The organism is Streptomyces sp. NPDC015346, assembly GCF_043078785.1.
Taxonomy (GTDB): domain Bacteria; phylum Actinomycetota; class Actinomycetes; order Streptomycetales; family Streptomycetaceae; genus Streptomyces.
In genome coordinates this window covers 57,672-173,014 of the sequence record NZ_JBIBTW010000006.1, presented here as the reverse complement: position 1 = coordinate 173,014, position 115,343 = coordinate 57,672, and the positions used below count along the sequence as shown (strand labels likewise).

Annotated in this window: 82 protein-coding genes, 2 tRNA genes and 1 riboswitch (2 of these 85 cut by a window edge); of the genes, 48 read left to right on the top strand and 36 right to left on the bottom strand. The window is 70.8% G+C overall.

Going from position 1 to position 115,343, the window contains the following annotated elements; genetic code table 11:
- The 3 genes from ACF06X_RS23065 to ACF06X_RS23055 form a co-directional block, all read right to left on the bottom strand.
- Positions 1-447: the beginning of an FG-GAP-like repeat-containing protein gene (locus tag ACF06X_RS23065; RefSeq protein ID WP_392289417.1), read on the bottom strand. Its footprint begins 1,275 nt before the window's first position; 447 of the gene's 1,722 nt are visible here — the first part of the coding sequence; the start codon lies at positions 445-447; its stop codon lies beyond the left edge, outside the window.
- Positions 448-675: 228 nt separating this feature from the next.
- Positions 676-1,353: a TetR/AcrR family transcriptional regulator gene (locus tag ACF06X_RS23060; protein WP_392289164.1), complete on the bottom strand. Its 678-nt coding sequence runs from the start codon at positions 1,351-1,353 to the stop codon at positions 676-678.
- Positions 1,350-2,336: an acyl-CoA desaturase gene (locus ACF06X_RS23055; RefSeq protein WP_392289163.1), complete on the bottom strand. Its 987-nt coding sequence runs from the start codon at positions 2,334-2,336 to the stop codon at positions 1,350-1,352. Before ACF06X_RS23055 ends, ACF06X_RS23060 begins: the two co-directional genes overlap by 4 nt.
- Positions 2,337-2,617: 281 nt before the next feature.
- Here ACF06X_RS23055 and ppc point away from each other — a divergent pair, with 281 nt between their 5' ends.
- Positions 2,618-5,347 carry a phosphoenolpyruvate carboxylase gene (gene ppc / locus ACF06X_RS23050; RefSeq protein WP_392289162.1) on the top strand — a complete coding sequence of 910 codons (2,730 nt, stop codon included), beginning with the start codon at positions 2,618-2,620 and terminating at the stop codon, positions 5,345-5,347.
- A gap of 80 nt (positions 5,348-5,427) precedes the next feature.
- Here ppc and ACF06X_RS23045 read toward each other — a convergent pair whose 3' ends face one another.
- The 9 genes from ACF06X_RS23045 to ACF06X_RS23005 form a co-directional block, all read right to left on the bottom strand.
- Positions 5,428-8,760, bottom strand: coding sequence for a S8 family serine peptidase (locus tag ACF06X_RS23045; RefSeq protein ID WP_392289161.1), 3,333 nt, complete (start codon positions 8,758-8,760; stop codon positions 5,428-5,430).
- Between the two features lie 269 nt (positions 8,761-9,029).
- Positions 9,030-9,794, bottom strand: coding sequence for an LPXTG cell wall anchor domain-containing protein (locus ACF06X_RS23040; protein WP_392289160.1), 765 nt, complete (start codon positions 9,792-9,794; stop codon positions 9,030-9,032).
- A 98-nt stretch (positions 9,795-9,892) separates the two neighbouring features.
- Positions 9,893-10,336: a hypothetical protein gene (locus ACF06X_RS23035; protein ID WP_392289159.1), complete on the bottom strand. Its 444-nt coding sequence runs from the start codon at positions 10,334-10,336 to the stop codon at positions 9,893-9,895.
- 51 nt (positions 10,337-10,387) lie between these two features.
- Positions 10,388-10,984 carry an aminoacyl-tRNA hydrolase gene (gene pth, locus ACF06X_RS23030; protein WP_392289158.1) on the bottom strand — a complete coding sequence of 199 codons (597 nt, stop codon included), beginning with the start codon at positions 10,982-10,984 and terminating at the stop codon, positions 10,388-10,390.
- Positions 10,985-11,077: 93 nt separating this feature from the next.
- Entirely contained in the window at positions 11,078-11,665 is a 588-nt protein-coding gene (locus ACF06X_RS23025; protein WP_392289157.1) for a 50S ribosomal protein L25/general stress protein Ctc, read from the bottom strand.
- Between the two features lie 243 nt (positions 11,666-11,908).
- A complete protein-coding gene (locus ACF06X_RS23020; protein WP_392289156.1) occupies positions 11,909-12,883 on the bottom strand; it encodes a ribose-phosphate diphosphokinase in 975 nt (324 codons plus the stop codon).
- 121 nt (positions 12,884-13,004) lie between these two features.
- Positions 13,005-14,453 carry a bifunctional UDP-N-acetylglucosamine diphosphorylase/glucosamine-1-phosphate N-acetyltransferase GlmU gene (gene glmU / locus ACF06X_RS23015; RefSeq protein ID WP_392289155.1) on the bottom strand — a complete coding sequence of 483 codons (1,449 nt, stop codon included), beginning with the start codon at positions 14,451-14,453 and terminating at the stop codon, positions 13,005-13,007.
- A 114-nt stretch (positions 14,454-14,567) separates the two neighbouring features.
- Positions 14,568-14,638: transfer RNA gene (locus ACF06X_RS23010), tRNA-Gln, on the bottom strand.
- A 6-nt stretch (positions 14,639-14,644) separates the two neighbouring features.
- Positions 14,645-15,517, bottom strand: a complete 873-nt coding sequence (locus ACF06X_RS23005; protein WP_392289154.1) for a hypothetical protein — start codon at positions 15,515-15,517, stop codon at positions 14,645-14,647.
- A gap of 154 nt (positions 15,518-15,671) precedes the next feature.
- Here ACF06X_RS23005 and ACF06X_RS23000 point away from each other — a divergent pair, with 154 nt between their 5' ends.
- Positions 15,672-16,994: a sensor histidine kinase gene (locus ACF06X_RS23000; RefSeq protein WP_392289153.1), complete on the top strand. Its 1,323-nt coding sequence runs from the start codon at positions 15,672-15,674 to the stop codon at positions 16,992-16,994.
- 34 nt (positions 16,995-17,028) lie between these two features.
- Here the strand turns inward: ACF06X_RS23000 and ACF06X_RS22995 are convergent, their stop codons facing one another.
- Together ACF06X_RS22995 and ACF06X_RS22990 are read right to left on the bottom strand one after the other, a co-directional pair.
- Complete coding sequence (locus ACF06X_RS22995; RefSeq protein ID WP_392289152.1) at positions 17,029-17,520, bottom strand: SUKH-3 domain-containing protein; 492 nt, start codon at positions 17,518-17,520, stop codon at positions 17,029-17,031.
- Positions 17,521-17,530: 10 nt separating this feature from the next.
- Positions 17,531-18,040 (bottom strand): YwqJ-related putative deaminase, encoded by a 510-nt coding sequence (locus tag ACF06X_RS22990; protein ID WP_158987998.1) that lies wholly within the window; start codon positions 18,038-18,040, stop codon positions 17,531-17,533.
- Positions 18,041-18,297: 257 nt separating this feature from the next.
- Here ACF06X_RS22990 and ACF06X_RS22985 point away from each other — a divergent pair, with 257 nt between their 5' ends.
- The 4 genes from ACF06X_RS22985 to ACF06X_RS22970 all read left to right on the top strand — a co-directional run bounded on the left by ACF06X_RS22985 (position 18,298) and on the right by ACF06X_RS22970 (position 25,217).
- Positions 18,298-19,284, top strand: a complete 987-nt coding sequence (locus tag ACF06X_RS22985; RefSeq protein WP_392289151.1) for an SMI1/KNR4 family protein — start codon at positions 18,298-18,300, stop codon at positions 19,282-19,284.
- 7 nt (positions 19,285-19,291) lie between these two features.
- On the top strand, positions 19,292-21,832 hold the full coding sequence (locus ACF06X_RS22980) for an SUKH-4 family immunity protein (RefSeq protein WP_392289150.1): 2,541 nt from the start codon (positions 19,292-19,294) through the stop codon (positions 21,830-21,832).
- A 115-nt stretch (positions 21,833-21,947) separates the two neighbouring features.
- Positions 21,948-22,931 (top strand): cellulose-binding protein, encoded by a 984-nt coding sequence (locus ACF06X_RS22975; protein WP_392289149.1) that lies wholly within the window; start codon positions 21,948-21,950, stop codon positions 22,929-22,931.
- Positions 22,932-22,979: 48 nt separating this feature from the next.
- Positions 22,980-25,217 (top strand): FG-GAP-like repeat-containing protein, encoded by a 2,238-nt coding sequence (locus tag ACF06X_RS22970; RefSeq protein ID WP_392289148.1) that lies wholly within the window; start codon positions 22,980-22,982, stop codon positions 25,215-25,217.
- A 31-nt stretch (positions 25,218-25,248) separates the two neighbouring features.
- Here the strand turns inward: ACF06X_RS22970 and ACF06X_RS22965 are convergent, their stop codons facing one another.
- Positions 25,249-26,793 carry an MFS transporter gene (locus ACF06X_RS22965; RefSeq protein WP_392289147.1) on the bottom strand — a complete coding sequence of 515 codons (1,545 nt, stop codon included), beginning with the start codon at positions 26,791-26,793 and terminating at the stop codon, positions 25,249-25,251.
- Between the two features lie 291 nt (positions 26,794-27,084).
- Between ACF06X_RS22965 and ACF06X_RS22960 the strand changes: the two genes are divergently transcribed.
- The 3 genes from ACF06X_RS22960 (at position 27,085) to mfd (ending at position 34,315) form a co-directional block, all read left to right on the top strand.
- Complete coding sequence (locus ACF06X_RS22960; protein WP_392289146.1) at positions 27,085-27,873, top strand: ABC transporter ATP-binding protein; 789 nt, start codon at positions 27,085-27,087, stop codon at positions 27,871-27,873.
- Positions 27,870-30,443 (top strand): ABC transporter permease, encoded by a 2,574-nt coding sequence (locus tag ACF06X_RS22955; protein ID WP_392289145.1) that lies wholly within the window; start codon positions 27,870-27,872, stop codon positions 30,441-30,443. The genes ACF06X_RS22960 and ACF06X_RS22955 overlap by 4 nt, the downstream gene beginning before the upstream one ends.
- 341 nt (positions 30,444-30,784) lie before the next feature.
- Positions 30,785-34,315, top strand: coding sequence for a transcription-repair coupling factor (mfd, locus tag ACF06X_RS22950; RefSeq protein ID WP_392289144.1), 3,531 nt, complete (start codon positions 30,785-30,787; stop codon positions 34,313-34,315).
- Between the two features lie 57 nt (positions 34,316-34,372).
- On the opposite strand, the gene ACF06X_RS22945 is transcribed toward mfd, so the two are convergent.
- Both ACF06X_RS22945 and ACF06X_RS22940 read right to left on the bottom strand, forming a co-directional pair.
- Positions 34,373-35,713, bottom strand: coding sequence for an SGNH/GDSL hydrolase family protein (locus tag ACF06X_RS22945; protein ID WP_392289143.1), 1,341 nt, complete (start codon positions 35,711-35,713; stop codon positions 34,373-34,375).
- A gap of 29 nt (positions 35,714-35,742) precedes the next feature.
- On the bottom strand, positions 35,743-36,333 hold the full coding sequence (locus ACF06X_RS22940; protein ID WP_392289142.1) for a TetR/AcrR family transcriptional regulator: 591 nt from the start codon (positions 36,331-36,333) through the stop codon (positions 35,743-35,745).
- Positions 36,334-36,430: 97 nt separating this feature from the next.
- Here ACF06X_RS22940 and ACF06X_RS22935 point away from each other — a divergent pair, with 97 nt between their 5' ends.
- Positions 36,431-37,381 (top strand): hypothetical protein, encoded by a 951-nt coding sequence (locus tag ACF06X_RS22935; protein WP_392289141.1) that lies wholly within the window; start codon positions 36,431-36,433, stop codon positions 37,379-37,381.
- 89 nt (positions 37,382-37,470) lie between these two features.
- On the opposite strand, the gene ACF06X_RS22930 is transcribed toward ACF06X_RS22935, so the two are convergent.
- Positions 37,471-37,680, bottom strand: coding sequence for an antitoxin (locus tag ACF06X_RS22930; RefSeq protein WP_392289140.1), 210 nt, complete (start codon positions 37,678-37,680; stop codon positions 37,471-37,473).
- A 133-nt stretch (positions 37,681-37,813) separates the two neighbouring features.
- On the opposite strand from ACF06X_RS22930, the gene ACF06X_RS22925 reads away from it, so the two are divergent.
- The 11 genes from ACF06X_RS22925 (at position 37,814) to ACF06X_RS22875 (ending at position 64,422) form a co-directional block, all read left to right on the top strand.
- The gene (locus ACF06X_RS22925) at positions 37,814-38,509 is read left to right on the top strand and encodes an HNH endonuclease family protein (protein ID WP_392289139.1); all 696 of its coding nucleotides are present in this window, start codon (positions 37,814-37,816) and stop codon (positions 38,507-38,509) included.
- Between the two features lie 58 nt (positions 38,510-38,567).
- Complete coding sequence (locus ACF06X_RS22920) at positions 38,568-39,314, top strand: N-acetyltransferase (protein WP_392289138.1); 747 nt, start codon at positions 38,568-38,570, stop codon at positions 39,312-39,314.
- A gap of 129 nt (positions 39,315-39,443) precedes the next feature.
- Positions 39,444-40,016, top strand: a complete 573-nt coding sequence (locus ACF06X_RS22915; protein WP_392289137.1) for a hypothetical protein — start codon at positions 39,444-39,446, stop codon at positions 40,014-40,016.
- Between the two features lie 47 nt (positions 40,017-40,063).
- Positions 40,064-40,618, top strand: a complete 555-nt coding sequence (locus ACF06X_RS22910; RefSeq protein WP_392289136.1) for a BMP family ABC transporter substrate-binding protein — start codon at positions 40,064-40,066, stop codon at positions 40,616-40,618.
- A 232-nt stretch (positions 40,619-40,850) separates the two neighbouring features.
- A complete protein-coding gene (locus tag ACF06X_RS22905) occupies positions 40,851-51,542 on the top strand; it encodes a LamG-like jellyroll fold domain-containing protein (RefSeq protein WP_392289135.1) in 10,692 nt (3,563 codons plus the stop codon).
- The gene (locus tag ACF06X_RS22900) at positions 51,539-52,216 is read left to right on the top strand and encodes a hypothetical protein (protein ID WP_392289134.1); all 678 of its coding nucleotides are present in this window, start codon (positions 51,539-51,541) and stop codon (positions 52,214-52,216) included. The genes ACF06X_RS22905 and ACF06X_RS22900 overlap by 4 nt, the downstream gene beginning before the upstream one ends.
- 310 nt (positions 52,217-52,526) lie before the next feature.
- Positions 52,527-52,799: a CopG family transcriptional regulator gene (locus ACF06X_RS22895; protein WP_392289133.1), complete on the top strand. Its 273-nt coding sequence runs from the start codon at positions 52,527-52,529 to the stop codon at positions 52,797-52,799.
- Entirely contained in the window at positions 52,796-53,212 is a 417-nt protein-coding gene (locus ACF06X_RS22890; RefSeq protein ID WP_392289132.1) for a type II toxin-antitoxin system VapC family toxin, read from the top strand. The genes ACF06X_RS22895 and ACF06X_RS22890 overlap by 4 nt, the downstream gene beginning before the upstream one ends.
- 17 nt (positions 53,213-53,229) lie before the next feature.
- Positions 53,230-53,691 carry a hypothetical protein gene (locus tag ACF06X_RS22885; protein WP_392289131.1) on the top strand — a complete coding sequence of 154 codons (462 nt, stop codon included), beginning with the start codon at positions 53,230-53,232 and terminating at the stop codon, positions 53,689-53,691.
- A 31-nt stretch (positions 53,692-53,722) separates the two neighbouring features.
- The gene (locus tag ACF06X_RS22880; protein ID WP_392289130.1) at positions 53,723-54,241 is read left to right on the top strand and encodes an SMI1/KNR4 family protein; all 519 of its coding nucleotides are present in this window, start codon (positions 53,723-53,725) and stop codon (positions 54,239-54,241) included.
- Positions 54,242-54,516: 275 nt separating this feature from the next.
- On the top strand, positions 54,517-64,422 hold the full coding sequence (locus ACF06X_RS22875; protein ID WP_392289129.1) for a LamG-like jellyroll fold domain-containing protein: 9,906 nt from the start codon (positions 54,517-54,519) through the stop codon (positions 64,420-64,422).
- 91 nt (positions 64,423-64,513) lie between these two features.
- Here the strand turns inward: ACF06X_RS22875 and ACF06X_RS22870 are convergent, their stop codons facing one another.
- A complete protein-coding gene (locus ACF06X_RS22870; protein WP_392289128.1) occupies positions 64,514-65,212 on the bottom strand; it encodes a hypothetical protein in 699 nt (232 codons plus the stop codon).
- Positions 65,213-65,342: 130 nt separating this feature from the next.
- On the opposite strand from ACF06X_RS22870, the gene ACF06X_RS22865 reads away from it, so the two are divergent.
- The 4 genes from ACF06X_RS22865 (at position 65,343) to ACF06X_RS22850 (ending at position 70,296) form a co-directional block, all read left to right on the top strand.
- Positions 65,343-67,466 (top strand): N-6 DNA methylase, encoded by a 2,124-nt coding sequence (locus ACF06X_RS22865; protein ID WP_392289127.1) that lies wholly within the window; start codon positions 65,343-65,345, stop codon positions 67,464-67,466.
- 153 nt (positions 67,467-67,619) lie between these two features.
- On the top strand, positions 67,620-68,186 hold the full coding sequence (locus ACF06X_RS22860; RefSeq protein WP_392289126.1) for a hypothetical protein: 567 nt from the start codon (positions 67,620-67,622) through the stop codon (positions 68,184-68,186).
- A complete protein-coding gene (locus ACF06X_RS22855) occupies positions 68,183-69,754 on the top strand; it encodes a protein kinase (protein WP_392289125.1) in 1,572 nt (523 codons plus the stop codon). The genes ACF06X_RS22860 and ACF06X_RS22855 overlap by 4 nt, the downstream gene beginning before the upstream one ends.
- 128 nt (positions 69,755-69,882) lie before the next feature.
- Complete coding sequence (locus tag ACF06X_RS22850) at positions 69,883-70,296, top strand: hypothetical protein (RefSeq protein WP_392289124.1); 414 nt, start codon at positions 69,883-69,885, stop codon at positions 70,294-70,296.
- A gap of 64 nt (positions 70,297-70,360) precedes the next feature.
- On the opposite strand, the gene ACF06X_RS22845 is transcribed toward ACF06X_RS22850, so the two are convergent.
- A complete protein-coding gene (locus tag ACF06X_RS22845; protein WP_392289123.1) occupies positions 70,361-71,638 on the bottom strand; it encodes a phosphatidylserine/phosphatidylglycerophosphate/cardiolipin synthase family protein in 1,278 nt (425 codons plus the stop codon).
- A gap of 195 nt (positions 71,639-71,833) precedes the next feature.
- Positions 71,834-74,200 (bottom strand): YfhO family protein, encoded by a 2,367-nt coding sequence (locus ACF06X_RS22840; protein WP_392289122.1) that lies wholly within the window; start codon positions 74,198-74,200, stop codon positions 71,834-71,836.
- 125 nt (positions 74,201-74,325) lie between these two features.
- Here ACF06X_RS22840 and ACF06X_RS22835 point away from each other — a divergent pair, with 125 nt between their 5' ends.
- From ACF06X_RS22835 to ACF06X_RS22825, 3 genes are all read left to right on the top strand, one after another.
- Positions 74,326-75,321, top strand: coding sequence for a glycosyltransferase family 2 protein (locus ACF06X_RS22835; protein ID WP_392289121.1), 996 nt, complete (start codon positions 74,326-74,328; stop codon positions 75,319-75,321).
- Between the two features lie 121 nt (positions 75,322-75,442).
- Positions 75,443-76,087, top strand: coding sequence for a SurA N-terminal domain-containing protein (locus ACF06X_RS22830; RefSeq protein WP_392289120.1), 645 nt, complete (start codon positions 75,443-75,445; stop codon positions 76,085-76,087).
- A 69-nt stretch (positions 76,088-76,156) separates the two neighbouring features.
- Positions 76,157-77,149, top strand: a complete 993-nt coding sequence (locus tag ACF06X_RS22825; RefSeq protein ID WP_392289119.1) for a nucleoside triphosphate pyrophosphohydrolase — start codon at positions 76,157-76,159, stop codon at positions 77,147-77,149.
- Positions 77,150-77,340: 191 nt separating this feature from the next.
- Here the strand turns inward: ACF06X_RS22825 and ACF06X_RS22820 are convergent, their stop codons facing one another.
- Positions 77,341-78,540, bottom strand: a complete 1,200-nt coding sequence (locus ACF06X_RS22820; protein WP_392289118.1) for a globin domain-containing protein — start codon at positions 78,538-78,540, stop codon at positions 77,341-77,343.
- Between the two features lie 110 nt (positions 78,541-78,650).
- On the opposite strand from ACF06X_RS22820, the gene ACF06X_RS22815 reads away from it, so the two are divergent.
- The 10 genes from ACF06X_RS22815 (at position 78,651) to ACF06X_RS22770 (ending at position 90,589) form a co-directional block, all read left to right on the top strand.
- Entirely contained in the window at positions 78,651-79,892 is a 1,242-nt protein-coding gene (locus ACF06X_RS22815; protein ID WP_392289117.1) for a cytochrome P450, read from the top strand.
- Between the two features lie 123 nt (positions 79,893-80,015).
- A complete protein-coding gene (locus tag ACF06X_RS22810) occupies positions 80,016-81,038 on the top strand; it encodes a transglycosylase family protein (protein WP_392289116.1) in 1,023 nt (340 codons plus the stop codon).
- Between the two features lie 258 nt (positions 81,039-81,296).
- Positions 81,297-81,467: riboswitch (cyclic di-AMP (ydaO/yuaA leader) on the top strand.
- 3 nt (positions 81,468-81,470) lie between these two features.
- Positions 81,471-82,178 carry a transglycosylase family protein gene (locus ACF06X_RS22805; RefSeq protein WP_392289115.1) on the top strand — a complete coding sequence of 236 codons (708 nt, stop codon included), beginning with the start codon at positions 81,471-81,473 and terminating at the stop codon, positions 82,176-82,178.
- A 318-nt stretch (positions 82,179-82,496) separates the two neighbouring features.
- Positions 82,497-83,777, top strand: a complete 1,281-nt coding sequence (gene eno / locus ACF06X_RS22800; protein WP_392289114.1) for a phosphopyruvate hydratase — start codon at positions 82,497-82,499, stop codon at positions 83,775-83,777.
- Between the two features lie 97 nt (positions 83,778-83,874).
- Positions 83,875-84,348: a septum formation initiator family protein gene (locus ACF06X_RS22795; protein ID WP_392289113.1), complete on the top strand. Its 474-nt coding sequence runs from the start codon at positions 83,875-83,877 to the stop codon at positions 84,346-84,348.
- A gap of 170 nt (positions 84,349-84,518) precedes the next feature.
- Positions 84,519-85,064 carry a DUF501 domain-containing protein gene (locus tag ACF06X_RS22790; protein WP_392289112.1) on the top strand — a complete coding sequence of 182 codons (546 nt, stop codon included), beginning with the start codon at positions 84,519-84,521 and terminating at the stop codon, positions 85,062-85,064.
- Positions 85,061-85,975 carry an exopolyphosphatase gene (locus tag ACF06X_RS22785; protein ID WP_392289111.1) on the top strand — a complete coding sequence of 305 codons (915 nt, stop codon included), beginning with the start codon at positions 85,061-85,063 and terminating at the stop codon, positions 85,973-85,975. Before ACF06X_RS22790 ends, ACF06X_RS22785 begins: the two co-directional genes overlap by 4 nt.
- Positions 85,976-86,343: 368 nt before the next feature.
- Entirely contained in the window at positions 86,344-87,726 is a 1,383-nt protein-coding gene (locus ACF06X_RS22780; protein ID WP_392289110.1) for an NAD(P)/FAD-dependent oxidoreductase, read from the top strand.
- A gap of 218 nt (positions 87,727-87,944) precedes the next feature.
- On the top strand, positions 87,945-89,249 hold the full coding sequence (locus ACF06X_RS22775; protein WP_392289109.1) for a class I SAM-dependent methyltransferase: 1,305 nt from the start codon (positions 87,945-87,947) through the stop codon (positions 89,247-89,249).
- A 113-nt stretch (positions 89,250-89,362) separates the two neighbouring features.
- Positions 89,363-90,589 carry a phosphatidylserine/phosphatidylglycerophosphate/cardiolipin synthase family protein gene (locus ACF06X_RS22770; RefSeq protein WP_392289108.1) on the top strand — a complete coding sequence of 409 codons (1,227 nt, stop codon included), beginning with the start codon at positions 89,363-89,365 and terminating at the stop codon, positions 90,587-90,589.
- A 93-nt stretch (positions 90,590-90,682) separates the two neighbouring features.
- On the opposite strand, the gene ACF06X_RS22765 is transcribed toward ACF06X_RS22770, so the two are convergent.
- Positions 90,683-93,214: an ABC transporter permease gene (locus tag ACF06X_RS22765; RefSeq protein ID WP_392289107.1), complete on the bottom strand. Its 2,532-nt coding sequence runs from the start codon at positions 93,212-93,214 to the stop codon at positions 90,683-90,685.
- Positions 93,215-93,294: 80 nt separating this feature from the next.
- Complete coding sequence (locus ACF06X_RS22760; protein ID WP_392289106.1) at positions 93,295-94,065, bottom strand: ABC transporter ATP-binding protein; 771 nt, start codon at positions 94,063-94,065, stop codon at positions 93,295-93,297.
- Between the two features lie 421 nt (positions 94,066-94,486).
- Between ACF06X_RS22760 and ACF06X_RS22755 the strand changes: the two genes are divergently transcribed.
- Positions 94,487-94,568: transfer RNA gene (locus ACF06X_RS22755), tRNA-Leu, on the top strand.
- Between the two features lie 132 nt (positions 94,569-94,700).
- Entirely contained in the window at positions 94,701-95,585 is an 885-nt protein-coding gene (locus tag ACF06X_RS22750) for a Bax inhibitor-1/YccA family protein (RefSeq protein ID WP_392289105.1), read from the top strand.
- Positions 95,586-95,700: 115 nt separating this feature from the next.
- On the opposite strand, the gene ACF06X_RS22745 is transcribed toward ACF06X_RS22750, so the two are convergent.
- Entirely contained in the window at positions 95,701-96,264 is a 564-nt protein-coding gene (locus ACF06X_RS22745) for a TetR/AcrR family transcriptional regulator (protein ID WP_392289104.1), read from the bottom strand.
- A 141-nt stretch (positions 96,265-96,405) separates the two neighbouring features.
- Here ACF06X_RS22745 and ACF06X_RS22740 point away from each other — a divergent pair, with 141 nt between their 5' ends.
- The gene (locus ACF06X_RS22740; RefSeq protein WP_392289103.1) at positions 96,406-97,299 is read left to right on the top strand and encodes an alpha/beta fold hydrolase; all 894 of its coding nucleotides are present in this window, start codon (positions 96,406-96,408) and stop codon (positions 97,297-97,299) included.
- A 36-nt stretch (positions 97,300-97,335) separates the two neighbouring features.
- Here the strand turns inward: ACF06X_RS22740 and ACF06X_RS22735 are convergent, their stop codons facing one another.
- A complete protein-coding gene (locus tag ACF06X_RS22735; RefSeq protein ID WP_215064852.1) occupies positions 97,336-97,566 on the bottom strand; it encodes a DUF4287 domain-containing protein in 231 nt (76 codons plus the stop codon).
- A 101-nt stretch (positions 97,567-97,667) separates the two neighbouring features.
- On the opposite strand from ACF06X_RS22735, the gene ACF06X_RS22730 reads away from it, so the two are divergent.
- Positions 97,668-97,997 (top strand): hypothetical protein, encoded by a 330-nt coding sequence (locus ACF06X_RS22730; RefSeq protein ID WP_392289102.1) that lies wholly within the window; start codon positions 97,668-97,670, stop codon positions 97,995-97,997.
- A 51-nt stretch (positions 97,998-98,048) separates the two neighbouring features.
- Here ACF06X_RS22730 and ACF06X_RS22725 read toward each other — a convergent pair whose 3' ends face one another.
- The 3 genes from ACF06X_RS22725 to ACF06X_RS22715 all read right to left on the bottom strand — a co-directional run bounded on the left by ACF06X_RS22725 (position 98,049) and on the right by ACF06X_RS22715 (position 101,603).
- The gene (locus ACF06X_RS22725) at positions 98,049-98,891 is read right to left on the bottom strand and encodes a hypothetical protein (protein WP_392289416.1); all 843 of its coding nucleotides are present in this window, start codon (positions 98,889-98,891) and stop codon (positions 98,049-98,051) included.
- A gap of 285 nt (positions 98,892-99,176) precedes the next feature.
- Complete coding sequence (locus tag ACF06X_RS22720; protein ID WP_392289101.1) at positions 99,177-100,397, bottom strand: acetyl-CoA C-acetyltransferase; 1,221 nt, start codon at positions 100,395-100,397, stop codon at positions 99,177-99,179.
- A 165-nt stretch (positions 100,398-100,562) separates the two neighbouring features.
- Positions 100,563-101,603, bottom strand: a complete 1,041-nt coding sequence (locus ACF06X_RS22715) for an SGNH/GDSL hydrolase family protein (RefSeq protein ID WP_392289415.1) — start codon at positions 101,601-101,603, stop codon at positions 100,563-100,565.
- A 119-nt stretch (positions 101,604-101,722) separates the two neighbouring features.
- On the opposite strand from ACF06X_RS22715, the gene ACF06X_RS22710 reads away from it, so the two are divergent.
- The gene (locus tag ACF06X_RS22710) at positions 101,723-103,117 is read left to right on the top strand and encodes a cystathionine beta-synthase (RefSeq protein ID WP_392289100.1); all 1,395 of its coding nucleotides are present in this window, start codon (positions 101,723-101,725) and stop codon (positions 103,115-103,117) included.
- 337 nt (positions 103,118-103,454) lie between these two features.
- Positions 103,455-104,300 (top strand): MurR/RpiR family transcriptional regulator, encoded by an 846-nt coding sequence (locus ACF06X_RS22705; RefSeq protein WP_392289099.1) that lies wholly within the window; start codon positions 103,455-103,457, stop codon positions 104,298-104,300.
- A gap of 27 nt (positions 104,301-104,327) precedes the next feature.
- Here the strand turns inward: ACF06X_RS22705 and ACF06X_RS22700 are convergent, their stop codons facing one another.
- The 7 genes from ACF06X_RS22700 to ACF06X_RS22670 all read right to left on the bottom strand — a co-directional run bounded on the left by ACF06X_RS22700 (position 104,328) and on the right by ACF06X_RS22670 (position 109,884).
- A complete protein-coding gene (locus ACF06X_RS22700; protein WP_392289098.1) occupies positions 104,328-104,699 on the bottom strand; it encodes a hypothetical protein in 372 nt (123 codons plus the stop codon).
- A gap of 58 nt (positions 104,700-104,757) precedes the next feature.
- Positions 104,758-105,150, bottom strand: coding sequence for a roadblock/LC7 domain-containing protein (locus ACF06X_RS22695; protein ID WP_392289097.1), 393 nt, complete (start codon positions 105,148-105,150; stop codon positions 104,758-104,760).
- 41 nt (positions 105,151-105,191) lie between these two features.
- On the bottom strand, positions 105,192-105,950 hold the full coding sequence (locus ACF06X_RS22690; protein ID WP_392289096.1) for a transcriptional regulator: 759 nt from the start codon (positions 105,948-105,950) through the stop codon (positions 105,192-105,194).
- Positions 105,947-106,402 (bottom strand): hypothetical protein, encoded by a 456-nt coding sequence (locus tag ACF06X_RS22685; protein ID WP_392289095.1) that lies wholly within the window; start codon positions 106,400-106,402, stop codon positions 105,947-105,949. The genes ACF06X_RS22690 and ACF06X_RS22685 overlap by 4 nt, the downstream gene beginning before the upstream one ends.
- 113 nt (positions 106,403-106,515) lie before the next feature.
- On the bottom strand, positions 106,516-107,880 hold the full coding sequence (locus ACF06X_RS22680) for an APC family permease (RefSeq protein ID WP_392289094.1): 1,365 nt from the start codon (positions 107,878-107,880) through the stop codon (positions 106,516-106,518).
- A gap of 129 nt (positions 107,881-108,009) precedes the next feature.
- Complete coding sequence (locus ACF06X_RS22675; RefSeq protein WP_392289093.1) at positions 108,010-108,477, bottom strand: SRPBCC family protein; 468 nt, start codon at positions 108,475-108,477, stop codon at positions 108,010-108,012.
- A 69-nt stretch (positions 108,478-108,546) separates the two neighbouring features.
- Positions 108,547-109,884, bottom strand: coding sequence for a diaminopimelate decarboxylase (locus tag ACF06X_RS22670; protein WP_392289092.1), 1,338 nt, complete (start codon positions 109,882-109,884; stop codon positions 108,547-108,549).
- A 114-nt stretch (positions 109,885-109,998) separates the two neighbouring features.
- Here ACF06X_RS22670 and hutU point away from each other — a divergent pair, with 114 nt between their 5' ends.
- The 4 genes in view from hutU to hutI are tightly spaced (at most 17 nt apart) and all read left to right on the top strand, a layout consistent with a single transcriptional unit that may run on beyond the window.
- Positions 109,999-111,663: a urocanate hydratase gene (gene hutU / locus ACF06X_RS22665; RefSeq protein WP_392289091.1), complete on the top strand. Its 1,665-nt coding sequence runs from the start codon at positions 109,999-110,001 to the stop codon at positions 111,661-111,663.
- Between the two features lie 17 nt (positions 111,664-111,680).
- On the top strand, positions 111,681-112,886 hold the full coding sequence (locus tag ACF06X_RS22660; protein WP_392289414.1) for an allantoate amidohydrolase: 1,206 nt from the start codon (positions 111,681-111,683) through the stop codon (positions 112,884-112,886).
- A complete protein-coding gene (locus ACF06X_RS22655; RefSeq protein ID WP_392289090.1) occupies positions 112,877-114,217 on the top strand; it encodes a formimidoylglutamate deiminase in 1,341 nt (446 codons plus the stop codon). The genes ACF06X_RS22660 and ACF06X_RS22655 overlap by 10 nt, the downstream gene beginning before the upstream one ends.
- A gap of 17 nt (positions 114,218-114,234) precedes the next feature.
- A protein-coding gene (gene hutI, locus ACF06X_RS22650; protein WP_392289089.1) for an imidazolonepropionase crosses the window boundary here: on the top strand, positions 114,235-115,343 show its 5' portion. Its footprint extends 139 nt past the window's final position; 1,109 of the gene's 1,248 nt are visible here — the first part of the coding sequence; its start codon is at positions 114,235-114,237; its stop codon lies beyond the right edge, outside the window.

The following is a 115,343-nucleotide window of genomic DNA, read 5'->3' as shown; positions in this document are numbered from 1 at the left end:
CGCGTACAGCCGCAGCGTGCCGTGCGGGGAGAGGGTCAGGACCTCCGGCTGGCCGTTGCCGTCCTGGTCGCCGATCGGGACGATGTCCAGCGCGAGGTCCGTGTTGCCGTCGCTGCCGAGGAACTCGCCGCCCTCGCCGGAGGACGGCGTGGTGTAGGTCAGGCCGTCCCAGGCCCGGTAGATCAGGTCGCCCGCGCCGTCGCCGTCCACGTCGAAACGGACCGGCGAGGTGGCGTCGGCAGCGGCGCCGCGCGCGGCGCCGGACGTGCCGGACCTCAGCTCCGACAGGTCGGGCGCGGCCGGCGGGGTGAACGGGCGGTCGGACTGCTTCATGGGCGGCCGCGGAGCCGGCTCGTCGGCCGACGCCGGAGTCGCCGCCAGCAGCATGCCGGCGGAGAGTACGAGAGCGGTGCAGGCCGCGATGCGGCGCGCGCGCTTGGAGTGCACAGAGCGCAAGAGATCCCCCCCTGGGGAACGTGATGTCACGGGACCGGTCGGAGGATGCCCGCGCTCGCTCCGTACGGCGTCACGCGGGCATACGGGCCCGCGGACAGCGTCGTACAGAGGTCGAACAAACGACCGGATGTTGAGCGGAGTGTATCCCTCCGTGGAGGTGATCGACCAGGATTTTGATCGCAGCTCTAGAGACGCTCCGCCCGCCCCGCCCCCGCGACGTCAGCTCTTGCGGTGCCCGATCAGGCGCGGCTTCTGTTCCAGGCCGTCCAGGCCGTGCCACGCCAGGTTCACGAGATGCGCCGCGACCTCCGCCTTCTTCGGCTTGCGGACGTCCAGCCACCACTGGCCCGTCAGCGCCACGCTGCCCACCAGCGCCTGCGCGTACAGCGGCGCCAGCTTCGGGTCGAAGCCGCGGGCCTTGAACTCCAGGCCCAGGATGTCCTCCACCTGCGTGGCGATGTCGCTGATCAACGACGCGAACGTGCCCGTCGACTGCGCCACCGGCGAGTCGCGGACCAGGATCCGGAAACCGTCCGTGTACCGCTCGATGTAGTCGAGGAGCGCGAAGGCGGCCTGCTCCAGGAGCTCACGCGGATGACCCGCCGTCAGCGCCCCCGTCACCATGTCGAGCAGCTGGCGCATCTCCCGGTCGACCACGACCGCGTACAGCCCCTCCTTGCCGCCGAAGTGCTCGTACACCACCGGCTTGGAGACCCCGGCCTTCGCCGCGATCTCCTCCACCGACGTGCCCTCGAAGCCCTTCGCGGCGAAGAGGGTCCGGCCGATGTCCAGCAGCTGCTCCCGGCGCTCCGCGCCCGTCATCCGCACCCGGCGGCCACGCCGGGGCTTGGTCTCGCTGCCGCTGGTACCGCCGTCGATCGCCACGTCATCCATCATGCCGCGTTCGCGGCTTTGTCCTGGCGGCGGGCTTCGATCCGCGACTCGTTCGGCCAGCGCACGTCGTAGGCCCAGCCGAGCCGCTCGAACCAGCGGATCAGGCGCGCGCTGGAGTCGACCTGGCCGCGCAGCACCCCGTGCCGCGCCGACGTCGGGTCGGCATGGTGCAGGTTGTGCCAGGACTCGCCGCAGGACAGCACGGCCAGCCACCACACGTTGCCCGAGCGGTCCCGGGACTTGAAGGGGCGCTTGCCCACCGCGTGGCAGATCGAGTTGATCGACCACGTCACGTGGTGCAGCAGCGCGACCCGTACCAGCGAACCCCAGAAGAACGCCGTGAACGCGCCCCACCAGGACATCGTCACCAGACCGCCGACCAGCGGCGGGATCGCCAGGGAGAGCATCGTCCAGAAGATGAACTGACGCGAGATCGCGCGGATCGCCGGGTCCTTGATCAGGTCCGGCGCGTACTTCGCCTGCGGCGTCCGCTCCTCGTCGAACATCCAGCCGATGTGCGCCCACCACAGGCCCTTCATCAGCGCCGGCACCGTCTCACCGAAGCGCCACGGCGAGTGCGGGTCGCCCTCCGCGTCGGAGAACTTGTGGTGCTTGCGGTGGTCCGCCACCCAGCGCACCAGCGGGCCCTCCACCGCGAGCGACCCCATGATCGCCAGCGCGATCCGCAGCGGCCGCTTCGCCTTGAAGGAGCCGTGGGTGAAGTAGCGGTGGAAGCCGATCGTGATGCCGTGACAGCCGATGTAGTACATCGCCACCAGCAGGCCCAGATCGAGCCAGGACACGCCGCCCCAGCTGAAGGCCAGCGGCACGGCCGCGAGCAGGGCGGCGAAGGGCACCGTGATGAACAGCAGCAGCGTGATCTGCTCGATCGAACGCTTGTGGTCCCCGCCGAGCGTGGCGAGGGGCAGATCCGGTGCGCCGTCGCGCACCTCGGAGTCCGTGGTCGGCTCGGTCCTTGTGGTCATGGATGTCCCCTGGGGATGAAGGGATGGAGGGATGAAACGAACGAAGAGGAGTAGAAAGGGAGAGAAAAGAGAGGGAAACGGGCTGAAAGGGACGCGTGGCTACGGTTCCGTAACCTACGGCGACGTAAGTATGGCAGCGCGGTGGCGCGCGGCAAGAGCACGCGAGAGGGGTGCCCGGCTGTCCACCAGGCGGACACATATCCTGTGTGCGTCGGACAGCGCGGTCCGCACGCGTCCAGTACCCCTCCAGACGTGCTCAAACACTGCAAGGAGCCGCACCTGTGAGCAGTGCCGACCAGACCCCCACAGCCAGCGCCGAGCTGCGTTCCGACATCCGCCGACTGGGCGATCTGCTGGGCGAGACCCTCGTCCGCCAGGAAGGCCACGAGCTCCTCGACCTCGTCGAGAAGGTCCGCAGACTCACCCGCGAGGACGGCGAGGCCGCCGCCGAGCTGCTCGGCGAGACCGACCTGGAGACCGCGGCCAAGCTGGTCCGCGCCTTCTCCACGTACTTCCACCTGGCGAACGTCACCGAGCAGGTGCACCGCGGCCGCGAGATGCGCGAGAAGCGCGCCGCCGAGGGCGGCCTGCTCGCCCGCACCGCCGACATGCTCAAGGACGGCGACCCCGAGCACGTCCGGGCCACCGTGAAGAACCTGAACGTACGGCCCGTCTTCACCGCCCACCCCACCGAGGCCGCCCGCCGCTCCGTCCTCAACAAGCTGCGCCGCATCGCCGCGCTCCTGGAGACCCCGGTCATCGAGGCCGACCGGCGCCGCCACGACCTGCGGCTCGCCGAGAACATCGACCTCATCTGGCAGACCGACGAGCTCCGGGTCGTCCGCCCCGAGCCCGCCGACGAGGCCCGCAACGCCATCTACTACCTCGACGAGCTGCACGCCGGCGCCGTCGGCGACGTCCTGGAGGACCTCGCCGCCGAACTGGAGCGCGTCGGCGTCGAACTCCCCGCGGGCACCCGGCCGCTCACCTTCGGCACCTGGATCGGCGGCGACCGCGACGGCAACCCCAACGTCACCCCCAAGGTGACCTGGGACGTGCTGATCCTCCAGCACGAGCACGGCATCAACGACGCCCTCGACCTCATCGACGAGCTGCGCGGCTTCCTCTCCAACTCCATCCGCTACGCCGGCGCCACCGAGGAGCTCCTCACCTCCCTCCAGGCCGACCTGGAGCGCCTGCCGGAGATCAGCCCCCGCTACAAGCGCCTCAACGCGGAGGAGCCGTACCGGCTCAAGGCCACCTGCATCCGCCAGAAGCTCGTCAACACCCGCGAGCGTCTCGCCAAGGGCACCCCGCACCAGGAAGGCCGCGACTACCTCGGCACCACCGAGCTGGTCCAGGACCTCGCCCTGATCCAGACCTCGCTGCGCGAGCACCGCGGCGGCCTCTTCGCCGACGGCCGGATGGACCGCACCATCCGCACCCTCTCCGCCTTCGGCCTCCAGCTCGCCACCATGGACGTCCGCGAACACGCCGACGCCCACCACCACGCGCTGGGCCAGCTCTTCGACCGGCTCGGCGAGGAGTCCTGGCGGTACGCCGACATGCCGCGCGACTACCGGCAGAAGCTGCTCGCCAAGGAGCTCCGCTCCCGCCGCCCGCTCGCCCCCACCCCCGCCCCGCTCGACGCGGCCGGCCAGAAGACGCTCGGCGTCTTCCACACCATCAAGGAAGCCTTCGAGCGCTTCGGCCCCGAGGTCATCGAGTCGTACATCATTTCGATGTGCCAGGGCGCCGACGACGTCTTCGCCGCCACCGTCCTCGCCCGCGAGGCCGGCCTCCTCGACCTCCACGGCGGCTGGGCCAAGATCGGCATCGTGCCGCTCCTGGAGACCACCGACGAGCTCAAGGCCGCCGACGTCATCCTCAACGACATGCTGGCCGACCCCTCCTACCGCCGCCTCGTCTCGCTCCGCGGCGACGTCCAGGAGGTCATGCTCGGCTACTCCGACTCCTCCAAGTTCGGCGGCATCACCACCTCGCAGTGGGAGATCCACCGCGCCCAGCGCAGGCTCCGCGACGTCGCCCACCGCTACGGCGTACGCCTCCGGCTCTTCCACGGCCGCGGCGGCACCGTCGGCCGCGGCGGCGGCCCGTCGCACGACGCGATCCTCGCCCAGCCCTGGGGAACCCTCGAGGGCGAGATCAAGGTGACCGAGCAGGGCGAGGTCATCTCCGACAAGTACCTCATCCCGTCCCTGGCCCGGGAGAACCTCGAACTGACCGTGGCGGCCACCCTCCAGGCCTCCGCCCTGCACACCTCGCCCCGCCAGTCCGACGAGGCCCTCGCCCGCTGGGACGCGGCCATGGACACCGTCTCCGACGCCGCCCACACCGCGTACCGGCGCCTGGTCGAGGACCCGGACCTGCCGACGTACTTCCTGGCCTCCACACCCGTCGACCAGCTCGCCGACCTGCACCTGGGCTCGCGGCCCTCCCGCCGCCCCGGCTCGGGCGTCTCGCTCGACGGACTGCGCGCCATCCCGTGGGTGTTCGGCTGGACCCAGTCCCGCCAGATCGTCCCCGGCTGGTTCGGCGTCGGCTCCGGCCTCAAGGCGCTGCGCGAGGCCGGTCTCGACGCGGTCCTCGGCGAGATGTACGAACAGTGGCACTTCTTCCGCAACTTCCTCTCCAACGTCGAGATGACGCTGGCCAAGACCGACCTGCGGATCGCCCGCCACTACGTCGACACCCTGGTGCCCGACGAGCTGAAGCACGTCTTCGCCACCATCGAGGAGGAGCACGCGCTGACGGTGGCCGAGGTCCTGAAGGTGACGGGCGGCGAGCGGCTGCTCGACTCCAACCCGGTGCTCCAGCAGACCTTCGCCATCCGTGACGCCTACCTGGACCCGATCTCCTACCTCCAGGTCGCCCTCCTCGCCCGCCAGCGCCGGGCGGCCGAGCAGGGCGAGGAGCCCGACCCGCTGCTCGCCCGGGCCCTGCTCCTCACGGTGAACGGCGTCGCGGCGGGCCTCCGCAACACCGGCTGACGCCTGCGCTCACACGACGATGCCCCCGCCGGAATCCACGGATTCCGACGGGGGCCTCTTCATGTGGGCCGGACCAAGGATCAGGAGGGGTGGGGGCCGGTCACCTTGGCGCAGGACGGGTCGAGCCGCAGGGTGGCGAGGTCGCGGCCGACCAGGCCGTAGGCCTGCCAGGTGCCCGGGATGAAGGCGAGCTGGGGGTTGGTGTACCAGTCGTCGTCGAGGGCGGTGGCGAGGTGCTTGGCCTGGGTGAGGCCGGGGCCGATCTGGTAGACGTCGCCGTTGAAGAAGGTGGAGGCGAAGACCTTGTCGTTGTGCACCTGGACCTCACCGTAGCCCGGCAGGGAGCCCTCGGCGATGATCGGGCGGGTGCTGGTGGACAGGTCCATGGCGAACCAGCGCGGCGGGTCCGGCACGGCGGTGGTGGCGGCGGGAATCCGCTTGTAGACGCCGTACAGGACGTTGTCGTGGATCGTGATGTCCTGAAGGGTGTCGTAGGCGTCATCCGTGTAGGGATCCTTCGCCCAGAGGAGCTTGCCCTTCTTGCCGGTCGTCGGGTCGACGTGGTCGGCGTCGAAGGCGGCGACGCTCGCCGCCGTGTTCCACGAGGTCGACGGAGCGCCGCCACCGCCGCGCACGTCGGTGCCCACGTAGACGATGCCGTCCGGGCCCACGGTGAGGCTCATCAGGCTCTCGTTGGTGACGACGGGGAACGAGTCGGGGCCGGCCGTCGGCTTCGTCGCGGTCGGGCCGGAGAACCTGAAGACGTTCAGCGCGCCCTGCAGGCCCGTGCCGAGCGGTGCCGTCGCCACGAGAATCCGGTCGCGGGCGGCGTCGTACTCCATGTCCCACGGCCGCTGCTGACCGCTGGGCAGCTGCCCGACGACACTGACGGAATAGGCCTTCGTCGCCGGGTCGATCGTCGCCGGATCGATCATGATGACGCGGCCGCTGGGGTACAGCGCCGAGTAGATCTTGCCGTTGCGCTCCACGAGCGTCTTGGCTTCACCGGGGATCTCGATGGACTGCCTGCCGCCACCGGGCGTGTGGACGTTCATGATGAAGTGGCCGCCGACCCACACCTTGCCGTCGGAGGCGCGCAGCATGGACTGGGGCTTCTCCGCGCCCTCGCTGAACCCGGCGTCCTTCAGCTTGACGGACGACGACTGGCCGGTGCCGGTGTCCATCTGCCAGACCTTGCCGAAGCCGGCGAACCCGGTGAGCGTGGTGCCGTTCAGGAAGAGGCCGCGGGTCTCGTCCTGGGGCACGGGGGTGCCCAGGTACTTCGGAGCCGTGTAGCCCGTCTTGTACTCGTAGATGTTGCCGTCGGGGCGGGTCGACAGGTAGACGGTGTAGTCGGGGGCGAGGCCCATCATGTCGCCGGTCTCGGTACCCAGCGGAACCGTCTTCAGGTCGGTGCCGTCGGTCTTCACGTCGTACAGCGTGCTGCCGCTGGTACCGCGGACGCGGGTGCGGCCGACGGAGACCGTGGTGAAGCCCGTGCCGCCCTGGGCCAGCGTGCGGACCGCGCCGGTGGAGCGGTTGATGGCGACCATCTTGGCGGTGTCGAGCAGGCCGGCGTAGACGTTGGTGTCGTCGACGGCCAGGGACCGGACGTAGCGCTCGCCCGTGGCGAGGACCCCGAAGTCACGGACGGCGCCGGTCGAGGGCTTGTACTCGTACACCTTGCCGTCGTTGTAGGTGCCCGCGTAGAGCGTCCCGTCCGAGGCGGCGGCGAGGCTCCAGATGAAGTCGCCCTTGCTGCCGAAGGTCTTCAGGTGCTTCACCTGGCGGGTGGCCAGGTCGTAGCTGTAGAGGGCGGCCTCGACGTACGTGCCGATGTAGAGCTTGCCGTTGTGCGCCGCGAGGCCGTAGGCGCCCTCGGGCACGCCGTCGCCCGGGCCGTCCGGGATCTTGACCTCGCTTCCGGGTACGACGCTCTTCGTCGCGAGGTCGTACTCGGCGATGACCACGGGTAGGCGGCCGCGGCTCGTGACGAAGGCGCGGCCGTCGTGCACGAGGGAACCGCTGATCGCCCAGGTCGACGACGCGATGCCGTGGGTCTGGATGCCGGGGACGGTGCAGTCCGACATCACCGCCAGGTCGAGCTGGATGCGCGGAGTGGTGGCACCCGTGTAGCTGATGGGCTTCCCGGTGCTCTCCAGGGCCGTTTCCAGCTGGGTGACGCTCGCCTGCGGGTGCGCCTGCTTGAGCGCCGCGAAGGCGCCCGCGACGTGGGGGGCGGCCATGGAGGTGCCGTTGTAGGAGGCGTAGGTGTTGCCGGAGACCGAGGAGACGACGCTGCTGCCGGGGGCGAAGACGTCGAGCAGCGGGCCCCGGTTGGTGAAGGAGGACAGCTGGTCGTCGTCGGTGGTGCTGCCCACGGTGATGGCCGACGAGATGCAGCCGGGCGCTCCGACCGCGTTGCTGTACGCGTTGTTCCCGGCGGAGATCACCGTGGCGACACCGGCGGCGCGCAGGTTGTCGATGGCCGCCTTGCGGACGTCCGTGTCACAGGCCGCCGTGTACTGGCCGCCGCCCAGGCTCATGTTGGCCGAGACGACCGGCGTCCCGGACTGCCGCAGCTGCAGGACCTTCTCCAGGCCCGCGAGCTGATCGCTGCTGTAGCTGCGCACGCACGGCGCCTGGCCGATTCCGCAGGACGTCTCGGAGCTGAACTTGCTGAACACCTGGATGGCGACGATGCCGGCGCCGGGCGCGACACCGGTCTTGGGGGCTCCGGTCAGGCCCTGCCCGTGGCCGGCGGCGATGCCGGCGACATGGGTGCCGTGATCGCACAGCCGGGTCCCCGCGCAGGGGCCGGTCTCCACGTCGGCCGAGCCCGGTCCCTCCTGCTGGTCGGTGCCGTCGGGGCACAGGCTGGTGACGCCGGCGGCGGAGTCGGTGGACGAGAAGCACGCCTCGGCGATCACTCGGTCACCGAGGAAGGGGTGCTTGACGGCGACGCCGGTGTCCAGGACGGCCACCGCCGTGCCGGCGCCGGTGTTGCCGGCGGCGGCGGTCTTGTCGGCGCCGATCAGAGGAACGGTCGAATCCAGGGTCGGGGGGACCGCCACGTCCTCGGTGACGCTGACGACGCCCGGCTGGCCGGCGAGCTTGTCCAGACCGGCCTTGTCCACGCGCAGGGTGGTAACGGGCAGCGTGGAAAGGGTCTGCAGCGCCTTGCCCCCCTTTCCGGCACGGGCGGCGGCGGGCAGGTCCGCGCGGCTCCGGGTGACGACGTTGACTCTGACCGTGCCACCGCCGGAGACCTGGTCCTCAAGTGCCGGGTCGATGGGGTCGGCTGCCGCCGGGGGCGCCTTCTCGGGGCTCACCGCAGCGGCGTGGGTCGGTGTCACGCCGAGAGTCACGGCTATCAGCGCCGTGACGACCGTGGACCATAGAGGTCTTTTCATGTCGCTCCATCGTGAAGCGGACAGTGGGGGATGCCCGCGTGATCATGCGTTGAGAAGGCGACACGATATCGAACGGCCAATCGAAGGCCGGTGGTACCCCCTTGGGCGGTTCGGGTCCGCCCGGAGCCGAACCCCCGCTTCAAGAGCAGTAGTTGATCAATGAGCAGCGTAGAAAAGAAAAGTCCGGGGAACGGTCACCGTGACCGTTCCCCGAACTCTCAAGCCGTTTTCACCTTCCGGCCATGCGGCGCATTCTGCGAATCAGGGATTCAGCCCTGAGAAGCAGACTGCTGCTGGGTCTTGCGGCGGCGCATCACCAGGAACGCGCCGGCACCCGCGAGGGCGACGGCGACGGCGGCCATGGCCCCGACAGGAGCGCTGGAGCCGGTCTCGGCGAGGTTGCCCTCGGAGTCACCCTTGGCATCGTCGCCACCCGAACCGCCCTGCTCGCCGGGCGCGTTGGGGGCGGGCGACTCGGACGCGCCCGGGGTCTCACCCGGGGTGGTGGGGGTGCCGGTACCCGGAGTCTCGGTACCAGGCGTCTCCGTACCGGGAGTCTCCGTGCCGGGAGTTCCGGTGTCGGGGGTCTCACCGGGCTTGGGGGGGTCGTTCTTGCCGGGCTCGCAGTCGACCCAGAAGACCTTCTTCTTCGGGTCGCCCTTCTTGCCCTCGAAGTCCCAGAACAGCTTGTACTGCCCGTCGGGCAGGGTCATGTCCTCGGTACGGACATGACCGTCCTCGTCGAGCGTGATGGCGCCCGAGTTGACCTCGGTGCCCTTCGGCTTGTCGTTGTTCGACCAGGCCTGGATCTGCCAGACGACCTTCTGGCCGGCGTCGAACTTGAACGCGTCGAGGTAGAAGCTGCAGACCTTGGGCTCGTTCTTACGGAGCTCCTCGCCCGTCTTCGAGTCGTGGATCTTCACCGTGCCGTTGTCGCCCTTGGGGTTGCCCGAGGCCGAGGCGGTGGGAGCCAGCAGCAGAGAGGTCGCCATGGCAGCGACGAGCGTGCCGGCGGAAATGAGGGATCGTCGCATGTGCAGTCGTCCATCTGAGAGATGAGGGATGCCGTGGGGGATGGCTGGGGCAGCCTATCCGTAGCTTTAAGCCACGCTTAACCCAAGGGCGATAACAATCAGAGCGCGAAGAACGCCCCCAGGAGCAGCGCCCCGCCGGCCCCCGCCAGCGACCACGCCGTCCGCGTCATCCGCAGCCCGCCGCCCACCACCGGCGCCGCCAGCAACAGCGCACCGCCCAGCGGCAGCCAGGCGTGCAGACCGCCGCCCCAACCCGTCCGCACCGCCTCGCTCGTGCCCGGCTTCACCACCACCGGAAGCCGCTGGCCCTTGGCCGCCGCGACCGAGTGCTCGATGGTCAGCGTGGTGTGCGGCGAAGGCGGCCCGTCCGGGACATAACGGCCGCTGCACGTCTCCTCATCGCAGCCGGTCACCGTCAACGTGCCGTGCTCACGACCCTTCGAAAGCAGGACGTGCTGCGCCGAACCCCAGGACGACCAGACGCCCGCGACGACGAGCAGCAGGGCGACCAGGGCCATGGCGGCGTTACGGGCGTGGTTCATGACCCGCGATCGTACAGTCGTACGGACGAAGGGACGCACCGCGCCCGCGCATCAGGAGTTGTACGCCGACTGCGCGCGCTCCAGACCCTCCGTCACCAGGCACTCGACGGAGTCCGCCGCCCGGTCCACGAAGTAGTCGAGCTCCTTGCGCTCGGTCGAGGAGAAGTCCTTCAGGACGAAGTCGGCCACCTGCATCCGGCCCGGCGGACGACCGATCCCGAACCGCACCCGGTGGTACTCCGCACCCATCGCCTTGGTCATCGACTTCAGACCGTTGTGGCCGTTGTCGCCGCCACCGATCTTCAGCCGCAGCACGCCGTAGTCGATGTCCAGCTCGTCGTGGATCGCCACCACGTGCGCCGTCGGCACCTTGTAGAAGTCGCGCAGCGCCGTCACCGGACCGCCCGAGAGGTTCATGTACGACATCGGCTTCGCGAGGATCACCCGGCGGCTCGCCGGCCCCGGCGGCCCGAGGCGCCCCTCGACGACCTGCGCCTGCGCCTTCTGCGCCCGCTTGAACTTCCCGCCGATACGGTCGGCGAGCAGGTCCACGACCATGAAACCCACGTTGTGGCGGTTGGCGGCGTACTCGGGACCGGGGTTGCCGAGACCGACGATCAGCCAGGGGGCGTTCGCGTCGTCCGTCATGTGCGTCACGTCTCCTCGTGTGCGTACAGAGAAACGGGGTGGCGGGCCGCCGTCGCGGCCCGTCACCCCGTCACGTCAGGCAGAGCCTACGGCTCAGGCCTCGGCGCCCTCGGTCTCACCCTCGGCGGCCGGCTCCTCGGCCTGGGCGGCCAGGATCTGGATGACGACGGCCTCGGGGTCCGTCACCAGGGTGGTGCCGTTCGGCAGCGCGATGTCCTTGGCGTGGATCGAGTCACCGGCCTCCAGGCCCGCGATCGAGACCGTGACGGACTCGGGGATGTGGGTGGCCTCGGCCTCGACGGAGAGCGTGTTCAGCACGTTCTCGACCAGGAAGCTGCCCGGGGCCAGCTCACCCTCGGTCTCGACGACGATCTCGACGGTGACCTTCTCGCCACGGCGGACGAGAAGCAGGTCGACGTGCTCCAGGAAGCCCTTCAGCGGGTCGCGCTGCACGGCCTTCGGGATGGCGAGCTCGGTCTTGCCCTCGATGTCCAGGGACAGCAGGACGTTCGGGGTACGCAGGGCGAGCAGCAGCTCGTGGCCCGGCAGGGTGACGTGGACCGGCTCGGCACCGTGGCCGTAGACGACGCCGGGAACCTTGTTGGCGCGACGGATACGGCGGGCAGCGCCCTTGCCGAACTCGGTGCGGGTCTCGGTCGCGAGCTTGACCTCGGACGACATATGCACTCCTCGTAAGCAGAAAACGGACAGTGTCGGCTACCCGGCCACGACTGGCCTGCTACGAAGAGCGCGTCGATAACGGACCGCCGCACCTCACCGGTACGGCCTCCCTCGCCGAGCAACTTCGGCAGTCTACCCGCCGCCCCTCGACCGGCCCAATCGATCACCCGGGGCGGGCGCCGTACGAGCGGAGGGCCGCCTCCCCGCTGGGGAAACGGCCCTCCACTCGTACCAGCTGTCTGCTTACTGCTCCTCGAAGAGGCTCGTCACCGAACCGTCCTCGAACACCTCGCGCACCGCGCGGGCGATCGTCGGCGCGATCGACAGCACCGTGATCTTGTCCAGCTCCAGCGAGCTCGGCACCGGCAGCGTGTCCGTGAACACGAACTCGCTCACCTTCGAGTTCTTCAGACGGTCCGCGGCCGGCCCCGACAGGATGCCGTGCGTCGCCGTCACGATCACGTCCTCCGCACCGTGCGCGAAGAGCGCGTCGGCCGCGGCGCAGATCGTGCCACCCGTGTCCACCATGTCGTCGACCAGGACACAGACCCGGCCCTTCACGTCACCGACGACCTCGTGAACGGTCACCTGGTTCGCGACGTCCTTGTCGCGCCGCTTGTGCACGATCGCCAGCGGCGCGTCCAGACGGTCGCACCACCGGTCCGCCACCCGCACACGACCCGCGTCCGGGGAGACGATCGTCAGCTTGTTCCGGTCGACCTTCGCACCCACGTAGTCCGCCAGCACCGGCAGCGCCGACAGATGATCCACCGGACCGTCGAAGAAGCCCTGGATCTGGTCCGTGTGCAGATCGACCGTGAGGATCCGGTCGGCACCCGCGCACTTCAGCATGTCGGCGACGAGACGGGCCGAGATCGGCTCCCGGCCGCGGTGCTTCTTGTCCTGACGGGCATACCCGTACGACGGAATGATCACGGTGATGCTCCGAGCGGAAGCCCGCTTCAGAGCATCGATCATGATCAACTGCTCCATGATCCACTTATTGATCGGAGCCGTGTGGCTCTGGATCAGGAAGCAGTCCGCGCCCCGCGCCGACTCCTGGAAACGGACGTAGATCTCACCGTTCGCGAAGTCGAAAGCCTTGGTCGGCACGAGGCCGACACCCAGCTGGTGCGCGACCTCCTCGGCCAGCTCGGGGTGGGCGCGGCCGGAGAAGAGCATCAGCTTCTTCTCGCCGGTCGTCTTGATCCCGGTCACAGCACTGTCTCCTCAGACGTGTTCTCTGGCCGCGATCAACGAGCTTTCGTGCGCGCGTGCGAGCCAGCCGAATTTGTGTGCACGTATCACGGTACGCCGAGTTCGACGTACCCGTTTCCGGTCAGCTTTCGCCGGCGGACCCCTCCGCGGCCACCTGAGCGGCCTGCGCGGCGGCGCTCCCAGGCCGCTTCCGGGCCACCCAACCCTCGATATTCCGCTGCTGGCCCCGGGCGACGGCGAGCGAACCGGCCGGGACGTCCTTGGTGATGACCGACCCCGCGGCGGTGTACGCACCGTCCCCGATCGTGATGGGTGCCACAAACATGTTGTCCGACCCGGTCCGGCAGTGGGACCCGATCGTCGTGTGGTGCTTCGCCTCACCGTCGTAGTTCACGAAGACGCTCGCCGCGCCGATGTTCGTGTACTCGCCGATGGTGGCATCGCCCACGTAGGAGAGGTGCGGGACCTTCGTGCCCTCGCCGATCGTCGCGTTCTTCATCTCCACGTACGTGCCCGCCTTGGCCTTCAGCCCGAGCGTCGTGCCCGGACGGAGGTAGGCGTACGGGCCCACGGACGCGCTCTCGCCGATCACGGCCGAGTCCGCGACGGTGTTGTCCACCCGGGCACCCCTGCCGACCGTCGTGTCCTTCAGGCGTGTGTTCGGACCGACCTCGGCGTCCTCGCCGATGTGGGTGGACCCGAGCAGCTGCGTACCCGGGTGGATCACGGCGTCAGGCTCGAACGTCACCGTCACGTCGACCAGGACGGAGGACGGGTCGACGACCGTGACACCGGCCGTCATCGCCCGCTCCAGCAGGCGCTGGTTCAGCAGGGCGCGGGCCTCGGCGAGCTGCACCCGGTTGTTGATGCCGAGGATCTCGCGGTGGTCACCGGCGACCGAGGCGCCGACCCGGTGGCCGGCCTCGCGGAGGATCGACAGCACGTCGGTGAGGTACTCCTCGCCCTGGCTGTTGTCCGTCCGCACCTTGCCGAGCGCGTCGGCGAGCAGCCGCCCGTCGAAGGCGAACACCCCGGAGTTGATCTCCCGGATCGCGCGCTGCTCGTCGGAGGCGTCCTTGTGCTCCACGATCGCGGTGACGGCGCCGGTGGCGGCGTCCCGCACGATCCGGCCGTAGCCGGTCGAGTCCGGCACCTCGGCGGTCAGCACGGTGACGGCGTTGCCGTCGGCCGCGTGGGTGGCGGCGAGGGAGCGCAGCGTCTCGCCGGAGAGCAGCGGAGTGTCGCCGCAGACCACGACCACGGTGCCGTCGGGGGCCTGACCGAGCTCCTCGAGGCCCATGCGGACGGCGTGCCCGGTGCCGTTCTGCTCGGCCTGGACGGCGGTGCGGGTGCCGGCGTAGTGGGTGTCGAGATGGGCGGTGACCTGCTCGCGGGCGTGCCCGACGACCACGACGAGGTGCTCGGGCTCCAGCTCGCGCGCGGCGGACACGACGTGTCCGACGAGCGAGCGCCCGGCGATTTCGTGCAGGACCTTGGGGGTCTTCGACTTCATGCGGGTGCCCTCACCCGCTGCGAGGACGACGACGGCTGCCGGGCGGTTGGCGCTCACGGGAATGCCCTTCGGCTTCGGGTGGTGGACACCCGCAGGATACCGGGGGGTTTCGGAGCGGAAACGAGTGCGGGTCCTGACCAGGTAGGTCAGGACCCGAACCGAGCATGGCTGCTCCCGGGGGAGGACTCGAACCCCCATGATCAGAACCAAAATCTGACGTCTTGCCCTTAGACGACCCGGGATTACCGCTATGTCCGATTTCGCAGGACGGTCGCGGATGCAGCCCCTACTATGCCGCACCACGCACCCTCGATGCGACGGTAGAGATCAGCGCTTTTGCGAATGTGGATCACGAGGCATCCGTGGTACCCGTCACCCACGTTCTTGCGGATGGTCTTGGGGTTGTGGCGCTTGAGCGTCGTCTTGCCGAAGCTCTTGATGTCGGCGCCGATGAGATCGCACCAGTACTTCTCCGCCGACGCGACGTCGGCGCTCTCGTGGATCATGAGGTGGTACGTGTGCCGCGCCCGGTCGATGCCGAGGAGGTCGAGCCAGGCAATGAACAGCATGACCATGTCCGGGTCGCTGTTGACGAACGCCACCCGCTCACGGCGGGCGTGAGGTTTGTCCTTGGTTCCTTCGGACCAGTACAGGGCCACACCCAGCAGGAACAATTCACGCTCTGACAGATCACCGACCGAGCGTGCCGCCGCCTGTTTGACTCGACGGCGCTCCTCCTCGCGGCGCTGGAGCGTGATCGCCCACCCCTTGCGGGCGATCGCCGACGCCTCCTCGCGGGTGCGCGTCCGCTCCGGCTTCGGGAGGTCTCGTACCCACAGCGAGATCGAGCTCTTGGAGCAGCCCAGCTCGACCTGGATCTGGTCGTAGGTCATGCCCTGGAGGCGCAGCTCGCGGGCTCGGTCCCGGAGGTCGTCCTTGGCGCGAGGGCGCTTCGTCCAGTCCGGTGGGGGTTCTCCCTTCACCAGGCGGTTGAGGAGGTCGTTGTTGTAGATCTGCAGGCGGTCGCGGATCTGGCGGAGGCTGAGGCCCTCGCGGCGTAAGGCGATGGCCTGGTCGCGGAGGGTCTCGAAGTCGGCGTATCGACTTGTTTCGGGTGTCATGGGAACACCGCCGTCCGGAATGCGGACGTCCGGGTCGAAAGCGTGGGCGATTCAGTAGTTCGAGGGACGGGTGTACGCATGAGGTTGACGCGCCTCGTGCGGAGCTCGGGCGGTCGACGGAAAAGGGCTGGCGGGCGACCGTAGGCTGGGAGGCATGACCACAACGGGGGCACATCAGGACGCGGCGGGCATGGGTGCCCGGGGATGGTGGTGGTGGGGGAGACGGCGCAGTGCCGTGCTCGATGTCGGGCTCGGCGTGGTGTCCGCGCTCGAGTGCGGGATCGAGGGGGCCGGGTTCGCCGAGAAGGCGTCGTTGCCCGTGCCCGTAGGGGTGCTGTTCGGGCTGGTCGTCGGGGCCGTGCTGGTCGTGCGGCGGCGGTGGCCGATCACCGTCGTTCTCGTCTCGATCGCCGTCACGCCCGCCGAGATGGGCTTCCTGATGGGGATCGTCGGGCTCTACACGCTCGCCGCCTCCGAGGTGCCCCGGCGGTTCACCGCCGCCCTGGCCGGGATGTCGACGGTCGCCGTGTTCATCGTGACCGTGGTGCGGCTGCGCCAGGACGTCGCGCAGGCCGACGTCGACCAGCGCGACTTCGATCCCAGTGGCTGGTACGTGCCCGTCGTCTCGCTCTTCATGACGCTCGGGCTCAACGCGCCTCCCCTCCTCTTCGGCCTCTACATAGGGGCTCGGCGCCGGCTCATGGAGAGTCTGCGCGAGCGCGCCGACAGTCTGGAGCAGGAGCTGAGTCTGCTCGCGGACCGGGCCGAGCAGCGGGCGCAGTGGGCGCGGCAGGAGGAGCGGACCCGGATCGCGCGGGAGATGCATGACGTGGTCGCGCACCGGGTGTCGTTGATGGTGGTGCACGCGGCGGCGTTGCAGGCGGTGGCGTTGAAGGATCCGCAGAAGGCCGTGAAGAACGCCGCACTGGTGGGTGACATGGGGCGGCAGGCGCTGACCGAGTTGCGGCAGATGCTGGGGGTGCTGCGGGAGGAGGTCGCTCCGGAGCCGGCGGAGGTGCCGTTGGCGGCGGTCGGTCTCGCGGCCGCCGCGGCGGCGGAGGCGGCCTCCGGGGACGGGCCGTGTCTGGGCGCTCTGGAGGAGTTGGTCGAGCAGTCCCGGCAGGCGGGGACGGTCGTGGAGCTGGTCGTCGTCGGCGAGGCACGGGGCTATGCGGCGGAGGTCGAGCAGACCGCGTACCGGGTGGTGCAGGAGGCGCTGACGAACGTGCACAAGCACGCGGCCGGCGCCAAGGTGGTCGTCCGCCTCGCCCATCGGGAGGCGGAGGTCGCCATGCAGGTGGAGAACGGTCCGTCGGACGCGGCGGCGACCGACGCCCATCTGCCGAGTGGCGGGAACGGTCTGGTGGGCATGCGGGAGCGGGTGACCCGTCTCGGTGGTGTGTTCGTGTCCGGGCCGACGGACGCCGGTGGGTTCCGGGTGTCGGCCGTGCTGCCGGTGGGCGAGCGGGACGTGTGATCAGCCGGTGATGAGGCCGGCGCCCAGCCGGCGCTCAGCCGGTGATCAGGCGGGTCGGCTGGGTGCCGGTGATCAGGGTCGAGAGCGCCGCGTCGATGTCGTGGCCGAGGAACCAGTCGCCCGTGTGGTCGAGGCTGTAGATCCGGCCCTCCATGTCGATCGCGAGGACCGCGCTGTGTTCGCCCTCCTCGCCGAGCGGGGCGATCTCGGTGTCGAGCGCGCGTCCGAGGTCCGCGAGGGTGCGGGCGAGGTGCAGGCCGGCCAGCGGGTCGAAGCGTACGGTCGCGGGCGCGATGTGCCGGCCCGCGCCGGGCGCCGTGACGCGCAGGCCGCCGAACTCGGCCCAGGCCTCGACGGCGGCCGGGAAGACGCTGTGCCGGTGGCCGCCGGGGGAGACGTGGGCGCGGAGTGCGTCGGCCCACTGTTCGGCGAGTTTGATGTCCCAGCGGCCCGGCTGCCATCCCGCCTCGCGGAGGGAGGCGTCGATGTTGACCGGGAAGCGGGTGGTGCTCAGGTGGTCGGGCATGAAGGTGCGGTCAGCCGTTCTCGACAGTCGAGGTGGGGTCGACGGTGCGGACACCGAAGTGGGCGAGCATCGCCGTACAGGAGCGGCAGGGTGCCGCGTAGCTGCCGTGCAGGGGGTCGCCGTCCTCGCGGATGCGGCGCGCGGTGAGCTTGGAGTGCTTGAGCGAGCGGCGCGCCTCGCCGTGGGTGAGTGGTTTGCGCTGGGCGCGCTTGGAGCGTCCGGCGTCGGTGGCGGTCAGGTGGCGGGAGAGCAGGATCGCCTCGGGGCAGCGGCCGGTGAAGCGTTCGCGCTGGCCGCTGGTGAGGGTGTCCAGGAAGTCCTGGACGAGGGGGTGCAGTGCCGGAGGCTGGTCGCCGCGGCCCGCGGTGCAGGTGAGGGTTTCGCCGCGTACGGAGAGCGCGGCGCCGACGGTGGGCAGGATCCCGTCGCGGCGGAAGCGCAGTAACGGGGCGCGGCTGGGCTCGGTGCTGCTCCAGTTGAGGCGTGGGTCACCCTGCGTGGGCGTCGGTGCTGCGTACATGGTGCGTGTCTTCCCCTCCTGCAATCCCCCGAGTTGCGGGAACAGACTGCCAAATGGGACGCCTCATGTGGAAGCGGGGTACCTGAAACGGGCGGTCGGTGTGTCGTAACTATCGCCGGTGTGTCATCCGCTCGTGACAGTTGGTCACAGTGAGTGGTGGTAGAGGCGTCGGTGGCGGTATCGGGCCGGGTGGCGGGCTTGTGGCAGCGCATAGGCTGTGCGGAATCAGCCAGCAGCCAGCGCAGGGGGCAACCGCCATGACGACAGGTCGGCTCGGGCAGCACGCCGCGCCACCGAACGCGGCTTACGCCGGGCAGGTCGTGCACTTCCCGGACCCGGTCCGGGCCTCCCGGCATCCCAGAGGGGTGCGGGTGGACGAGCAGGGCTACCCGGACTTCTCACCGTACGCGCGGGCGGCGGCGGAGATCGCGGATCCGCCCGAGGGGTTCGGTGTGGACGAGCTGCGGCTGACGGACTACGTCTCGGCGAACGCGGCCCTCGCGGCGACGGGTCATGAGCTGTGGGACACGATCCCGGCGGTGGCCACTCCGCACGGCTGGACGTGGCACCACGTGGTGGGCGGCCGTCGGATGGAGCTCGTTCCGGTCGAGGTGAAGGCGTTGCTGCGGCACCACGGTGGGGTCGCGACCGCCGCCGTCGACCAGTCGAAGCGGGGCACGCGGCCGCTGCAGGAGACGCGGCCGGCGCACTTCGGGTTGCCGAAGGGCCGGATGTCGGTGAGTGAGCAGCAGCTGCTCGGCGTGGAGGAGGATCTCGGTTACCGCCTCCCGGGTGCGTACCGCTCCTTCCTGAAGGCGGCGGGCGGGTGTGCGCCGGTGGGCGCCGCGCTCGACGCGGAGCTGGGCCTTCTGGTGGACCAGCCGTTCTTCACGGTGCGCGAGGAGGCGGGGGTCAACGACCTCGTCTACGTCAACAAGTGCCTGCGCGACCATCTGACGAAGGACTACCTGGGCGTCGCGTTCGTGCAGGGCGGGATCCTCGCGGTGAAGGTGAAGGGCGAGGGCATCGGTTCGGTGTGGTTCTGCGCGTACGACGACGCGCGGGATCAGGACGGGTGGAGTGTGAACGAGCGCGTGGACCGGCTGCTGCTTCCGTGCGGTGAGGACTTCGACGCGTTCCTGCAGCGGCTCGCCGGCAATCCGCCGGAGCTGGAGACGGTGGCGAACCTGATGGTGGACGGCGGCTTCGCGCGCGCTGTGCCCGTGGTCCCGGTGGGGGAGTGAACTGGCTGTGGTGACGTTCGCGCAGGCGCAGGAGCGCGCCGAGGAGTGGATCAACGGTGACGTGCCCGCGTACCACCACCGCGAGGTGCGGGTACGGGAGTTCGAGCTGGGCTTCGTCGTGTGGGCGGAGGACCGCGAGGAGGGCCCGAGGTCGGACGGCGGCCGCCAGCGGCTGGTCATCGCCCGGGACAGCGGCGAGGCGACGCTGTGGCCGGGGCTGCCGGTGGGTGAGGTGATCCGGCGGTACGAGGAGGAGTACGGGGTCTCGGACGAGGCGCCGGGGGCGGGGGCGTCGACGCCTCCGCAGCGGGTCGATCTGAACGCGACGTCGTTCCTGTTGAGTCCGCCGGAGTGGTTGCAGGACGCGGCGGACAAGTTGGGTCTGCCGCCCAAGGGGCCGAACGCCTCGCAGGCGGGCGGGAGTTCGTCGACGCCGGAGGTGGCGGCCGATTACGAGCCGACGGCGTCGGACGGTGTGCCGGCGAGGAGTCCCCAGGCCCCGGAGAGTCCGGGGAGTCCGCAGAGCCCGAGTCCTTCGAGCAGCCCGTGGGCGGACGCGAACGCGAGCTCGGGCGGTGCGGAGGGGTCCGTACCGCTGCCGGCGACGGTCTTCGCGCCGCCGCTGTCGGGCGCGGACGACGAGGACACTCCGCTCCCGGTGGTGGGTGCGGACGCGCCGACGGCGCTGATGTCGGGTGGCAGCGCGCTGCCGCCGACGGCGGTGGCCCCGAGGCTCGACCCGAACGCGCCGCCGCCGGGTGGGGCTGGCTCGGCTCCGGGCGGTACGGGGGGTATGGGCGGTACGGGCGGCGGTTCCGGTCCGGCGTCCCTGGGTGGGGCGGGGGCGCCGTCGGCACCGGGCGTTCCGTCGGCTCCCGGTGTTCCCGGCGCCCCTTCGGCTCCCGGCGTTCCCGGCGTTCCTTCGGCTCCTGGCGTTCCTTCGGCACCGGGTGCCCCCTCGGCGCCCGGTGGGGGTGCGACTCCGCCGCCCGCGCCGGGTGGGTCCCGGGCCGGGGACATCGCGGACGCCGCCACGAGCAAGGCCGTACTGCCGCCGCGGGGCGCGCGGGGTGCCGGGGCCAATCCGCCCCCGCCGCCGCAGGCGCCCGGTGCTCCCGGGACGCCCGCGGGAGGTTACGTACGGACCCAGCTGGTGGCGCAGCTCGGCCCCGATGGCCCTCAGCCGGCCGGTGCGCCGAATCCGCCCGGTCCGCCCGGTCCGCCCGGGCCTCCGCAGCCCGTGCACCAGGCCGCGACCATGCTCGCGCACCCGAGCCAGGGTGGCCCCGGTGCGCCTCCGCCGCCGCCCGCGCCGCCGGGTATGCCCGGTGCGCCCGGGACGCCGCCCCGTGGGGTCGAGCATGCCGCGACGATGCTGGCCCACCCGGGTCCGGGTGGGCCGCCGGCGCCGCCCGGTCCGCCGGGTGCGCCCGGGACGCCGCCCGGTGGGGTGCACCACGCGGCGACGATGCTGGCGCACCCCGGTCCTGGTGGTCCTCCGGGACCGCCGGTGCCGCCGCCGTCCGTGCCGGGCACTCCGCCGCCGGCGTACGGGTACCCGCAGCAGCCGGCCGGGCAGCCGACGGTCGGTCCCGGCTACCAGGCCGTCCTGCGCTACCGCGCGCCCGACGGTTCCGAGGCCCAGATCATCCGGCGCTCCGCTCCCGGTACTCCGCACCCGGAGTGGCAGATCCTGCACGAGCTGCGCGCCATGAACGTGCCGCCGCAGCAGGTGCTCGAACTGCATACGGAGTTGGAGTCCTGTGAGCTGCCCGGCGGTTACTGCGCGCGGATGATCCGGGAGACCTGGCCGCAGGCGCGGATCACCAACATCGCGCCGTACGGCAAGGATCACGCGGGCCGTCAGCAGGGTATGCGGCAACTGCTCACCCACCAGGGCGAGTTGCATCAGGTCGCGGACGGCCCGGCGCGTCCCGCGCCGGTGCGGGCGCCGCTGCCGCAGGTGCAGCCGGCGCCGCCGATTCCCCCGGAGGGGATCGCGCAGGAGCTGGCCGGTGCGTTCGGTCCGGGGATCTGCCGGTTCGACCAGCGGGCCGTGTCCCGGCAGGGCGTGCCGGAGCTGGTCGCGCTGACGCTCGTGTGGGCGGGTCTGCCGGCCGACTTCGGGCCGTTCTTCTGGGCGCAGCCGGCTCAGCCGGTCGTTCCGACGCTGGCCGAGCTGGCGGCGCAGCGGCAGGTCCAGCCGGCCTCGGACGCGGGGTCGTACCTGGTGATCGGCTCGGACTTCGGGCGGGCGATCTGCGTCCAGTACGGGACCGCGCACATCGTGGCCGTACCGGTCGAGGCCGGTCCGGGCGGGCAGCCGGTGCCGCCGCAGTTCGTGAACAGCGGGCTGCCGGAGTTCACGCGTTCGATGGCGCTGCTGGGGCGGATGTGGCGGCTGCGGTTCGGGCTCAACCCGGAGCAGGCGGGCCGCTGGACGGTCGACTTCCAGGCGCAGCTCGCGATGCTGGACCCGGCGGCGCTCGCGTCGCCGGAGAACTGGTGGTCGGTGCTGCTGGAGCAGATGTGGGACGGCCTGCTCTGACCGATTCTGTTCCTCTGTGACAAAAGGCGTCTGACGTGTCGTACACATCAGACGCCTTTTGTCCGGTCTGATGCCGCATCCTTGATGTTCGAGGCATGACGGAAGGGGCGTCAGGATGAGTTTCGCTGTCGGACGGGCCCGCGGGTACCGACCGGAACAGGTCGACCGCTACCTCGCCGCGCTCTCCGAGGAGCGGGACGCGGCCTGGGAGCGGGCCGCGCGGCTGACCGTCCTGGCCAAGGAGATGGAGGCGGAGGCCGTCCGGCTGCGGGAGGTCGTCGCCGCGCTCGCCCCGCAGCGGTACGAGTCGCTGGGCGAGCGGGCGCAGAAGATCCTGGAACTCGCCGAGGCGGAGGACGAGTCCCTCGTACGGGCCGCCGAGGCACGGGCGCATGACCTCGCGCAGGCGGCGCAGCGCGCGGGAGCGGAGGCCGCGAAGGCGGCGCGGGCGTACGCCGAACGGCTCCGGGCGGAGGCGGAGGCAGCGGCCCGTAAGACCCTGGAGGCGGCCGAGGCCGAGGCCGCGTCGGTCCGGGGGGCGGCCCGCAGGGAGACGAAGGAGCAGCTGGCCGGGGCGCGGGAGGACTTCGAGGAGACGGCCCGCAGGGCGGCCGCGCTCCTGCGGGCCCAGCGCGAGGAGCAAGCGGCCCTGCGGGAGGAGGCCGAACGGGCGACGGTGGCCCGGATGGCGGAGCAGGAGGAGCTGTACGAGAAGCTGTACGCCCGTGCCCAGTCCGGCCTCGCGGAGTCCCGCCGCGCCCTCGCCGAGACGGAGGAGCAGGCCCGCCACGCCCAGGAGGACGCCGAGGCCCGGGCCGCGGAGCTGCTGGCGGAGGCACGGATGCACGAGGAGCGGACGGAGCGTGCGACGCAGCGCGTCCTGCGGGAGCACGAGGAGGCCCGCGAGGCGATCCACGCCCACATGACCCACATCCGCGCGGGCCTCGCCTCCCTGACGGGCCGTACGACGGCTACGGAGCCGGACACGGACCGGAAACGGGCCACGGACCGGGCCACGGACCAGGCCAGGGACCGGGCTGCGGACCGGGCCGGGGACGCGGAGCCGGAGGGCCCGGGAGCGGAGGACCCCGCCGACTGACGGCGGATGCCCGGCGGTAGTCTCCTCGCCTCAAGGGGAGGGAAGATCATGAAGCATGTGCGTGTACCCGGCCGCCGTCTGACGGCCGTGGCGGTCGCGGCCGTTCTCGCCGCGACGGGGGGCGTCCTGGCCGTGCCGGCAGCCGCCGCGCCCGTGGGAGCGTTCGCGGCGGACGAGCAGCAGACCGCCGTGACGTTTCCGCTGAGTTCCGCGCTGGTCAGTGCGGGTGAGAGCGGATTTCTGACACGGAAGTACGGGGAGTACTCCCGGACGTGGTGGACCCCTTACGCCGGAGCGTCGTCGACCTCGCTGCCGGTGGGCGCGGAGGCGGTGCGCGGAGGCGGTTCCGACGTCGTGGTGACGGGTGATCAGGCCACGAACCCGACGCAGTGGCGGGTCGTCAAGGTGCACGACATGGCCACCGGCGCGGCACCGGTCGAGATCGATCTGAACCAGCTGGGGGCGAACTACACCTACCGGGGGAACGTGGGCGCCGTCCTCGTGGTGGCCGTCAAGAAGACCGACGGGACGCTGGAGGCCCACCTCGTCAGCAGGACCGGCGAGGGGGTGAGCGACCGGGTGGTGACCGGTCTGCCCGAGGGGATGGTGGGCTTCTCCATGACGGCCGGCTCGTCCGGCACCGCCGCCCTGACCGCTTTCTCCGGCACCACGGAAGCCCGCGTGATCCACCGTGTGGCCGTGGACGTCACGGCCGGCGCGGTCACGGACACGTACCCCACCACGGGCCGGCAGCTCGTGTCGGGCGCCGTGTCGGCCACCCACCTGGCGTGGCCGGAGGAGAGCCCGCTCGGGATCGTCGTCGCGAAGCGGGGATCCACCGAGACCCAGCGGTTCCCGCTGCGCAGCACCGGCTACAACGAGCGCTTCGGCCTGGTCGGCGACTGGCTGGTGTCCGGGCTAGCGACCTCGCCGGGGAGCGTCGACCCGCTGGACGGGTCGCTCGTCGCCCGCTCCCTCACCGACTCCGGGGCGTCGGTGCGGCTCATGGACCGGGTGTCGTCGCTCGTGCCGGGGCCGAACGGCACGCTGCTGGTACGCGGCGGCACGGCGGACCGGGGCGAGGGCCTGTACCGGATCGCGCCCGGCGCGGACGGCCGGCCCACCGCCGAGCTCGTCAGCGCCCCGGGTGATCCGATCACCGCCGTGCTCGGCTCGGAGGTCCCGCAGGTCGTCGACTTCGACCGCAGCAGCGGCGTGGACCTGAAGTGGCGGCTCTCGCACGGCAACGCGAAGGTCTCGCTCACGCTGACGCACAAGCTGACGGGCGAGTCGGTCTACCACTCCTGGACACCGGCAGGCGCTGTCGCCGAGTCGGGGGCCGCCACGGTCGGCTGGACCTGGCGCGGCGAGTTCCAGGGGCTCTCGACGTCCGTCGCGCCCAACGGCGAGTACACCTGGCAGCTGGAGGTCTTCCCGACCGACACCTCCGCCCGCCGGGTCCGGGAGACCGGCACGCTCACCGTCGTCCGCAAGCCGGCGTCGCACGACTACAGCGACAACGGCACTCCGGACATCTTCGCGCGGGACAAGGAGGGTCGCCTGTGGAAGGCCGACACCTCCGACGGTACGGGCGGAGGCATCTACGGTGAGGCCCGCGAGGTCGACAGCGGTTGGGGGATCTACGACCGGATCGAGTCGGTCGGTGACGTGTCGGGCTCGACCGCGCCCGACACGATCGCCCGGGACCTCAACGGGGGCCTGTGGCTCTTCAGGGGTACCGGCCTCGGCCGGACGCCCCTCGAAAGCCGGACGCCGCTCGGCGGGGGCTGGAACACCTACGACCAGCTCGCCGGCGGCAGTGACCTGACCGGCGAGGGCCGGGCGGACCTGGTCGCCTTCGACAAGGCGGGCGACCTGTGGCTGTACAAGGGCGTCGGCTCGGACACGTCCCTCTACGAGCCGCGCAAGAAGATCGGCTGGGGCTGGGGTATCTACAACCAGATCACCGCCGTCGGCAACGTGGGCGGCGCTCCTGCGGGCGACCTCCTCGCCCGCGACAAGGACGGCGTGCTGTGGCTGTACCCGGGCAAGGGCGACGGCACGTTCGCGAGCCGCGTGCGTCTCGGCGGCGGCTGGAACGCGTACACGCGCCTCGTCGGCATCGGCGACGCGAACAAGGACGGAAAGCCCGACCTGTACGCGTACGGCCCCGACGGCTCCACGTACCTCTACCGGGGTACGGGTGACGCGAGCGCCCCCTTCGCGCCGCGCGTCTGGGCGCAGGTCTACAGCTACGTGGGCGACCGCTACGACGAGGTCTTCTGAGCCCCGGTGTTCTGAGCCGGGTTCTGAACCGTCACTCCCCGCCGCGCCGCTCCCCCTCCTCCTCGAGGACGGGGAAGCGGCGCGGCGCCACGATGAGCAGCACCAGCAGGGCCAGGGCCGCCGCGCCCGCCGCGCCGAGGAAGATGTGGTCGACGGCCGCGTCGACCGCTCGGCGCAGACCGTCGTCGGCGTGGTCCAGGGCGTACGCCAGGGAGTCCAGGTGGGTGCCGCCGCCGAGGTGGGCGGCGAGGACGCCGTTGGCGACGGCACCGAAGAGGGCCGCGCCGACGCTCTGGCCGACCTGGCGGCAGAAGAGGACGGACGCGGTCGTGGTGCCGCGTTCCTCGTACGGGACGGTCGACTGGACCCCGACGATGAGCGGGAGCTGGAAGAAGCCGAGCGCGCCGCCGAGCAGCAGCATGAGGAGCGCCGGCTGCCAGGGCTCGCCGGGGAAGGGGAGCAGGGGGAAGGCGAGCAGGACCAGCAGCGCGAGGGTGATGCCGACGACGGCGGTGAGGCGGAAGCCGATGCGGGTGTAGACCCGGTTGGAGAAGGCCGCCGTCACCGGCCAGCTCAGGGTCATCGCGGAGAGGACGAAGCCTGCGGCTATCGGGCCGAGTCCGAGGACGGCCTGGGCGTAGGTGGGCAGGAAGACCGTGGGAGCCACCATCAGCAGGCCGAGCGCGCCGAGGGCCAGGTTGACCGCGGCGATCGTGCGGCGGCGCCAGATCCAGCCGGGGATGATCGGTTCGGCCGCACGGCGCTCGACGAGGACGGTCACGCCGGCGAGCGCGAACGCGGTGCCGAACAGGCCCAGGGAGGGCGCGGACAGCCAGGGCCAGGCGACCCCGCCCTGGACGAGCGCGGTGAGGAGCAGGGCGCCGGTCGCGAAGATGGTCACCGCGCCGGCCCAGTCGACCGCGGGCCTGCCCGTCTCCGCCGCCCCACCCGGCCGGGAGTTCTTCGGCGCCGGGCGCCCGCGGGGTTCCACCAGGAACCGGCCGACCAGCCACAGGGCCACCAGGCCCACCGGCAGGTTGATCAGAAAGATCCAGCGCCAGTCGGCGTACCCCGCGAGGAGGCCGCCCGCCGCCGGGCCCGCGACCGAGGCCGTGGCCCAGACGGAGGAGAGCTTCGCCTGGATCTTGGGGCGTTCCCGCAGCGGGTACAGGTCCGCCGCGATCGTCTGGATCGTGCCCTGGAGCGCGCCGCCGCCCAGCCCCTGGACGATCCGGAAGGCGATGAGCGAGGCCATGTTCCAGGCCGCCGCGCACAGCAGGGAGCCGATGAGGAAGAGGACGGTCCCGGCGATCAGGACCGGCTTGCGGCCGAAGGTGTCGCACAGCTTGCCGTACACCGGCAGTGTCACGGTCACGGCGAGCAGATAGCCGGAGAACAGCCAGGAGAACACGGTGAGTCCGCCGAGGTCTCCCACGATCTGCGGGACGGCGGTCGACACGACCGTGCCGTCCAGCGCGGTCAGACCCATCACGAGCATCAGCCCGGCGACGACCGGGCCGCGCCCGCGCGGAGTGGTGGCCGCCGCCGCGGCCTGCTGCGTCGTCGTCTCGGACACCCCGTCGTCCCTCTCCCCGGCCGATGCGCCGTACACGTAATTCGTCGGCACAGCCTCTCACTCGACCCGCAGGACGAGAACCCCTAAGGGGTCCTCCCCCATAGAGGGCAGGGGCCGTTCGTCCCGGCGGAGGAGGAGAAGGACCGCCCGCCGTCCTTAACTTGGGCTTACGGATAACCCCCGGGCGAAGAGGGGGAAGCGCACCAGTGCCTCCCGCCCCCGCCTCCCCAAGACTCAAGGCTTGAACCGCGCCCCTGCGTGTACACACAACACCCACATAGGAGACATACCGTGACTTCGGCTGTGACCATCCCCGCGCACGGGGACACTGGAGGGAGTACGGCTGTCGCCGCGCGGGCGCGGCAGGTCGTCAAGGCGTACGGTGCCGGGGAGACCCGGGTCGTCGCGCTCGACCACGTCGACGTGGACATCGACCGGGGGCGGTTCAGCGCGATCATGGGCCCCTCGGGGTCCGGCAAGTCGACCCTGATGCACTGCCTCGCCGGTCTCGACACCGTCACCAGCGGCCAGATCTTCCTCGACGAGACCGAGATCACCGGCCTCAAGGACAAGAAGCTCACCCAACTGCGCCGGGACCGCATCGGCTTCATCTTCCAGGCGTTCAACCTGCTGCCGACCCTGAACGCGCTCGAGAACATCACGCTCCCGATGGACATAGCGGGCCGCAAGCCCGACGCCGCCTGGCTCGACCGGGTCGTGTCGACCGTCGGCCTCGCCGACCGGCTGAGACACCGCCCCACCCAGCTCTCCGGCGGCCAGCAGCAGCGCGTCGCCGTGGCCCGCGCCCTCGCCGCCCGCCCCGAGATCATCTTCGGCGACGAGCCGACCGGCAACCTCGACTCCCGTGCCGGAGCCGAGGTGTTGGGCTTCCTGCGGCAGTCCGTGGACGAGCTCGGCCAGACCATCGTGATGGTCACCCACGACCCCGTCGCCGCCAGCCACGCCGACCGCGTCCTCTACCTCGCGGACGGCCGGATCGTCGACGAGATGTTCCGGCCCACCGCCGACGCCGTCCTCGACCGGATGAAGGACTTCGACGGCCGCGGGCGGACGTCATGACCGTGCTCAAGACCTCGCTGCGCAACTTCTTCGCGCACAAGGGCCGCATGGCGCTCTCCGCCGTCGCCGTCCTGCTCTCCGTGGCGTTCGTCAGCGGCACCCTGGTGTTCACGGACACCATGAACACCACCTTCGACAAGCTCTTCGCCTCCACCGCCTCCGACGTCACCCTCAGCCCCAAGGACGCGGCGGTCGACGACGAGACGCCGCAGACCGGCCGGCCCGAGACGCTGCCCGCCTCCCTCGTGGAGCGGGTCCGCGCCGCCGAGGGCGTCGAGGCCGCCCAGGGCTCGGTCATCTCCCTGAGCGTGACCGTGGTCGACGCCCGGAACAAGAACGTCGGCCCCACCAGCGGCGCCCCGACCATCGCCGTCAACTGGTCCGCCAACGAGCTGCGTTCGGTCGACCTGGCCTCCGGCCACGAGCCGCGCGGACCCACCGAGGTGATGGTCGACGGCGACACCGCCGAGAAGCACGGCCTGAAGATAGGCGACGAGCTGCGCACCATCGCCGTCACCGGCGACTTCAAGGCCCGGATCTCCGGCATCGTCGACTTCAAGGTCACCAACCCCGGCGCCACCGTCGTCTACTTCGACACCGCCACCGCCCAGCGCGAACTGCTCGGCAGGGAAGGCCTCTTCACCCAGATCACGGCCGACGCCGCCCCCGGAGTCAGCGACGAGACCCTGAAGGCGAACATCGTCGCCGCGGTCGGTGGCGGGTACACCCTCCAGACCGCCGCCGAGGTCGCGGACGCGGGCCGTGAGGACGTCGCGGGCTTCCTCGACGTCATGAAGTACGCGATGCTCGGCTTCGCCGGGATCGCCTTCCTCGTCGGCATCTTCCTCATCGTCAACACGTTCTCCATGCTGGTCGCCCAGCGCACCCGCGAGATCGGCCTCATGCGGGCCATCGGATCCAGCCGTAAGCAGGTCAACCGCTCCGTGCTCGTCGAGGCGCTGTTCCTCGGCGTCGTCGGTTCGATCGCCGGCGTGGCGGCGGGCGTCGGACTCGCGATCGGTCTGATGGAGCTCATGAGCTCCATGGGCATGGAACTGTCCACCGACGACCTGACCGTCCGCTGGACGACGCCCACCGTCGGCCTCCTGCTCGGCGTGATCGTCACCGTCCTCGCCGCGTACATCCCGGCCCGCCGGGCCGGCAGGATCTCCCCGATGGCGGCCCTGCGCGACGCCGGCACCCCGGCCGACGGGCGGGCGGGGCGCGTACGGGGCGGGCTCGGCGCGCTCCTCACGGCCGGCGGCGCAGCCGCCCTGTGGACCGCGACCCAGGCCGAGAAGGCCTCGGCCGGCTCCCTCTGGCTCGGCCTCGGCGTCGTCCTCTCCCTCATCGGCTTCATCGTCGTCGGACCGCTCCTCGCGGGCGGGGTCGTCCGGGTCCTCGGCGCCGTCGTCCTGCGCGTCTTCGGCCCGGTCGGCCGGATGGCCGAGCGCAACGCGCTGCGCAACCCGCGACGTACGGGAGCCACCGGCGCCGCCCTGATGATCGGGCTCGCGCTGGTCGCCTGCCTGTCGGTCGTCGGCTCGTCCATGGTCGCCTCGGCCACCGAGGAGCTGGACCGCTCGGTCGGCGCGGACTTCATCGTCCAGTCCACCAACGGGCAGCCGATCATGCCGCAGGCGCAGGCCGCCCTGGAGAAGTCGCCGGGCCTGAGCCACGTCACCGAGTACAAGTGGGTCGAGGCGACGATCACCGGCCCGAACGGCAAGGCCGTGAAGAAGGGCCTGGTGGCCGCCGACCCGACGTACGCGAAGGACCTGCGCCGGGACACCACCGCGGGCACCCTCGCGAAGGCGTACGACGAGAACGCGATGTCCGTCGGCAGCGACTACGCCACCGAGCACGGCGTGAAGGTCGGCGACGTCCTGACCGTCGCCTTCAAGGGCGGCGACAGCGCGAAGCTCACGGTCGCGGCGATCACCTCGGACGAGAACAACGTCGACAAGGGCGCCATGTACACCGGCATCACCACCGCCGCGCGGTACCTGCCGGCCGACAAGCTCCCCAAGAGCATGATCATGTTCGCGACGGCGGAGGACGGCAAGGAGACCGAGGCGTACGCGGCCCTCAAGGACTCGCTCGCCGCCTACCCGCAGTACAAGGTGCAGAACCAGGCCGACTACAAGCAGGACCTGAAGGACCAGGTCGGCCAGCTGCTCAACATCGTGTACGGCCTGCTGGCCCTGGCGATCATCGTCGCCGTGCTTGGGGTGGTGAACACGCTCGCGCTGTCGGTGGTCGAGCGGACCCGGGAGATCGGCCTGATGCGGGCCATCGGCCTCTCGCGCCGCCAGCTGCGCCGCATGATCCGCCTGGAGTCGGTGGTCATCGCCCTCTTCGGCGCCTTGCTGGGGCTCGGCCTCGGCATGGGCTGGGGCACGGCGGCCCAGAAGCTGCTGGCCCTGGAGGGGCTCGGGATCCTGGAGATCCCGTGGCCGACGATCATGACGGTCTTCGTCGGCTCGGCGTTCGTGGGACTGTTCGCGGCGCTGGTCCCGGCGTTCCGCGCGGGTCGGATGAACGTCCTGAACGCCATCGCGACGGAGTAGCGGCCGGCGGTCGCGGATGGCGGCCGGCGGATGGCAGTACGGGAGCGGGTACGGCCCCGGTGACGCTCACCGGGGCCGTACCCGCGCTCACACGGTGAGGACCGGCACGTCCAGAGCGGGATGTGCTTGTCCCGGGTGACGAGCGTGAGCCCCTCAGCTCGCTCACTCCACCGAGTGAAGGCCTTCACTCGCGCCGGTGAGCCGGCCACGTCGTAGGCTGGGATCACCCGGTCTCGCGCCGGGCGACCCGGCCCGTCACACGTGTCGGGCTGTTCGTGTTGCCCGTTTGCCCGTTTGCCGTTGCTTGTTCGCCCCGCTCGACCACCCCGGGATGGAAGTCCATGAGTCTGCACGGTCTGCTTGACGTCGTCGTCAAGGACGCGGCCCTCGCCGAAGCGGTGAAGGCCGCCGCCGACGGCAACCGCATGCACGTGGACCTGGTCGGCCCGCCGGCCGCGCGGCCGTTCGCCGTGGCCGCGCTGGCGCGGGAGGCCGGCCGTACGGTGCTCGCCGTCACCGCCACCGGCCGGGAGGCCGAGGACCTGGCCGCCGCGCTGCGCGGCCTCCTCGACCCCGACACGGTCGTCGAGTACCCCTCCTGGGAGACGCTGCCGCACGAGCGGCTCTCCCCCCGCTCCGACACCGTCGGCCGCCGCCTCGCCGTGCTGCGCCGCCTCGCCCACCCCTCCGCCGACGACCCGGCCGCCGGCCCGGTGTCCGTGGTCGTCGCCCCCGTACGGTCCGTGCTCCAGCCGCAGGTCAAGGGGCTCGGCGACCTGGAGCCGGTGGCCTTGCGCAGTGGGGAGACGGCGGACCTGAACGAGGTCGTCGAGGGCCTCGCCGCCGCCGCGTACTCCCGGGTGGAGCTGGTCGAGAAGCGCGGCGAGTTCGCCGTGCGCGGCGGCATCCTGGACGTCTTCCCGCCCACGGAGGAGCACCCGCTCCGGATCGAGTTCTGGGGCGACGACGTCGAGGAGATCCGTTACTTCAAGGTCGCCGACCAGCGCTCCCTCGAAGTCGCCGAGCACGGCCTGTGGGCGCCGCCCTGCCGTGAGCTGCTGCTGACCGATTCCGTACGGGAGAAGGCCCGGGCCCTCGCCGAGGCGCACCCGGAGCTGGGGGACCTGCTCGGGAAGATCGCCGAGGGGATCGCGGTCGAGGGCATGGAGTCCCTCGCGCCCGTCCTGGTCGACGACATGGAGCTGCTGCTCGACGTGCTGCCCAAGGGCTCCATGGCCGTGGTCTGCGACCCCGAGCGGGTCCGCACCCGGGCCGCCGACCTGGTGGCGACCTCGCAGGAGTTCCTCCAGGCCTCCTGGGCGGCGACGGCCGGCGGTGGCGAGGCCCCGATCGACGTCGACGCGGCCTCCCTGTGGGGCATCGCGGACGTACGGGACCGGGCGCGCGAGCTCGACATGATGTGGTGGTCGGTCTCCCCGTTCGCCGCCGACGAGGAGCTCGACGCGGACACGCTCAAGCTCGGGATGCACGCCCCGGAGTCGTACCGCGGCGACACCGCCCGCGCGCTCGCCGACACCAAGGGCTGGCTGGCCGACGGCTGGCGCACGGTCTACGTCACGGAGGCGCACGGCCCGGCGGCCCGCACGGTCGAGGTGCTCGGCGGTGAGGGCATCGCGGCCCGCCTCGACGCCGACCTGACGGAGGTCTCGCCGTCCGTCGTGCACGTGGCGTGCGGCTCGATCGACTACGGCTTCGTCGACCCGGCGCTCAAGCTCGCCGTCCTGACCGAGACGGACCTGTCGGGGCAGAAGGCGGCCGGCAAGGACGGCCGGCGGATGCCGGCCAAGCGGCGCAAGACGATCGACCCGCTGACCCTGGAGGTCGGCGACTACATCGTGCACGAGCAGCACGGCGTCGGCCGGTACATCGAGATGGTCCAGCGCACGGTGCAGGGCGCCACCCGCGAGTACCTCCTCGTCGAGTACGCGCCGGCCAAGCGCGGCCAGCCCGGCGACCGGCTCTACATCCCCACCGACCAGCTGGAGCAGGTCACCAAGTACGTCGGCGGCGAGGCGCCGACGCTGCACCGGCTCGGCGGCGCGGACTGGACGAAGACCAAGGCGCGCGCGAAGAAGGCGGTCAAGGAGATCGCCGCCGACCTGATCAAGCTGTACTCGGCCCGTATGGCGGCCCCCGGACACGCCTTCGGCCCGGACACCCCCTGGCAGCGCGAGCTGGAGGACGCCTTCCCGTACGTGGAGACGCCGGACCAGCTGTCCACCATCGCCGAGGTGAAGGAGGACATGGAGAAGACGGTCCCCATGGACCGGCTGATCTGCGGCGACGTCGGCTACGGCAAGACCGAGATCGCGGTCCGGGCGGCCTTCAAGGCGGTGCAGGACGGCAAGCAGGTCGCCGTCCTCGTCCCGACGACACTGCTCGTGCAGCAGCACTTCGGGACCTTCTCGGAGCGGTACTCGCAGTTCCCCGTCGTCACGCGCGCGCTCAGCCGCTTCCAGTCGGAGAGCGAGGCCAAGGCGACCCTGGAGGGGCTGCGGGACGGTTCGGTCGACATCGTCATCGGCACGCACCGGCTGTTCTCGTCCGAGACGAAGTTCAAGGACCTGGGTCTGGTCATCGTCGACGAGGAGCAGCGTTTCGGTGTCGAGCACAAGGAGCAGCTGAAGAAGCTGCGGGCCAACGTCGACGTCCTGACGATGTCGGCCACCCCCATCCCCCGTACGCTCGAGATGGCGGTGACCGGCATCCGCGAGATGTCGACGATCACCACCCCGCCGGAGGAGCGGCACCCGGTCCTCACCTTCGTCGGGCCGTACGAGGAGAAGCAGATCGGCGCGGCCGTCCGGCGTGAACTGCTGCGCGAGGGCCAGGTCTTCTACATCCACAACCGGGTCGAGTCGATCGACCGGGCGGCGGCGCGGCTGCGGGAGATCGTCCCGGAGGCCCGGATCGCCACCGCCCACGGGCAGATGGGCGAGAGCGCCCTGGAGCAGGTGGTGGTGGACTTCTGGGAGAAGAAGTTCGACGTGCTGGTCTCCACGACGATCGTCGAGTCCGGCATCGACATCTCCAACGCCAACACGCTGATCGTGGAGCGCGGCGACAACTTCGGCCTCTCGCAGCTGCACCAGCTGCGCGGCCGGGTCGGCCGTGGCCGCGAGCGGGGGTACGCGTACTTCCTGTACCCGCCGGAGAAGCCGCTGACCGAGACCGCGCACGAGCGGCTCGCCACGATCGCCCAGCACACCGAGATGGGCGCGGGCATGTACGTGGCGATGAAGGACCTGGAGATCCGCGGCGCGGGCAATCTGCTCGGCGGCGAGCAGTCCGGTCACATCGCGGGCGTCGGTTTCGACCTGTACGTACGGATGGTGGGCGAGGCGGTCGCGGACTACCGGGCGCAGATGGAAGGGGGCGCCGAGGAGGAGGCACCCCTGGAGGTCAAGATCGAGCTCCCGGTCGACGCCCATGTGCCGCACGACTACGCGCCGGGGGAGCGGCTGCGCCTGCAGGCGTACCGCGCCATCGCCTCGGCGAACTCGGAGGACGACATCAAGGCGGTACGGGAGGAGCTCACCGACCGCTACGGCAAGCTGCCCGAGCCGGTGGAGAACCTGCTCCTGGTGGCCGGTCTGCGGATGCTGGCGCGGGCCTGCGGGGTCGGCGAGATCGTGCTCCAGGGGCCGAACATCCGCTTCGCGCCCGTGGAGTTGCGCGAGTCGCAGGAGCTGCGGCTCAAGCGGCTCTACCCGCGCACGGTCATCAAGCCGGCGGTCCACCAGATCCTGGTGCCGCGGCCGACGAGCGGGAAGATCGGCGGGAAGCCGGTGGTGGGGCGTGAACTGCTCGCGTGGACGGGCGAGTTCCTGACGACGATCCTGGGGTCGTAGCCCCGGGCGACGGGTCCGGGGGCCGGCCGTGCGCGGCCGGCCCCCGAGGCTGTGTCGTCAGAGCGCGTCGAGGTCCAGGGCCTGGGCCATCGCGTGGTAGCCCGCGTCGTTCGGGTGGAGGTGGTCGCCCGAGTCGAAGGCCGGGAGCATGCGGTCCGGGTGGCCGGGGTCGGCGATGACGCGGTCGAAGTCGACCACGGCGTCATACGCGCCCGACGTGCGGATCCAGTGGTTGACGGCGTCGCGCTTGGCCTCGTTGACCGTGCTGTCGTAGACCGAGCCCTTGATCGGGGTCAGCGTCGCGCCGACGATCCTGAGGCCCTTGGCGTGGGCCTGGCGGATCAGCTCGCGGTGGCCCTCGATGAGCTGCTCGACGGACACCTCGGGGGTGGAGGACTGGCCCGGTATGCTCGGGCCGCTTCCGCCGATGTCGTTGATGCCCTCCAGGACGATGACGGTGCGCACGTTCGGCTCGGTGAGCACGTCCTTCTTGAAGCGCTCGACGCCCTTCTCGCCCGCCCAAGCCCAGTCGTTGGTGACCTGGTTGCCGGCGATGCCGTGGTTGACGACGCCCCGAGGCTTTCCGGCGGCGGCGAAGCGCTCGGCCAGCTCGTCGGGGTAACGGTTGTTCGCGTTCAGGCCGGAGCCGACGCCGTCGGTGATCGAGTCGCCGAAGGTGACGATGCCGTCCCGGCGCGGGGCCTGGCCGCCGGAGACCTCGACGCCGGAGAGGTAGTACCAGGAGTCGCCGGACTCCTTGAACGCCGTCCCGTCGCGGTCCGAGCGGTGGTCGCCGTCGGCGCGGTAGCTGGTGGCGGAGGAGAAGGTGTGGAAGGTGGCGGGGCCGGTCTCCTCGGCGAGGTAGAGCGTGACCGTCACCGATTCCAGGGCGCCGACCGTGAACGGCACACCGTCGCTGTACGCGGTGGCGCCGACCGGGATCGTCACGGAACGGCCCTTGCCGAAGGACAGCTGCCGGACCGAACCGGCCTTCACCGAGGCGCCCTTGTCGGTGCGGGCCACGGTCGCGCCCGTGATCCGCAGCGGCTTCGTGCCGTAGCGGTTGGAGAGTTCGATACGGACCTTGGTGCCGCCGGTGGTGACCCGGACCACCTGGCGGACCGTGTGGTTCGAGAAGCCCTGCTGCGACCAGTTCGAGGTGAAGGGGGCGGTGGGGTACTGGGGCGAGGTGGCCCAGGCGCCGCGCCACGGCCCGTCGTGGCGCTGCTCGGCGGCCACGGCGGCCACGGCGGTGGCGCCGGTGACGGCTCCGGCTCCAGCTCCAGCTCCAGCTCCGGCTCCGGTGAGGGGGAGCGCGGTCAGCGTGGCTGCCGCTAAGAGGGTGACGGCCGTGCGGCGTACGGACTTCGTGAAGGTCATGGTGGTGATGGTGGTCATGTACGTGACCAAGGGGAGAGCGACTCCGGTTATTCCCCGGGGAGTTGAGGGGCGTCGTCCGCGAACAGCAGCCGGGCGAGGGTGCGGAAGACCTCCTCGGGGTCCCGTTCGCCGATCGGCCCTTCGAGGTTGTGGCTGAGCAGGAGTGTCGCGAAGCCGTGGGCGAGCGACCAGGCCGCGACGCCCGCGAGGCGGGGGTCCGTGCCCGGGGTGCCGCCGCCGGGCAGGCCGGCGACACCCGCCCGGAGCCGGTCGCCCGCGCGCCCCTTGGCGGCGAGCAGCTCCGGGTCGTCGGCGTGGTGCAGGTCGGGCTGGAACATCACCTGGAAGTGCGCCGGGTGGTCGGTGGCGAAGCGTACGTACCGCACGCCAGCGTCCTTGAGGTCCGCCGCCTCGCCGAGCGCCGCCGCCAGCAGATCGAAGCCCTCGGTCGCGACGGCGGTGAGCAGGCCCGCGCGGTCCTTGAAGTGGTGGGCCGGGGCCGCGTGCGAGACGCCCGCGCGGCGGGCCAGGTCGCGCAGGCTCAGGGCGGACGGGCCGTCGGTGGCGATGACGTCGAGGGCGGCGGTCAGGACGGCCCGCCGCAGGTCGCCGTGGTGGTAGGTGCGCCGACTGCTCATGACAGCAGCCTACGCCGAATCTAGGCATTGACAAGTTCGGGTGGGCGGGAGCAATCTTGTCGACGACAAGATGACGTCCGAGGCGCAGGAGGAAGCCATGACCGCGCAGACCCCGCCCGCACCGAGCGTGGAGCCCGGACGCGTACGGCAGATGTGGCACCTGCTCGAACCCCTGCACGCGCTGCTCTACTACGCCCCCGAGGCCTTCGAGGAGGCAGCCGCCCTCGGTCACGGCGTCGAGGAGCGCTGGCCCGGCTACTTCGCCTGGCGCGCCGCGCCCCTCGGCCCGGCCGGGGCGGAGCGGGTGGCGTCCGCGTTCTACAGCTTCAGCCCGTCGATGGTCGCCCGGTACGTGCCCGCCGTCTGGCACACGGCCTCGCCCGCCGATGTGCTCGCGGCCCGACTGCGGGCCGTGGACCGGGCCTACCGCGAGGTCCTCGGCGCCACGACCGTCGAGGGGCCCGAGCTCGCCGAGGCCGCCACCCTCGCCCGGCGCGCCGCAGAGGCGGCCGTGACCGCCGGACGGCCCCTGGCGGCCGCCAACGCCGAACTGCCCTGGGCCGACGCCCCGCACCTGGTCCTCTGGCAGGCCGCGACGCTGCTGCGCGAGCACCGCGGCGACGGGCACGTGGCCGCGCTGCTCACGGCCGGGCTCGACCCGGTGGAGGCCCTGGTCTCCTTCGCGGCGGTCGGCGCGGCCTCGGAGAAGACCTTCGAGAGCCGTGGCTGGAGCGCCGCCGAATGGAGCGCCGCCCGTGACCGCCTCACCGCCCGGGGCCTGCTCGCCGCGGAGGCCGGCGGGGTCACGGAGGGCGGTGCGGTCTCCGAGGCGGCGGCGGTCTCCGAGGCGGGCGCGGTCACCGAGGCTGGCCGCGCCCTGCGCGCGGAGGTGGAGCTGCGTACGGACCTTTTGGCCGCCGGCCCTTGGGCCGCCCTCGGTCCCGAGGACACCACGCGCCTCGCCGAACTCCTGGGCGGCCCCTGGCTGGCCGTGATCGGCTCCGGACTGCTCCCGGCCGAGAACACCCTGGGCATCGGAAAGATCTGAGGATCCGTTCGTGAACGGGAAGCCCGGACGTGCCGCGGCCGCGGAGTGCGGGGGGCACTCCGCGGCCGGAGGTGTCGTGGGCGGGATCGTCAGGCGGAGGGAGGCGGCGGCGGAGGCGGTTGCTCCGGCGAGTCCTTCCTGCCGAGCCTGTCCTTCATCTGCTGCTGTGCCTGGTCGACCTTGTCCGCGTACTTGTTGCCGGTCCTCTTGTCGACCATGTCCCCGGCGCGATCGATCCCCTGCTGGGTCTTGTCCGGGTGCTGGCCCATCATCTCTTTGAGCTTGTTCATGATCCCCATGCGCACTGACTCCTTCGGAAGGGGACATACAGCGCATTCGACGCTACGCGCTCCCGGCCGTTTCCGCGCGTCGAGCGAGTGCGGGGTCTGGAACATCAGGGTGGCCGGCCGGCTGCCTGGCTAGGATCCCGGCGTGCTCAGCTACCGCCGGACCACCCCGCCCCTGTCCGCCCTCGCCGCCACCCTCGCCGCAGCCGCCGTCCTCGTGACGTCCGGCTGTACGACGCCTCCCGACCGTTCCGGCGGGGCCGAGGGCGCCCCCGGCCCCGCCGGTTCCGCGCTCGCCGCCGTGGACACCCTCACCGTCAAGGGCCGCGCGCCGAAGACGGGCTACGACCGGGAGAAGTTCGGCCGCGCGTGGGCCGACGTCGACGGCAACGGATGCGGAACCCGCGACGACATACTCAAGCGCGACCTCACCGGCGTCCGCTTCAAGGAGGGCGGCTGCAAGGTCGCCTCCGGGGTGCTCGCCGACGATCCGTACACCGGTGGCCGCATCGACTTCGTACGGGGCCGCAGCAAGGTCGACATAGACCACATCGTCGCGCTCTCCGACGCCTGGCAGAAGGGCGCGCAGCGGTGGGACGCGGACAAGCGGCGCCGGTTCGCCAACGATCCGCTCAACCTCCTCGCCGTCGACTCAGCCGCCAACCGCCGTAAGTCCGACGGGGACGCGGCGACCTGGCTGCCGCCCAACAAGGCGTACCGCTGCACCTATGTGGCCGCGCAGGTCGCGGTGAAGAAGAAGTACGGGGTGTGGGTCACCCGCGGCGAGCGCGACGCGATGAAGCGCGTCCTGGGCACCTGCCCCGAGCAGCGGCTGCCGTAGGGGGGTGCCCTGCCGGAAACCGGTTGGTGCGTGTGCGAGTGATCGTTAACCTGCCCCGATGGAGCTGAACATAACGACCCTCGCCGAACGCCCCGAACTCCAGGGCCGGATGTGGCAGATGAAGGACCTCTGGCCGGAGTTCACGCTCCACGACCCCGTCGGCTGGGGCTGCATGGCACGGATCGTGACGGAGCTGCCGGAGTACGTCCTCGTGGCCACCGACGCCGAAGGCGAGGTCGTCGCCCGCGCGTTCAGCGTCCCCTTCCAGCTCCAGGCGGAGGGCCGGGGCGCGTTGCCCGCGCGCGGCTGGGACCAGGTGATGCTGTGGGCGTTCTCCGACCTGCGTCACGGACACACCCCCGACACCGTCAGCGCGATCGAGGTGTGCGTGGACACCGGAGCGCTGGGCAGGGGCCTCTCGGGGCGCATGCTCGCCGCGATGCGCGACAACGCCAAGCGCCTCGGCTTCACCGAGGTCGTCGCCCCGGTCCGCCCGAACGGCAAGCACCTGGAGGCCGCGGCCTCCATCGACGAGTACGCCTTCCGTACCCGTGAGGCGGACGGGCTGCCGCACGACCCCTGGCTGCGCGTCCACGTCCGCGCCGGCGGCACGATCGAGCGGGTCGCACCGGCCTCGATGACGATCTCCGGCTCCCTGGAGGAGTGGCGCGCGTGGACCGGGCTGCCCTTCGACACCGACGGGCCGGTGGAGGTGGCCGGCGCCCTGGTGCCGGTGCGCTGCGAGGCCTCACGCGGCTACGCCGTCTATGTCGAGCCCAATGTGTGGGTTCGTCACCGGCTGTAGCTTTTGGTGCGATTCGCGGCCTCGATGGCCCGCCTGGGGACCGACCCGGGAGGCGACGTACTGGGAGGCGGGATGTACCGTACGGCGTCCCTGCCGTATGCCCCCGCCCCCCCGGAGAGGTCACCGATCGTGAACCAAGCCGTCGCCGTCGAGAGTGCGGACCCGAGTCCGACGCCGCCGGTCCATGAGCCCGCCCTGCCCGGTATACGGGCCCGGCTGGCCCTTGCGGTCGTGCCGCTCCTGAGCCTTGGGGTGTTCGGTTTCGTACCCTCCCTCGTCCTCGCCCTGCGCCGGGGCACGCGCGGCGACTGGCTGGCCGCCGTCGCCTTCACCGCGCTGTCGGTCGGCTGGTCGTTCCAGATCGCGCTGACGCCCGAGGAGACGCACGGCGCCCAGTACGCGCTGGACGTCCTGCTGCTGCTCGCCACCTCGCTCGCCGCGACGGTCCACTGCCTGGCCGTCCGCCCGGCACGGACGCGGACGGTGCCCGCACAGGCGGTGCCCGCACAGGCGGTGCCCGCGACGGCGGTGCCCGCGACGGTGGCCCCGGCCGGGATCGCGCCCACCGAAGAGGCGCCCGCCCCCGCCGGACCGTCGCTCACCAAGTCGGCCGACACCAAGTCGGCCGACGCCGAGTCCCCCGACACCAAGTCGGCCGACGCCGAGTCCCCCGACACCAAGACGACGGGCCCGAGCGCATGAAGACCCGACGAACCTGGCGTAACACGGCCAAGCAGACCGATTCCTCCGTGGCTTCCCGCGTCCCGCGCGTGCTCGCCTCGGCCGCCGGCGCGCTGCGCGGCCGCGTCGGCTGGACGGTGGCCAGTGCCGCCGTCCTGGCCCTCGGCCTCCTCGCCGTCTGGCTCTTCGTCGGCGGGAAGCAGGACGGGCCGCCCGACCCGAGGGCACGCCAGTACAAGGACTTCGACGCCTGCCTCCTCACCGACGAGAAGGGCATCGTGACCGGCGCGCCGGCCGCCCCCGTCTGGGAGGGCATGCAGCAGGCCTCCGGGGAGACCCAGGTCCGCGTCACCTTCGTGCCCGTGATGGGCGAGCAGTCGGTGGCCAACGTCCAGCCCTTCTTCAACGGTCTGATGCAGCGCCAGTGCGATGTCGTCCTCGCGTCGGGCGCCCCGCAGGTGAAGGTCGTCGAGGAGGGGGCGAAGAAGCACCCCAAGGTCCGGTTCGTCGTCGTGGACGGGTCGAAGGGTGCCGGAAATGTCACGCTTGTGGCATCGGGCGAAGGCCTCAAAAAGGCGGTAGCGGACGCTGTCAGACAGGCCGTCAAGGACGCGACTCCGTAACGGTCAAGCACCAGTTCCCCGAGACAGGTAAAGATCCCGTAAAGGGCGGGCTCTCAAGTGGAACTGACGTACGTGCATCGGGCAGGCTCACGAGGCTCTATTGGCAACGTGATAGCAAAGGCACCCCATGCGTGTTCGCTGGGTCCGTAGCCCTCGGCTGTTTCCACCGGGTCGTACCGGTCGGCGCAGACTGAGGGCTACGGCTCTTTTTGTTCTTGTCTTCTTCTCCGGCATGCTCACCACCGAGACGGCGATGGCCATGGGGGCCACCCTGTCGCCGGTGAAAATGCCCCAACTCTCCCTTTCCGGGCTCTGGAAGTGGATCAACGAGAACCCTCTCGACACCCCTGACCAGCAGGGCGGTTCCGCCCGCGGCAAGAGTCACCACGCCTCGTCGGACGCCACGAGCGCCGAGGGTGACGCCGGGCGCGCGCCCGGCAAGGGCAAGGGCGAGCTCGATCCGTTCGAGCGGCCGAACGACCGTCCGGGCACGTCGAAGACCGGCGCCGCCAAGGGCAACGCCAAGAGCTTCGACGCCCGTACCAGCAAGCGGGACGCGAAGAAGTCGACGGCGACGTCGGACTTCTACGTCAACGCCGACGGCTCCACGACCGTGCGCCACTTCGCGGGCCGTACGAACGTGAAGGCCGCCGATGGTTCCTGGAAGCCGATCGACACCCGGCTGACGGAGGACACCGACGGCCGGCTGCAGCAGCGCGTGAACTCCCTCGATGTGGAGTTCGCGCCGGACGCTTCCGACCAGCAGCTCGCGTCGGTCGACTTCGGCTCCGGGCGCTCGCTCGGGTACGCGCTGAAGGACGCCGCCAAGGCCGAGCCCACGGTGGCGGCCAACGGCACGGTGACCTACGCGAATGTCCTGCCGGACACCGACGTGCAGCTCGTGCCGCTCGCGGAGGGCTTCAAGGAGAACATCGTCCTGCGCTCCCCGCAGGCGGCGAACTCCTGGACGTTCCCGCTCGCGGTGAAGGGGCTCACGCCCCGAATAACCGCCGACGGCGATGTGGAGTTCACGGACGCGAAGGGCAAGGTCACCGCGACCATCCCGCACGCGTACATGGAGGACTCCAAGATCGACCCGCGCTCGGGCGACGCCGCCCAGTCGCGGGCCGTGACGTACGAGCTGGTCACCGTGGACGGCGAGCCCGCCCTGCGGATGACCGCGGACCGTGCGTGGCTGGACGACCCGGCCCGGGTCTACCCGGTGACCGTCGACCCGACGGTGACCGCGTCGAACTCCACGTACGCCCAGAACACCATCGGTGGTGACCACTCCACCGAGACGCAGATCAAGGTCGGTTCGTACGATTCCGGTACGAACAAGGCGAACTCGTTCCTGCAGTTCTCCTCGCTGGGCACCACGCTCGCGGGGCAGCGGGTCACCGCCGCCACCCTGAACGTCTACGCGATCTGGTCCTCGACCTGCACCGCGACGTCGTTCTCGGTCCACCCGATCACCCAGTCCTGGACCCCGTCCGGCGTCACGAGCTACCCCGGCCCGGCCTTCGGCTCCTCCATGGGCTCGGCCACCCCGGCGCCGGGTGCCTCGTGCTCCAACAACGCCAACTCGGCGAGCGTCGGTGTGAAGATGCCGGTGTCGCTGTCGACCACCTGGTTCAACCAGGTCGCCGGTGGCGCCGCCAACTACGGTCTCGCGATGACCGCGCCGACCACCAACGCGCTGCACTGGAAGAAGTTCCACTCCGACAACTCGGCGACGGCCGGTTTCCGCCCGGCTCTGGACCTGACCTACACGGCGAACACCGCCCCGCAGGTCAACGCCTCTTACCCGCCGGCGAACTTCCAGGCCAACACCCTCCAGCCGGAGCTGCTCGTCTACGCGAGCGACGCCGACAAGGGCCCGAACCCGCTCTCGTACACCTTCGAGGTCTACGACGCGGACAGCGGCAGCACCACGCCCGTCGCCACCTCCGGCGCGCTCACGAAGGCCGTCTGGAAGGTCCCGGCGGGCAAGCTGAAGTGGTCGAAGAACTACGACTGGTACGTGGGCGTCAGTGACGGCACGACCGAGATCACGGAGTCGAGCCGCCTCACGACGGCGGTGCCGCAGCCGCCGGTGACCTCGGGCCTGGCGCAGAACACCGACGGCCACGAGTTCGACCCGTCGGACGGCAACTACACCACCGAGGACACCGACGCCGACGTGGAGGTGGTCGGCCCGTCCCTGGAGATCGACCGCTCCTACAACAGCCTCGACCCGCGGATCGACGGTGCCTTCGGCGCCGGCTGGTCGACGATCGCCGACATGAAGGCGACCGAGGTCAAGGACGGCGCCGGCACGGTCACCAGCGTGGTCATCACGTACCCCGGTGGTGAGCAGGTCGCCTTCGGCCGCAACACGGACGGCACGTTCGTGCCGCCGCTGGGCCGTTACGCGCGCCTGGCGCCCGCGGTGTCCCCGGCGGTCGGCTACCTGCTGACGGACAAGGACTTCACGGAGTACGGCCTCACGCAGGCCACCGCGAAGGCCGGTACGTACGCGATCAGCACGATCAAGGACTTCGCCGGTCGTACGGAGACGTTCACGTACGACACGAACAAGCGCCTGACGAAGATCACGAACACCACGTCGAAGCGGTCGCTGGGTCTGACCTGGTTCACCCCGGTCGGCGCGACCGTGCCGCACGTGGAGAAGGTCTTCACCGACCCGTCCACCGCCGGTGACGCCACGACCGCCCAGACCTGGCTGTACGGCTACAGCGGTGACCAGCTCACCAAGGTGTGCCCGCCGGCCGACTGGACCAAGTGCACGACGTACACGTACACCACCGGTAACCACTACCGGACCACGGTCATGGACGCCGACCCGTTCGCCTACTGGCGGCTCGGGGAGACGTCGGGCACGGTCGCCGCGGACGCGATCGACGCCAACCAGGGCCAGTACAACGGCACGTACAAGAACGTGACCCTGGGCAGCACCTCGGTGCTGGCGGGCTCCACCCAGAAGACGGCCACGTTCAACGGCACCACCTCGTACGTGGAGATGCCGAGCGCTCCGGGTGCGACGCCGTCGTACACGTCGGTATCGCTGTGGTTCAAGACGACCGTGGCGGGCGGTGTCCTCTTCTACTACGGCGACAAGCCGCTGAGCGACCCCAACCCGGTCGCGAACACCACGAAGAACACCCCGGCGGTCTACGTCGGCATGGACGGCAAGCTGCGCGGCTGCCTGGCCATGTCGCCCGGCTGCATGACGACGATCACGTCCGCCGCGACCGTCACCGACGGTCAGTGGCACAACGCGGTCCTGACGGGTGTGGCGAACAGCCAGACCCTGTACCTGGACGGTGTCTCGCAGGGCTCCCTCTCGGGCACCATCAACGACTGGGTGCAGCCCTACATCAGCCTGGGCGCGGGTGTGAACACCGACGGCTGGCCGTCGATGGACCCGAACGACAAGCTGGGGCACTTCGAGGGTCAGATGGCCGAGGTGGCCATCTTCTCCGAGCCGCTCACCCAGTCCGTGATCTCCGCGCAGTACCAGGCCGCCAAGCGGTCCGCGGGACTGCTGAACAAGATCACGACGCCGAACGGCAAGACGCAGGCCTCGGTCGTCTACGGCACCACCGACGACCTGGTCCTCCAGGCCACCGACGGCAACGGCGGTACGTGGAAGCTCAACCCGGCCACGATCACCGGTTCGTCGCAGGTCTACCGATCCTCGGTCATGGGCACCGCCCCGGCCGGCTACTGGCGCCTGGACGACACCCAGGGCGCGGCCCAGGCCGCGAACCAGGTCAACACCGGCTTCGGTACGTACAACAACGTCATCCAGGGCGCGCAGGGTCCCTTCGGCGCGGACGACGTGACGGCGGCGACCTTCGACGGGACCAGCTCCTTCGTCGAGATCCCGTACGGTCCGCTGCACGCCAAGCCCGACCGCTCGGTCGAGCTCTGGTTCAAGACGGCCGAGCCCGGTGTGATCATGAGCGACCAGAGCGTCGCTCCGAACAACCCCGGCGGAGTCACCGGCACCTGGAGCGACCTGCTCTACGTCGGCGCGGACAAGAAGCTGCACGGCCACTGGTGGAGCTCCACCTGCAACGGCAACGCCACCCTCGGTTCCACGGCTGAGGTCGCGGACGACAAGTGGCACCACGCCGTCCTGTCGGCCTCGGGCACGACGCAGACGCTCTACCTCGACGGCGTCAAGCAGGGCACCTGCACCGGTGCTCCGAACGACCAGACGACGTCGCGGACGTTCATCGGCGCCGGCTTCAGCAACTGGTACAGCTCGCCGGGTGCCGTCAGCTACTTCACCGGCTCCATCGCCGAGGTCGCGGTCCACTCCAAGGGCCTGACCGACGCGGACGTCGCGACCCACTGGTCCGGCTACAAGGCGTCCTCGGGCGTCGCCCCGGTGCGGACGGTCACGCTGACCAACCCCAGCAACAAGACGCTGACCTACGTGTACGACGCGGAGATGGGCAACCGCCTGCTCGCCGCGATCGACTCGGAGGGCAAGCGGACGACCTACGGCTACGACACGGGTGGCTTCCTGCACACCGTGACGGACGCCAACGGCAACCGCTCCATCACCGGCCACGACGTTCGCGGCAACGCGGTCTCCCAGACCACCTGCCAGGACACCAAGGCCAACAAGTGTTCGACGGAGTACATGACGTACTTCCCGGACGCGACGACCGTGCTGCCGCCGATGGACCTGCGCAACGACCTCGTGCTCACCGAGCGCGACGGCCGTTCCTCGGGCCCCACGGACAACACGTACCTGACGTCGTACGCGTACGACACCGCGGGCAACCTGCTCTCGGTGACGACGCCGCCGGTGCCGGGCCACCCCAACGGGCGGACCGCCTCGACGACGTACACCACCGCCACGACATTGGCGGCGGACACCGGTTACGCACCGGCTGGTCTGGTGGCGCAGGTGACGACGGCCGGTGGCAAGAAGACGTCGTACACGTACTTCGCCAACGGTGATCTCGCGGAGATCACCGACGCCAACGGTGGCAAGGCGAAGTTCACGTACGACAACCTCGGCCGTCAGCTCACCAAGACCGAGATATCGGACGCCAACCCGGGCGGTCTCGTCACGTCCCAGACGTACGACAAGAACGACCAGGTCGTCACCGAGACGGACCCGAAGGTCACCAACCGGGTCACCGGCGCGGTGCACCAGGCGAAGACGACGACCGCGTTCGACGCGGACGGCAACATCCTGTCCCAGACGGTCGCCGACCTCACGGGCGGTGACGCGGCGCGCACGACGTCGATGACGTACGACGCGTACAACCAGCTGGCGACCAGGACGGACCCGGGCGGCGACACCACGTCGTTCGAGTACGACGTCTACGGCAACAAGGTGAAGGAGACGGACCCCGCGGGGAACGTCAACACTTACACCTTCGACGCCGAGAACCGTCCGCTCACCACCAGCCTGCTGAACTACACGGGCGACCCGAACAACCCGTCGGCTCCTACCACTCTCGTCCAGGAGTCGCGAGCGTACGACCCGGCGGGCCGCCTCGCGTCGATCACCGACGCGATGGGCTATGTCACGGCGTACACCTACACCGACGACGGCCTGTCGGCCACCGTGGTCCGCAAGGACCCGCAGACCGGCAAGTCCTTCACGGAGCAGGCGAACAGCTACGACGCCGCTGGCAACCTGATCGAGCAGATCACGGACGACGGCCAGACGCGCACCACCTTCACGGTGGACGCGGCCGACCGTACGACCAGCTCGGTCCTGGACCCGAACGGCCTCGCGCGTACGTCGAAGGTGTCCTACGACCCCGACGACAATGTGGTGTCCGAGACGGAGTACGACCCGAAGACGGGCGACACCTCCACCACGGACACGCGCTACGACAACCTGGGCAACGTCACGGGCAACACCGTCCACGACGGTACGACCGCCCCGGTGGCGCGGTACAAGCTGGACGAGACGACCGGCTACGGCCTGGCCGACTCCTCAGGCGCGAACAACACCGGTACCCACGGCACCGGCATGCACTGGAACACCGACCGGGGCGGCAGCGCCGCGTTCGACGGTGACGTCAACTCCTGGGCGCAGACGTCGGGCCCGGCCGTGAACACGGCCGGCAGCTTCACGGTCTCGGCCTGGGCCAAGCTGTCCGACCTCACCACCGGCCGGACCGTCCTCTCCCAGGACGGCGGCAACGTGTACGGCTTCGTGCTGTACTACGCGGCCAACACCGGCTGGGCCTTCGCGCGTCCGCGCGCGGACGCGCTGCCTCTCGCCTACGACCGGGCGGTCTCCGCCCCGTCCGCGGCGGTCGCCGGTGCCTGGACCCACCTCGTCGGCATGTACGACGCCCAGGCCGGCAAGCTGCGCCTGTACGTCAACGGCACGCTGGCGCAGGAAGTAGCGGTCGCCGGGAACTGGGAGGCGACCGGTCCACTGCAGATCGGCCGTCACAAGTTCGGTGCCGGGAACTACGACTACGAGTTCAAGGGAGGGATCGACGACGTCCAGGTCTACAGCGAGGCGCTGACCGCGACGCAGGTCTCCGCGGTCAAGGGCGGCACGCTCCCGGCTGCGGGCAGCTCCGTCCGCTCCGCCAGCTGGAAGCTGGATCAGCGCGGTCTGCCGCTGTCGATGACGGACGCCAACGGCTACGTCACCGACTACGGCTACGACGAAGCGGGCCAGCAGACCTCCGTCACCGAGCCGGCTGTCAACGCGGAGCAGAACGGCGGGACCCCGGTCTCCGTCCGCCCCGTGTCGATGACCGGCTACAACACCTTCGGTGAGGCGACCGAGTCGTCCGACCCGCTGGGCAACGTGACGGTGACGGCGTACGACGCCGAGGGCCAGGAGTCCTCGGTGACCTCGCCGAAGTACACCGCACCGGGTGGCACCACTGCCATCCAGGCCACGACGTGGAACGAGTACAACAGGCTCGGCCAGGTCACGGCGGAGGTCGACCCGCTCGGCGGCCGCACCACGTACACGTACACGCAGCTCGGCGACCTGGCCTCGGTCACGGAGCCAGGCGGCGGTACGACGACCTACACGTACACCACCAATGGCGACCAGCTGTCGGCCACCCGGCCGAACGGCGCCCGTGAGGAGAGCACCTGGGACTTCCTGGGGCGTCCGCTGACCAGCACGGACATCGTGCGTCAGCCGACGCAGCGCGCGTTCACGGCGATCAACGAGTACAACGCTCCGGGCGGCGAGCTGTCCCGGACCGTGTCGCCGACAGGCGTCACGGAGTCGTACAAGTACAACGCCGAGGGCGAGGTCATCGAGGCCACGGACGGCGCCGGCAACGTGTCGACGTTCACGTACGACATGGACGGCCAGGTCCTCACGGCCAAGGACGCGGACGGCACCAGCACGAAGAACACGTACGACGGGTTCGGACAGCTGACGTCGATCCAGGACCTGGACGCGACGGGCGCGGTGCTGCGCACGACGAGTATGAAGTACGACCGGGCGGGCAACCCGGCGTCCATGACGGACGCCATGGGGCACACCCAGACGTACACGTACGACGCGACGGGTATGGTCACCAAGGTCGTCGAGCCGGTCTCCGCGACCGAGTCGATCACCACGACGTACGGCTATGACGCGGCGGGCAACCGGACGCGGTTCACCGACGGACGGGGCAACCCGTTCCTGACCACGTACAACTCGTGGGGCCTGCCGGAGTCGCAGATCGAGCCGTCGACGCCGACGCACCCGAACCTCGCCGACCGTACGTTCACGACGACGTACGACGGCGGCGGCCGCGTGAAGGAGATGCGTTCTCCGGGCGGGGTCGTCGTCTCACACGAGTACGACGTCAAGAGCCGACTGATCCGTCAGACGGGTGCGGGTGCGGAGGCCACCACGGTCGACCACACCTATGACTACGACGCCGACGACCGGATCACGGCCGTCGCGGGCGCCGGCGAGGAGAAGAACACCTTCTCCTACGACGACCGCGGTCTGCTGCTCTCCACGTCCGGTCCTTCGGGTGCCTCGTCCTTCGCCTGGAACGGCGACGGAGCGATGACCTCGCGGACCGACGCGTCGGGCACGTCGACGTACGGCTACGACACCGCCGGCCGGCTCAAGACGGTCAACGACGGCGCCACCGGCACGACGGCGACGTACGCCTACAACGTCAACAACGCCGTGACAGCGATCGACTACGGGGCCGGCAAGGCGAAGCGCTCCTTCGGCTACGACGCCCTGCAGCGCCTGACCAGCGACAAGCTGACCTCTCCGACTGGAAAGGAACTTTCGTCCATCACCTACGGGTGGGACGCGAACGGCAACGAGACGTCGAAGACGACCACGGGACTCGCGGGCTCTTCGACCAACACGTACACCTACGACTGGGCCAACCGCCTGACGTCCTGGAACAACGGAACGGCGACGGAGGTCTACGGCTACGACGCGTCCGGCAACCGGACCCGCGTGGGCGGTGACACGTACACGTACGACGCCCGCAACCGACTCACGTCGGACGGACACAACACGTACGCGTACACGGCGCGCGGCACCATGAGCGCGGTCACGGACGAGGGCGGCAGGACGACGTCGGTCAAGGCCGACGCCTTCAACCGCGTGATCCAGGAGGGCGATCGTACGTACACGTACGACGGCCTCGACCGGGTCCGGGAGGCGAAGGACGAAACGGGTGCCGCGCTCCACACCTTCCAGTACAGCGGCGCCGGAAACGACGTGGCCTCGGACGGTGTGACGTCCTACAGCCGCGACGCGGACGGCTCACTGTTCGGTGTGAAGACGTCCGTGTCGGCGGTGCTCGCGCTGACCGACCTGCACACGGATGTGGTGGCGCAGTTCACGGCGTCGGGCGAGGCGCTGGCCGGATCGACGACGTACTCGCCGTTCGGCAAGGTTGTCCAGACCTCCGGAATGCTGGGTGCGCTGGGTTACCAGTCGGGCTGGACCGACCCGGAGACGGCCAAGGTCAACATGGCCGCGCGCTGGTACTCGCCGGAAACCGGTCAGTTCAACAGCCGCGACACAATGGGCCTCAACCCGGTCGGCAATTCGGTGAACGCGAACCGCTACGCCTACGCCAATGGCAACCCGATGACGGGCGTCGACCCGACGGGTCACTTCTTTGAGTCCATCAGCAAGGGCTGGAACAAGGTCACCAAGAAGGTCAAGAAGACCGTCAAGTCGGCCTGGAAGAAGACGAAGAAGGCCGTCAAGAAGGTCGCCAAGGTCGTCAAGAAGGCCGCCAAGAAGGTCAAGAGGGCGGTCAAGAAGGCGGTCAAGCGGGCGAAGCGGGCGGTCCGCAAGGCCGTGCGGTACGTGTCCGACAGCGTCCGCAAGGTCAAGAGATACGTCAAACGCACGTACAAGCGGGTCAAGCGCTACGTCCACAAGGTCGTCAAGCACGTCAAGAAGACCGTGCGTAAGGTCGCCAAGGCGGTCAAACACGTAGCGAAGAAGGTGGTCAAGGCAGCCAAGAAGGTCGGCAGAGCCGTCAAGAAGGCGGCCAAGGCCACAGCCAACTTCGTCAAGCAACACGCCTCGACCATTGCCTCCGTCGCGGTGGGTGTCGCGGTCTTCGCGGGCTGCACGGCCATCACGGCAGGCGTTGGCGCGGTCGGCTGCGCGATGCTCGCGGGCGCGGCGGCCAATGGTGTCGGCTACATGATGAGCGACGGGCCGAAGTCGGTCGGCGGGTTCCTCGGTGCGGTCGCTGTCGGCGCCGTGACCGGTGTCGTCGGCGGCGCGGCCGGCGGTCTCGCCGCGGGCGCGGCGGGACGACTGCTCTCCGGCACGGCGGGTCGTCTGCTCTCGGGCGCGGCCAGCGGCGCTGCGGAAGGCGCGGCGACGGGCGCGGTCGAATACGGCACCTCCTGTGTGAACAGCGAGGAGGGCTGCTCGGTCGCCGGCGCGGCGAAGGCCACGGCGGTCGGTGCGGCGACGGGCGGCGTCTTCGGCGGGAAGGGCAAGGCAAACGGTCCGAAGTCGAAGTCGGCTCCGGAGCCGGACCGCCAGCCGGAAGCGCCCACCACGTGCCCGATCCGGCGCGGCGGTACTCCGCACAGCTTCACGGGCGCCACGCCCGTTCTGCTGGCCGACGGCACAACGAAGCAGATCTCGCAGGTCAAGGTCGGGGACACCGTTCTGACGGCTGAGCCCGGCAAGAAGACTAAGGAGAAGCACCGCGTCAAGCAGGTGATCGTCACCAAGACCGACCGGAACTACGTCGACGTCGTCGTCGCTACCAAGGCCGGTCCGAAGACGATCCAGACCACGAAGCACCACCAGTTCTATGAGGCCACCCGGAACTCGTGGACCCAGGCGGGCGACCTGCACGTCGGCCAAAAGGTTCAAAACGGAGACGGCGCACTGACAGCGATCGTCGAGGTCAAGTCGTACACGGCGCAGCGCGTCACGTACGACCTGAGTGTTGACGGTCTGCACACGTACTTCGTGCTCGCGGGCGACTCGGTGAAGACGGCCGACGAGGTCGCGGCGGTCGATACGAGCGCTGCAGTGCTCGTGCACAATTGCAATGGCGGAGTTGCTCCCAATGGCAACAGCTGCTCTTGTAACGGCTCCACGGACCCGACGGACCTCGAACTCATCCAGGCTATCGCCACTCGCGCTCAGAAGAAGCTTGGAGGGAGCGGCGCCGTACCCGGCAGTAAGAAGCACAAGTACGCTGAGACTCTGCTGAATCGCTACCAGGGGATCTATGGCAATCGTGGTCTCATCGCAGAGCAGAGCTACCTCAATGGTGCTGTCGTGCCACACGGCACCAAGGGCAGTGCCCGGCCGGACGTCTTCGATCCAGCATCGGGTATCGTCTACGACTACAAATTCATCAAGCATCCCGGTAATGGAATCGGCCAGACCCAGGCGAACCATAACGCTCGGCACGTGCCGGGAGGTCCGGTCACGATCGAGGTGAATCCATGACGAAGTCGAGCGCTGTGACGAGTCGGCGGGCGACCGCTGACTGGGCCACGGCCCTGCCCGGGTTCGACGTCTGGCGGCCCTTGCATCTACTGCGCCGTATCGGGCCGGTGATGCAGGGGGTCTGCCTTGACCGATCGACGTCTGGGGACGGATACACCCCGACGGCGCACGTACACGCGCTGACGAGAGAGTTCCCTGCGATCTCGCTCATGCTCCCGCAGCGGCTGGTGAGATCTTCCGGTCAGCCTGAAACCATTTTGTTCTCGCGGCATGAGGACGAATTTCAAGCTGCGGTAGATCGATTGAAGCAGCAGAGCCAGCTCTCTCTCGGTGCTCCTCCGAGTGTGGAGGCCATCGTCCGGCAGTACCACTCGGCCAGCCTCGAAGCAAAGTCGGCCGGCCTCCCGCCGACCGTTCTGGAGATGGAGGACAGCGTCCTTATCGCCGCAGCCGTGGGCAGGGTCGACCTGGTCGAAGAAGGACTGCAGCTCGCCCGCGAGCTCGCTGGCATCTGGCCGAAGGCCAGGTTGCCCTTCGATTGGGAAGGTTCCGAGGCCTGGATTGAATCTCTCGCAGCTAAGGCGGCTGACCGGGATTCCCTCACGGCAGTCATCGATGGCCAGATTTCCCACCATAAACTGGGGAAGATCAGAGAAGTGGGAACTGGAGAGTGAGAATGACCTGACAGCTCGCCACTGAAGTGCTCACGGGAGATACTCGCGCCACCGCTTGCGGGGAACCTGAATGAGCCTTCCGCGCCGAGCCTGGCCAGGTGCAGCTGGACCGCACGAATGACAACGCCCCGCCACAGAAGTCCGTGGCGGGGCGTTGTCATGGTTGGCGGGACGTTGGTGTGCCACGACCCGGCGGGGCGGGTCCCTAGCGGGCGCGAGGCCTTCCGCGGTCCCGAACCCGGCGCATGTCCGGTTGCCGCAGCGCCCACGAGGAGTGTGCCGCGTGACGGCCGTCGGTATGCTGGCATACATGAAGCGGACGACGATCAAGATCGACGAATCGCTGGACGCCCGGATGCGCCACGAAGCGGCCAGGCGCGGGATGACCGTCTCCGAGTGGACCCGGGAGGCGATCGCCGCCCACCTGCCCGGCGGCGAGCAGGGCGAGGCCCCCGTGCTGCGCCGGTTCCATTCCACCGGATCGGGCGACAGCGGCCGCAGCGACATCTCCGAGCGCATGGAGGAGCTGCTCGCCGGGCTGGCCGACGAGGAAGGCGGGCCGCCGTCGCGGCTCGGCGCATGAGCGCACTCGTCGTCGACGCCGGGCCGCTCTACGCGTTGCTCGACCGCAGTGATGCCTGGCACGAGGCCTCCGTCCGCCTCCTGGAGAGCCATCCGGGGCCGCTCCTGGTCCCGGCCCTGGTGATCGCGGAGGTGGCTCACCTCGCGGGACGCAGGCTCGGGCCGCGCGCCGAGCTCCTGCTGGCCCAGGACTTCGCAGAGGGCCTGTTCACGGTGGAGCCGGTGCATCCGGGTGACTGGCTGCGTATCGCCGAGCTCACCGCCCGGTACGCGAGCTTCCCGCTCGGCCCGGTCGACGCTTCCGTGATCGCCTGTGCCGAGCGCCTCGGCGTCCACGAGGTGGCAACGGTCGACCGTAAGCACTTCGGCGCCGTGCGCCCCGCACACACGACGGCCTTCACCCTTCTCCCCTGACAGGACCCCTGAGAGCCGTGGATCTGAACCCCAGAGGACTGCCCGAGCTCACGGAGTGGGTCGTCGAGTCGGACGACTTCCATCTCCAGGGCTTCATGTCCGCCAACGCCTCGATCCCACAGGCCTTGGCGCTCGCCGCGCTGTTCCGGCCCGCGTTCGTGGAGTACGAAGGCTGCGTCCTGCTCGGCTTCCGCTTCGACCGGCCCGGCGTGGACAGGTGGATCGCGCACCTGGCCGGCGACCTGCGCGCGGTCGAGGCCCTCGTGAACCACGTCCACCTGTGGGACCACTTCACGCCCACCTCCGACGCGGAGTACGCGGCGCTGCGCCCGCTCGCGGAGGAGATCGCCGCGATGTGGCGGTACGCGGCCCGCGAAGCCTTCCCCGGGCGGGAGTTCGACGTCTCGGTGACGGACGATCCCGACGACTACGGTCCGACCCTGACGCTCGTCACCCGCCGAGCGGAGGGCGTGCGGTGAGGAGGTCCGGCTGTGTCGCGTCGGATCGGTCATGCAAGGCGTTGCTGCCAGAGGGGAGTCTGAGGTCGTGGTTTTCGACCACACGGAGGGGTCCGAGTTCGCTGGTCCGCCGGTGGATGCCGAAATGATCCGGCAGGCGGAGGACGTGCTCCGGGTTCGCCTGCCGAAGAGCTACGTCGATCTGCTGTCCGTCCAGAACGGCGGCGAGCTGAAGAAGCGGTGCTTCCCCACCGCGTCTCCCACGTCGTGGGCCCCCGACCACGTGTGCCTCGACGTGCTCTGGGGAGTCGGGGGTGAGTGGGGAGTGGACGTCGTGTCGCCCGACATGATCGCCGAATGGCAGTATCCCGAGATCGGCGTCGTCCTCGGCCTCACTCCCTCCGCCGGGCACGACACGGTCATGCTCGACTATTCCGAGTGCGGTCCCCTCGGCGAGCCCGCCGTGGCGTACATCGACGAGGACCGGGTGCCGAGGCGCCTCGCGAACTCCTTCGAGGAGTTTGTGAACGGCTTCGTCTCGTGCAGAACGTTCGGCGATGACGAGGACTGATCTCTGATCAGTACAGCAACAGTCGCGGCCCGTCCCGAGTCTCTGGGGCGGGCCGCTTCCGTGCGTACGCAAAGATCTTGCAAAGCACCTTGATCACCGGTGGCACTCGCGTACGGGAGTCGGGCAGGCTCACGAAGCTTTGTAAACAACCTGTAAGCAGAGGCTCACCCATGAATGATCGTTGGGTCCGTAGCCCTGGGCTGCGTCCACCGGGTCGTCCCGGCAGGCGCAGACTCAGAGCTACGGCTCTTTTCGTCCTGTCCTCCTTCTCCTGCATGCTGACCACCGAGACGGCGATGGCCACCGGGGCCACGCTCTCGCCGGTCCGCATGCCCGACCTCTCCCTCTCCGGCCTGTTGAAGTGGGCCGACGAGAGCCCACTCGACACCCCTGACCAGCAGGGCGGTTCCGCCCGCGGTAAGAGCCATCACGCCTCGTCCGACGCCACCAGCGAAGAGGGTGACGCGGGCCGGAAGCCCGGTAAGGGCAAGGGCGAGCTCGACCCGTACGAGCGGCACACCGACAAGCCCGGACAGGCCAGGACCGGCGCCGCACCCGGCGACGCCGAGAGCTTCGACGCCCGTACCAGCAAGCGCGACGCGAAGAAGTCCACGGCGACGTCGGACTACTACGTCAACGCCGACGGCTCCACCACGGTCCGCCACCACCCTGGCCGCGCCAACTTCAAGGCCACCGACGGTTCTTGGAAGCCGATCGACACGCGGCTGACCGGTGACACAGACGGCCGGCTCCAGCAGCGCGCGAACTCGCTCGACATCGAGTTCGCGCGGAGCGCCGCCGACCGGCAGCTCGCCTCCGTAGACTTCGGCGCCGGGCGCTCGCTCGGGTACGCGCTGAAGGGTGCCGCCAAGGCCGAGCCCACGGTGGCCGCCAACGGCACGGTGACCTACGCGGGCGTCCTGCCCGACACCGACCTCCAGCTCATCCCCCTCGCGGAGGGCTTCAAGGAGAACATCGTCCTGCGCTCCCCGCAGGCGGTGAACTCCTGGACCTTCCCCCTCGAAACCAAGGGGCTCACGCCCCGAATAGCCGCCGACGGTGATGTGGAGTTCACGGACGCGACGGGCAAGGTCACCGCGACCATCCCGCACGCGTACATGGAGGACTCCAAGATCGACCCGCGCTCCGGCGACGCCGCCCAGTCCCGGGCGGTGAGCTACGAGCTCATCACCCTCGACGGCAAGCCCGCCCTGCGGATGACCGCCGACCGCAAGTGGCTCGACGCGCCCGAGCGGGTCTACCCCGTTTCCGTCGACCCGACGGTGACGTCGTCCAACTCCACGTACGTCCAGAGCAACTACAGCGCGGACCGCTCGACCGAGACGCAGATCAAGGTCGGTTCGTACGACTCGGGCACCAACAAGGCGAACTCGTTCCTGCAGTTCTCCTCGCTGGGCACCACGCTGGCGGGGCAGCGGGTCACCGCCGCCACCCTGAACGTGTACGCGCTCTGGTCCTCGACCTGCTCCGCCCAGTCGTTCTCCGTGCACCCGGTGACCCAGTCCTGGTCGCCGACCACGACCACGACCTATCCGGGCCCGGCGTACGGCTCCGCCATCGGCTCCGCCACGCCCGCGCCCGGAGCGTCCTGCTCCAACGACGCGAACTCGGCGAGCGTCGGTGTGAAGATGCCGGTCAGCCTCTCCACGACGTGGTTCAACCAGGTCGCCAGTGGCGCCGCGAACCACGGTCTCGCGATGACCGCGCCGACCAACGACGGGCTGCACTGGAAGAAGTTCCACTCGGACAACGCGGCCACCGCCGGTTTCCGGCCGGCCCTGGACCTGACCTACACGGCCAACACGGCTCCACAGGTCAACGCCTCCTACCCGCCGGAGAACTTCCAGGCCAACACCCTCCAGCCGGAGCTGATCGTCCAGGCCAGCGACGCCGACAAGGGGCCGAACCCGCTCTCGTACACCTTCGAGGTCTACGACGCCGACACCGGCTCCACCACCCCTGTCGTCACCTCCGGCGCGCTCACCAAGGGCAGCTGGAAGGTCCCGGCGGCCAAGCTCAGCTGGTCGAAGAACTATCTCTGGTACGTGGGTGTCACCGACGGCACGACGCGGATCGTCCACTCCAGCCGCTTCACGACCGCCGTGCCGCAGCCGCCGGTGACCTCGGGTCTGTCGATGAACACCCACGGCCACGACTTCGACCCGAGCGACGGCAACTACACCACCGAGGACACCGACGCCGACGTGCCGGTGATCGGCCCGTCCCTGGAGATCGACCGCTCGTACAACAGCCTCGACCCGCGCGTGGACAGCGCCTTCGGCGCCGGCTGGTCGACGGTCGTCGACATGAAGGCGGCCGAGGTCAAGGATGCCGCCGGCGTGATCACCAGTGTGGTGATCACGTACCCGGGCGGTGAGCAGGTCGCGTTCGGCCGCAACAGCAACGGCACGTTCGTGCCCCCGCTGGGCCGCTACGCGCGCCTCGAAGCGGTCACCGGCGGTTTCAAGCTGACGGACAAGGACTTCACCGCCTACTCCTTCACGCAGGCCACGGCCAAGGCCGGGGTCTACGCGATATCCGGCATCGTGGACTTCGGCGGCCGGGCGGAGACGTTCACGTACGACGCGAACAAGCGACTGACCAAGATCACCAACACCACGTCGAAGCGCTCCCTCGGTCTGACGTGGGTCACGCCGGTCGACGCGACCGCGCCCCACGTGGAGACCGTTTTCACCGACCCGGCGATCGTCGGCGACGCCGGCAGCGCGAAGACGTGGAAGTACGGCTACACCGGCGACCAGCTCACCAAGGTGTGCCCGCCGGCCGACTGGACCAAGTGCACGACGTACACGTACGCCACCGGAAACCACTACCGCACCACGGTCCTGGACGCCGACCCGTTCGCCTACTGGCGGCTCGGTGAGACGTTCGGCACCGTCGCCGCGGACGCGGTGGACACCAACCAGGGCCAGTACAACGGCACGTACAAGAACGTGACGCTGGGCAGCACCTCGGTGCTCGCCGGCTCCACCCAGAAGACGGCGACCTTCAACGGCACCACCTCGTACGTCGAGATGCCGAGCGCTCCCGGTGCGACGCCGTCGTACACGTCGGTGTCGCTGTGGTTCAAGACGACCACGGCGGGCGGTGTCCTCTTCTACTACGGCGACAAGCCGCTGAGCGACCCCAACCCGGTCGCCAACACCACGAAGAACACCCCCGCCGTGTACGTCGGCATGGACGGCAAGCTGCGCGGCTGTCTCGCGATGTCGCCCGGCTGCACGACGACGATCACGTCGACCGCGACCGTCACCGACGGCCAGTGGCACCACGCCGTCCTCACCGGTATGGCCAGCAGCCAGACGCTGTACCTGGACGGCGTGTCCCAGGGTTCGCTGACGGGCACGATCAACGACTGGGCGCAGCCCTACATCAGCCTCGGCGCCGGTGTGAACACCAACGGCTGGCCCTCGATGAACCCGAACGACAAGCTGGGGCACTTCACCGGCCAGATGGCCGAGGTGGCCATCTACGCCGAGCCGCTTCCCGCCTCGGTGATCTCCGCGCAGTACCAGGCCGCCAAGCGGTCCGCCGGTCTGCTGAACAAGATCACGACGCCGAACGGCAAGACGCAGGCCTCGGTCGTCTACGGCACCACCGACGACCTGGTCCTCCAGGCCACCGACGGCAACGGCGGTACGTGGAAGCTCAACCCGGCCACGGTGACCGGCTCCTCGCAGGTCTACCGGTCGGCCGTGATGGGCTCCACGCCCGCGGGCTACTGGCGTCTGGACGACACCCAGGCGGCGACACAGGCCGCGAACGAGCTGCACACCGGCTTCGGCACGTACAACAACGTGACGCAGGGTGTGGAGGGTCCGTTCGGCGCCGCCGACGTCACGGCGGCCCAGTTCGACGGCACGAGCTCCTTCGTGGAGGTGCCGCACGGCGTCTGGCACAACAAGCCGGACCGGTCCGTCGAGCTGTGGTTCAAGACGGCCAATCCGGGCGTCATCATGAGCGACCAGAGCGTCGCTCCGAACGACCCGGGCGGCATCACCGGCACCTGGAGCGACCTGCTCTACGTCGGCGCGGACAACAAGCTCCACGGCCACTGGTGGAGCTCCACCTGCAACGGCAACGCCACGCTCGGTTCCACTGACGAGGTGACGGACGACAAGTGGCACCACGCCGTCCTGTCGGCGACGGGTACGACGCAGACGCTCTACCTCGACGGCGTCAAGCAGGGCACCTGCACCGGTGCTCCGAACGACCAGACGACGTCGCGGACGTTCATCGGCGCGGGCTTCAGCAAGTGGTACAGCTCGCCGGGTGACGTCAGCTACTTCACCGGCTCCATCGCCGATGTCGCGGTCTACTCCAAGGGGCTGAACGCGGCCGAGGTCGAGAAGCACTGGTCCGCCTTCAAGGCGTCCTCCGGTGTCGCCCCGGTGCGGACGGTCAAGCTGACCGACCCGAGCAACAAGACGCTGACCTACGTGTACGACGCGGAGATGGGCAACCGCCTGCTGGCCTCGCTCGACACGGAGGGCAGGCGGACGACCTACGGCTACGACACGGGTGGCTTCCTGCACACCGTGACGGACCCCAACGGCAACCGTTCGATCACCGGTCATGACGTCCGGGGCAACGCGGTCTCCCAGACCACCTGCCAGGACACCAAGGCCAACAAGTGTTCGACGGAGTACTTCACCTACTTCCCGGACGCGACCACGGCGTTTCCGCCGATGGACCTGCGCAACGACCTCGTGCTCACCGAGCGCGACGGCCGTTCCTCGGGCCCCACGGACAACACCTACCTGACCAGCTACACCTACGACACGTCCGGCAATGTCACCGCGGTGACCTCGCCGCCGGTGGCCGGCCACCCGAACGGCCGGACCACGACGACGACGTACACCACCACCGCCACCCCGGCGGCGGAAGGCGGCACCGCGAAGGCGCCCGCCGGCCTGGTGGCGACCGTCACCACCCCCGGCGGCAAGAAGACGTCGCACACCTACTTCGCCAACGGTGATCTCGCCCAGACCACCGATGCCAACGGCACCACGGTGAAGTACACGTACGACAACCTCGGCCGGCAGACCAGCACGACCGAGATCTCGGACTCCCACCCCGCGGGTCTGACGACCTCGCTGACGTACGACAAGAACGACCAGGTCGTCACCGACACCGCGCCGAAGGTCACCAACCGGGTCACCGGCGCGGTGCACCAGGCGAGGACGACGACCGCGTTCGACCCGGACGGCAACGTCCTGTCCCAGACCGTCGCCGACCTGACCGGTGGCGACGCCGCGCGCACGACGTCGATGACGTACAACGCGTACAACCAGCTGGCGACCAAGACGGACCCGGGCGGCGACACCACGTCGTTCGAGTACGACGTCTACGGCAACAAGGTCAAGGAGACCGACCCCGCGGGGAACATCACCGTCTCCGCCTTCGATGCCGAGAAGCGTCCGCTCACCATCAGCCTGCTGAACTACACGGGCGACCCGAACAACCCGTCCGCGCCGACGACCCTGGTCCAGGAGTCCCGGGCGTACGACCCGGCGGGCCGGCTCGCGTCGGTCACCGACGCGATGGGCTGGGTCACGGCGTACACCTACACCGACGACGGCCTCTCGGCGAGCGTGGTCCGCAAGGATCCGGTGTCCGGCAGGTCGTTCACGGAGCAGGCGAACAGCTACGACGCCGAGGGCAACCTGATCGAGCAGATCACGAAGAACGGGCGGGCGCGCACCACCTTCACGGTGGACGCGGCCGACCGTACGGTGTCCTCGGTCCTGGACCCGAACGGGCTCGCCCGCTCGACGAAGGTGTCCTACGACCCGGACGACCACGTGGTGTCCGAGACGGAGACCGACTCGACGACGGGTGAGGTCACCACGACGGACACCCAGCACGACCACCTGGGCAACGTCACCGGCAGCACCCTGCACGACGGTACGACCGCCCCGGTGGCGCGGTACAAGCTGGACGAGACGACGGGCTACGGCCTGGCCGACTCCTCCGGCGGCAACAACACCGGCAGCCACGGCACCGGCATGCACTGGAACACCGACCGGAGCGGCAGCGCCGTCTTCGACGGTGACACCAACTCGTGGGCGCAGACCTCGGGCCCGGCCGTGAACACGGCCGGCAGCTTCACCGTCTCCGCGTGGGCCAAGCTGTCCGACCTCACCACCGGCCGGACCGTCCTCTCCCAGGACGGCGAGAACGTCTACGGCTTCGTGCTGTACTACGCGGCCAACACCGGCTGGGCCTTCGCCCGGCCCCGGGCGGACGCCACACCGCTGACGTACGACCGGGCGGTGTCCGCCTCGTCCGCGGCAGTCGCCGGTGCCTGGACCCACCTCGTCGGCGTGTACGACGCCCAGGCCGCCAAGCTGCGCCTGTACGTCAACGGCACGCTCGCCCAGGAGGTCCCGTACAGCTCCCCCTGGGAGGCGACCGGTCCGCTGCAGATCGGCCGTCACAAGTACGCGGCGACCTACGACTACGAGTTCAAGGGAGGGATCGACGACGTCCAGGTCTACAGCGAGGCGCTGACCGCGGCGCAGGTCTCCGCGGTCAAGGGCGGCACGCTCCCGGCAGCCGGCAGCTCCGTCCGCACCACGACCTCGAAGCTGGACCAGCGCGGCCTGGCGCTCTCGACGACCGACGCCAACGGCTCCGTCACCGACTACGGCTACGACGAGGCGGAGCGGCAGACCTCGGTCACCGAACCGGCCGTCAACGCGGAGCAGAACGGCGGCGCTCCGGTCTCCGTCCGCCCCGTGTCGATGACCGGCTACAACACGTTCGGCGAGATGACCGAGACCTCGGACAACCTCGGCAACGTGACGGTGATGGCGTACGACGCCGAGGGCCGGGAGACGTCCACGACGCTGCCGGCCTACACCCCGCCGGGCGGCACGACCGCGATCCAGGCCACGAGCTGGAACGAGTACAACAGGCTCGGCCAGCTCTCGGCGGAGGTCGACGAGCTCGGCAACCGCACCACGTACACGTACACGCAGCTCGGTGACAAGGCCTCGGTCACGGACTCCAGCGGCGGTACGACGACGTACACCTACTCCACCAACGGCGACGAGCTCTCGGCCACCCGGCCGAACGGCGCCCGGCAGGAGAGCACCTGGGACTACCTGGGTCACCGGCTCACGGTCTCGGACATCGTCCGGCAGCCCACGCAGCGGGCGCACACCGTGACCCACGAGTACGACGGCCCGGGCGGTGAGCTCTCCCGGACGGTGAGCGCCGCCGGCGTCCCGGAGTCGTACAAGTACAACGTGCTGGGGGAGAAGACCGAGGTCACCGACGCCTCGGGCCACATCAACCGGTTCACGTACGACATGGAGGGCCGCGTCCTCACCGCGACGGACCCGGACGGCACCAGCACGAAGAACACGTACGACGCGTTCGGGCAGCTCGTCGCCACCAGCGACCTGGACGCCCAGGGCGCGGTGCTGCGCACCATGCGCACCACTTACGACAGGGAGGGCAACGCCACCTCGGTGACGGACTACCGGGGACGCACCACGACCTTCACGACGGACGCCTCGGGTGCCGTCACGAAGGCGGTGCAGCCGGTCTCGGCGACCGAGTCGATCACCACGACCTTCGGCTACGACGCGGAGGGCAACCGGACGCGGTTCACCGACGGCCGGGGCAACCCGTTCCTCACCACGTACAACAGCTGGGGTCTGGTCGAGTCGGAGATCGAGCCGTCCACGCCGTCCCACCCCGCCGCGGCGGACCGGACGTTCACCACGGTGTACGACGCGGGCGGCCGGGCGAAGGAGATCCGTTCCCCGGGCGGTGTGACCGTCGTCAACGAGTACGACGCGGAGGACCGCCTCGTCCGGCAGTCGGGCACGGGTGCGGAGGCCGCCACGGTCGACCACACCTACACGTACGACTCCGACGACCGTCTCACGGCCGTCGCGGGCGCCGGTGACGTCAAGAACACCTTCACCTACGACGACCGCGGCCTGCTCCTGTCCACGGCCGGTCCTTCGGGCGTTTCGTCCTTCGCGTACAACGCCGACGGGTCGATGACCTCGCGCACCGACGCCTCGGGCACGACCGCGTACGGCTACGACACGGCGGGCCGGCTCAAGACCGTCAACGACGGCGCCACCGGTACGACGGCGACGTACGCCTACGACGTCGACGACCGGGTCACGCAGATCGATTACGGCACGGGGAAGTCCAAGCGGACCTTCTCGTACGACGCACTGGAAAGGATGACTCAGGACAAGCTGACCTCCCCGACCGGCCGGGTTCTGTCCTCGATCGACTACGGCTGGGACGAGAACGGCAGCATGACGTCGAAGACGACGGCCGGTCTCGCGGGCTCGTCCGCCAACACGTACACGTACGACTGGGCCAACCGCCTGACGTCCTGGAACAACGGGACCACGACGGAGGTCTACGGCTACGACAAGTCCGGCAACCGGACCCAGGTGGGCGCCGACACGTACACCTATGACGCCCGCAACCGGCTCATGAAGGCCGGCGGCGACACGTACATGTACACCGCGCGGGGCACGCTGAGTCAGGTCACGAACGTCGGCGGCACCGTCGCGGTCAAGGCCGACGCCTTCAACCGGGTCGTCAACGAGGGCGAGCGTACCTACACGTACGACGGCTTCGACCGGGTCCTGGAGGCCAAGGACGAGACGGGCAGCGCGCTGTTCACGTTCGCGTACAGCGGCGTCGGGAACGACGTGGCCTCGGACGGCATCACGTCCTACAGCCGCAACGCCGACGGCTCCCTGCTGGGTGTGAAGACGCCCGCCTCCTCGGTGCTGGCCCTCACGGACCTGCACGACGACGTGGTGGCGCAGTTCACCGCCTCGGGCGAGGCACTGACCGGTTCGAGGACGTACTCCCCGTTCGGCAAGGTGTCGCAGACGACCGGGATCCTCGGCAGCCTCGGCTACCAGTCGGGCTGGACCGACCCGGAGACCTCCAAGGTCAACATGGCCGCGCGCTGGTACTCGCCGAACGCCGGCCAGTTCACCAGCCGGGACACGGTGAGCCTCTCGCCGCTGCCGGCGTCGGTGGGCGCCAACCGCTACGCCTACGCGGACGACAACCCGATGTCGGCCACCGATCCCACGGGTCACTGGCCGAGCTTCATCAACAAGGTGAAGAAGGCCGTCAAGTCGGTCGCCCGCCGAGCTGTGAAGTCGGTCCTCAAGCCGCGCAAGAAGCACCGGGTCGTCAAGGTGATCCGCCACAAGCCGCGCGGTGTGTTCAAGGCGGTGTCCCGCATCCGGGACAGCGTCAAGAAGGTCGTCAGGTACGTGAGGGCCAAGGCCAAGAAGGCTGTGAGGGCCAAGCTCAGGATCCTGAAGGATCCGAGGTACTTGGCCAATCTGGCGAGGGCGAACAAGGCGAAGGCCAAGGCCGCCTTCGTGAGGTCTCTCAAGATCAAAAAGGCTCGTGCGAACTTCCTCAGGGCCAAGAAGAAGCGCGAGCACATCGAGAGGCTCAGGGAGCTGGACCGGAAGCGGGACAGCTTCGCGCGCAAGTGGATGTTCGGTGTCAGCGTGGCCTTCAAGACCAACGCCCACTTGGTGGACGCCTCGAAGCCGGTCGTGCGGTTCTTCGCTCCCACGCTCTTCGGCATCTCCAAGGATCCCTCAGCCTTCGATCTCGGCTACGACTGGGTGAGCGGCAAGGGGCCGAAGCACCGGGTCCTGGACGGCAACAGCATGTTCACCAAGACCCTCAAGCAGCACGCCCACGTGGACTACACGAAGGACGCCATCGCCCGGGACCTCGGGAGCGGAAAGCTCAAGGCCGATGGGAAGTGGCACGAGAAGCCGTACCGCCTGGGCGCGGACGACGAGGAGGGGAAGTCCGTGGTCAAGCTCGTCCGCGACTTCACCACGAACTCCTCCGCGGCGTACCTCGGCTCGTACACCCTCAAGTACCGCGTCACCTCGGTGAACACCAAGACGGGGAAGGCGACCGTGGGGTTCAAGGTGTACAACGAGAGCACCATGTTCTCGGCGTCCCGCCCGAGCCCGTCGTGGGGCGGCTACAGCGAGTGGTACGCGAAGAAGGCCGGGGAACCGCTCAACAACATGTTCTCCTCCGGCCGTTTCTCGAAGAAGAGCCAGGACATCGTCTGGAACGAGGAGGTCACCATTCCGCGGCGATGAGATGACGTGAGATGAGGGGAGCCCCGCCGAGTGCCTCGGCGGGGCTCTCCCGTTTCCGGGCGGTGCGTGTTGCCGTGTGTCAGGCGGTGCGTCAGCCCGTCTTGACCCAGTCGCCGCAGCCCGAGGTCTTGAAGTAGGCGTCGGACTTCGAGACCTTCACGATCGCCGTGCCCGAGACGTTGTTGTTCGCCAGGATCGCGTCCGTGCTGTGGCTCGCGTCCTTCGAGCGCTCCCAGTAGCAGCCGTCGTCCTCGTTGCCCGTCGACTTGTACGTGCCCGGGGCGATGTCGACGCCCACCTTGAACATGCCGCCGTCGCCCTTCAGGGTCGTCTTCGGGGTGCCGGTGGCCTTCTCGTCGACGGCCTCCCACTCAGCGCAGCCGGAGGACTTGAAGAGCTTGTCCGTCGGCTTGATCAGGACGTAGCTCGTGCCCGTCACGTTGTCGTTGGCGAGGATCGAGTCGGTCTCGCCCGAGGAGTCCTTGGCGCGCTCCCAGTAGCACATGGCGTCCTTGTTGCCGCTCGTGCGATAGAGGCCCGGCTTCACGTCCGTGCCGACCTCGAAGTCGCCGTCGCCGCCGATCGTGGCGGCCTTCTTCTTCTCGGGGGCCGCGTCGCCCTTGTCGCCGCCCTTCTTCGCCGGCTGCTCCTGCTTGGGGGAGCCGTTCGAGGAGGAGGTGTCGGCGCCGCCCTCGCACCCCGTCGCGCCGATCACGACGAGGGCGACGAGCGCGCCGGTGGCGGTGAGGGTCTTGTGGCGGGCGAACCAGTTGCGCTGCTGCTGAGACATGGCTGTGGCACCTTCCGGGGCGCTGTGAGGACTCCGTTTGCGATGGGTCAATCACAGCAGAGCTTGTGAACCGAGTCAACACGGTTCACGGAAATCAGATCGACTCACACTGTGAACCGGATGGATCGGTATGCTCGGAGTTCGCAGCCGCACGAGGGGAGACGGACACGTGCCGGACCAGCACGCAGCAGAGGTCACCGCCGCCGGGATCGCCCGGCTCGCCGGTGTCGGCCGGGCCGCCGTCAGCAACTGGCGACGCCGGCACGAGGACTTCCCCAAGCCCGTCGGCGGGACCGAGACCAGCCCCTCCTTCGCCCTCGCCGACGTCGAGCGGTGGCTCCGCGACCAGGGAAAGCTCGTCGACGTCCCGCTCCGCGAGCGCGTCTGGCAGCAGCTCGCCGCCCACCCCGCTGGCACGGTCACCGCCCTCGTCCACACCGGCTGCGCCCTCCTGCTCGTACGGGACCGGCCCACCGGCTGGGTCCAGTTCGCCGCCCTCTCCGACGAGCGGCTCGCCGACGTCCTGCCCCCCGCCCTCGAAGAGGTCCTCACCGCCCGCTTCGGGCTCGACCGCGCCGTGCGCACCCCGCTCCCCGCCGAGCTGGCCCCCTCCGTGCCCCTGATGCGCGGCGCGGCCGAACTCGCCGCCGAACTCGGCGCCCGCCAGGCCTTCGAGTTCCTGCTCGGCCGCCACCTCGACGCCAACCCGCGCCAGTACACGCTCACCCCGCCCGGCCTCGCCGAGCTGATGGCCGCCCTCGCCGTCGAGACCGCGGGACCGGGTGCGGGACCGGGCGGGGGGCCGGGCGCGGGATCCGGCGCGCGACCCGGCCCAGGGCCCGCTCCCACCGTGCTCGACCCCGCCTCCGGCACCGGCGGACTGCTGCGCGCCGTCCCGCACCCCGCCGCCCTTTACGCCCAGGACGCCGACCCCGAACTCGCCGCCCTCACCGCTCTGCGCCTCGCCCTGCACGGCGACGCCGACATCCGCTCCGCCGCCGCCGACACCCTGCGCGCCGACGCCTTCCCCTCGCTCTCCGCCGACGCCGTCCTCTGCCACCCGCCGTTCAACGAACGCGGCTGGGGCCACGACGAACTGGCCTACGACCCCCGCTGGGAGTACGGCTTCCCGGCCCGCACCGAGTCCGAACTGGCCTGGGTCCAGCACGCGCTCGCCCGGCTCCGCGACGGCGGCACCGCCGTCCTCCTCATGCCCCCCGCCGTCGCCTCCCGCCGCTCCGGCCGCCGCATCCGCGCCGACCTGCTGCGCCGCGGCGCCCTGCGGGCCGTCATCGCCCTGCCGGCCGGCGCCGCGCCCCCGTACGGCATCCCGCTCCACCTGTGGGTGCTGAACCGGCCGGGCCACGACCACCGGCCCGCCCCCGAACTGCTCCTTGTCGACACCACCTCCCTCGTCCCGGACGGCGGCCGCGCCACCCTGCCCTGGCCCACCCTCCAGAGCGCCGTCCTCGACGCCTGGAACGGCCGGTACGAACAGGGCGTCAGCCGCCTGGTCCCGGTCATCGAACTCCTCGACGACGACGTCGACCTCGCCCCCGCCCGCCACCTGGCCGCCCCCGCCACCGGCGGCTCGGCCGCCGAACTCGACACCGTACGAGCGCGCCTGGACGAGAGCCTGCGCCGCACCCTGAGCCTCGCCCCCACCCCCGCCGTCCCCGCCCGTCCCGCCGCCCGCACCCTCACCACGGTCGGCGAACTCGCCCGCGCCGGAGCCCTCCAGCTCCGGGCCGGCGGCGCCGGAGCCTCCCCGGCCGGCGGCCCCGTCCTGACCGAACACGACGTCCTGTCCGGCGCCGCGCCCTCCGGCACCCTCCCCGACGGCCCCGCCGAGGACCCCGTCCTCCTCCGGGAAGGCGATGTCGTCGTCCCCGTCCTCGGCGGCGGCTCGATCGCCCGCGTCGTCGACGCGCCCACCGCCGGCGCCGCGCTCGGCCGCAACCTCCAGCTCCTGCGCCCCGATCCGGCCGCGCTCGACCCCTGGTTCCTCGCCGGCTTCCTGCGCGGCACCGCGAACAACCGGCAGGCCAGCAGCTTCGCCTCCACCGCGACCCGGCTCGACGTCCGACGCCTCCAACTGCCCCGCGTGCCCCTCGCCGACCAGCGGCGCTACGGCGAAAGGTTCCGCGCGCTCGCCGCGTTCGAGGACGCGCTGCGCCAGACCGGGCGGCTCGGCGAGCAGCTGGTGCAGGGGCTGTACGACGGACTCGCGGACGGGACCGTCCACCCCGAGTGACGGGAGCGACACCGCTTCCGTACAACCCTGGGCGGGTTGTCGTTGTCGCCTTATACGCTCATACCCCGTACGACTCCCGTACGACTCCCGTACGACTCCCGTACGGGCCGTATGTCGGCCCCGCACGACGCCCGCAGCCCAGGAGCGACCCCCATGCATGGTCACGCGCCCATGACGCCACCGCGCCGCCCCGGCCCGCCGGCCGGTGTGATCGCCGTGCGCGTGACCATCTGCGCGCTGATGGTGCTCACCTGCGGATTCCTCGCGTGGGTCGGGATGCTGCGGATCGCGATCATGCGCCGAGGCGGCCGTGACTGGGCGCTGTTCTGGGCTCAACTCGCCTTGAACATCGCCTGCCTGGCCACCCTGGAGCAGCGCCTCGCCGACCACTGGATATCGAACGTCGGCATGGCCGGACTGCTGGTGCAGATGGCCGCCGTGACCGCGTACTACCTGGTCGTCGACGTCCGGCACCACCGACCGGCCCCCGCCCTCGCCCCGTACGGACCGGGGTACGGGCCGTACGGGTACGGCTACCGGGCCAACGCCGCCATGACGGTGTCTCAGCCGCCCCCGGTGCCTCAGGCTCCCCCTGTATCTCCCCAGGCCGCCCCCCGCATCGAGCAGGTCCGCGCCGAGCTGGACGAGCTCAGCGACCTCCTCCGGAAAGACCCGAGGGACCCGAGGGACACGAAGGACCCGCGAGAGGGCGGTCGGTGAACGGGCGTCTCATCGGCGGCCGTTACGAACTGTCCACCGTCATCGGCCAGGGCGGCATGGGCCAGGTCTGGACGGCGTACGACGGACGGCTCGACCGGCGGGTCGCCGTCAAGCTGCTCCGGCCCGCCACCCTCAGCGGCCCCGCCACCGCCGCCGACGAGCTGCGCCGCCGTTTCGTGCGCGAGTGCCGCGTCACGGCCCAGGTCGACCACCCCGGCCTGGTCACCGTCCACGACGCCGGCAGCGACGGTGACGACCTCTACCTCGTCATGCAGTACGTCGAGGGCGCCGACCTCGCCGACCATCTCGCCGAGCACGATCCGTACCCCTGGCAGTGGGCGGTCTCCGTCGCCGCGCAGTTGTGTGCCGTCCTCGCCGCCGTGCACGCGGTGCCGATCGTCCACCGCGACCTCAAGCCGCGCAACGTGATGGTGCGCCCCGACGGCTCCGTCACCGTCCTCGACCTCGGCGTCGCCTCCGTCCTGGACACCGACACCACCCGCCTCACCCACACCGGCTCTCCCATCGGCAGCCCCGCCTACATGGCGCCCGAGCAGGCGATGGGCGGCGCCGTCGGCCCATACACCGATCTGTACGCGCTCGGCATCCTGCTCCATGAACTCCTCAGCGGGAACGTGCCGTTCGCGGGCTCCACCGCGCTCGGCGTGCTGCACCGGCATCTGTACGAGCCCCCGCTGCCGGTCAGGCAACTGCGGCCCGAGGTGCCGGAGGCCCTGGAGGCGCTCGTCCTGCGGCTGCTCGCCAAGGACCCGCAGCACCGCCCCTCCGGTGCGCACGAGGTGTACGAGGCGCTGCTGCCGCTGCTGCCCGCGCGCGGGGTCCCCTCGGGGCCGCTCGACCCGACCCGCCCGTTCCTGCGCCCGCACGCCCCCTGGCCGGACCACGCCCCGGTCACACCACCGCCCGTGAGCCCCGCCGTCCCGGCTGCCCCACCCCTGCCCCTCGCCCCACCGGCCCCGCCGGTCCCGCATGTCCCTCCCGCCTCGCGGACGGACGTGGCCGCCGCCGTCGACGAGGTCAAGCGGCTGCTCGGCGAAGGCTCCCTCACCCAGGCCGTCGACATGCTCGGCTCCCTCCTGCCCGCCGCAGCGGCCGAGCACGGCGAGCGGTCGCCCGTCGTCCGCATCCTGCGCAAGCAGTACGCCACGACGCTGATGGACGACGGCCAGTACCGCCGCGCCCTGCCCGAGCTGCGCCGCCTCGCCGAGGACCGCGCGGCCGAGGCGGGCCCCGCCGACCCGCAGACCCTGCAGTTCCGCTTCGACGCGGCGCAGTGCCTGGAGCAGCTCGGCGAGACGGCGGCGGCGCTGACGGAGTACCGCGCACTCCTGCCCTTCCACGACCAGGACGCGGACCCGGCCCGGGCCTTCGACATCCGCCGGCGGAGCGCGAGCCTGCTGCTGGCGATGGGCGATCACACGGGAGGACACCAGCAGTTGCAGGCGCTGCTCTACGACACGGAGCGGGCGTACGGCCCGTACCACGCCCTCGCGACGGAGCTCCGCCGCGCGCTGACCCACCAGCAGCAGATGGGCCGGCCGGTCTGACGTCTGACGGGTCGGCAGAGTCACGACTCCGTATCTGATCGGCAAACGGAGAGAAGGGGTCCGTTTTGCGCGTTCTGTGACATGTAGCGTTCGCGTTCGATCATGTACACGTCCCCAAGGAATCCCTCATGACTACGCCGACGCCCGTCACCCCCGAGCAGCCCGCCGTCCCGGGTGAGCCGATCGCTCCCGCCGAGCCCACCGCGCCCGCGAAGAAGAAGGGCAAGGTCCTCAAGACCCTCGGCAGCATCGTCGTGGCGATCGCCGTCGTCCTCTTCTGGAAGCTCGGCCTCCCGCACATCATGGGCACCGCTCCCGTGCACGCGAAGGCCGGCGAGTGCGTCACCGTGACCGGCCCCGACAACGACCCCAAGGTCGACAGCAAGCCGTGCGGCGAGAAGGCGGCCGACCTCTACAAGGTCGTCAAGGTCATCGACAACACCTTCGACGTCGACAAGTGCGGCGACGTCAGCGAGGTCGCCCTCGCCCAGCAGCTGGAGTCGGACAAGTTCGTCCTCTGCCTGAACCCCGTCAAGAACTGACGCCGTTCGCACCGAAGGACCGGGCCCGCGGGCCCGGTCCTTCGGCATTTTCATGCGGTAGGGGTCAGCAGGCCGCGGGCGCGTCTCCGTTGGCGGGCTGGTGCGTGGTCGCCGCCCGGGTCTTGTTGTAGTTGGCGACGTACGCGTCGTGGATCGCGGCGTCCTCGAACTGCAGCATCGTCTCGTCGCTCTGCCGCAGGGAGTTGGTGGTCCAGTTATGGCTGCCGGTCCACACGATCTTGCGATCGGGGACGCCGTAGTAGTGGCCCTCGATCAGCAGGTACTTGTCGTGGATCCAGGTGGCGTCCTTGCCGCAGTAGTACTTGGTGATGACGCCGCCGTACGCGTTGGTGGTCTTGGCGAGCAGCTTCTCCAGGGACGCCTTCCCCAGCGAGTTGGCCGAGTCGTACGTCATGGCGACCTCGACGTAGCATCCCTGCGCGTCGAGCTCGACGAGCCTGTCGGCGAGGTAGGGGCGGGCGAAGGCCGTCATGCTGACCCGGATGCGGGTGCGGTGGGTGTCGGTCGTGCCGACGACCGAGTTCCCGTAGCACTTCACGTTGTCGAGGACCGTGCTGACGGTGTCCTCGCTGGGGTCGCTGTAGAAGACGGAGTCGCTGGTCGCGGCACGGGGATAGAAGTGGATCTTCGCGTTGCCGGAGGCGAGCGGCGGCCGGCCGGTGTCGTAGTAGTTGTTGTTGGACAGGCGAGCGGCCATATCGTTGAAGTAGCCGTCGTAAGCGTGGTAGATGGCGTCGTTGCCCGCGAGCACGAGGGCGTTGTTCCACCCCTTCGTCCCGTCCCGGCCGTTGTTCAGGTTGGCGGAGGACTGTACGACGACACGCGGCGTGCCCAGGGTGTCGGACAGCAGCAGGAACTTGTTGTGCTGGATGGCCGACACGCCGTTCTTCGCGAGCGTGCCGACGCAGCCCCTGCCGGCACCGCAGGTCATGACCCAGGAGGACTGGGACTGGTTGGTCCCGAGCGCGGTGACGAGGTTGTTGTACGGCGTCTGGTTCTCGTTGACGACCTTGTGGTCAAAGATGGCCTGGACCTGGACGCCCCGCTGGTGGGCGGCGATCAGCGCGTCGGGCAGGGCCGGGTCGGTGGCGTAGTACATGGCCAGCCGGATCCGCGACCCGGCCGGTGCCCCGTTGATGAGCTCGATCTGCTTGTTGACGATGGCGCGCTGCTCGTCGACCGTGCCGATCGGGTTGTTGAAGACGGCCTGGGTCGTCACCCCGGCCGTCTCGGCGCCGGCGGGCGTGGCCGAGACGGTGAGGGTGGTCGCAAGCAGCGCTGCGGCGAGAGCGCCTATGCGGAGGCTGTGTCTGAAACGCAAGAAAGTCCCCTTTGGGAGCGAGTTCGGTCTGCGCCCGACTGGTCGAACAGAAGGGCGGAAGTTTGATCATCGCAGGGCGCTCCCGTCTCGGCGAGCGCCTTCCCGGACACTGGGATCCCGGCTCGACATCTCCTGACGGACTCACGGTCCGCGGAGATCAATATTCTGCGGGGCCCTCTCGCCGTCTCCGTCCCCTCACCCCGTCCGCGTCAACTCCGGAACCCGGCCGGGTGCTTCCAGGGCGGGCACCTCGGAGCGCCGCCGCCCCAGGGCCCACAGCCGGGTGGCCAGGCCCACCGCCGCGACGAGCCCCACCCCCGCCCCCGCCCGCAGGCCAGGCGGCCGGAAAGTGCAGCTCACCGACGTCTGGGAGCCGTCGACGGACACGGCGACCAGGCCGCCGTACGACTCGGCCGGGCGGCCCTCGCAGGTCCAGCCCGTGATGCGGGGGGCCGCCAGGACGACCGTGCCTCGGGTGCCCGGGCGGAGTTCGGCGCGGAAGCCGGTGTCCGTCACACGGACGGACGTCGGGGCCGTCGCCCGCAGGGCCGCCACCGCCGTCGCGAGCCGCGCGCGGTCCAGGCAGCCGACCCGGTGCCACAGCCGCCTGCCCTCCAGGACCGGACGGGCGCCCGCCACCCGCTGCACACCGAGCGAGGCCATCGCCGCCCTCCGCTTGGGCAGGTCACCGGTCATCCTCACCACCGCGCCGCCCGCTCCAAGACGCGCCGTCCCCCGGAACTGCGGTGCCCACAGGAAGACCTCGCTGCCGACCCGGCACACCCCGTCGGCGGGCAGGTCGTACACCCGCGACCCCAGCAGCCGCTCCTGGTTGCGGAACGCCGAGACGCCGAGCCGGGGCGCCTCGCCCTCCGGACGGACCGACACCAGGGGCACCACAGGCCCCGTCCGCACCACCCGGTCGTCCCGCCACCGCGCGCCCACCCCGAACACCGCGTCCGTCACAGGATTGTCCAGACTCTGCAGATTGCGCCCGCCGGACGTCCAGCCACCGCCGAGCGCCGCCAGCGTCGTCGTCAGCACCTCCGGCGTGTGGCTGCTGTAGTACGCGGCGCCCTGGCCGCCCAGCAGCAGCGGCTCGTTGCCGGTGATCTGCTCCCGGCCGGAGTCGGTGCGGTACGCCGGCCAGCCGTCCGCCTTGGCGAGCGCCTCCCGGCGACGCTCGTGCTCGGCGCCGTACGCCGGGTAGTCGTCGAGCCGGCCGAGCCGCTCCCGGTCCCCGTACGCCGTGGTCGCCGCCGCCTGGCCCACGAGCGCCCCCGCCATCAGCACGGCCGCGACGACGGCACGCCGCCCCTCGCGTGCCAGCCACAGCGCCCCGCACGCCGCCGCGAGCCCGGCCCCGAGCAGGGGGTACGTCCACACCGTCACCAGGTCACTGGCCGCCGCCCCCACGGCGACCGCCGCCACCACCCCCGCCCCGCCCAGCAGGGCGCGCCGGCCGGGCCAGCCGTACGAGAGTCCCGTCCAGGCGACGAGGACCAGCACCCCGGAGAGGACGAACGTCTGCCGGTACGGGCTGCCGTTGGGGGTGGCGAAGACATGCCACACCAGGTGCGTGGGTCCCCACTGGAACGAGACCGCGACCGCCACGGCGAAGCACGCCCACAGCAGCCGCTCCCGCCGCGGGACCTTCCGGTGGAGCAGCAGCGCACCGGCGAGCAGCAGCGTGCCGGTGCCCAGGAACGCGGCCGGCGTCGTGAAGCTGTACGTCGCCGGGAGCAGCCGTGCGAGGACGTCCGTCCAGCCGGCCGGCTCGAACTCCCTCGGCAGGCCCGGGTACGCGTACCGGGAGCCGAGGAAGACCGGCACCAGGACGGGGGCGGCGAGCCCGATCCCGAGCGACACCGTCACGACCGCCCGGACCGGGACGCGCCGATCCCACTCGCGCGCCGCCACCAGCCGGACGAGCAGCACCAGCGCCGCCCCGAGCGTCGCCATGTACGCGGTGTAGAAGTTGGCGGCCCAGCACAGGGCGACGACCACCGGCCCGAGCAGCGGCCGCCGCCCTTCCCGTATCCATTCGCCGACCAGGCAGAGCAGCGGGAAGGCGATCAGCCCGTCCAGCCACATCGGGTTGTACGTGGCCTCCAGGACGGCCCAGCCGCACAGCCCGTACGAGGCGCCGAGCACCGCCGCCGCCCACCAGGGCCCCGGCCGCAGCCGGAGCAGCGTCACGACCATGGCCGCCGACGCGGCGGCCATCTTCAGGACGGTGACGGCGTAGACCGCGTACTCGATGTCCTCGCGCGGGAAGAGCGCCACCAGGAGCGCGAACGGACTGGCCAGATACGTCCCGAGGTCGGGCAGGAAGGCGGTGCCCCAGCCGGACTGCCAGTTCAGCAGCAGCCCGCCGTCGGTCCTGCCGTGCAGCAGGTCCCACAGATGGGCGTGGTACGGCACGAACTGGTTCGCGAGGTCGTTGACGCCGCGCCGGTGCGGCCCGAACGGGAAGGTACGGGCGAGGGCGTCCCCCGCGCACACGGCGAGCGCGGTGAGAAGGGCGGCGAGGGCGGGCGCCCGCTGGGTCCGGATCTTCATAATGGTCCGAATATGCCAGTACGGAAGGCGAAAAGGCTTTCCCCGGCGGCCAGTTCATTCAATGGTCGCCTGCCGGTCATGTGACGAATCAGCCGCCGACATCACCGTCGGTTGTCGTTTCTCCCGTGCTGCTCTCGATTGTGGTTCCGTGCTTCAACGAAGAGGAGATCATCGGTCGCTTCCACGACCATGTGACCGCCGAACTCTCCCGCTTCGACGGAGAATTCGAGCTGGTCTATGTGGACGACGGAAGCCACGACCGTACGCTCCCGCTCCTGGCGGAGATCGCCGCCTCCGACCCCCGCGCCCGCTATGTGTCCTTCAGCCGGAACTTCGGCAAGGAGGCCGCGATGCTGGCCGGCCTCCAGCATGCCCAGGGCGACGCCGTCGTCATCATGGACGCCGACCTCCAGCACCCGCCGGAGCTCGTGCACCGCATGGTGCGCCTGCACGCCGAGGGATACGACCAGGTCATCGCCCGTCGGACCCGCACCGGCGACCGGGTGACCCGCACCCTCACCGCGCGCGCCTACTACTGGGCGATCAACCGTCTGGTGGACGTCGAGCTGGTGGACGGCGTCGGCGACTTCCGGCTGCTGTCCCGCCGTACCGTCGACGCGATCCTCGAACTCACCGAGTACAACCGCTTCTCCAAGGGAATCTTCGCCTGGGTCGGATTCCGCAGCACCACATTCGAGTACGAGAATGCGGTGCGCGAGCAGGGCCGCTCGAAATGGAGCTTCGGAAAGCTGCTCAACTACGGGCTCGACGGACTGCTCTCCTTCAACAACAAGCCACTGCGCGCCGCCGTCTATCTGGGAATGCTGCTGGTTTCGGTGGCCCTGGCGTACGCGGCCTGGATCGTCGGTGTCGCCCTGGTGAACGGAGTGGACACCCCCGGTTATGTGACGCTGCTCGTCACCGTCACGGCGCTGGCCGGCGTCCAGATGGTGATGCTGGGGCTCGTCGGCGAGTACGTCGGCCGCATCTACTACGAGGTGAAGCGGCGCCCGCACTTCCTGGTGAAGGCGACGAACGTGCGCACCCCCGGGACGATCACGGCGCGGACCGACACCACCCGAACACGTGAGTCGTTGGTCGAGACGGCCGCCACGAAGTAGCGGCCGGGGAGCCGGGGCGCGAAGTAGTGACCCCGAAGTAGTGGCCCCGGCCTCGGCGACTGCCTAACATCGATCACCGCAAGGTCGTTCAACTGACGCACGACCCGCCCGGGAGGCTCCTTTGCACCGCCGCACCGCGCTCTCCGTCTCCGCCGCGCTCCTCGCCGCGGCCCCGCTCCTCGCCGCCTGCGGGAGCGGAGCCCACCCAGGGGCGGCGGCCGTCGTCGGCGGCGAACGGATCGAGGTGTCCAGCCTCCAGGCCCAGGTCCGCGACGTCCGGGCCGCCCAGCAGGCCTCCCCGCAGGCCGCGCAGCTGATCAAGGCCACCGGGGACCTCAGCCGCGAGAAGCTCAACGTGATGATCTTCGACCGGGTGGTGGACCGGGTCGCCGAGGACAACGGGATCACCGTCAGCCGGGGCGAGCTCCAGAAGACCCGCGACGATTTCGTCGAGCAGAGCGGCGGCGAGGAGCAGCTCGCCGCGATGCTGCTCCAGCAGCAGGGCGTCGCCCCCGACCAGATCGACACGGTCGTCCGCCGCACGGTCCTGATGAACAAGATCGCCGCCAAGCTCGGCATCGCGAACACCCCCGAGGGCCAGCAGAAGCTCACCGAGGTGTTCACCGCCGCCTCCAAGTCGCTCGGCATCGACGTGAACCCGCGCTTCGGCTCCTGGGACGACGAGAAGATCCAGCTGGGCACGTTCAGCCCGACCTGGCTGCGGCAGATCAGCCAGGCCCCGGAGGCGGTCGAGGCCGGGGCCTGAGCCGGGGGCCTGAGGCCTGGGCCTGAGCCCGGGCCCGGGCGGCAGCCGGGCTCCACGTAAGGTCGAAGGGTGAACGCTGAAGCACCCGTCGATCCCGTCGAGCGCGTCGAGCCCGGTCGTGTCGTCCTGCTCACCGCCAGCCACCGCGTGGCGCCCGGACTGCTGTCCTGGCCCGCGTGGCAGACGCTGCGCTCCGCCGACCGGGTGCTGTGCGCCGACGAGCACCACCCCCAGCTGCCGTACCTGCGCGAGGCCGGGGTCGCCGTCGAGCACGCCCGCCCCGCCGCGCAGGAGCTCGTCGACGCCTGCGCCGGAGGACGGACCGTCGTGGTCCTGGCCTCCGGCGAGGGCGACCGGGCCCTGACCGACGGCCTCGCCCGCCTCGCCGGCTCCGGCCGGGTCGCCATGCCCGACCTGGAGCTGCTGCCCGGTTCGTACGATCTGCCCGGCGCCCGGCTCCTCGACCTCGTGCAGGTCATGGACCGCATCCGCCGCGAGTGCCCGTGGTCCTCGCGGCAGACGCACAAGGGGCTCGCCAAGTACGGCATCGAGGAGGCGTACGAACTCGTCGAGGCGATCGAGGCCGGCGACCGGGTCGAGCTGCGCGAGGAGCTGGGGGACGTCCTCCTCCAGGTCGTCTTCCACGCCCGGATCGCCGAGGAGCACGAGGAGGAGCCCTTCTCCGTCGACGACGTCGCCGGGACGATCGTCGAGAAGCTGATCCACCGTCATCCGCACGTCTTCGGCGACGAGACCGCCGAGACCCCTGAGGACGTCAAGGAGCACTGGCTGCGGACGAAGGCGATCGAGAAGCAGCGCGACTCGGTCACCGACGGGGTGCCGCTCGGCCAGCCCGGCCTCGCACTCGCCGCGAAGCTCGCGGGCCGGGTGCGGACGGCGGGCCTGGACGTCGAGCTGCCGGCGGGCGAGGGCATCGGCTACGAACTGCTCGCCCTCGCCGTACGGGCCGAGGAGGCCGGCGTCGACCCGGAGGCGTCCCTGCGCGCCGCCGCCCGCGCCTACCGCGACGCGATCCGCACGGCGGAGGGCCACCGCCCCTGACGGGGCCGCGGTCAGGGCCGAGGCGCCCGACGCGGACGGCTCGGGACCGGCTCGGGGCCGGCCGGGTCGCCGGGGGCCCGCCCAGGGGGCGGCCGGACGCGGACCGGCCCAGAACCGGACTTCCGCCGACCGCTCGGACCGGCGCCCGCTCGGACCGCCGACCGCTCGGGCCGGCGCCCGGCGCGGGCCCCTCAGGGCTCACGGCGCGTGCGGGCCTCCGGGTTGTGCCAGAGGAGGGGCGGGGGGTCGATCAGGCGCTCGGCGGTGGAGCCGGGGCGGGGGCCGGAGGCGCCCACGGCCGGCAGGGTGTCGTGGAAGATCCGCGCGGGGTCGGTCCCGAGGTGCTCCAGGACCGGCACGGTCTCGGCGAGGAAACCGGGCGGCCCGGCCAGGTAGACGTCGTGCGCCGGCCAGTACCCGCAGATCCGCAGCGCCTGGAGCAGCCGCTCGGTCGCCTGGTCGCGGGGATGGTGCGGGGCCGAGGTGATGTACGTGACGTTCAGCCCCGGTATCCGCTCCCGCAGCCGCTCGGCGTCCGGCCGCCCGTAGAGGTACTCCCTGGTGCGGGCGACGAGGAAGAGCCGCGCCTCGACGCCCTCCGGCGCCTGCGCGATCTCTTCGAGAAGCCCCTTCACCGGGGCCCAGCCGGTGCCGGCGGCGATGTACGTGCGCGGGGAGCAGGGGGCGCTCCGCGCGGTCAGCCCGCCGCCGGGCGCGCTCAGCCGTAGCGTCTCGCCGGCGCGGGTCTCCTCGACGAGCGCCGTGCTCATCGCCCCGCCCCGTATCCGGCTGACGTGCAGCTCCAGGGTCCCGTCCGCGCGGACCGCGTTGGCGAGGGAGTACGTCCGCCAGACGCGCGGCACCCGCAGCGAGCTGACGCTGACGTACTGCCCGGGCAGATGGGGGAACGGCTGCCGGGGCCGCAGCGTGAGCAGCGCCAGATCATCCCCGTACCGCTCGTGCCGCACCACCCGCGCGTCCCACCAGGCCGGCTCCCCGGCCCGCTCCGCCTCCTCGGCGCCGCGCAGCATGAGCTCGGCGACGTACCCGTACGCCTCGGTCCACGCCTTCTCGGCCTCGACGGTCCAGGCGGCTCCGGCGGCGTGTGCGAACGCGGCGGTCAGGCTCGACCCGACGGCGGCGTAGAGCGCGGGCGCGGCCAGGAACTTGCGGTGGTCCCGCCCCAGATGGGCGAGGTACTCCCGGAGCCCGGGGTCCTCCAGGTGGGTCACGACATGGGCGAGGGCGGCGAAGAGGCGGTCGCGCTGGGGCCGCATGTCCTCGGGGAAGAGCTCTCGAACGCCCGGGTTATTCCAGAAGAGGTGGGAGTAGAAGAAGGTGACGGCATGCTCGGCCCGTCTCTCGACGACGGCGAACGTGCTTCTGAGCAACTGGGCATCCACTCCGGAGAATCTAGGCCACCCGTCTTCACCGGACGCTCACATCACCGGTACCCGGTGGCCGGGAGGCCGGTGGAGCGACCACCTTGTACCGTCTCAGGGTGAGTACGCCCCCCGCCCCCGAGCTCTTCACCTGGGAGTTCGCGACCGATCCCTATCCCGCCTACGCCTGGCTGCGCGAGCACGCGCCGGTGCACCGGGCGAAGCTGCCCAGCGGTGTCGAGGCGTGGCTGGTGACGCGGTACGCGGACGCCCGGCAGGCCCTGGCCGACCAGCGGCTCTCCAAGAACCCGGCGCACCACGACGAGCCCGCGCACGCCAAGGGGAAGACGGGGATCCCGGGCGAGCGCAAGGCCGAGCTGATGACGCATCTGCTCAACATCGACCCGCCGGACCACACGCGGCTGCGGCGGCTCGTGTCGAAGGCGTTCACGCCGCGCCGGGTCGCCGAGTTCGCCCCGCGCGTGCAGGAGCTGACCGACCGGCTGATCGACTCCTTCGCGGCGAAGGGGGAGGCCGACCTCATCCACGAGTTCGCCTTCCCGCTGCCCATCTACGCGATCTGCGACCTGCTCGGCGTCCCGCCGGAGGACCAGGACGACTTCCGCGACTGGGCGGGGATGATGATCCGCCATGGCGGCGGGCCGCGCGGCGGGGTGGCGCGGTCGGTGAAGAAGATGCGCGGCTATCTCGCGGAGCTGATCCACCGCAAGCGGCTCGACCCCGGCGACGACCTGATCTCGGGGCTCATCAAGGCGTCCGACCACGGCGAGCACCTCACGGAGAACGAGGCCGCCGCGATGGCGTTCATCCTTCTCTTCGCCGGGTTCGAGACGACGGTCAACCTGGTGGGCAACGGCGTGTACGCGCTGCTGCGCAACCCGGGGGAGCGCGAACGCCTCCAGGCCTCGCTCGCGGCGGGGGAGCGGGACCTCCTGGAGACCGGCGTCGAGGAGCTGCTGCGCTACGACGGGCCGGTGGAGCTGGCGACCTGGCGGTACGCCATGGAGCCGCTGACGATCGGCGGGCAGGAGATCCCGGCGGGGGATCCGGTGCTCGTGGTGCTCGCGGCGGCCGACCGGGACCCGGAGCGGTTCGACGCGCCGGACACGCTCGATCTGTCCCGCCGTGACAACCAGCATCTGGGATACGGGCACGGCATCCATTACTGCATCGGCGCCCCGCTCGCCCGTCTCGAAGGCCAGATCGCCCTGGCGACCCTGCTGACGCGTCTGCCGGACCTGCGACTCGCGGTCGATCCCGCCGATCTGCGGTGGCGCGGCGGGCTCATCATGCGCGGATTGCGCACGCTTCCGGTGGAGTTTGCCCCAGTTGCGAGCTGACGTGGACTGACGGGCCGTCAAGACTGTGACTTTTACGTGATCTCCGCTGCATCGACTTGTGACAAGCGTTCGAATGCCGCTACGTTCACCGTCACCTCAGCAGTCACGCGAAAGGCACTCCGCATGCGCTCCGGGAACGGTCGACACCGCAGACCCCGCCAGGCCCCCGCCCTCGTCGTCGCCGCAGGCGTGACCGGATCGGCCCTCGCGCTGCCGTTGCTCGGCGCGGGTTCCGCCTCGGCCGCCGACGCCGCCACGTGGGACCGCGTCGCCGAATGCGAATCGGGAGGCCTGTGGAGCGCCCACTTCGGCAACGGGCTCTACGGCGGGCTCCAGTTCACGCAGGAGACCTGGGAGACCTACGGCGGTCTGGCGTACGCGTCCAGCGCGGACCTCGCCAGCCGCGCCCAGCAGATCGCGGTGGCCGAGAAGGCGCTCGCCGCGGGCTCCACCCAGTGGGCCACCTGCGCCCCCATCGCCGGCCTGACGAACGACGGCGCCGCCCCCGACGTCGACCCCGGACCGCCCGTCACGCCGACCGAGCCCACGGGCCCGGTCGAGGAGTCGGACTGGACCTCCGGCCTCGCGACCGCCCCCGGATCGGCCACCGCCTCTCCCGACGCGCCCGAGGCGCCCGAGACCGCGCCGGCCGCGCCGACGACACCCGCCGCGCCGACGACGCCCGCCGCGCCCGTGACGCCGGACGCCTCGACGCCCACCGGAACGCCGGCCACCGGGACCCCGTCCCCGGCCGGCACGACGCCCGCCGCGCCCGCCGCGCCCACCGCACCGGCGGCCCCCGGCACCGGCAAGCACCGCGGCGACGCGGCCCCGGAAGAGACGGTCAATACGGACAAGAGCCCGGAAACCGGTCGTCACGCCTCGCCGGCTGACGGGGCGACAGCCGGCGCGGCTCCCGTCGAGGGGTCAAGCGATTCGGGCAGCACGGACAGTGCGGGCACTTCGGGTGAATACACCGTCAGGCCGGGCGACAGTCTCTCCGAGATCGCTCAGAAGAACGAGCTGCCCGGAGGCTGGGCCTCCCTCTACGACGCCAACCGCCGGACGGTGGGCGTCGATCCGGACCTCATCCTCCCTGGCCAGAGTCTCGATCTGACGCTCGGACTGGCCCAGCCGCAGGGGTAGTTCGGGACCCTATGTCCGGTTCTGTCGAAGTGAGACATGAGTCTCTTCGCCCGAACTGGCGTGCCGCGTCCGCAAAGTCTGCTCTTGTCGCCTCTCACCTGCGCAAACACCCTTTATCGGCACGCAAGTGGGGGCGATATGTCCCTCTTGGGCTTCTTTGAACTTCGGAGAGGTCTGTGTCTACGGTCGTCATCGCTCGCCACCGCGGGCCCCGTCGACCGGTACGCCGAATCCTGCCGTCGGCCGATGGGAACAGTCGTCGCGTCAGCGCCGAAGGCAGGAGCGGGGGACCCAAGGTAAGTGCCGTCCCCGGCCGTCAGACAGACGGCCGACGGATCGGCTTGGGGTGAAGCCGCGCGCCAGTCGCGCGGCCGGGCAGCTCACGCCCGAACCCGACAGCTCACCTCGTAGGCGTCGGTGAGGAGAAGTCCCATGCTGTTTTCCGCCAAGGGCAAACACCGCCGTCCCTCCAAGGCCGCCCGCGCCGTCGCCCTCGCCGGGGTCGCCGGCGTCGCCGTCGCCGCCCCCCTGATGACCGCAGGCTCCGCCTCGGCCGCGACCGCCTCCGAGTGGGACGCCGTCGCCCAGTGCGAGTCCGGTGGCAACTGGTCCATCAACACCGGCAACGGCTACTACGGTGGCCTGCAGTTCTCGACCTCCACCTGGGCCGCCTACGGTGGCACCGCGTACGCCGCCACCGCCGACCAGGCCTCGAAGTCGCAGCAGATCGAGATCGCCGAGAAGGTCCTCGCCGGCCAGGGCAAGGGTGCCTGGCCGAGCTGTGGCGTGGGCCTCTCCAGCGCCTCCTACACCGGTGGCGCCGCCGAGAGCGCGCCGCAGCAGAGCGCCCCGCAGCCGCAGGAGCGCAAGGCCGAGCAGCCGACGACCCGCAGCGAGCAGCGCACCGCGCCCAAGGCCGCGGCGAAGAAGGCCGAGCCGAAGAAGACCGTCACCACGCCGACCGGCAAGAAGGTCGCGAAGGGCGACGGCGAGTACAAGGTCGTCGCCGGCGACACCCTGAGCAAGATCGCCGCCGCGCACGACGTCAAGGGCGGCTGGGAGAAGCTCTTCCAGCTCAACAAGGACATCGTCGACGACGCCGACCTGATCTACCCGGGCCAGCAGCTTCACCTGAAGTGAGCCCGGCGGCCCGTGTGAGTCCGGCGGCTCCCACGGGTCCCAGGACCCCCAGGGGTCCGATGACCCTCCCGCGGTGACCACCCCGGTCCGGCGCGCCCCTTCCCCCGTGGCGCGCCGGGCCGGGGTTTCCCCTGTTACCGGTGAGTAGTTCTGGGGTCCTATGACCCCAAACGCATGCCCTTGGGTCCTTTTTCGTCCCAGCGGGCGGGCGCCCGGCCGACCGGAGCCCCGGAGCCGGTTAGGCTCTTGTCGCAAGGCCGAAGCGACCCTGCACAAGTGTTCGTCACATCTAGCGTCACATCCCAGAAGGAGATGCTCGTGCCGTCCATCGACGTCGTCGTAGCCCGGGAAATCCTGGACTCCCGAGGCAACCCCACGGTCGAGGTCGAGGTCGGCCTCGACGACGGCAGCACCGGCCGTGCTGCCGTTCCGTCCGGTGCCTCCACCGGAGCGTTCGAGGCCATTGAGCTCCGTGACGGAGACAAGAGCCGCTACATGGGCAAGGGCGTGGAGAAGGCCGTTCTCGCCGTCATCGAGCAGATCGGCCCGGAGCTCGTCGGCTACGACGCCACCGAGCAGCGCCTGATCGACCAGGCGATGTTCGACCTGGACGCCACGGACAACAAGGCCTCGCTCGGCGCCAACGCCATCCTCGGCGTCTCCCTCGCCGTCGCGCACGCCGCCTCCGAGGCCTCCGACCTCCCGCTCTTCCGCTACCTCGGCGGCCCGAACGCGCACCTGCTGCCCGTTCCGATGATGAACATCCTGAACGGCGGCTCGCACGCCGACTCCAACGTGGACATCCAGGAGTTCATGATCGCGCCGATCGGCGCCGAGTCCTTCTCCGAGGCCCTGCGCTGGGGCACCGAGGTCTACCACACCCTCAAGTCCGTCCTGAAGACCAAGGGCCTGTCCACCGGTCTCGGCGACGAGGGCGGCTTCGCCCCGAACCTCGGCTCCAACCGCGAGGCGCTCGACCTCATCCTCGAGGCCATCAAGCAGGCCGGCTACGCCCCGGGCAAGGACATCGCGCTGGCGCTCGACGTCGCCGCGTCCGAGTTCTACAAGGACGGCTCGTACGAGTTCGAGGGCAAGGCCCGCTCGGCCGCCGAGATGACGGACTACTACGCCGAGCTCGTCGACGCGTACCCGCTCGTCTCCATCGAGGACCCGCTGTTCGAGGACGACTGGGCCGGCTGGAAGACCATCACCGACAAGCTCGGCGCCCGGGTGCAGCTGGTCGGTGACGACCTGTTCGTCACCAACCCGGAGCGCCTGGCCCGCGGCATCGAGGAGGGCGCCGCCAACGCCCTCCTGGTCAAGGTCAACCAGATCGGTTCGCTGACCGAGACCCTGGACGCCGTCGAGCTCGCCCAGCGCAACGGCTTCAAGTGCATGATGTCCCACCGCTCCGGCGAGACCGAGGACGTCACCATCGCCGACCTCGCCGTCGCCACCAACTGCGGCCAGATCAAGACCGGCGCCCCGGCCCGCTCCGAGCGCGTCGCCAAGTACAACCAGCTCCTGCGCATCGAGGAGATCCTCGACGACGCCGCGGTCTACGCCGGCCGCAGCGCCTTCCCGCGCTTCAAGGGCTGAACTCCCGCGGGTAGCTCCCGCAGGTGGCTTCCGTACGTCCCCGCACGCGGTCCCGTACCGTGTGCGGGGACGTACGTATGTGAGGGAGGCGGGACACATGGCCGTGAAGGACCGGGACCGGTTCTCGACCGCGACCCGGATCAAGCTGATCGGCGAGCAGACCGCCGCCCGTGTCTACCGCTCCCAGACCCGCCGTCAGGCCCGCCGCTCCCGGCTCACCGGCCGCGCGGCCTTCCTCGCCCTGGTCGTCTGCTCGCTGGTGGTGGCGCTCGCCTACCCCATGCGGCAGTACGTCTCCCAGCGCGGCGAGATCACCGAGCAGGAGCGGCAGGCCGCCGAGGCCGCCGAGCGGGTCGAGGAGCTGCGCGACGAGAAGGCCCGGCTCCAGGACCCGGCGTACGTCCGGCGGCTGGCCCGCGAGCACCTGCACTACGTCATGCCGGGCGAGACCGGTTTCACCGTGAACGACCCCGACGCCGAGCGCGCCCGGCGCACCGAGCAGGGCGCGGACGATCGCCCCTGGTACTCCGACCTCTGGGACGGCGTCGACCACGCCGACGCGCGCCGCTGACGCGACGACGCGAGATGATGGCACCGGGACCGGGGCCCGCGCCCACGGTCCGCGACCCCGGCCCGCCCCCCGCGGCCCCGACGGCCCGAGCCCGACGGCCGCCGGGCCCGGACGGGTCCTCGGATCCGACCCGCCACCGACCGACCACCGACGAGAAGACAAGACGCCGCATGGAAACGCCCCCTCCGCAGACCGAACGCACCGAGCCGACCGAGGCGGACGTCGCCGCCTTCCAGGCGCAGCTCGGCCGCCCGCCCCGGGGCCTGCGCGCCATCGCGCACCGCTGCCCCTGCGGCAACCCGGACGTCGTCGAGACCGCGCCGCGGCTTCCCGACGGCACCCCCTTCCCCACCACGTACTACCTGACCTGTCCCCGCGCCGCCTCGGCGATCGGCACGCTCGAGGCCAACGGGGTCATGAAGGAGATGCAGGCCCGGCTCGCGACCGACCCCGAGCTGGCCGCCGCCTACCGGGCCGCGCACGAGGACTACATCGCCCGCCGGGACGCCATCGAGGTCCTGGAGGGCTTCCCCAGCGCCGGCGGCATGCCCGACCGGGTCAAGTGCCTGCACGTCCTGGTCGGCCACTCGCTGGCCGCGGGCCCCGGCGTGAACCCGCTGGGCGACGAGGCCATCGCGATGCTGCCGGAGTGGTGGGCCAAGGGCCCCTGCGTCGACCCCTCCGGGGAGCCCGGTGAGCGGGAGGGCGCCGAATGACCCGGGTCGCGGGCATCGACTGCGGTACGAACTCCATCCGGCTCCTGGTCGCCGACGTCGACCCGGAGACGGGCGAGCTGATCGAGCTGGACCGGCGGATGACGATCGTCCGGCTCGGCCAGGGCGTCGACAGGACCGGCCGGCTCGCGCCCGAGGCGCTGGAGCGGACCTTCGCGGCCTGTCGCGAGTACGCCGACGTCATCAGGGAACTGGGCGCCGGGCGGCTCCGTTTCGTGGCCACCTCCGCCTCGCGCGACGCGGAGAACCGGGACGAGTTCACCCGGGGCGTGCTCGACATCCTGGGCGTGGAGCCCGAGGTGATCTCCGGTGACCAGGAGGCCGAGTTCTCCTTCACCGGCGCCACCGCCGAACTGCACGGCACCGAGACGTACCTGGTCGTGGACATCGGCGGCGGCTCCACCGAGTTCGTCGTCGGCAACAAGCACGTCGAGGCGGCCCGTTCGGTCGACATCGGCTGCGTCCGCCTCACCGAGCGGCACGTCCGCAGCGACCCGCCGAGCGCCGAGGAGATCGCCGCGATCCGCGCCGACGTGCGGGCCGCGCTCAACCTGGCCGCCGAGACGGTGCCGATCACGCGGGCCGACACCCTCGTCGGCCTCGCCGGTTCGGTCACGACGGTCGCCGCGATCGCGCTGGGTCTCCAGGAGTACGACTCCGAGCGGATCCACCGCTCCCGGATCTCGTACGAGCAGGTCGCCGAGGTCGTCGGCCGGCTGCTGGCCTCGACCCACGAGGAGCGCGCCGCGATCTCCGTGATGCACCCCGGACGGGTCGACGTCATCGCCGCCGGGGCGCTGGTGCTGCTCGAGATCATGGAGCGGATCGGGGCCCGGGAAGTCGTCGTCAGCGAGCACGACATCCTCGACGGAATCGCTCTGTCGGTGGCGTGAAAGGCACCCCGTGACCCGTCCGGCGACGGGGCGTCGGGAAAGTTCGTGAAGTTCTTCACAAGGAAAAGAGCCCCGAGGGGGTCTCTGGAGGCCCTTCAGGGGCTCCCGGGCCTCTGTCGGGGCTCTTTCGCAGGCCCGGAGCCCGGTTCGCTCGATGTTTCCATCGCGTGAACGGGCCCTGTGGTTCAGCGTTAACTACCGCTCTCCGGGCCAGTTCAACAGGGGTGAACAACGTTCACCGATGCACCCTGGTTCCTTTGCTTCAACATGACGTGGGTCACGTGGGCGGCGGAGTGTAGCAGAGGTACCCGAAGTGCTTGTGAAGGGGCGCACGAGCGACCCCCCTGAGTGGGGTGGATACTCGATGCATGAGCACCACGGAGCGTCCCAGGATCCTCGTTGTAGGCGGTGGGTACGTAGGCCTGTACGCAGCTCGACGCATTCTGAAGAAGATGCGTTTCGGGGAGGCGACCGTCACGGTCGTCGACCCGCGCTCGTACATGACGTACCAGCCCTTCCTCCCCGAAGCCGCCGCAGGCAGCATCTCCCCGCGTCACGTCGTCGTCCCGCTGCGACGCGTCGTGCGCGGAGCCGAGGTGCTCACCGGTCGCGTCACCACCATCGATCAGGACCGCAAGGTCGCCACGGTCGCGCCGCTCGTCGGCGAGGCCTACGAGCTGCCCTTCGACTACCTGGTCATCGCGATGGGCGCGGTCTCCCGTACCTTCCCGATCCCCGGCCTGGCCGAGCAGGGCATCGGCATGAAGGGCGTGGAGGAGGCCATCGGCCTCCGCAACCACGTCCTGGAGCAGCTGGACAAGGCCGACTCGACGACCGACGAGGAGGTCCGCCGCAAGGCGCTGACCTTCGTCTTCGTGGGCGGCGGCTTCGCCGGCGCGGAGACCATCGGCGAGGTCGAGGACATGGCCCGCGACGCGGCGAAGTACTACACCAACGTGAAGCGCGAGGACATGCGCTTCATCCTGGTCGACGCCGCCGACAAGATCCTTCCCGAGGTCGGCCCGGAGCTGGGCCGCTGGGGCAAGGAGCACCTCGAGGGCCGCGGTGTCGAGATCTACCTCTCGACGTCGATGGACTCCTGCGTCGACGGTCACGTCGTGCTGAAGAACGGCCTCGAGGTCGACTCCAACACGATCGTGTGGACCGCCGGCGTGAAGCCGAACCCGGCGCTCGCCCGCTTCGGTCTCCCGCTCGGCCCGCGTGGCCACGTGGACACCTCCGAGAAGCTCCAGGTCCAGGGCACCGACTACATCTGGGCCGCGGGCGACAACGCCCAGGTGCCGGACGTGGCCTCCCGCAAGGCCGGTGTCGAGAACGCCTGGTGCCCGCCGAACGCCCAGCACGCGCTGCGTCAGGCGAAGGTCCTCGGCGACAACGTGGTCTCCGGCATGCGGGGCTTCCCGCAGAAGACGTACGAGCACTCCAACAAGGGTGCGGTGGCGGGCCTCGGCCTCCACAAGGGCGTCGCGATGATCGTCATGGGCAAGATGAAGATCAAGCTCAAGGGCCGTCTCGCCTGGTACATGCACCGTGGCTACCACGGCATGGCCGTGCCCACCTGGAACCGCAAGATCCGCGTCTTCGCCGACTGGACCCTCGCGATGTTCCTCAAGCGCGAGGTCGTCTCCCTCGGTGCGATGGAGACGCCGCGCGAGGAGTTCTACGAGGCCGCCAAGCCCGCTCCGGTCCCCGCCGCTCCGGCGAACCAGGAGAAGGCCAAGGCCTCCTAGCTCCACCGCGTCAACAGCACGACACGCAGTACCCGTAGGACCCGAAGGACCGTAGGTGCCGAAGGGCCGTCCGCCATCCGTGGTGCGGACGGCCCTTCGGCATGTCCGCCCGGGTGTTTTGCCGACTCGTTGCGCGACGGCGGGAGTGTATTCGCCTACTGAGGGTGTTTACGTGGTGACGAGCATTTCTGGGGCACGACATCACGGAGGTGTGCACCATGGCCGACGCCGCATTGCGGCTGACCACTCTCGCGGAGGAACTCCTGGGGGCTCCGCTCCCGGTGCGGCTGCGGGCCTGGGACGGCAGCGAAGCGGGCCCCGCGGGCGGCCCCGTCCTGATCGTCCGGCAGCGCCGCGCCCTGCGTCGGCTGCTGTGGAAGCCCGGCGAACTGGGCCTGGCCCGCGCCTGGGTGGCCGGCGAGATCGACGTCGAGGGCGATCTGTACGAGGTCCTGGACCGGCTCGCCGGGTTGATCTGGGAGCGTTCCGACGAGACCAGGAGTGTCCTGGAGACCGTCCGGGACCCGCGGCTGCGCGCCGCGGCGCGCACCCTGGTCGCGATGGCCGGGCCGCTGCCGCCCCCGCCGCCGCCCGCCGAGGAGGTGCGGCGGCGCACCGGCGCCCTGCACACCAAGCGCCGCGACAAGCAGGCGATCAGTCACCACTACGACGTGGGCAACGACTTCTACGCGCTGGTCCTCGGGCCCTCGATGGTCTACTCGTGCGCGTACTGGACGCAGGACGGGACGCTGGAGGACGCCCAGCGCGACAAGCTGGACCTCATCGCCCGCAAGCTGAACCTGAAGGAGGGCGACCGGCTCCTCGACGTCGGCTGCGGCTGGGGCTCCATGGCCATCCACGCGGCCCGTGAGTACGGCGCCCGGGTCGTCGGGATCACCCTCTCCCGCGAGCAGGCCGTCTTCGCCCGTAAGCGGATCGCCGAGGAGGGCCTGACCGACCGGATCGAGATCCGCGTCCAGGACTACCGTGACGTCAAGGACGGCCCGTACGACGCGATTTCCTCCATCGGCATGGCCGAGCACGTCGGCCAGGTCCGCTACCGCGAGTACGCCGACACGCTCTACGCCCTGCTCAGACCGGGCGGCCGGCTGCTGAACCACCAGATCTCGCGCCGCCCCGAGCCGGACGAGGCGACGTACGAGATCGATCCGTTCATCGACGCGTACGTCTTCCCGGACGGCGAACTCGCCCCGATGGGGCGGACCTTGAGCACCCTGGAGGACGCGGGCTTCGAGGTCCGGGACGTGGAGGCCATCCGCGAGCACTACGCCCTGACGCTGCGCCGCTGGGTGGCGAATCTGGAGCGCGACTGGACGCGGGCGGTACGGATGGTCTCGCCGGGCCGCGCCCGGGTCTGGCGGCTCTACATGGCCGCCTCCGCGGTCTCCTTCGAGCGCAACCGGATCGGCGTGAACCAGTTCCTCGCCGTGAAGACGCCGGAGGGCGGCCGGTCCGGCGTGGCGCTGCGACCCCGGGTGTGGAACGAGCAGAGCGGGCGTTGATACCTTCGGGCCTTCGGGCTCACGAGGGCGGGGTGCCGGCCAACCGGCGCCCCGCTTCTCTTTCTTGGGTCCGAAATGTCATGAATATGCCATTCGGACGGAGACCCCCACACGTGCACCGCCCCACCCGCTTCTTCCTCGCCCTCGCCGCCGCGAGCGGCCTGCTGGCCCTCGCCGCCGTCCCGGGCAGCGCCACCCCGGCCGCCGCTCCCGCGGCCGAGGCGGCCGCCGCCGTCACCACCACGGCCACCTTCAACGACCCCGCCGGCGACGCCACCGCCCAGAACCGGGTCCGCGACCACATCGTCGGCCTGATAGACCAGGCGCCCGCAGGCTCCAGCATCACCGCCGGGCTCTACACCTTCACCGACGACAGCGTCACCGACGCCCTCGGCGCCGCCAAGACCCGCGGTGTGGACGTCCGTATCGTCATCGACCACACCTCGGTGACCATGACCGGCGGCGAGTACGACCGCCTCGCCGCCCGCCTGGGCACCGACCGCACCCAGGGCTCCTGGGTCCTGGCCTGTCCCGCGGGGCGCGGCTGCATCGGCAGCCGCAAGCTGCCCAGCGACAGCGACGGCGCGATCAACCACAACAAGTTCTTCCTCTTCTCCTCCACCGGCGGCGCGAACGACGTGGTCGTGCAGACCTCCGCCAACATGACCGGTGTCCAGCGCACCGACCTGTTCAACAACGCCGTCACCATCGTCGACAGCGGCCTCTACGGCAGCTACCAGGCCTACTTCGCCGACCTGGTGAAGTACGGCACCTCCGCCGGGCTCGACCACTACTACAAGACCCCGGTCACCGGCGCGTACAAGACGTACTTCTTCCCCCGCAAGGAGGCCGCGGGCACGTCGTACGACAACGACGCCTCCACCGACACGATCAAGCTGATCCTCGACAAGGTCAGCTGTGCCGGCGGCACCGAGGTGCGCATGGCGGCCAACCTCTTCACGCGTGACGAGATCGCCACCAAGATGGTCTCCCTCAAGAACGCGGGCTGCTCCGTGATCCTGGCCCACGACGGCTACCCCGACTCGATGGGCACCGCCGTGGAGTCGGTCATCTCCGGCAAGCTCACCCAGCGCGTCCAGTGCTACGAGGACCGTGGCACCGGCGTCGCCAAGGCCGGTCTGCACTCCAAGTACCTGCTCGTGGAGGGCACGTACGACGGTGTGGCCGGCAAGAAGCTGGTGTGGACGGGCAGCCACAACTACACCTACCCGGCCCTGCGGGCCAACGACGAGACGCTGCTGAAGATCGACAACGCGACGCTCTTCGGCCAGTACAAGGCGAACCACCAGCACCTGATGACCTACTGCGCGGGCAGCTGACCGCATCCACGCCGAAGGGCCGGGCTCCCCACACGGGGGCCCGGCCCTTCGGCGTACGTACCGCCTCGGCTGTTCGCCGGTTCGGCTACTCGGCTACTCGGCCTTGATGGCGTTCAGCATGTTCAGCTTCGCGGCGCTGCGCGCCGGCCACATCGCGGCCAGCACACCGACCAGTCCGGCCAGGACCAGGAAGACCCCGATCCGGTCCCAGGGCAGCACCAGCGCGTAACCCGGCAGCGTGCTCTTGACCGTCTCGCCGATCGCCCAGCCGAGGAACGCCCCGAGCCCGATGCCGATCACCGCGCCGAACACCGAGATGACGACGGCCTCCAGACGGACCATCCGCTTCACCCGGCGCCGGTCCAGACCGATCGCCCGCAGCATGCCGATCTCCTGCTGCCGCTCGAACACCGACATGGCCAGCGTGTTCACGACTCCGAGGATCGCGATGAGCAGGGCCATCGCGAGCAGGCCGTACATGATGTTCAGGAGCAGGTTGATCTGCCCGCCGAAGAGGTCACGGATGTCCTTGTGGTCCATCACCGTGATCGCCGGGTTCTCGCCCAGGGCCTGGACGAGGGCCTTCTCGTGCGCCGCGGACTGGCCGCCCTCCGTCTTCACGAAGACCTGCGGGATGTACGGCATCGCGTCGTGGGCGCTGAGGATCTTCGCGTCGATGACGATCGGCGAGGTGAACTCGCTCTCCTCGTAGATCGCGCCGACCTTCAGGGTGCCCTTCTTCTCGTCGCCGAAGGTGACCGGCAGGGACGCGCCGACCTTCCAGCCCCGCTTCTCCGCCGTCTCGTCGGCGACCGCGATCTCGCCCTTGGCGAGCGAGGCGAAGGAGCCGCTGACCACCCGGAGGTTCAGGACCTTCTCGACGTCTCCGGGGGTGACACCGGAGGCGGACGTGAAGTCGTCCCCGATCTCCAGGTACCCGGCCTGCTGGGGCGAGACGGCCGTGACGCCCGGCGTCTTCTCCAGCGCGGTGAGCGCCGACCCGTCCAGGCCGCCCCCCGCTCCCTCCGCCATGGTGATCATGTAGTCGGCCTTGATCTGGTCGACGGTCATCCTGTCCAGGGCCGTACCGACCGTGGCGCCGAGCACCGAGAGGCCGGTGACCAGGGTGAGACCGATGGCAAGCGCGGAGGCGGTGGCGCCGGTACGGCGCGGGTTGCGGACCGCGTTCTGGCCGGCGAGCTTGCCCGCGACGCCGAAGGGCCTGAGGACGGGGCGCGCGAGGGCGATGACCGGCCGGGAGAGCAGGGGGATGAGCACGATGACACCGATGAGGGTGAAGAATGCGCCCGCCGCGATCATCATCCGGCCGTCGTCGCCGCCGGACCCCGCGCCGGCGACGATCCCCACCGCGCCGAGGGCGGTGATCGCCGCGCCGATGGAGTTGCGCACGACCAGCGACTTGGTGGTGGCCACCGCGTGGACGCTGCTCATCGCCGCGACCGGCGGGATCCTCGCGGCCCGGCGGCCGGGCAGCCAGGCGGCCAGCATCGTGATCAGGACGCCGACGGCGAGCGCGGAGACGACCGGGGTGGCGGTCAGGACCAGCGGGCCGTCCGGCACCTTCATGTCGAAGGCGGACATGCCCGAGCGCAGCCCCAGGGCGAGCAGGACACCGAGACCGAAGCCGACCGCGGAGGCGACCAGGCCGACGACGCCGGCCTCGGCAAGCACCGAGCGGGTGATCTGCTTGCGGGAGGCACCGACCGCGCGCATCAGCGCCAGCTCCCTGGTGCGCTGCGCGACGAGCATCGTGAAGGTGTTGGAGATCAGGAAGACACCGACGAAGAGCGCGATGCCGGCGAAGCCGAGCAGCACCTGGTTGAGGGCGCTGAGGCCGGACTCGATCATCCGGGCCTGCTCGTCGGCGAGCTCCCGGCCCGTCCTGGCCTCGGCGTCGTTGCCGATCAGCGGCTCGACCGCGGCGAGGACCTTCGCGTCGTCGGCGCCCTGGGCGGCGGCGACCGAGATCTCCTGGAAGTAGCCGGGCTTCAGGTACAGCCGCTGGGCCGTCGCGGTGTCGAAGAGGATCAGGCTGCCGCCCGCGCCGACGGCGCCGTCCTCGGTGGTGAAGACGCCCGAGAGCCGGTACTCCTTCACCGGGCCGTTGGTCGCGACCCGGACGGTGTCGCCGACCTGGTAGCCGCCCTTGGCGGCGGTCTCCTTGTCGAGGGCGACCTGCCCGGCCGCCGGGCCCGCGCCGGTGGTGAAGTCGTACGCCGGGTCCCGGCCGTCCTTGCCGGGGGCGAAGTTCGTGCCCTTGTTGGACCAGCCGACGCCGATCAGCTTGCCGTCCTTGTCGGGCACACCGGCGAAGCCGCTGACGCGTCCGGTGGCGGAGGCGACGCCGTCGAGGGCGCCTATCTTCGCCAGGGTCCGCTCGGAGAGGCCGGGGGCCTGGCGGGGGTCGTCGCGGTCCGCCGTCGAGGTGACGGCGACGGCCACGTCGTCGTAGCTCTTGGCCGACTGGTTGCGGAAGGCCTGGGAGAGGGTGTCGGTGAAGACCAGGGTGCCGGAGACGAAGGCCACGCCGAGCATCACGGCGAGCACGGTCATCAGCAGCCTGGCCTTGTGCGCGAGCACGTTGCGCAAGGCGGTACGGAACATGTGTGTGTCCTGGAGTGGGGCCCCTGCGGGGCGGAACGTCGAGAGGCGCGGGGTCCGGGGCGGGCGGCCCCGGAGCGGCGTCAGCTCGTGCGGCCCTTGGCGTCGAAGGCCTTCATGCGGTCGAGCACGCCGTCCGCCGTCGGGCTGAGCATCTCGTCGACGATCCGGCCGTCCGCGAGGAAGATCACCCGGTCCGCGTAGGAGGCGGCGACCGGGTCGTGGGTGACCATGACGACGGTCTGCCCCAGCTCGCGCACGGAATTGCGCAGGAAGCCCAGGACCTCGGCGCCGGAGCGCGAGTCGAGGTTTCCGGTCGGCTCGTCACCGAAGATGATCTCGGGGCGGGAGGCCAGCGCGCGGGCCACGGCGACGCGCTGCTGCTGGCCGCCGGAGAGCTGCGCGGGGCGGTGGCTCAGCCGGCCGGAGAGGCCGATCATGTCGATGACCCGCTCCACCCACTGCTTGTCGGGCCTGCGGCCCGCGATGTCCATCGGCAGCGTGATGTTCTCCAGGGCGGTCAGCGTCGGCAGCAGGTTGAACGCCTGGAAGATGAAGCCGATCTTGTCCCGGCGCAGCTGCGTGAGCTGCTTGTCCTTCAGGGTGCCCAGCTCGGTCTCGCCGATCCGGACCGAGCCGGAGCTGAAGGAGTCCAGGCCGGCGACGCAGTGCATCAGGGTCGACTTGCCGGAGCCCGAGGGGCCCATGATCGCGGTGAACTCTCCCTGGCGGAAGTCGACGGTGACGTGGTCCAGGGCGACCACCTGGGTTTCGCCCTGTCCGTAGACCTTCGAGAGATCCGTGGCGCGGGCTGCCACCGCGGTGGCGCGGGACACGGTGGGGGAGGTGGTCACGAGGGCGACTCCTGTCGGGACGGTGCGTTCGGGAACCACTCCATCGTGTCGAGCGTTGAGGCCCGGGTCGTCCGCCCACATGCCCGTTCCCGGGGCAGTCTGGAGTCGGACCGGGGGGCCCGCCCCTCCTCCTGAGGTATGACGGGATCCCTGAGGCGTCCTGAGGCGTCCCGAGGCGCCTCCGTGATCCAGGACGGGCCCGTACCGCGTGACGGAACGCGTCAAGGGTGCGGCGACTTTCCGTCATTCCGATGTGTGCGTCTTTGCGCCTGCGAGCCCCGTCACACTTCGCCCGAGGGGCCCCCACCTGCGCTGACACACCCTCAGACGTCAATAAAATAAGACAACATCGGGTGACCGTTCGGCTGAACGGGGGACGCGCCCAGATAGGCTCATGTGCCAACGCGGAGCCGCGCGCCATGCCCGGATGGTGGAATGCAGACACGGCGAGCTTAAACCTCGCTGGCCTTCGGGCCGTACCGGTTCGAGTCCGGTTCCGGGCACAGCTCCCCCGCGCCGGCCGCCTGGGCTTTCTTAACGATCGTGGAAAGATCCTCCCCGAGCACTAGGGAGTTTCTTTTGCTTCCGCATTACTCTTGACGCAAGGCCGCGCAGTGCGGCCATGGAGGAGTGAGATGAGGAGCAGCAACCCGGTCTTCTCGCGACGGGGGTTCAGCCGCGACAACGCCGCCGGCTTCAACGCGCAGCAGCCGCAGGCCGGGGGCCCCGCCGTCGGAACGAGCCCGTACGCCGAGGGCGCGACCAACCCGTACGCCACCAACCCGTACGCCCAGGACACCCAGCTGGGCGCACCGCCGCAGGCCCGCGGCGATGTGATGACGATCGACGACGTCGTGAGCCGTACGGCCATGACGCTCGGCACGGTCGTGCTCACCGCCGCCCTGTCGTGGTTCCTGCTGCCGGTCGACGAGGCCAGCATCGGCAAGTCGTACGGCATCGCCATCGGCGCGGCCCTCGTGGCCTTCGTCCTGGCCATGGTGCAGTCCTTCAAGCGCAAGGCCTCGCCGGCGATCATCCTGGCCTACGCGGCCTTCGAGGGCGTCTTCCTCGGCGTGATCTCCAGCGCGGTCTCGACCTACATCTCTCCCGGTGTGGTCGTCCAGGCGGTGCTCGGCACGATGGCGGTCTTCGCCGGTGTGCTGATCGCGTACAAGATGCGCTGGATCCGCGTCACCCGCCGTTTCTACGGCTTCGTGATGGCCGCCGCGATCGGCTTCATCCTGCTGATGGCGGTCAACGCGCTGTTCTCCCTCTTCGACGGTGCCGCCGGTGACGGTCTGGGCTTCCGCAGCGGCGGCCTCGGCATCCTCTTCGGCGTGATCGGCATCATCCTGGGTGCCTGCTTCCTCGCCCTCGACTTCAAGCAGGTCGAGGACGGCGTGGCCTACGGCGCCCCGCGCGAGGAGTCCTGGCTGGCGGCCTTCGGCCTCACCCTGACCCTGGTGTGGATCTACCTGGAGATGCTGCGGGTGCTGTCGATCCTGCAGGGCGACGACTGACGCGGCACCTCGCGCGACACCCCTGTGTGACGTGTGACCTGTGATGGAGGGAAGGGCCCGTCCGGCTTCGTGCCGGGCGGGCCCTTCCACGTCACGGGGCTGTCAGGGGGCAGCGTCAGCGGGGCGCGGCCGCGTCGAGCAGGACCCGCGCCGCGTCCTTCGCCCGGACGGCCGGCTCTGCCGAGCCCTCGATGCCGGCGAGGACCATCGCGCCGTTGGCGAGGATCGCCAGCTGGTCGGCGAGCTCCCGGGGCGCCCCGAGCGCGTCGGTCTGCTCGGCGAGGTACTGACGCAGCGCCTGCTTGTGGCCGCGGGCGATGTCGGCGACGTCCGGTGAGATGCCGCCCATCTCGCCGAAGGTGTTGATGAAGGCGCAGCCGCGGAATCCGGGGTCCGCGAACCAGTCGCCGAGGTAGTCGAAGACCGCGAGGGCGCGGGCGTACGGGGTGTCGGCGTGGGTGGCCCCGTGGGCGGCGATGGCCTCGCGCACGGCGCTGTCGCGGCGCTTGAGGACGGCCCACACCAGATGGTCCTTGGAGGGGAACAGCTGGTAGAGCCGCTTGAGGGAGACGCCGGACGCCGTGCGGATGGCGTCCATGCCGACCGCCTGTACCCCGCGTTCGTCGAAGAGCGTCTCGGCGGCCTCCAGGAGCCGCAGCTCGGCGGTTTCCGTGTCCATCGTCCGTCCACTCCCTCGTGCGGGCCCTGTTCCCCGTGCCCTGCCCTGGGCCCTGATGCGCCTTGCGCGGAGAACGATCGTTCTCCTACTCTACAACGCATCGGGAGAACGATCGTTCTCCGCTGCACGGGGAGGTTACCCATGTCCGCGTTCGCCCTGCGTTCCCGCACAGAGACCGTCGACGGCCTGGAGGTCTTCTACCGGGAGGCCGGCGACCCCGCCCGGCCCACGCTCGTCCTGCTCCACGGCTTTCCGTCCAGCTCGCACATGTACCGCGGTCTCATGGCCGAGCTGGCCGACGCGTACCACCTGATCGCCCCCGACCACATCGGCTTCGGCGCCTCCGCCGCGCCGGCCGTCGAGGACTTCCCGTACAGCTTCGAGAAGCTCACCGAGATCACGCTCGCGCTCCTCGACCGGCTCGGGATCGACCGCTTCGCGCTCTACATCCAGGACTACGGGGCCCCGATCGGGCTGCGGATCGCCTCACGCGCACCCGAGCGGATCACCGCGATCGTCACCCAGAGCGGCAACGCCTACCTGGAGGGCTTCACGCCCTTCTGGGACGTGCTCTTCGCGCATGCCAAGGACCGGGAGGCCAACGAGGCGGCGGTGCGCGAGCTGCTGACCGCCGAGGCCACCCGCCGGCAGTACACCCACGGGGTCCCGGCCGACCGCCTGGACCGCGTCGGCCCCGAGACCTGGACCCTGGACCAGGCGGGCCTGGACCGGCCCGGCAACAAGGAGATCCAGCTCCAGCTCTTCTGGGACTACCAGTTCAACCTGGACGGCTACCCGGCCTTCCAGGAGTACTTCCGCACCCACCGGCCCCCGCTGCTCGCGGCCTGGGGCCGGGGCGACGAGATCTTCGGACCCGCCGGGGCCGAGGCGTTCGCGCGGGACCTGCCGGACGCGGAGATCCACCTCCTCGACGCCGGGCACTTCGCCCTGGAGACGCATGGAGAGGAGATCGCGGCGCTGGTGCGGGGATTCCTCGACCGGCACGTCCGGCCCGCGCCCGCGCCCGAGCGCTGAGACACGGGGGCCCGCCGCGGCGGGCCCCCGTGGAGGTCAGAGCAGCCGGCGGGCCGCCCGGCGCAGGTCGTACTCGTGGATGATCGCCTTCGCGTGGCCGTACGAGAGTTCGTGTTCCCCCCGGAGCCAGCTGACCTTCTCCTCGAAGCGGACGAGGGAGGGGCCTTCCTCGACGGTGCGGAGCCAGTCGGAGACTTCACGACCGGTGCAATGGGGGATACGGGCGAGCAGGTTGCGGTGGGTCTCTTCGGAGAAGACGTGGGACATTCGGCGCCTCCGGACGCGTATTGCCGTGTGCTCCTTCCCGTCACCGTGCCCGAGCCCGGGCCCGTTGGCAACAGTCCCCGGAGGGCGCATAGGGTCGCGGAGTGCTTGATACGAGTGAACTGACCGCCGCCGTCGAGCGGTTCGCGGACCGCCTCAGGGTCGCCCCGCAGAGCCGCCTCCAGCGCGGCGCCGCCGCCGAAGGGCTAGCGCTGGCAAGGGAGTTGGCGCTCCTGGCGCAGCGGATCGAGGAGCCGGAGAGCGCCGGGCGGATCATGCCGGACGCCGGGGTCTTCACGGTCGCCGACCAACTTGTGGTCGCCGGAAACGATCTGGCGGAGATTCTGCGAACGGCCCCGGGCGGCTCCCGCGAGCGGGAGCTGGGCGAGGCCGTGGATCTCGTACGGAAGGCGTTGGGGCGGGCGGGTCTGTAGACCGGGCCGCCCCGGAGGCCGTGCGGCGGCCCGACAAGGCCGCTCGCCGGGTCAGAGGGAGGCGATCACGCGGTCGGCGAGGATGTAGACGTTCTCGTCGTCCGCGCCGCCGCAGGAGAACGTCAGGGCGTACGCGCCCGAGACGCCCGAGCCGCCGAGGAGGACCGGCGCCCGACCCGCGCGCAGCGCGTCCGCGAGACGCTCCGCCGTCTCCCGGTGGCCGGGGGTCATGCAGAGCGTGGTGCCGTCGGCGAAGACGTACACGTCGAGCGTGCCGAGCGGGCCCGGGCGTACGTCGGTCAGCGCGGTACGGGTCTCGGCGAGGTCCTCCAGGCGGGCCACCGTGCGCTCGTGGTCGGTGACGACGGGCGTCTGGACCGGCACGAAGTCCGGGTGCGAGGGGTGGCGGCGGCGGGCCGCGGCGAGCTCGGGGGAGTCCTCGGCGTACTCGGTCAGCTCCGGGAACTCCTCCAGGACGCTGTCGGTGCCGACGCCGTCCAGCGCGGCGGCCTCGGCCTCCATCGCCTCCAGGGCCATGGCCTCCAGGCCCGCGAAGTCGGCCTGGCGCGGGACGAAGAAGGGGCCGTCCTCGGCCGGGCCGGCGAGGCCCCCGAGCACGGAGGGGGCGTCGGCCGCGTCCCGGGCCTCCTGCGCCGCCCAGAACGCCCGCGCCTCGGCGAGCTCGCGCTCGCGCTCCTCGGCCAGCGCCTCGGCGACCGCGGCGCGTATCTCCTCGGCCGGAGTCTGGCGGGCGTGCGGGACGGAGACCCCGTGCGCGGTGGCCAGTTCGCTACGCAGAGCGGTGACCTGCTTACGGAGACCGTGGGCGGCGTGCAGGGCGGCGGCGCCCACGGCCGTGGCGGCGGCCGTGGTCACCAGCAGGGCAAGAGACATGGCGCTCACTGACGTACTCCCGATTCCGAGTCGATCCCCCGACTTCCTACATCAGCTTGTCGTGGGAGTGCGCCATCTGTCAGTGCAATACGTCACGAAATGGACAGGTATTTGTGCCTGGTGTTTCGTCCTTGAACCACTGTGACCTGGGGAAACAATCTCCCCCGGGACGTAGGTCACATCCTGGGGGAGATTCGGTCACGACTGGGACGCGACGGGATTGACGCGGCCGAAGCCGGCGCAGGCGGCCTCCGTCACGGCTCCGTCAGCGGCTCGGTCAACGGCTCAGCTCAGGCGCTCGATGACCATCGCCATGCCCTGGCCGCCGCCGACGCACATGGTCTCCAGGCCGAACTGCTTGTCGTGGAACTGGAGGCTGTTGATGAGCGTGCCGGTGATGCGGGCGCCGGTCATGCCGAAGGGGTGGCCGACGGCGATGGCGCCGCCGTTGACGTTCACCTTGTCCAGGTCCAGACCCAGGTCCTGGTAGGACGGGATGACCTGGGCGGCGAAGGCCTCGTTGATCTCGGCCAGGTCGATGTCGCCGATCGTCAGGCCGGCGCGCTTGAGGGCCTGCTTGGAGGCCTCGACCGGGCCGAGGCCCATGATCTCGGGGGAGAGGCCCGAGACGCCGGTGGAGACGATCCGGGCGAGCGGGGTCAGGCCCAGCTCGCGCGCCTTGGTGTCGGACATGATCACGAGCGCGGCGGCGCCGTCGTTGAGCGGACAGCAGTTGGCGGCGGTGACCAGGCCGTCGGGGCGGAAGACGGGCTTGAGGCCCTGGACGCCCTCCAGCGTGACGCCGGCGCGCGGGCCGTCGTCGGCGGAGACCACGGTGCCGTCCGGGGTCGTCACCGGGGTGATCTCGCGCTCCCAGAAGCCGTTCTTGATGGCCTGCTCGGCGAGGTTCTGCGACCGTACGCCGAACTCGTCCATCTCCTGGCGGCTGATGCCCTTCAGGCGCGCCAGGTTCTCGGCGGTCTGACCCATGGCGATGTACGCGTCCGGGACCAGGCCGTCCTCGCGCGGGTCGTGCCAGGTGGAGCCCTCGGAGGCGGCGACGGCGGCGGTGCGCGCCTCGGCCTCGGCGAAGAACGGGTTGTGCGTGTCCGGCAGCGAGTCGGAGTTGCCCTTCACGAAGCGGGACACCATCTCGACACCGGCCGAGATGAAGACGTCGCCCTCGCCGGCCTTGATCGCGTGCAGCGCCATGCGGGAGGTCTGCAGCGAGGAGGAGCAGTAGCGGGTGATCGTGCAGCCGGGGAGGTGGTCCATCCCCATCTGCACGGCGACGATCCGGCCCAGGTTGTTGCCCTGCTCGCCGCCGGGGAGGCCGCAGCCGAGCATCAGGTCGTCGATGTCGCGCGGGTCGAGCTCGGGGACCTTGGCGAGCGCCGCCTGGACGATGGTCGCGGTGAGGTCGTCCGGTCGCAGGTCCTTCAGGGAGCCCTTGAAGGCCCGGCCGATGGGGGAGCGGGCGGTCGAGACGATGACGGCTTCGGGCATCACGGCTCCATGAGGGGTGCGGTGCGGTTCTGGCAGGACTGAAGGGGAAGTTACCCGTACGTACCGCATTGGTCACCGGCCTGACGGTGTGACGCGGGCCTCTTTTCTAAGCGAGCGCTCAGTCACGAACCCTTCGCGTCGGGCCCGCGGCCCGGGCGTGCCCCCTCAAGGCCGGCGTACCTCCTCCGTGGACGGGGCCGGTTCCGGCGCGGACTCCGGCAGGCGCCGGCGCCTGCGGTGCTTGAGCAGCGCCCATGGCGCCCGCGCGCCCGTGACCTCCGTACCCGCTTCCTTCACCGCCTCCGCCGCGGCCTTCGCCACCGGCAGGATGTTCTCGTGACGGTCCGGCTCCAGGCGGTCGGCCTCCGGCCACACGCCGAGGACCGCGCACACCGTCGGCAGCACCGCCATCGCGGCCGTCGCGTACCCCTCGGCCGACGGGTGGTAGTTGTCCGCCCCGAACATCTCGCGCGGGTTCGCCGCGAACTCCGGGCCCAGCAGGTCGCCCAGCGACACCGTCCGGCCGCCCTGCTCCACCACCACGATCGTCTGCGCCGCCGCCAGCTGCCGCGACACCCGCCGGGCCAGCCACCGCAGCGGCTGGTAGACCGGCTCGATCGTCCCCAGGTCCGGACAGGTCCCGACGACCACCTCCGCGCCCGCCGTCCGCAGCCGCCGCACCGCCGCCGCCAGATACCGCACCGACTCGGTCGCCGACATCCGGTGCGTCACGTCGTTCGCGCCGATCATGATCACGCACACGTCGGGCGGGCCCGCCGGAGCCGTCAGCAACAGCGACACCTGGCGTTCCAGGTCGTCCGAGCGCGCCCCCGGCAGCGCCACGTTCCGCAGCACCACCGGACGCTCCGCCACCGCGGCGAGCCCCGAGGCCAGCAGCGCCCCCGGCGTCTGCCCGGAGCGGCGCACCCCCTGGCCCGCCGCCGTCGAATCACCCAGAAGGGCCAGCCGCAGCGGGACCGAGGCGGGGTCCGGGGCCGCCCCGGACCCGGAACGGGCGGCGGAACCGGACGCCTGGAACGAGCGCCCGTACAGTCCCTCCGCCGTGGGCGGCAGCGGCGCCACCCCGCCCCCCACCGATCTTTTCGCCAGCTGCACCTCGGCCAGGAGCACCCCCACCGCTGCCACGCCGAGCAGCCCGATGCTCCCGCCTCCGTACGCCGCGCCCGCCGCGATCCGCCGCGCCACCCTCGCCCTCGACATAGGGGCAGTCACCTCCTTCAAGCCGTTCAGGATCTAACTGCCCCGTAACCCGCTCCGACTACGCATACGCTGGCTTCACCATTACGGAGACCCCGGAGATTACGGTGCAATTCCACGACTCGATGATCAGCCTCGTCGGCAACACCCCGCTGGTGAAGCTCAACAACGTGACAGCGGGCATTCAGGCGACCGTCCTGGCCAAGGTCGAGTACTTCAACCCGGGCGGCTCGGTCAAGGACCGCATCGCGGTCCGCATGATCGAGGCGGCCGAGGAGAGCGGTGCTCTCAAGCCCGGCGGCACCATCGTCGAGCCCACGTCCGGCAACACGGGCGTCGGCCTCGCCATCGTGGCCCAGCAGAAGGGCTACAAATGCATCTTCGTCTGCCCGGACAAGGTGTCCACGGACAAGATCAACGTGCTGCGGGCGTACGGCGCCGAGGTCGTCGTCTGCCCCACGGCCGTCGATCCCGAGCACCCCGACTCGTACTACAACGTGTCGGACCGGCTCGTCCGTGAGACCCCCGGCGCCTGGAAGCCCGACCAGTACTCGAACCCGAACAACCCCCGTTCGCACTACGAGACCACCGGACCCGAGCTCTGGGAGCAGACGGACGGGAAGATCACCCACTTCGTCGCGGGCGTCGGCACCGGCGGCACCATCTCGGGCACCGGCCGGTACCTCAAGGAGGCCAGCGGCGGCACGGTCCAGATCATCGGCGCCGACCCCGAGGGCTCCGTCTACTCCGGCGGCTCCGGCCGGCCGTACCTCGTCGAGGGCGTCGGCGAGGACTTCTGGCCCACCGCCTACGACGCGACCGTCACCGACCGGATCGTCGCCGTCTCGGACAAGGACTCCTTCCAGATGACCCGCCGTCTCGCCAAGGAGGAGGGCCTCCTGGTCGGCGGCTCCTGCGGCATGGCGGTCGTCGCGGCCCTGGAGGTCGCCCGGGAGCTCGGCCCCGACGACATCGTGGTCGTGCTGCTGCCCGACTCCGGCCGCGGCTACCTCTCCAAGATCTTCAACGACGAGTGGATGGCCGACTACGGCTTCCTGGAGGACACCTCCACCGCCACCGTCGCCGACGTGCTCCGGCACAAGGAGGGCGGCCTGCCCTCCCTGGTCCACATGCACCCGGAGGAGACGGTCGGTCAGGCCATCGAGGTGCTGCGGGAGTACGGCGTCTCCCAGATGCCGATCGTGAAGCCGGGTGCCGGTCACCCCGACGTCATGGCCGCCGAGGTCGTCGGCTCGGTCGTCGAACGCGAGCTGCTCGACGCGCTGTTCACCAAGCGGGCCTCCCTCGAGGACCCGCTGGAGCGGCACATGAGCGCGCCGCTGCCGCAGGTCGGCTCCGGCGAGCCGGTCGCCGACCTGATGTCCGTGCTCGGCGCGGCGGACGCGGCGATCGTGCTGGTCGAGGGCAAGCCGACGGGCGTGGTCAGCCGTCAGGACCTGCTCGCCTTCCTCGCCGGCGGCGGAGCCAAGGGCGCCAAGTAGCCCTGGAGCACGGCCGATCGGGCGCCTCGGCGCGCGTTCGCGAAATCGGTACGAGCGCGACACGTACGCGCAGCACCCGCTTAACACGGGTCCGGCACATTGGTCGTTGTCGGCGTCAAGGACAACGGAGCGGCTCCCGGACCTCCTGAAGACGCCGCGGACGCGGAGACCGGCCCTGACCCGGGCCCGTGTCCCCCGCGGGGACCGCCGTCGTCCCGCCCCCCAGCGATGGGGGTGCGGCGGTCCCCGCGCGCTTCTCCCTCTTCATTCTTTTCTTGCCCTCCTGCATATCTTCATGCAGAGTTCAAGGTGAATGAATAAGCAGAAGGGGGACGTCGTGAGCGAGAGCCCGGCCGGACGGCTGCAGGCGCTCTTCGAAGGGCACCGGCTGACACCGACACAGCGGCGGATCGCGCACTGCATGGTGCGACGGGCCGGCGACGTGCCGTTCCTGTCCAGTGTGGAGCTGGCCGAGCTCGCCGGGGTCAGCCAGCCATCCGTCACCCGCTTCGCCGTCGCCCTCGGCTTCGACGGCTATCCCGCGCTCCGCCGCCACCTGCGCGAGGTCGCGCCCGCCGAGCCCACCGGGGGCGCGGACGCGGGCAGCGAGCACAACGAGTACCAGCAGGCCGTCCTCGCCGAGATCGAGAACCTCCGCCACCTCGCCGAGCTCCTCGCCGACCCCGCGCCCGTCGAGCGCGCCGGACGGCTCCTCGCCGCCTCCCGCCCGCTGCCCGTGCTCGGCCTGCGGGCGGCGTCCTCGCAGGCGCGCGGCTTCGCCTACTTCGCCGCCAAGGTCCACCCCGATGTCCGCCTCCTCGACGAGGGCGGGTCGATGCTCACCGACCGCCTCGACGCGGCCGTACGGGCCGGGGCCACGGCCCTGCTCTGCTTCGCGCTGCCGCGCCACCCCCGGGAGGTCGTGGAGGCCCTGGAGTACGCGCGGGCGGCCGGGCTGACCGTGGTCACCGTCGCCGAATCGGCCTTCGCGCCCGTCGCCGCCCACAGCGACCTGCTGATCCCGGCGGCCGTCGGCACCGGCCTCGCCTTCGACACGGCCTGCGCGCCGATGCTGCTCGGCCGGGTCCTCCTGGAGGCGATGGCCGACGAACTGCCCGACGCGCAGGCGCGGCTCGAGGAGTTCGACACGAAGGCGGCGGCGCGGGGCCTGTTCGTGGAGTAGCTCAGACGGCAGGTTCAGACGTCGGGTTCAGACGTCGAGCTCCGACTCGATCTTCTTCAGCTGGTGGCGGGCCATCGCCAGGTTCGCCCGCTCCTTGTCCAGGGCCAGGTACAGGAACAGGCCGTTCGTCCCGCGCCCCTTGAGCAGCCGGATCAGGTGGTACTGCCCACCCAGCGTGATCAGGATGTCCTCGATCTCGTCGTTGAGGCCGAGCATCTCCATCGCCCGGACCTTGGCGCGGACCACGTCGGTGTTGCCGGCGGCCGCCACGTTGAGGTCGAGCTCCTTGCTGCCGCCGATGGTGCCGAGGGCCATGCCGCTGGTGTAGTCGACCAGCGCGGCGCCGATGGCGCCGACGATCCCCGCGGCTTCCTTGAGGGCGGTCTCGGTGTTCGCCATGGTGTCGCACTTCCTTCTCGTGATTCGGTCGGTTCGGGTCGGTCGGTTCAGGTCTTCTTCAGCTCAGGTCTTTGCGCTCCAGCGCCTCGTCGACGAGCTCGCCTATCCGGGCGCTCGACCGCCGGGCCTCCAGATGGAGCCGGCCCACATTGATGCGGGGCTCCGCGAGCAGCGTCAGAACGGCCGAGCGACCCGCCGCGTACGTGGCGACATAGCCGTGCTCGCCCCGTACCAGCAGTTCGCGGAAGCCGCCCTGACCGGTGGACTCGGTCAGCCGCTGCCCGACGCCCAGGGCGGCCGCGGTGAGCGCCGCGACGCTCTCCGCCTCGCCGTCCACGGTGTCCCGGGCGAGCACCAGACCGTCCGCGCTCGCCGCGAGCGCCCCGGTGAGCTGCGGCAGCCGGGCCCGCAGCCGTCTCAGCTCGCCGAGCACCTCGGCCTCTGCCGACATCAGTTGTCTCCTCTCGGCGCGCATGCGCAGGGCACGCCTCATCACAGGCTTGCCTCCAGGGCGTCACGGAGCCGGCGCAGCAGGGCGACGTCCGGATCCGCCGCGACCTCGCCGACCCAGGTGGGCACGGCGGGCGGCGCGGCCGGCAGGGGTTCGAGCGGGGTCTCGACGAGGCCGGCGGCCGCGAGGCGGCGCACGTCGAGCAGCGTGTGGAAGGCGGGGCGGCCGAGCCGCCGCGCGATGTCCGCCGGGGTGCGGGAGCCGTCCGCGGCGGCCAGCAGGGCCCGTCGGCGCGGGGTCACCGTCTGGCCGGGGGCGGCCGGCCGGGGCAGTACCGGGGCGGTGTCCACGGCGCCGTACGGCCAGACGCTGTCGAGCAGTTCACGGCGGCGTACGGTCTCGCGCTCGACGGCCTCGGTGGAGACCGGGCGCACCGTGCCGAACCAGTGGCTCACGCCGTACCGGAAGCGGGTCGGGCCCGAAGCGGGCGCGAGCGCGAAGAACGCCGCGTCGAAGACCGCCCCGAGGTGGCAGATCTCCAGCTCGCCGCCGCGCAGCCGGCCGCTGTCCACCAGGAACCTGCCCACCTCGCGGCGCGCCCCCGCCCGGTCGACGGCCTCCTCCCAGCCCTCGCGGGGCAGGCGTCCGCCGGCGGTCAGCAGGACGTCGAGGCCGGGCGAGGCGGGGCTCTCGGCGTGCACGACACGGCCGTCGACGAGGTAGAGCGTGCCGTGGTCGCGCAGCAGGGCGCCGGTCGCGCGTTCGGCGGCGAGGCGGCCCAGCATGGGGGAGACGGTCATCCGATGACCAGCTTCTCGGCGAGGTCGCGCAGCCGGATCCGGGCGAGGGCGAGGTTGCCCTGGTCGCGGTCGAGCCACAGGTGCAGGAAGACGCTGCTGTCGAAGGCCGTCTCGACGAAGCGGAGGATGTGATAGCCCTCGCGGGTGGTGAGGATGAGGTCCTCGACGGGCGGTCCCTTGGGCTCCTCGGGCCCCTTGGGTAACTCCCCGCCGGGGGCCGGGGCGCCGTCCTCGGCGGAGGCCCCGGCCGGCGCGCCGTCGCTCGTGAAGGAGTCGTACTCCGCCGCCACGCGGGCCAGTTCGGCCGTCTCGGCGGCGGTCGTCTCGTGGTCGCCGACCGGCGAGTCGCCCGCCGTGCCGAGGGCGAGCCCGCTGGTCCAGTCGACCAGGGAGGCACCCCGCGCACCCGGCAAGCTCATGGCTTCCAGCAGGCACTCGTCGATTCCGGGCACGCGGGTTCCCCTCCCGATGCGGCGTGCGGGCGTACGGCAGTGACCGTGACGTTACTCAACGCTCCGGCCCGGGGCAGGAGTTCTGGCATTTTCCATCGGAACATGCCGTGTGCTCAGTCCTTGTGGCCCTCGTGATCCTCGTGGTCCTCGTGGCGGACCCGCAGGACGATCTTGTTGACGATCCACAGCCCGATGCCGATGGCGAGCAGGACGCCGGCCCGGACGTACACGTCCGCCGAGCGGTCCGCGAGCGGGCTGGCCAGGATCAGCGCGGTGATCGCGCCGAGGACCGGCAGCACCGTCGGCGTACGGAAGTGCGCGTGCTCCACCCGGTCCTTGCGCAGGACGAGCACGGCGATGTTGACCACCGCGAAGACGCAGAGCAGGAGGAACGCGGTGGTGTCGCCGAGGCCCTCGATCTCGCCCGTGGACACCAGGCCGATGGCGAGCAGGGTGACGAAGACGATGCCGGTGAGCGGCGTACGGCGGTTCTTAAGGACCTTGCCCATCACGCGCGGCAGGACCCGTTCGTTGGCGAGGCCGTAGCAGAGCCGGGAGGCCATCATGATGTTGATGAGTGCGGAGTTGGTGACCGCGAAGAGGGCGATCAGCGCGAAGAGTTTCGGCGGGAAGTCGACTCCGCCGGCCTTGACGACCTCCAGGAGCGGACCGCTGGACCTCTGCAGGGTCCCGTGGTCCACGAGCAGCGAGGAGACCAGGGCGACCAGGACGTAGACGGTGCCGGTGACGGCGACGCCGGTGAAGATGGCCTTGGGGAAGGTGCGGACCGGATCCCGTGTCTCCTCCGCCATGTTGACGGAGTCCTCGAAGCCGACGAAGGCGAAGAAGCCGAGCGCCGTGGCGCCCAGCACGCTGGTCATCAGCGCGTATCCGCTGCCGGAGGCCTCGAACTCGCCGAGCCGGGACGGCTCGCCCTCGCCGGTCAGCACGGCCCAGGCGCCGATCGCGAGGATGATCAGCAGACCGGTCAGCTCGACCACGGTCAGGACGACGTTGGTCTTCACCGACTCCGACACCCCGCGCAGCGCGAGGGAGGCGAGGGCGACGATGAAGACGATCGCGATGAGGGTGGCCGGGATCGCGTCCGTGAACTCCCGGAAGTAGTCCCCGCTGAAGGCGCGCGCCGCCGCGCTCGCGGACGAGAGCCCCGAGCACATCACCATGAAGGCCACGATGAAGGTGAGGAAGGGAACCTTGAACGCCTTCTGGGTGTAGAGCGCGGCGCCCGCCGCCTTCGGGTACTTGCCGACGAGTTCGACGTACGAGGCGGCGGTCAGCAGCGCGACGACGAAGCCGATCGCGAACGGCAGCCAGAGCGCGCCGCCGACCTTGCCCGCCACCTTGCCGGTGGTGGCGTAGATCCCGGTGCCCAGGATGTCGCCGATCACGAAGAGGATGAGCAGCTTGGGCCCGATGGCGCGTTTGAGGGCGGGCTGTTCGGTCGCGGCCGTGGCCATGGAGGGACCCCTTTCCCGTTTGCCGATGGGAAGGTCTCTGCCCCGGCGGCGGAGAACTGATGCCCGCCGCCCTGTCACTCGTACGGGCTCAGCCCCGGCCGGACAGAGCTCGGCCCCGGCCGTACCGGCTCAGCCCCGGCGTTCCACCGAGGCGGCCACGTCGTCCAGGTCCTTGGCGAGGACCCGGCTCACGGCCCTGGCGCCGAGGCCGGAGAGAAGCCGGGTCAGCAGGCCCGTGGAGCGGCCGGCGGCGGGCCGCGCGGAGAAGGTCATCCGTACCGTCGTCGCGCCGGTCCCGTCGGGGCGCAGCGCGATCTCCGACACGTAGTGCATGCCGTGCGAGTCGGCCACCGTGACGTAACGGTCGGGTGGCTCGCTCTCGGTCACGGTCATCTCCTCCGTGGCCTCCTTGCCGAACATCTTCCGGGTCTCGCGCCAGCGCGTGCCGACCCCGAAGACGCCCTCGGTGAGCACCTCCACCCGGTCCACGCCGCTGAGGATCCGTTCCATCCCCTTGAGGTCCGTCATCGTCTCCCAGACCGGCCCGGGGGTCGCCCGGATGCGGCGCTCGACGACGACGCTCTTGGTAGCAGCCATGGCTCCACGGAACCACCGGCACGTCGGCCCGGCAACGCGCAGCCCGGCAACGCGCAGCCCGGCAACGCGTCAGCCCAGCAACGCGTCGGGCCGCTCGCCGCCGGACTCGGCGACGATCTCGTCGAGGCTCTGCGGCCTGCGGACGGTCGCGAAGGAGACCGCGCCGTCGTCGGCGACGGTGAAGCCGTGGACGCCGGGCCGGGGCAGGCTGTTGTACGCGTAGTGGTGGGCGAAGTAGTACGCCCCCGTGTCCGGTACGGCGACGATGTCGCCCGGCCGGAGCAGTGGGAGCGGCCGGCCGGTGGCGAGCATGTCGCCCGCGAAGCAGGCGGGTCCGGCCACGTCCTGGACGACGTCCTGCGGGATCTCGGGGCCGGTGCGGGGCCGGCCCTCGGCGTCGTAGGCGAGGACGCGCAGCGGCCAGGAGTCGGGGGCGTAGACCGTACGGGTGGCCACCTGGACGCCCGCGTGGGTGACGGCGATGGGGCGGGCGCCGGAGGTCTTGGTGTACTCGACGCGGGCCAGGATCGTGCCGTGCTTGGCGAGCAGCGAGCGGCCGAACTCGGTGACGATGCCGTAGCGCCCGGCGAAAAGGCCGGGGGCGGTCGCGGCGAGCAGCTCGGCGTACTCCGCGTAGGTCGGCGTCTCCTCGTCGGTGACGAAGTTGACCGGCAGTCCGCCGCCGATGTCGATGGTGTCGATCTGCTGCCGTCCGGCCTTGGCGTTGATCTCCTCGGCGAGCGTGTGGGCGGTGGCGACCCCCTCCGCCATCAGGGCGAGCGGGATGCCCTGGGAGCCGGTGTGGGTGTGCAGCCTGCGCATCCAGGGGCGGTCGAGGTAGGCCTGGACGACCGCCTCGCGCGCCCCCTCGTCGCGCAGGGCGACGCCGAACTTCGAGGTGGCGGTCGCGGTGGACAGGGCGCCGATCGTCCCCGCCCCGATCTGCGGGTTCACCCGTAGGCCGATCGGGCTGGCGGTCGGCGCGGAGGCGATGAGCGCGTCGATCCTGGCCAGCTCCTGGAGGTTGTCGGCGTTGACCGCGATCCCGAGGGCGAGCGCCTGGCGGAGTTCGGCGGGCGTCTTGGCGGGGGAGTCGAGGACGGTACGGGACGGGGGGACGCCGGCCGCGCGGGCGAGGGCCAGCTCGCCCGGGCTCGCGACCTCGACGCCGAGCCCGCAGTCGTACAGCAGGCGCAGGACGGGCACGAGGGGGGTGGCCTTCACGGCGAAGGCGTGCAGGACGGGGGCGTCGGTGACGGCGGCGAAGGCGGAGACGAGGGCGGCGGCCGAGGCGCGGATGCCGGCGGTGTCGAGGAGGGCGACGATCTGGCGGGCGGGGTCGGCGGGGGAGAGGAGGCCTTGTTCGACGGCGGCCCGGACGGCCTGATCGCGACGGTAGGAAGCCATGACTCCATCCCATCACCGGGTGAGGGGCCGCCGCAGCTGTTGACTACTTCTATTCAGCGGTCCAGGATGTGAATAACTGATTCACGTCGGAGTTGTGCCGGAGGAGGCATCCCCATGTCAGGACCCCGCCCCGTACGGGCCCCGCGCGGTACGGAACTGAGCGCCCTGGGATGGCAGCAGGAGGCCGCCCTCCGCATGCTGCAGAACAACCTCGACCCCGAGGTCGCCGAACACCCCGACAAGCTCGTCGTCTACGGCGGCACCGGCAAGGCCGCCCGCGACTGGCGCTCCTTCGACGCCATGGTCCGCACCCTGCGGACGCTGAAGCAGGACGAGACGATGCTCGTCCAGTCCGGCCGCCCGGTCGGCGTCATGCAGACCCACGAGTGGGCGCCGCGCGTCCTCATCGCCAACTCCAACCTGGTCGGCGACTGGGCCAACTGGGAGGAGTTCCGCCGCCTGGAGCAGCTCGGCCTGACCATGTACGGCCAGATGACGGCCGGCTCCTGGATCTACATCGGCACCCAGGGCATCCTCCAGGGCACCTACGAGACCTTCGCCGCCGTCGCCGCCAAGAAGTTCGGCGGCACGCTCGCCGGGACGATCACCCTGACGGCCGGACTCGGCGGCATGGGCGGCGCCCAGCCGCTCGCCGTGACGATGAACGACGGCGTCGCGATCTGCGTCGACGTCGACCCGCGCGCCATCGAGCGCCGCATCGAGCACCGCTACCTCGACGTCAAGGCCGACAACCTCGCCCACGCGCTGACGCTGGCGACCGAGGCCCGCGACGCGCGCCGCCCGCTCTCCATCGGCCTGCTCGGCAACGCGGCCGAACTGCTGCCGCGGATGCTCGCCGAGGGCGCCCCCATCGACATCGTGACCGACCAGACCTCGGCCCACGACCCGCTCTCCTACCTGCCCGTCGGCGTCGCCTTCGACGACATGGCGACGTACGCGGCGAAGGACCCGGCGGGCTTCACGACCCGCGCCCGCGAGTCCATGGCGAAGCACGTCGAGGCCATGGTCGGCTTCATGGACGCCGGCGCCGAGGTCTTCGACTACGGCAACTCCATCCGGGGCGAGGCCCAGCTGGCCGGCTACGACCGGGCGTTCGCCTTCCCCGGCTTCGTCCCGGCGTACATCCGCCCCCTCTTCTGCGAGGGCAAGGGCCCCTTCCGCTGGGCGGCCCTCTCCGGCGAGGCCTCCGACATCCACAAGACCGACAAGGCGATGCTGGAGCTCTTCCCGGAGAACGAGTCCCTCCACCGCTGGATCAAGATGGCAGGCGAGCGCGTCCACTTCCAGGGTCTGCCCGCCCGCATCTGCTGGCTCGGCTACGGCGAGCGCGACCGCGCCGGCGAGCGCTTCAACGACATGGTGGCCTCCGGCGAGCTGGCGGCCCCGCTCGCCATCGGCCGCGACCACCTCGACTGCGGCTCGGTGGCCTCCCCGTACCGCGAGACCGAGGCCATGCTCGACGGCTCCGACGCGATCGCCGACTGGCCGCTCCTCAACGCCATGGTCAACGTCGCCTCCGGCGCCTCCTGGGTCTCCCTCCACCACGGTGGCGGCGTCGGCATGGGCCGCTCCATCCACGCCGGCCAGGTCACCGTCGCCGACGGCACCCCGCTGGCCGGCGAGAAGATCCGCCGCGTCCTGACGAACGACCCCGGCATGGGCGTCATCCGCCACGTCGACGCCGGCTACGACATCGCCGAGTCCGTCGCGGACACCAAGGGCGTACGCGTACCCATGCGTGAGGACGGCTCCGCGTGAGCGAGACCTTCCACGCCATGTGGCGGTCGCTGCGGCCCATCGGCCGCAGCGCCGCCACCGGCGGCTACCGGCGCTACGCCTGGACCGGCGCCGACGCCGACTGCCGGCTCTGGTTCCAGATGCAGGCCGAGGCCCGCCGCCTGAACTACGAGGTCGACCGCAACGGCAACCAGTGGGCCTGGCTCGGCGCCGAGACATATGAAGACGTGGCGGCCGGCGACGCGGTCGTCACCGGCTCCCACCTGGACTCCGTCCCCGACGGCGGCGCCTTCGACGGGCCCCTCGGCGTCGTCTCCGCCTTCGCCGCGCTCGACGAACTGCGCTCCCGGGGAGTCCAGTTCAAGCGGCCCTTCGCCATCACCAACTTCGGCGACGAGGAAGGCGCCCGCTTCGGCCTGGCCTGCGTCGGCTCCCGCCTCGCCGCCGGACAGCTGACCCGGGACAAGGCCTACGAACTGCGCGACGCCGACGGGATCACCCTCCCCCAGGCCATGGAGGCGGCCGGCCACGACCCGTCCGCCATCGGCCCCGACCCCGAACGGCTGGCCCGGATCGGCGCCTTCGTCGAACTCCACGTCGAGCAGGGCCGCGCCCTGGACCTGTCCGGCGACGCCGTCGGCATCGCCTCCGCGATCTGGCCGCACGGCCGCTGGCGGTACGACTTCGCCGGCGAGGCCAACCACGCCGGCACCACCCGGCTCGTCGACCGCCGCGACCCGATGCTCACCTACGCCGAGACCGTGCTCGCCGCCCGCCGCGAGGCCGAACTCGCCGGAGCCCTCGCCACCTTCGGCAAGATCGCCGTCGAGCCCAACGGCGTCAACGCCATCCCCTCCCTCGTGCGCGGCTGGCTGGACGCCCGCGCGGCCGACCAGAGCGCCCTGGACACGGTGACGGCCGGCGTCGAGACCGCCGCCCGCGACTACGCCGCCCGCCACGGCATCGACCTCACCGTCGTCCAGGAGTCCTTCACCCCGGTCGTGGAGTTCGCCCACGCGCTCAGGGACGAGCTGGCCGGGATCCTCGGGGAGAAGACCCCGGTTCTCGGCACCGGCGCGGGACACGACGCCGGAATCCTCTCCGCCGCGATCCCGACCGCCATGCTGTTCGTACGGAACCCCACGGGCGTCTCGCACTCCCCGGCCGAGTTCGCGGCCGAGGACGACTGCGTGGCCGGGGTCCTCGCACTCGCCGACGTACTGGAGGGGCTCGCGTGCGCGTGACGTACTGGCTGGAACACGCCTGGCTCGGCACCCATGTCGAGCCGGGCGTCGCCCTCGACGTGTCCGACGGCCGCATCACCGCCGTACGCACCGGTGTCGACGCCCCGCCGCCCGGCGCCACCGCCCTGCGCGGCTTCACCGTCCCCGGCCTGGCCAACGCCCACTCGCACGCCTTCCACCGCGCCCTGCGCGGCACGGTCCAGGTCGGCTCCGGCACCTTCTGGACCTGGCGCGAGGTGATGTACCAGGTCGCATCGAGGCTGACACCGGAGACGTACCACGCCCTCGCGCGGGCGGTGTACGCGGAGATGGCGCTCGCCGGCATCACGGCCGTCGGTGAATTCCACTACCTCCACCACGCCCCGGGCGGCACCCCTTACGCCGACCCGAACGCGATGGGCGAGGCGCTGATCGAGGCGGCGGCCGACGCGGGCATCCGGATCACCCTCCTCGACACGGCCTACCTCTCCTCCGGCTTCGGCGCCGCCCCCGACGAGCACCAGCTCCGCTTCTCCGACGGCACCGCCGACGCCTGGGCGGAACGCGTCTCGCTGTTGAAGGAGCGCGCGGCCGGCGGCGTACGGATCGGAGCGGCGATCCACTCCGTACGGGCCGTCCCGGCGGATCAGCTGGCCACGGTGGCCACCTGGGCCCGCGAGCGGGGCGCCCCGCTCCACGTCCACCTCTCGGAGCAGACCGCCGAGAACGACGCCTGCCTCGCCGCCCACGGCCGCACCCCGACCCAGCTCCTCGCCGACCACGGCGTGCTGGGCCCCGGGACGACCGGCGTCCACAACACCCACCTCACCGACGCCGACATCGCGCTCCTCGGCTCCTCGACCACCGGCACCTGCATGTGCCCGACGACCGAACGCGACCTCGCGGACGGCATCGGCCCGGCGGTCGCCCTCCAGCGCGCGGGCTCCCCCCTCTCGCTCGGCAGCGACAGCCACGCGGTCGTCGATCTCCTGGAGGAGGCGCGGGCCATGGAACTGAACGAGCGCCTGCGCTCGCGCACCCGAGGCCACTGGACGGCCGCGGCCCTGCTCCGGGCCGCGTCGGCCGACGGCCACGCCGCCCTCGGCCGGCCCGACGCGGGCCGCCTGGAGGCGGGCGCGCTCGCCGACTTCACGACGATCGCCCTGGACTCGGTCAGGACAGCGGGGCCGGCGCCGCGTCTGGCAGCCGAGACGGCGGTATTCGCAGCGTCGGCCTCGGACGTCCGGCACACGATCGTGGGCGGCCGTCACGTCGTACGGGACGGGGTGCACCACTCCGTACCGGACGTGCCCCGGGCCCTCGCGGACTCGATCGCCGCCCTGCGCGGCTGAAGGAGACACCTCGCATCATGAACACGGGCCCCGCGGCGACGAACAACCCGGCGGCGATCTCCGCCCCCACGAGCGCGAACAGCGCCGTGGCGACGGCCGCCACCGCCATCGTCAACATCGCCAGTCTCGTCACCAACGATCCCTCCCTCGGTGATGGAACCCCCCTGGGCCTGATCCAGGACGCGGCCGTCGTCATCGACGGCGACCGCGTCGCCTGGGTCGGTGAATCAAGAAAAGCACCCGCCACTGACAATCGGGTCGACGCGGGCGGGCGGGCGGTGATCCCCGGCTTCGTGGACTCCCACTCGCACCTGGTCTTCGCGGGCGACCGCACCGCCGAGTTCAACGCCCGGATGTCCGGCCGGCCGTACGAGGCGGGCGGCATCCGCACCACGGTCGCCGCGACCCGCGCGGCCTCCGACGCCGAGCTGTCGGCCAACGTCGCCCGCTACATGCGCGAGGCCCTCCGCCAGGGCACGACCACCTTCGAGACCAAGTCCGGCTACGGCCTCACCGTCGAGGACGAGGCCCGCGCCCTGCGCATCGCCGCCGCCCACACCGACGAGGTCACCTACCTCGGCGCCCACATCGTCTCCCCGGACTACGCCGACGACCCGGCCGGCTACGTCGCCCTCGTCACGGGCGAGATGCTGGACGCCTGCGCCCCGTACGCCCGCTGGATCGACGTCTTCTGCGAGAAGGGCGCCTTCGACGGGGACCAGGCGCGGGAGATCCTCACCGCGGGCAAGGCCAGGGGCCTGCACCCCCGCATCCACGCGAACCAGCTCTCGTACGGTCCCGGTGTCCAGCTCGCGGTGGAGCTGGACGCGGCCAGCGCCGACCACTGCACCCACCTGACCGACGCCGACGTCGACGCGCTCGCCTCGGGCGCCACGGTGGCGACGCTCCTCCCGGGCGCGGAGTTCTCCACCCGCGCCGAGTGGCCGAACGCCCGCCGCCTCCTGGACGCGGGCGTCACCGTGGCCCTGTCCACGGACTGCAACCCGGGCTCGTCCTTCACCTCCTCGGTCCCGTTCTGCGTCGCCCTGGCGGTACGCGACATGGGCATGACCCCGGACGAGGCCCTCTGGTCCGCCACGGCCGGCGGCGCCGCCGCCCTCCGCCG

What these genes read in the sequence shown, in the direction of transcription:
- ACF06X_RS23060 (WP_392289164.1), bottom strand. Translation starts at nt 1,353, where the DNA reads ATGATGGATGACGTGGCGATCGACGGCGGTACCAGCGGCAGCGAGACC.
- ACF06X_RS23055 (WP_392289163.1), bottom strand. Translation starts at nt 2,336, where the DNA reads ATGACCACAAGGACCGAGCCGACCACGGACTCCGAGGTGCGCGACGGC.
- ACF06X_RS23045 (WP_392289161.1), bottom strand. Translation starts at nt 8,760, where the DNA reads ATGAAAAGACCTCTATGGTCCACGGTCGTCACGGCGCTGATAGCCGTG.
- ACF06X_RS23040 (WP_392289160.1), bottom strand. Translation starts at nt 9,794, where the DNA reads ATGCGACGATCCCTCATTTCCGCCGGCACGCTCGTCGCTGCCATGGCG.
- ACF06X_RS23035 (WP_392289159.1), bottom strand. Translation starts at nt 10,336, where the DNA reads ATGAACCACGCCCGTAACGCCGCCATGGCCCTGGTCGCCCTGCTGCTC.
- pth (WP_392289158.1), bottom strand. Translation starts at nt 10,984, where the DNA reads ATGACGGACGACGCGAACGCCCCCTGGCTGATCGTCGGTCTCGGCAAC.
- ACF06X_RS23025 (WP_392289157.1), bottom strand. Translation starts at nt 11,665, where the DNA reads ATGTCGTCCGAGGTCAAGCTCGCGACCGAGACCCGCACCGAGTTCGGC.
- ACF06X_RS23005 (WP_392289154.1), bottom strand. Translation starts at nt 15,517, where the DNA reads ATGACACCCGAAACAAGTCGATACGCCGACTTCGAGACCCTCCGCGAC.
- ACF06X_RS23000 (WP_392289153.1), top strand. Translation starts at nt 15,672, where the DNA reads ATGACCACAACGGGGGCACATCAGGACGCGGCGGGCATGGGTGCCCGG.
- ACF06X_RS22995 (WP_392289152.1), bottom strand. Translation starts at nt 17,520, where the DNA reads ATGCCCGACCACCTGAGCACCACCCGCTTCCCGGTCAACATCGACGCC.
- ACF06X_RS22990 (WP_158987998.1), bottom strand. Translation starts at nt 18,040, where the DNA reads ATGTACGCAGCACCGACGCCCACGCAGGGTGACCCACGCCTCAACTGG.
- ACF06X_RS22985 (WP_392289151.1), top strand. Translation starts at nt 18,298, where the DNA reads ATGACGACAGGTCGGCTCGGGCAGCACGCCGCGCCACCGAACGCGGCT.
- ACF06X_RS22975 (WP_392289149.1), top strand. Translation starts at nt 21,948, where the DNA reads ATGAGTTTCGCTGTCGGACGGGCCCGCGGGTACCGACCGGAACAGGTC.
- ACF06X_RS22970 (WP_392289148.1), top strand. Translation starts at nt 22,980, where the DNA reads ATGAAGCATGTGCGTGTACCCGGCCGCCGTCTGACGGCCGTGGCGGTC.
- ACF06X_RS22955 (WP_392289145.1), top strand. Translation starts at nt 27,870, where the DNA reads ATGACCGTGCTCAAGACCTCGCTGCGCAACTTCTTCGCGCACAAGGGC.
- mfd (WP_392289144.1), top strand. Translation starts at nt 30,785, where the DNA reads ATGAGTCTGCACGGTCTGCTTGACGTCGTCGTCAAGGACGCGGCCCTC.
- ACF06X_RS22945 (WP_392289143.1), bottom strand. Translation starts at nt 35,713, where the DNA reads ATGACCACCATCACCACCATGACCTTCACGAAGTCCGTACGCCGCACG.
- ACF06X_RS22940 (WP_392289142.1), bottom strand. Translation starts at nt 36,333, where the DNA reads ATGAGCAGTCGGCGCACCTACCACCACGGCGACCTGCGGCGGGCCGTC.
- ACF06X_RS22935 (WP_392289141.1), top strand. Translation starts at nt 36,431, where the DNA reads ATGACCGCGCAGACCCCGCCCGCACCGAGCGTGGAGCCCGGACGCGTA.
- ACF06X_RS22930 (WP_392289140.1), bottom strand. Translation starts at nt 37,680, where the DNA reads ATGGGGATCATGAACAAGCTCAAAGAGATGATGGGCCAGCACCCGGAC.
- ACF06X_RS22920 (WP_392289138.1), top strand. Translation starts at nt 38,568, where the DNA reads ATGGAGCTGAACATAACGACCCTCGCCGAACGCCCCGAACTCCAGGGC.
- ACF06X_RS22905 (WP_392289135.1), top strand. Translation starts at nt 40,851, where the DNA reads ATGCTCACCACCGAGACGGCGATGGCCATGGGGGCCACCCTGTCGCCG.
- ACF06X_RS22900 (WP_392289134.1), top strand. Translation starts at nt 51,539, where the DNA reads ATGACGAAGTCGAGCGCTGTGACGAGTCGGCGGGCGACCGCTGACTGG.
- ACF06X_RS22895 (WP_392289133.1), top strand. Translation starts at nt 52,527, where the DNA reads ATGAAGCGGACGACGATCAAGATCGACGAATCGCTGGACGCCCGGATG.
- ACF06X_RS22890 (WP_392289132.1), top strand. Translation starts at nt 52,796, where the DNA reads ATGAGCGCACTCGTCGTCGACGCCGGGCCGCTCTACGCGTTGCTCGAC.
- ACF06X_RS22880 (WP_392289130.1), top strand. Translation starts at nt 53,723, where the DNA reads ATGCAAGGCGTTGCTGCCAGAGGGGAGTCTGAGGTCGTGGTTTTCGAC.
- ACF06X_RS22875 (WP_392289129.1), top strand. Translation starts at nt 54,517, where the DNA reads ATGCTGACCACCGAGACGGCGATGGCCACCGGGGCCACGCTCTCGCCG.
- ACF06X_RS22870 (WP_392289128.1), bottom strand. Translation starts at nt 65,212, where the DNA reads ATGTCTCAGCAGCAGCGCAACTGGTTCGCCCGCCACAAGACCCTCACC.
- ACF06X_RS22865 (WP_392289127.1), top strand. Translation starts at nt 65,343, where the DNA reads ATGCTCGGAGTTCGCAGCCGCACGAGGGGAGACGGACACGTGCCGGAC.
- ACF06X_RS22860 (WP_392289126.1), top strand. Translation starts at nt 67,620, where the DNA reads ATGCATGGTCACGCGCCCATGACGCCACCGCGCCGCCCCGGCCCGCCG.
- ACF06X_RS22850 (WP_392289124.1), top strand. Translation starts at nt 69,883, where the DNA reads ATGACTACGCCGACGCCCGTCACCCCCGAGCAGCCCGCCGTCCCGGGT.
- ACF06X_RS22840 (WP_392289122.1), bottom strand. Translation starts at nt 74,200, where the DNA reads ATGAAGATCCGGACCCAGCGGGCGCCCGCCCTCGCCGCCCTTCTCACC.
- ACF06X_RS22810 (WP_392289116.1), top strand. Translation starts at nt 80,016, where the DNA reads ATGCGCTCCGGGAACGGTCGACACCGCAGACCCCGCCAGGCCCCCGCC.
- ACF06X_RS22805 (WP_392289115.1), top strand. Translation starts at nt 81,471, where the DNA reads ATGCTGTTTTCCGCCAAGGGCAAACACCGCCGTCCCTCCAAGGCCGCC.
- ACF06X_RS22795 (WP_392289113.1), top strand. Translation starts at nt 83,875, where the DNA reads ATGGCCGTGAAGGACCGGGACCGGTTCTCGACCGCGACCCGGATCAAG.
- ACF06X_RS22790 (WP_392289112.1), top strand. Translation starts at nt 84,519, where the DNA reads ATGGAAACGCCCCCTCCGCAGACCGAACGCACCGAGCCGACCGAGGCG.
- ACF06X_RS22785 (WP_392289111.1), top strand. Translation starts at nt 85,061, where the DNA reads ATGACCCGGGTCGCGGGCATCGACTGCGGTACGAACTCCATCCGGCTC.
- ACF06X_RS22780 (WP_392289110.1), top strand. Translation starts at nt 86,344, where the DNA reads ATGAGCACCACGGAGCGTCCCAGGATCCTCGTTGTAGGCGGTGGGTAC.
- ACF06X_RS22775 (WP_392289109.1), top strand. Translation starts at nt 87,945, where the DNA reads ATGGCCGACGCCGCATTGCGGCTGACCACTCTCGCGGAGGAACTCCTG.
- ACF06X_RS22765 (WP_392289107.1), bottom strand. Translation starts at nt 93,214, where the DNA reads ATGTTCCGTACCGCCTTGCGCAACGTGCTCGCGCACAAGGCCAGGCTG.
- ACF06X_RS22750 (WP_392289105.1), top strand. Translation starts at nt 94,701, where the DNA reads ATGAGGAGCAGCAACCCGGTCTTCTCGCGACGGGGGTTCAGCCGCGAC.
- ACF06X_RS22745 (WP_392289104.1), bottom strand. Translation starts at nt 96,264, where the DNA reads ATGGACACGGAAACCGCCGAGCTGCGGCTCCTGGAGGCCGCCGAGACG.
- ACF06X_RS22740 (WP_392289103.1), top strand. Translation starts at nt 96,406, where the DNA reads ATGTCCGCGTTCGCCCTGCGTTCCCGCACAGAGACCGTCGACGGCCTG.
- ACF06X_RS22735 (WP_215064852.1), bottom strand. Translation starts at nt 97,566, where the DNA reads ATGTCCCACGTCTTCTCCGAAGAGACCCACCGCAACCTGCTCGCCCGT.
- ACF06X_RS22725 (WP_392289416.1), bottom strand. Translation starts at nt 98,891, where the DNA reads ATGTCTCTTGCCCTGCTGGTGACCACGGCCGCCGCCACGGCCGTGGGC.
- ACF06X_RS22720 (WP_392289101.1), bottom strand. Translation starts at nt 100,397, where the DNA reads ATGCCCGAAGCCGTCATCGTCTCGACCGCCCGCTCCCCCATCGGCCGG.
- ACF06X_RS22700 (WP_392289098.1), bottom strand. Translation starts at nt 104,699, where the DNA reads ATGGCGAACACCGAGACCGCCCTCAAGGAAGCCGCGGGGATCGTCGGC.
- ACF06X_RS22695 (WP_392289097.1), bottom strand. Translation starts at nt 105,150, where the DNA reads ATGTCGGCAGAGGCCGAGGTGCTCGGCGAGCTGAGACGGCTGCGGGCC.
- ACF06X_RS22690 (WP_392289096.1), bottom strand. Translation starts at nt 105,950, where the DNA reads ATGACCGTCTCCCCCATGCTGGGCCGCCTCGCCGCCGAACGCGCGACC.
- ACF06X_RS22680 (WP_392289094.1), bottom strand. Translation starts at nt 107,880, where the DNA reads ATGGCCACGGCCGCGACCGAACAGCCCGCCCTCAAACGCGCCATCGGG.
- ACF06X_RS22675 (WP_392289093.1), bottom strand. Translation starts at nt 108,477, where the DNA reads ATGGCTGCTACCAAGAGCGTCGTCGTCGAGCGCCGCATCCGGGCGACC.
- ACF06X_RS22670 (WP_392289092.1), bottom strand. Translation starts at nt 109,884, where the DNA reads ATGGCTTCCTACCGTCGCGATCAGGCCGTCCGGGCCGCCGTCGAACAA.
- hutU (WP_392289091.1), top strand. Translation starts at nt 109,999, where the DNA reads ATGTCAGGACCCCGCCCCGTACGGGCCCCGCGCGGTACGGAACTGAGC.
- ACF06X_RS22660 (WP_392289414.1), top strand. Translation starts at nt 111,681, where the DNA reads ATGTGGCGGTCGCTGCGGCCCATCGGCCGCAGCGCCGCCACCGGCGGC.